This window comes from Chryseobacterium sp. MFBS3-17, assembly GCF_020687745.1.
Lineage (GTDB): Bacteria > Bacteroidota > Bacteroidia > Flavobacteriales > Weeksellaceae > Marnyiella.
Window position 1 is genome coordinate 1 of sequence record NZ_JAJEWK010000007.1, and the last position, 115,343, is coordinate 115,343.

117 protein-coding genes, 2 tRNA genes and 1 pseudogene (1 of these 120 running past the window's edge) are annotated in these 115,343 nt (G+C 43.0%); 87 read left to right on the plus strand and 33 right to left on the minus strand.

Translation table 11 applies throughout. The features are described from left to right. The first annotated feature begins 255 nt into the window (after positions 1–255). From LKO26_RS04710 to LKO26_RS04740, 7 genes are all read left to right on the plus strand, one after another. The gene (locus LKO26_RS04710) at positions 256–1,461 is read left to right on the plus strand and encodes an NAD(P)/FAD-dependent oxidoreductase (RefSeq protein ID WP_227586695.1); all 1,206 of its coding nucleotides are present in this window, start codon (positions 256–258) and stop codon (positions 1,459–1,461) included. A 144-nt stretch (positions 1,462–1,605) separates the two neighbouring features. Further along, on the plus strand, positions 1,606–3,519 hold the full coding sequence (locus tag LKO26_RS04715; protein WP_227586696.1) for a heavy metal translocating P-type ATPase: 1,914 nt from the start codon (positions 1,606–1,608) through the stop codon (positions 3,517–3,519). A gap of 306 nt (positions 3,520–3,825) precedes the next feature. Beyond that, positions 3,826–4,497: a hypothetical protein gene (locus tag LKO26_RS04720; RefSeq protein ID WP_227586697.1), complete on the plus strand. Its 672-nt coding sequence runs from the start codon at positions 3,826–3,828 to the stop codon at positions 4,495–4,497. Between the two features lie 107 nt (positions 4,498–4,604). Continuing rightward, the gene (locus LKO26_RS04725; RefSeq protein ID WP_227586698.1) at positions 4,605–5,195 is read left to right on the plus strand and encodes a hypothetical protein; all 591 of its coding nucleotides are present in this window, start codon (positions 4,605–4,607) and stop codon (positions 5,193–5,195) included. 10 nt (positions 5,196–5,205) lie between these two features. Then, the gene (locus LKO26_RS04730) at positions 5,206–7,932 is read left to right on the plus strand and encodes a hypothetical protein (RefSeq protein WP_227586699.1); all 2,727 of its coding nucleotides are present in this window, start codon (positions 5,206–5,208) and stop codon (positions 7,930–7,932) included. Positions 7,933–8,036: 104 nt separating this feature from the next. After that, a complete protein-coding gene (locus tag LKO26_RS04735) occupies positions 8,037–8,594 on the plus strand; it encodes a hypothetical protein (RefSeq protein WP_227586700.1) in 558 nt (185 codons plus the stop codon). 104 nt (positions 8,595–8,698) lie between these two features. After that, on the plus strand, positions 8,699–9,025 hold the full coding sequence (locus LKO26_RS04740; protein ID WP_227586701.1) for a hypothetical protein: 327 nt from the start codon (positions 8,699–8,701) through the stop codon (positions 9,023–9,025). Between the two features lie 261 nt (positions 9,026–9,286). Here LKO26_RS04740 and LKO26_RS04745 read toward each other — a convergent pair. Then, positions 9,287–9,367: transfer RNA gene (locus tag LKO26_RS04745), tRNA-Leu, on the minus strand. Positions 9,368–9,538: 171 nt separating this feature from the next. Next, entirely contained in the window at positions 9,539–10,030 is a 492-nt protein-coding gene (locus LKO26_RS04750) for a VOC family protein (protein ID WP_227586702.1), read from the minus strand. A gap of 407 nt (positions 10,031–10,437) precedes the next feature. On the opposite strand from LKO26_RS04750, the gene LKO26_RS04755 reads away from it, so the two are divergent. The 4 genes from LKO26_RS04755 to LKO26_RS04770 are packed head-to-tail and all read left to right on the plus strand — an operon-like array spanning position 10,438 to position 15,614. Then, on the plus strand, positions 10,438–11,934 hold the full coding sequence (locus tag LKO26_RS04755) for an ankyrin repeat domain-containing protein (RefSeq protein WP_227586703.1): 1,497 nt from the start codon (positions 10,438–10,440) through the stop codon (positions 11,932–11,934). Between the two features lie 8 nt (positions 11,935–11,942). Continuing rightward, a complete protein-coding gene (locus LKO26_RS04760) occupies positions 11,943–12,434 on the plus strand; it encodes a DUF2271 domain-containing protein (RefSeq protein ID WP_317206367.1) in 492 nt (163 codons plus the stop codon). Between the two features lie 3 nt (positions 12,435–12,437). After that, positions 12,438–14,633 (plus strand): PepSY domain-containing protein, encoded by a 2,196-nt coding sequence (locus LKO26_RS04765; RefSeq protein ID WP_227586705.1) that lies wholly within the window; start codon positions 12,438–12,440, stop codon positions 14,631–14,633. After that, positions 14,634–15,614 (plus strand): FAD:protein FMN transferase, encoded by a 981-nt coding sequence (locus LKO26_RS04770; protein WP_227586706.1) that lies wholly within the window; start codon positions 14,634–14,636, stop codon positions 15,612–15,614. A 54-nt stretch (positions 15,615–15,668) separates the two neighbouring features. Here LKO26_RS04770 and LKO26_RS04775 read toward each other — a convergent pair whose 3' ends face one another. Further along, positions 15,669–18,725: a DNA polymerase III subunit alpha gene (locus LKO26_RS04775; RefSeq protein WP_227586707.1), complete on the minus strand. Its 3,057-nt coding sequence runs from the start codon at positions 18,723–18,725 to the stop codon at positions 15,669–15,671. An 85-nt stretch (positions 18,726–18,810) separates the two neighbouring features. Then, on the minus strand, positions 18,811–19,968 hold the full coding sequence (gene dinB / locus LKO26_RS04780; RefSeq protein WP_227586708.1) for a DNA polymerase IV: 1,158 nt from the start codon (positions 19,966–19,968) through the stop codon (positions 18,811–18,813). A 61-nt stretch (positions 19,969–20,029) separates the two neighbouring features. Here dinB and LKO26_RS04785 point away from each other — a divergent pair, with 61 nt between their 5' ends. From LKO26_RS04785 to apaG, 14 genes are all read left to right on the plus strand, one after another. After that, positions 20,030–20,797: an XRE family transcriptional regulator gene (locus LKO26_RS04785; RefSeq protein WP_227586709.1), complete on the plus strand. Its 768-nt coding sequence runs from the start codon at positions 20,030–20,032 to the stop codon at positions 20,795–20,797. Between the two features lie 236 nt (positions 20,798–21,033). Continuing rightward, on the plus strand, positions 21,034–21,990 hold the full coding sequence (locus LKO26_RS04790) for a T9SS type A sorting domain-containing protein (protein WP_227586710.1): 957 nt from the start codon (positions 21,034–21,036) through the stop codon (positions 21,988–21,990). Positions 21,991–22,377: 387 nt separating this feature from the next. Further along, on the plus strand, positions 22,378–25,359 hold the full coding sequence (locus LKO26_RS04795) for a SusC/RagA family TonB-linked outer membrane protein (protein ID WP_227586711.1): 2,982 nt from the start codon (positions 22,378–22,380) through the stop codon (positions 25,357–25,359). Between the two features lie 68 nt (positions 25,360–25,427). Further along, positions 25,428–26,882 (plus strand): SusD/RagB family nutrient-binding outer membrane lipoprotein, encoded by a 1,455-nt coding sequence (locus tag LKO26_RS04800; protein ID WP_227586712.1) that lies wholly within the window; start codon positions 25,428–25,430, stop codon positions 26,880–26,882. 19 nt (positions 26,883–26,901) lie between these two features. Next, on the plus strand, positions 26,902–27,636 hold the full coding sequence (locus LKO26_RS04805) for a glycerophosphodiester phosphodiesterase (protein WP_227586713.1): 735 nt from the start codon (positions 26,902–26,904) through the stop codon (positions 27,634–27,636). Positions 27,637–27,639: 3 nt separating this feature from the next. Then, entirely contained in the window at positions 27,640–29,226 is a 1,587-nt protein-coding gene (locus LKO26_RS04810) for a calcineurin-like phosphoesterase C-terminal domain-containing protein (protein ID WP_227586714.1), read from the plus strand. A 239-nt stretch (positions 29,227–29,465) separates the two neighbouring features. Continuing rightward, positions 29,466–29,813, plus strand: coding sequence for a phage holin family protein (locus LKO26_RS04815; RefSeq protein ID WP_227586715.1), 348 nt, complete (start codon positions 29,466–29,468; stop codon positions 29,811–29,813). A 254-nt stretch (positions 29,814–30,067) separates the two neighbouring features. After that, positions 30,068–32,482 carry a 1,4-alpha-glucan branching protein GlgB gene (gene glgB, locus LKO26_RS04820; RefSeq protein ID WP_317206368.1) on the plus strand — a complete coding sequence of 805 codons (2,415 nt, stop codon included), beginning with the start codon at positions 30,068–30,070 and terminating at the stop codon, positions 32,480–32,482. Positions 32,483–32,519: 37 nt separating this feature from the next. Beyond that, positions 32,520–33,929, plus strand: coding sequence for a glycogen synthase (locus LKO26_RS04825; RefSeq protein ID WP_227586716.1), 1,410 nt, complete (start codon positions 32,520–32,522; stop codon positions 33,927–33,929). Between the two features lie 58 nt (positions 33,930–33,987). Then, positions 33,988–35,256, plus strand: coding sequence for a glucose-1-phosphate adenylyltransferase (locus LKO26_RS04830; RefSeq protein ID WP_227586717.1), 1,269 nt, complete (start codon positions 33,988–33,990; stop codon positions 35,254–35,256). 138 nt (positions 35,257–35,394) lie between these two features. Next, positions 35,395–36,435 carry an SRPBCC family protein gene (locus LKO26_RS04835; RefSeq protein WP_227586718.1) on the plus strand — a complete coding sequence of 347 codons (1,041 nt, stop codon included), beginning with the start codon at positions 35,395–35,397 and terminating at the stop codon, positions 36,433–36,435. A 165-nt stretch (positions 36,436–36,600) separates the two neighbouring features. Then, complete coding sequence (locus LKO26_RS04840; RefSeq protein WP_227586719.1) at positions 36,601–39,402, plus strand: 2-oxoglutarate dehydrogenase E1 component; 2,802 nt, start codon at positions 36,601–36,603, stop codon at positions 39,400–39,402. A gap of 58 nt (positions 39,403–39,460) precedes the next feature. After that, positions 39,461–40,696, plus strand: a complete 1,236-nt coding sequence (gene odhB / locus LKO26_RS04845) for a 2-oxoglutarate dehydrogenase complex dihydrolipoyllysine-residue succinyltransferase (RefSeq protein ID WP_227586720.1) — start codon at positions 39,461–39,463, stop codon at positions 40,694–40,696. Between the two features lie 80 nt (positions 40,697–40,776). Continuing rightward, entirely contained in the window at positions 40,777–41,163 is a 387-nt protein-coding gene (gene apaG / locus LKO26_RS04850; protein ID WP_227586721.1) for a Co2+/Mg2+ efflux protein ApaG, read from the plus strand. Here the strand turns inward: apaG and LKO26_RS04855 are convergent, their stop codons facing one another. From LKO26_RS04855 to LKO26_RS04870, 4 genes are all read right to left on the minus strand, one after another. Beyond that, positions 41,164–41,721 (minus strand): 3'-5' exonuclease, encoded by a 558-nt coding sequence (locus LKO26_RS04855; protein ID WP_227586722.1) that lies wholly within the window; start codon positions 41,719–41,721, stop codon positions 41,164–41,166. A gap of 77 nt (positions 41,722–41,798) precedes the next feature. Then, complete coding sequence (locus tag LKO26_RS04860; RefSeq protein ID WP_227586723.1) at positions 41,799–42,566, minus strand: alpha/beta hydrolase; 768 nt, start codon at positions 42,564–42,566, stop codon at positions 41,799–41,801. Continuing rightward, positions 42,566–43,843, minus strand: coding sequence for a hemolysin family protein (locus tag LKO26_RS04865; RefSeq protein WP_227586724.1), 1,278 nt, complete (start codon positions 43,841–43,843; stop codon positions 42,566–42,568). The genes LKO26_RS04860 and LKO26_RS04865 overlap by 1 nt, the downstream gene beginning before the upstream one ends. Positions 43,844–43,902: 59 nt before the next feature. Beyond that, complete coding sequence (locus LKO26_RS04870; RefSeq protein WP_227586725.1) at positions 43,903–44,769, minus strand: alpha/beta hydrolase; 867 nt, start codon at positions 44,767–44,769, stop codon at positions 43,903–43,905. Positions 44,770–45,400: 631 nt separating this feature from the next. On the opposite strand from LKO26_RS04870, the gene LKO26_RS04875 reads away from it, so the two are divergent. Then, positions 45,401–47,212 (plus strand): peptide MFS transporter, encoded by a 1,812-nt coding sequence (locus LKO26_RS04875; RefSeq protein WP_227586726.1) that lies wholly within the window; start codon positions 45,401–45,403, stop codon positions 47,210–47,212. A gap of 245 nt (positions 47,213–47,457) precedes the next feature. Here the strand turns inward: LKO26_RS04875 and LKO26_RS04880 are convergent, their stop codons facing one another. Next, a complete protein-coding gene (locus tag LKO26_RS04880) occupies positions 47,458–48,498 on the minus strand; it encodes a LysM peptidoglycan-binding domain-containing protein (protein ID WP_227586727.1) in 1,041 nt (346 codons plus the stop codon). Between the two features lie 329 nt (positions 48,499–48,827). Between LKO26_RS04880 and LKO26_RS04885 the strand changes: the two genes are divergently transcribed. Continuing rightward, positions 48,828–48,912, plus strand: a tRNA-Ser gene (locus LKO26_RS04885). 291 nt (positions 48,913–49,203) lie between these two features. On the opposite strand, the gene LKO26_RS04890 is transcribed toward LKO26_RS04885, so the two are convergent. From LKO26_RS04890 to LKO26_RS04915, 6 genes are all read right to left on the minus strand, one after another. Beyond that, entirely contained in the window at positions 49,204–50,058 is an 855-nt protein-coding gene (locus LKO26_RS04890; RefSeq protein WP_227586728.1) for a PRTRC system ThiF family protein, read from the minus strand. Then, entirely contained in the window at positions 50,058–50,801 is a 744-nt protein-coding gene (locus LKO26_RS04895; RefSeq protein ID WP_227586729.1) for a prokaryotic E2 ligase family D protein, read from the minus strand. Before LKO26_RS04895 ends, LKO26_RS04890 begins: the two co-directional genes overlap by 1 nt. Positions 50,802–50,836: 35 nt before the next feature. Then, positions 50,837–52,027 (minus strand): hypothetical protein, encoded by a 1,191-nt coding sequence (locus tag LKO26_RS04900; RefSeq protein ID WP_227586730.1) that lies wholly within the window; start codon positions 52,025–52,027, stop codon positions 50,837–50,839. An 89-nt stretch (positions 52,028–52,116) separates the two neighbouring features. Further along, positions 52,117–52,335 (minus strand): PRTRC system protein C, encoded by a 219-nt coding sequence (locus LKO26_RS04905; RefSeq protein ID WP_227586731.1) that lies wholly within the window; start codon positions 52,333–52,335, stop codon positions 52,117–52,119. Positions 52,336–52,346: 11 nt separating this feature from the next. Beyond that, the gene (locus LKO26_RS04910; protein WP_227586732.1) at positions 52,347–52,898 is read right to left on the minus strand and encodes a PRTRC system protein E; all 552 of its coding nucleotides are present in this window, start codon (positions 52,896–52,898) and stop codon (positions 52,347–52,349) included. A 65-nt stretch (positions 52,899–52,963) separates the two neighbouring features. Continuing rightward, positions 52,964–53,359, minus strand: coding sequence for a single-stranded DNA-binding protein (locus LKO26_RS04915; RefSeq protein ID WP_227586733.1), 396 nt, complete (start codon positions 53,357–53,359; stop codon positions 52,964–52,966). An 809-nt stretch (positions 53,360–54,168) separates the two neighbouring features. Between LKO26_RS04915 and LKO26_RS04920 the strand changes: the two genes are divergently transcribed. The 7 genes from LKO26_RS04920 to acpS are packed head-to-tail and all read left to right on the plus strand — an operon-like array spanning position 54,169 to position 58,354. Continuing rightward, positions 54,169–54,435 (plus strand): hypothetical protein, encoded by a 267-nt coding sequence (locus tag LKO26_RS04920; protein WP_227586734.1) that lies wholly within the window; start codon positions 54,169–54,171, stop codon positions 54,433–54,435. A gap of 10 nt (positions 54,436–54,445) precedes the next feature. Next, the gene (locus LKO26_RS04925) at positions 54,446–54,766 is read left to right on the plus strand and encodes a helix-turn-helix domain-containing protein (protein ID WP_227586735.1); all 321 of its coding nucleotides are present in this window, start codon (positions 54,446–54,448) and stop codon (positions 54,764–54,766) included. Next, positions 54,767–55,618 carry an ImmA/IrrE family metallo-endopeptidase gene (locus LKO26_RS04930; RefSeq protein WP_227586736.1) on the plus strand — a complete coding sequence of 284 codons (852 nt, stop codon included), beginning with the start codon at positions 54,767–54,769 and terminating at the stop codon, positions 55,616–55,618. A gap of 4 nt (positions 55,619–55,622) precedes the next feature. Continuing rightward, positions 55,623–56,366 carry a hypothetical protein gene (locus LKO26_RS04935; protein WP_227586737.1) on the plus strand — a complete coding sequence of 248 codons (744 nt, stop codon included), beginning with the start codon at positions 55,623–55,625 and terminating at the stop codon, positions 56,364–56,366. Continuing rightward, the gene (locus LKO26_RS04940) at positions 56,366–57,409 is read left to right on the plus strand and encodes a nucleotide kinase domain-containing protein (protein WP_227586738.1); all 1,044 of its coding nucleotides are present in this window, start codon (positions 56,366–56,368) and stop codon (positions 57,407–57,409) included. The genes LKO26_RS04935 and LKO26_RS04940 overlap by 1 nt, the downstream gene beginning before the upstream one ends. Beyond that, positions 57,393–57,980, plus strand: a complete 588-nt coding sequence (locus tag LKO26_RS04945; RefSeq protein ID WP_227586739.1) for a nucleotide pyrophosphohydrolase — start codon at positions 57,393–57,395, stop codon at positions 57,978–57,980. Before LKO26_RS04940 ends, LKO26_RS04945 begins: the two co-directional genes overlap by 17 nt. Then, entirely contained in the window at positions 57,980–58,354 is a 375-nt protein-coding gene (gene acpS / locus LKO26_RS04950) for a holo-ACP synthase (RefSeq protein ID WP_227586740.1), read from the plus strand. The genes LKO26_RS04945 and acpS overlap by 1 nt, the downstream gene beginning before the upstream one ends. A gap of 10 nt (positions 58,355–58,364) precedes the next feature. Here acpS and LKO26_RS04955 read toward each other — a convergent pair. Both LKO26_RS04955 and LKO26_RS04960 read right to left on the minus strand, forming a co-directional pair. After that, positions 58,365–58,615: pseudogene (locus LKO26_RS04955) on the minus strand (conjugal transfer protein TraD); the annotation flags it as partial. Between the two features lie 188 nt (positions 58,616–58,803). After that, positions 58,804–59,127, minus strand: coding sequence for a hypothetical protein (locus tag LKO26_RS04960; protein ID WP_227586741.1), 324 nt, complete (start codon positions 59,125–59,127; stop codon positions 58,804–58,806). A 611-nt stretch (positions 59,128–59,738) separates the two neighbouring features. On the opposite strand from LKO26_RS04960, the gene LKO26_RS04965 reads away from it, so the two are divergent. The 3 genes from LKO26_RS04965 to LKO26_RS04975 are packed head-to-tail and all read left to right on the plus strand — an operon-like array spanning position 59,739 to position 66,560. Then, positions 59,739–62,717, plus strand: coding sequence for a SusC/RagA family TonB-linked outer membrane protein (locus LKO26_RS04965; protein WP_227586742.1), 2,979 nt, complete (start codon positions 59,739–59,741; stop codon positions 62,715–62,717). Positions 62,718–62,728: 11 nt separating this feature from the next. Then, positions 62,729–64,108 carry a RagB/SusD family nutrient uptake outer membrane protein gene (locus tag LKO26_RS04970; RefSeq protein WP_227586743.1) on the plus strand — a complete coding sequence of 460 codons (1,380 nt, stop codon included), beginning with the start codon at positions 62,729–62,731 and terminating at the stop codon, positions 64,106–64,108. Then, positions 64,095–66,560: an alpha/beta hydrolase family protein gene (locus LKO26_RS04975; RefSeq protein WP_227586744.1), complete on the plus strand. Its 2,466-nt coding sequence runs from the start codon at positions 64,095–64,097 to the stop codon at positions 66,558–66,560. The genes LKO26_RS04970 and LKO26_RS04975 overlap by 14 nt, the downstream gene beginning before the upstream one ends. A 34-nt stretch (positions 66,561–66,594) precedes the next feature. Here LKO26_RS04975 and LKO26_RS04980 read toward each other — a convergent pair whose 3' ends face one another. The 4 genes from LKO26_RS04980 to LKO26_RS04995 form a co-directional block, all read right to left on the minus strand. Then, the gene (locus LKO26_RS04980) at positions 66,595–66,882 is read right to left on the minus strand and encodes a DUF6520 family protein (RefSeq protein WP_227586745.1); all 288 of its coding nucleotides are present in this window, start codon (positions 66,880–66,882) and stop codon (positions 66,595–66,597) included. A gap of 30 nt (positions 66,883–66,912) precedes the next feature. Continuing rightward, the gene (locus LKO26_RS04985) at positions 66,913–68,406 is read right to left on the minus strand and encodes a MauE/DoxX family redox-associated membrane protein (RefSeq protein WP_227586746.1); all 1,494 of its coding nucleotides are present in this window, start codon (positions 68,404–68,406) and stop codon (positions 66,913–66,915) included. Between the two features lie 145 nt (positions 68,407–68,551). Continuing rightward, positions 68,552–69,352, minus strand: coding sequence for a helix-turn-helix domain-containing protein (locus LKO26_RS04990; protein WP_227586747.1), 801 nt, complete (start codon positions 69,350–69,352; stop codon positions 68,552–68,554). A 2-nt stretch (positions 69,353–69,354) separates the two neighbouring features. Beyond that, positions 69,355–69,987, minus strand: coding sequence for an N-acyl amino acid synthase FeeM domain-containing protein (locus LKO26_RS04995; protein WP_227586748.1), 633 nt, complete (start codon positions 69,985–69,987; stop codon positions 69,355–69,357). A gap of 124 nt (positions 69,988–70,111) precedes the next feature. On the opposite strand from LKO26_RS04995, the gene LKO26_RS05000 reads away from it, so the two are divergent. Beyond that, entirely contained in the window at positions 70,112–70,870 is a 759-nt protein-coding gene (locus LKO26_RS05000) for a response regulator transcription factor (protein WP_227586749.1), read from the plus strand. 89 nt (positions 70,871–70,959) lie between these two features. On the opposite strand, the gene LKO26_RS05005 is transcribed toward LKO26_RS05000, so the two are convergent. Further along, positions 70,960–71,715 (minus strand): HesA/MoeB/ThiF family protein, encoded by a 756-nt coding sequence (locus tag LKO26_RS05005; RefSeq protein ID WP_227586750.1) that lies wholly within the window; start codon positions 71,713–71,715, stop codon positions 70,960–70,962. A 435-nt stretch (positions 71,716–72,150) separates the two neighbouring features. On the opposite strand from LKO26_RS05005, the gene LKO26_RS05010 reads away from it, so the two are divergent. The 4 genes from LKO26_RS05010 to qatD are packed head-to-tail and all read left to right on the plus strand — an operon-like array spanning position 72,151 to position 76,941. Next, a complete protein-coding gene (locus LKO26_RS05010) occupies positions 72,151–74,031 on the plus strand; it encodes a P-loop NTPase fold protein (protein ID WP_227586751.1) in 1,881 nt (626 codons plus the stop codon). Further along, positions 74,031–74,903: a hypothetical protein gene (locus LKO26_RS05015; protein WP_227586752.1), complete on the plus strand. Its 873-nt coding sequence runs from the start codon at positions 74,031–74,033 to the stop codon at positions 74,901–74,903. Before LKO26_RS05010 ends, LKO26_RS05015 begins: the two co-directional genes overlap by 1 nt. After that, positions 74,890–76,212 carry a Qat anti-phage system QueC-like protein QatC gene (gene qatC / locus LKO26_RS05020; protein ID WP_227586753.1) on the plus strand — a complete coding sequence of 441 codons (1,323 nt, stop codon included), beginning with the start codon at positions 74,890–74,892 and terminating at the stop codon, positions 76,210–76,212. Before LKO26_RS05015 ends, qatC begins: the two co-directional genes overlap by 14 nt. After that, complete coding sequence (qatD, locus tag LKO26_RS05025) at positions 76,213–76,941, plus strand: Qat anti-phage system TatD family nuclease QatD (RefSeq protein ID WP_227586754.1); 729 nt, start codon at positions 76,213–76,215, stop codon at positions 76,939–76,941. A gap of 62 nt (positions 76,942–77,003) precedes the next feature. Here qatD and LKO26_RS05030 read toward each other — a convergent pair whose 3' ends face one another. Both LKO26_RS05030 and LKO26_RS05035 read right to left on the minus strand, forming a co-directional pair. Beyond that, the gene (locus LKO26_RS05030; protein ID WP_227586755.1) at positions 77,004–80,180 is read right to left on the minus strand and encodes a sacsin N-terminal ATP-binding-like domain-containing protein; all 3,177 of its coding nucleotides are present in this window, start codon (positions 80,178–80,180) and stop codon (positions 77,004–77,006) included. An 857-nt stretch (positions 80,181–81,037) separates the two neighbouring features. Further along, a complete protein-coding gene (locus LKO26_RS05035) occupies positions 81,038–81,712 on the minus strand; it encodes a helix-turn-helix domain-containing protein (protein ID WP_227586756.1) in 675 nt (224 codons plus the stop codon). 73 nt (positions 81,713–81,785) lie between these two features. Between LKO26_RS05035 and LKO26_RS05040 the strand changes: the two genes are divergently transcribed. The 23 genes from LKO26_RS05040 to LKO26_RS05150 all read left to right on the plus strand — a co-directional run bounded on the left by LKO26_RS05040 (position 81,786) and on the right by LKO26_RS05150 (position 93,393). Then, a complete protein-coding gene (locus LKO26_RS05040) occupies positions 81,786–81,998 on the plus strand; it encodes a hypothetical protein (RefSeq protein WP_227586757.1) in 213 nt (70 codons plus the stop codon). A gap of 2 nt (positions 81,999–82,000) precedes the next feature. Next, positions 82,001–82,144, plus strand: coding sequence for a hypothetical protein (locus tag LKO26_RS05045; RefSeq protein WP_227586758.1), 144 nt, complete (start codon positions 82,001–82,003; stop codon positions 82,142–82,144). A gap of 2 nt (positions 82,145–82,146) precedes the next feature. After that, positions 82,147–84,219 carry a hypothetical protein gene (locus LKO26_RS05050; RefSeq protein ID WP_227586759.1) on the plus strand — a complete coding sequence of 691 codons (2,073 nt, stop codon included), beginning with the start codon at positions 82,147–82,149 and terminating at the stop codon, positions 84,217–84,219. A 20-nt stretch (positions 84,220–84,239) separates the two neighbouring features. Next, complete coding sequence (locus LKO26_RS05055) at positions 84,240–85,118, plus strand: ATP-binding protein (RefSeq protein WP_227586760.1); 879 nt, start codon at positions 84,240–84,242, stop codon at positions 85,116–85,118. A 2-nt stretch (positions 85,119–85,120) separates the two neighbouring features. Continuing rightward, on the plus strand, positions 85,121–85,747 hold the full coding sequence (locus LKO26_RS05060) for a hypothetical protein (protein WP_227586761.1): 627 nt from the start codon (positions 85,121–85,123) through the stop codon (positions 85,745–85,747). A 19-nt stretch (positions 85,748–85,766) separates the two neighbouring features. After that, complete coding sequence (locus tag LKO26_RS05065) at positions 85,767–86,168, plus strand: hypothetical protein (protein ID WP_227586762.1); 402 nt, start codon at positions 85,767–85,769, stop codon at positions 86,166–86,168. Positions 86,169–86,176: 8 nt separating this feature from the next. Then, on the plus strand, positions 86,177–86,419 hold the full coding sequence (locus LKO26_RS05070; protein WP_227586763.1) for a hypothetical protein: 243 nt from the start codon (positions 86,177–86,179) through the stop codon (positions 86,417–86,419). Positions 86,420–86,437: 18 nt separating this feature from the next. Beyond that, entirely contained in the window at positions 86,438–86,626 is a 189-nt protein-coding gene (locus tag LKO26_RS05075; RefSeq protein ID WP_227586764.1) for a hypothetical protein, read from the plus strand. A 10-nt stretch (positions 86,627–86,636) separates the two neighbouring features. Further along, positions 86,637–87,344, plus strand: coding sequence for a DUF3164 family protein (locus LKO26_RS05080; RefSeq protein WP_227586765.1), 708 nt, complete (start codon positions 86,637–86,639; stop codon positions 87,342–87,344). Between the two features lie 111 nt (positions 87,345–87,455). After that, entirely contained in the window at positions 87,456–87,884 is a 429-nt protein-coding gene (locus LKO26_RS05085; protein WP_227586766.1) for a hypothetical protein, read from the plus strand. A 107-nt stretch (positions 87,885–87,991) separates the two neighbouring features. Beyond that, the gene (locus LKO26_RS05090) at positions 87,992–88,195 is read left to right on the plus strand and encodes a hypothetical protein (RefSeq protein ID WP_227586767.1); all 204 of its coding nucleotides are present in this window, start codon (positions 87,992–87,994) and stop codon (positions 88,193–88,195) included. 130 nt (positions 88,196–88,325) lie between these two features. Further along, positions 88,326–89,201, plus strand: a complete 876-nt coding sequence (locus LKO26_RS05095; RefSeq protein ID WP_227586768.1) for a DNA-methyltransferase — start codon at positions 88,326–88,328, stop codon at positions 89,199–89,201. Positions 89,202–89,378: 177 nt separating this feature from the next. Continuing rightward, positions 89,379–89,855, plus strand: coding sequence for a hypothetical protein (locus LKO26_RS05100; protein ID WP_227586769.1), 477 nt, complete (start codon positions 89,379–89,381; stop codon positions 89,853–89,855). A gap of 15 nt (positions 89,856–89,870) precedes the next feature. After that, positions 89,871–90,164, plus strand: coding sequence for a hypothetical protein (locus LKO26_RS05105; RefSeq protein WP_227586770.1), 294 nt, complete (start codon positions 89,871–89,873; stop codon positions 90,162–90,164). A 53-nt stretch (positions 90,165–90,217) separates the two neighbouring features. Beyond that, complete coding sequence (locus LKO26_RS05110) at positions 90,218–90,553, plus strand: hypothetical protein (RefSeq protein WP_227586771.1); 336 nt, start codon at positions 90,218–90,220, stop codon at positions 90,551–90,553. Between the two features lie 225 nt (positions 90,554–90,778). After that, positions 90,779–91,009: a hypothetical protein gene (locus LKO26_RS05115; protein WP_227586772.1), complete on the plus strand. Its 231-nt coding sequence runs from the start codon at positions 90,779–90,781 to the stop codon at positions 91,007–91,009. Continuing rightward, the gene (locus LKO26_RS05120; protein WP_227586773.1) at positions 90,936–91,250 is read left to right on the plus strand and encodes a hypothetical protein; all 315 of its coding nucleotides are present in this window, start codon (positions 90,936–90,938) and stop codon (positions 91,248–91,250) included. Before LKO26_RS05115 ends, LKO26_RS05120 begins: the two co-directional genes overlap by 74 nt. Then, positions 91,247–91,663, plus strand: a complete 417-nt coding sequence (locus tag LKO26_RS05125) for a hypothetical protein (RefSeq protein ID WP_227586774.1) — start codon at positions 91,247–91,249, stop codon at positions 91,661–91,663. Before LKO26_RS05120 ends, LKO26_RS05125 begins: the two co-directional genes overlap by 4 nt. After that, entirely contained in the window at positions 91,663–91,929 is a 267-nt protein-coding gene (locus LKO26_RS05130) for a hypothetical protein (RefSeq protein ID WP_227586775.1), read from the plus strand. The genes LKO26_RS05125 and LKO26_RS05130 overlap by 1 nt, the downstream gene beginning before the upstream one ends. A 1-nt stretch (position 91,930) precedes the next feature. Next, positions 91,931–92,194 carry a hypothetical protein gene (locus tag LKO26_RS05135; RefSeq protein WP_227586776.1) on the plus strand — a complete coding sequence of 88 codons (264 nt, stop codon included), beginning with the start codon at positions 91,931–91,933 and terminating at the stop codon, positions 92,192–92,194. Beyond that, the gene (locus tag LKO26_RS05140) at positions 92,185–92,466 is read left to right on the plus strand and encodes a hypothetical protein (protein WP_227586777.1); all 282 of its coding nucleotides are present in this window, start codon (positions 92,185–92,187) and stop codon (positions 92,464–92,466) included. The genes LKO26_RS05135 and LKO26_RS05140 overlap by 10 nt, the downstream gene beginning before the upstream one ends. Before the next feature lie 28 nt (positions 92,467–92,494). Then, on the plus strand, positions 92,495–92,887 hold the full coding sequence (locus tag LKO26_RS05145) for a hypothetical protein (protein WP_227586778.1): 393 nt from the start codon (positions 92,495–92,497) through the stop codon (positions 92,885–92,887). Positions 92,888–93,186: 299 nt separating this feature from the next. Continuing rightward, positions 93,187–93,393 (plus strand): hypothetical protein, encoded by a 207-nt coding sequence (locus LKO26_RS05150; protein ID WP_227586779.1) that lies wholly within the window; start codon positions 93,187–93,189, stop codon positions 93,391–93,393. Here the strand turns inward: LKO26_RS05150 and LKO26_RS05155 are convergent. Together LKO26_RS05155 and LKO26_RS05160 are read right to left on the minus strand one after the other, a co-directional pair. After that, positions 93,381–93,833 (minus strand): hypothetical protein, encoded by a 453-nt coding sequence (locus tag LKO26_RS05155; protein ID WP_227586780.1) that lies wholly within the window; start codon positions 93,831–93,833, stop codon positions 93,381–93,383. The genes LKO26_RS05150 and LKO26_RS05155 overlap by 13 nt on opposite strands. Next, positions 93,830–94,330 (minus strand): phage virion morphogenesis protein, encoded by a 501-nt coding sequence (locus LKO26_RS05160; RefSeq protein WP_227586781.1) that lies wholly within the window; start codon positions 94,328–94,330, stop codon positions 93,830–93,832. The genes LKO26_RS05155 and LKO26_RS05160 overlap by 4 nt, the downstream gene beginning before the upstream one ends. Positions 94,331–94,377: 47 nt before the next feature. On the opposite strand from LKO26_RS05160, the gene LKO26_RS05165 reads away from it, so the two are divergent. Next, the gene (locus LKO26_RS05165) at positions 94,378–94,605 is read left to right on the plus strand and encodes a hypothetical protein (RefSeq protein ID WP_227586782.1); all 228 of its coding nucleotides are present in this window, start codon (positions 94,378–94,380) and stop codon (positions 94,603–94,605) included. Here the strand turns inward: LKO26_RS05165 and LKO26_RS05170 are convergent. The 7 genes from LKO26_RS05170 to LKO26_RS05195 form a co-directional block, all read right to left on the minus strand. Next, positions 94,589–95,923, minus strand: a complete 1,335-nt coding sequence (locus LKO26_RS05170) for a phage minor head protein (RefSeq protein WP_227586783.1) — start codon at positions 95,921–95,923, stop codon at positions 94,589–94,591. The genes LKO26_RS05165 and LKO26_RS05170 overlap by 17 nt on opposite strands. Before the next feature lie 179 nt (positions 95,924–96,102). Beyond that, complete coding sequence (locus LKO26_RS05175) at positions 96,103–97,338, minus strand: DUF935 family protein (protein WP_227586784.1); 1,236 nt, start codon at positions 97,336–97,338, stop codon at positions 96,103–96,105. 41 nt (positions 97,339–97,379) lie between these two features. Further along, positions 97,380–97,580: a hypothetical protein gene (locus tag LKO26_RS05180; RefSeq protein ID WP_227586785.1), complete on the minus strand. Its 201-nt coding sequence runs from the start codon at positions 97,578–97,580 to the stop codon at positions 97,380–97,382. After that, positions 97,580–97,714, minus strand: a complete 135-nt coding sequence (locus tag LKO26_RS12700) for a hypothetical protein (RefSeq protein ID WP_262907413.1) — start codon at positions 97,712–97,714, stop codon at positions 97,580–97,582. The genes LKO26_RS05180 and LKO26_RS12700 overlap by 1 nt, the downstream gene beginning before the upstream one ends. Positions 97,715–97,721: 7 nt before the next feature. After that, positions 97,722–98,171: a phage protein Gp36 family protein gene (locus tag LKO26_RS05185; protein ID WP_227586786.1), complete on the minus strand. Its 450-nt coding sequence runs from the start codon at positions 98,169–98,171 to the stop codon at positions 97,722–97,724. A gap of 15 nt (positions 98,172–98,186) precedes the next feature. Further along, a complete protein-coding gene (locus tag LKO26_RS05190; RefSeq protein WP_227586787.1) occupies positions 98,187–99,722 on the minus strand; it encodes a hypothetical protein in 1,536 nt (511 codons plus the stop codon). Next, entirely contained in the window at positions 99,722–100,255 is a 534-nt protein-coding gene (locus tag LKO26_RS05195; protein ID WP_227586788.1) for a hypothetical protein, read from the minus strand. Before LKO26_RS05195 ends, LKO26_RS05190 begins: the two co-directional genes overlap by 1 nt. A gap of 171 nt (positions 100,256–100,426) precedes the next feature. Here LKO26_RS05195 and LKO26_RS05200 point away from each other — a divergent pair, with 171 nt between their 5' ends. From LKO26_RS05200 to LKO26_RS05300, 21 genes are all read left to right on the plus strand, one after another. After that, complete coding sequence (locus LKO26_RS05200) at positions 100,427–101,380, plus strand: hypothetical protein (protein ID WP_227586789.1); 954 nt, start codon at positions 100,427–100,429, stop codon at positions 101,378–101,380. 88 nt (positions 101,381–101,468) lie between these two features. Then, positions 101,469–102,383 (plus strand): hypothetical protein, encoded by a 915-nt coding sequence (locus LKO26_RS05205; protein ID WP_227586790.1) that lies wholly within the window; start codon positions 101,469–101,471, stop codon positions 102,381–102,383. 9 nt (positions 102,384–102,392) lie between these two features. Beyond that, the gene (locus tag LKO26_RS05210) at positions 102,393–102,737 is read left to right on the plus strand and encodes a hypothetical protein (protein ID WP_227586791.1); all 345 of its coding nucleotides are present in this window, start codon (positions 102,393–102,395) and stop codon (positions 102,735–102,737) included. After that, positions 102,730–103,083, plus strand: a complete 354-nt coding sequence (locus LKO26_RS05215) for a hypothetical protein (protein WP_227586792.1) — start codon at positions 102,730–102,732, stop codon at positions 103,081–103,083. The genes LKO26_RS05210 and LKO26_RS05215 overlap by 8 nt, the downstream gene beginning before the upstream one ends. After that, the gene (locus LKO26_RS05220) at positions 103,067–104,272 is read left to right on the plus strand and encodes a DUF2586 family protein (RefSeq protein WP_227586793.1); all 1,206 of its coding nucleotides are present in this window, start codon (positions 103,067–103,069) and stop codon (positions 104,270–104,272) included. Before LKO26_RS05215 ends, LKO26_RS05220 begins: the two co-directional genes overlap by 17 nt. Before the next feature lie 5 nt (positions 104,273–104,277). Continuing rightward, a complete protein-coding gene (locus LKO26_RS05225; RefSeq protein WP_227586794.1) occupies positions 104,278–104,697 on the plus strand; it encodes a hypothetical protein in 420 nt (139 codons plus the stop codon). Between the two features lie 88 nt (positions 104,698–104,785). After that, positions 104,786–105,079 (plus strand): hypothetical protein, encoded by a 294-nt coding sequence (locus LKO26_RS05230; protein ID WP_227586795.1) that lies wholly within the window; start codon positions 104,786–104,788, stop codon positions 105,077–105,079. 162 nt (positions 105,080–105,241) lie between these two features. Further along, positions 105,242–107,053 carry a tape measure protein gene (locus LKO26_RS05235; protein WP_227586796.1) on the plus strand — a complete coding sequence of 604 codons (1,812 nt, stop codon included), beginning with the start codon at positions 105,242–105,244 and terminating at the stop codon, positions 107,051–107,053. After that, entirely contained in the window at positions 107,050–107,715 is a 666-nt protein-coding gene (locus LKO26_RS05240; RefSeq protein ID WP_227586797.1) for a DUF6046 domain-containing protein, read from the plus strand. Before LKO26_RS05235 ends, LKO26_RS05240 begins: the two co-directional genes overlap by 4 nt. Further along, positions 107,715–108,689 (plus strand): hypothetical protein, encoded by a 975-nt coding sequence (locus LKO26_RS05245; RefSeq protein ID WP_227586798.1) that lies wholly within the window; start codon positions 107,715–107,717, stop codon positions 108,687–108,689. Before LKO26_RS05240 ends, LKO26_RS05245 begins: the two co-directional genes overlap by 1 nt. After that, a complete protein-coding gene (locus LKO26_RS05250) occupies positions 108,686–109,186 on the plus strand; it encodes a hypothetical protein (protein ID WP_227586799.1) in 501 nt (166 codons plus the stop codon). Before LKO26_RS05245 ends, LKO26_RS05250 begins: the two co-directional genes overlap by 4 nt. Further along, positions 109,183–109,398: a hypothetical protein gene (locus LKO26_RS05255; RefSeq protein WP_227586800.1), complete on the plus strand. Its 216-nt coding sequence runs from the start codon at positions 109,183–109,185 to the stop codon at positions 109,396–109,398. Before LKO26_RS05250 ends, LKO26_RS05255 begins: the two co-directional genes overlap by 4 nt. After that, on the plus strand, positions 109,395–109,733 hold the full coding sequence (locus LKO26_RS05260) for a hypothetical protein (RefSeq protein WP_227586801.1): 339 nt from the start codon (positions 109,395–109,397) through the stop codon (positions 109,731–109,733). The genes LKO26_RS05255 and LKO26_RS05260 overlap by 4 nt, the downstream gene beginning before the upstream one ends. Further along, positions 109,726–109,992, plus strand: coding sequence for a hypothetical protein (locus tag LKO26_RS05265; protein ID WP_227586802.1), 267 nt, complete (start codon positions 109,726–109,728; stop codon positions 109,990–109,992). Before LKO26_RS05260 ends, LKO26_RS05265 begins: the two co-directional genes overlap by 8 nt. Beyond that, the gene (locus tag LKO26_RS05270; protein ID WP_227586803.1) at positions 109,989–110,894 is read left to right on the plus strand and encodes a hypothetical protein; all 906 of its coding nucleotides are present in this window, start codon (positions 109,989–109,991) and stop codon (positions 110,892–110,894) included. Before LKO26_RS05265 ends, LKO26_RS05270 begins: the two co-directional genes overlap by 4 nt. Beyond that, entirely contained in the window at positions 110,894–111,376 is a 483-nt protein-coding gene (locus LKO26_RS05275; RefSeq protein ID WP_227586804.1) for a hypothetical protein, read from the plus strand. The genes LKO26_RS05270 and LKO26_RS05275 overlap by 1 nt, the downstream gene beginning before the upstream one ends. A 2-nt stretch (positions 111,377–111,378) precedes the next feature. Then, positions 111,379–112,209 (plus strand): phage baseplate protein, encoded by an 831-nt coding sequence (locus LKO26_RS05280; protein WP_227586805.1) that lies wholly within the window; start codon positions 111,379–111,381, stop codon positions 112,207–112,209. A 2-nt stretch (positions 112,210–112,211) separates the two neighbouring features. Continuing rightward, positions 112,212–113,195 (plus strand): hypothetical protein, encoded by a 984-nt coding sequence (locus tag LKO26_RS05285; protein ID WP_227586806.1) that lies wholly within the window; start codon positions 112,212–112,214, stop codon positions 113,193–113,195. Between the two features lie 13 nt (positions 113,196–113,208). Continuing rightward, positions 113,209–114,138 carry a hypothetical protein gene (locus LKO26_RS05290; protein ID WP_227586807.1) on the plus strand — a complete coding sequence of 310 codons (930 nt, stop codon included), beginning with the start codon at positions 113,209–113,211 and terminating at the stop codon, positions 114,136–114,138. A 4-nt stretch (positions 114,139–114,142) separates the two neighbouring features. Next, on the plus strand, positions 114,143–115,189 hold the full coding sequence (locus LKO26_RS05295; RefSeq protein ID WP_227586808.1) for a hypothetical protein: 1,047 nt from the start codon (positions 114,143–114,145) through the stop codon (positions 115,187–115,189). A 73-nt stretch (positions 115,190–115,262) separates the two neighbouring features. Then, positions 115,263–115,343 carry the start of a hypothetical protein gene (locus LKO26_RS05300; protein ID WP_227586809.1) on the plus strand. The gene runs 525 nt beyond the window's last position, so only the first 81 of its 606 coding nucleotides appear in the window; it begins with the start codon at positions 115,263–115,265; its stop codon lies beyond the right edge, outside the window.

Genomic DNA, 115,343 nt, shown 5'->3' on the forward strand with positions numbered 1-115,343 from the left:
CCTTTAAAACACCTGCAATCTTTGCAGGACTGAATGTGCTCTTTTTCATTGTCTTAATTACGATTTAAAGTTAATTAATTTTATACTTTTAAACCGTACTGTTTTCGGGGGAGCTTACAACTCCGGCGCTATAAATTCTGTACTGCGCAGATTTTAATTGTTTTCATAAAAATAACTCCTGAATCAATTGTGCATCGAAACTGTATGTTGGTACCCGGAATTATTGTACATTTAATTTTAATAAATGGTGAACCTATGGACCTTAAATCGAACGAACCGTTCTGGCTGATTAAAAACGGACTGCTCAGCTCTTATCCCTCGCTGAGGACAGATGAATCCTGCGATGTGCTCGTGGTGGGCAGCGGAATTACCGGCAGCCTGCTGGCGCACCAGATGGTGAAAGACGGCTACAAAACCATCCTCATAGATCAGCGTGAAGTGTGCAACGGCAGTACCAGCGCCACCACCTCCATGCTGCAGTACGAAATAGATGTGCCCCTGTGCAGACTTTCGGGAATCATCGGCAAAGAAGACGCTGTGGCAGCATACAAAGCATGTGCACAGTCCATAGCTGACCTGCACGCAGTGAGCCGTGAAATTGGTTCCCGCGCCGGATTCAAAAAGAAAAAATCACTCTATTTTGCTTCCCGAAAGAAAGATGTGGCCTGGCTGAAAGAGGAATTTGAAGCCCGCAAAGAGGCAGGTTTCCGGGTGAAATGGCTGGAGACGGCAGAAATTCATGAAAAGTATGGTATTCAGAAGGCATACGGCGGAATTCTTTCACGCACCGGGGCCAGTGTAGATGCCTTCAGGCTGGCACATGAACTGTTGAAATACAATGCAGAAAAAGGTCTGCAGATTTACGACAAGACCCGCCTGGAAACCGTGAAGTATTCCAAAAACCACGTCACGGCAGAAATGAATTCGGGATTTACCATCAAAACCAAAAAAATCATCTACTGCGTGGGTTATGAAAGTCAGCAGATGATTCCGGAAAAATTCGTGCAGCTGAAATCTACCTTCGCCGTGGTATCGGAAATTCAGAAGGATCTTGCTCCGGAATTTCAAAACACCTTGTTCTGGAATACCGATGAGCCTTACCTCTACATGCGCACCACATCAGACGGCCGGTTGCTGGCAGGCGGTTGCGATGTGGACTTTCAGAATCCGCAGAAACGGGATGAAAGCATTGCCCGGAAGGAACAGCAGATTCTGAAACATCTTTCGGTAATGATGCCGGATCAGCCCTTTTACCCGGACTTCTCCTGGGCCGGAACTTTTGGCGAGACCAAAGACGGCCTGCCCTACATTGGCGAACATCAGAAATTTCCGCATTCTTATTTTGTGCTGGGATTCGGAGGGAACGGCATTACATTTTCGGTAACCGGCATGGAAATGGCGTCTGCTTTTATGAAAAAGAAATCCCATCCGCTGGCCCACTGTTTCAGATTCGGAAGGTAGAGGATTCCGGTTGGTAACAATCACTTTTTTTGGTGAATATCAGTCCGGCAAACTCGCCAACATGCCGGAATCTTCACGATTTTTCCGTAACTTTGGAGGGAAACCACCGGATTTTTGCTGAAATCCTTTAATCAATAATGTCCTATGTCTGATTCCTGTTGCACCCCGGATGCTCAGCATCATCATCATCACGATGAGCCAAGTCTTTTCGGGCAGTTGTGGCCTGCGGTGCTGTCGTTGGTATTGCTGATCGCCGGGCTGGCGATGGATTATGGTGTTCCGCAGTTCTGGTTTAATGGATGGCTCCGTTTTGTATGGTATTTTGCCGCATATCTTCCTGTAGGCATTCCGGTACTGGCCGCAGCGGTAAAGCACTTGCGTAAAGGAAATTTTTTCAATGAATTTTCGTTAATGGGAATGGCCACCATCGGGGCTTTTGCCATCTGGGAATATCCGGAAGGGGTGGCGGTGATGTTGTTTTACTCGATTGGTGAACTGTTTCAGGATCTTGCTGTGTCCCGTGCGCGCAGAAACATCAGTGATCTGTTGGATCAGCGTCCCGATGAGGTCACCCTTTCTGAAAACGGCACGCTGAAAACGGTGCCTGCAGCCGCAGCAGTTCCGGGCAATATCATCCTCCTGAAACCCGGTGAAAAACTGGCGCTGGATGGTGAGTTGTACTCCGACAGGGCGTTTTTTGATACAGCGGCGCTGACCGGCGAGAGCGTTCCTTCAGCAAAAAATCGGGGTGAAACCGTGCTGGCAGGGATGATCAACGGTAATACCGTAGCGGAGGTGCGGGTTACAACAGCCTATCAGGACAGCAAGCTGAGCCGCATTCTGCAGTTGGTGCAGGAAGCATCGGCCAGAAAGGCACCTACAGAGCAATTTATCCGGAAGTTTGCCGCCATTTATACACCGGTAGTATTTTTCCTGGCTTTGGGCATTTGCCTGCTTCCTTATTTCTTTGTCGCAGATTATGATTTCCGCGTGTGGCTGTACCGGGCATTGGTTTTTCTGGTCATTTCATGTCCCTGTGCGCTGGTTATTTCCATTCCGCTGGGATATTTCGGAGGCATTGGCGCCGCAAGCCGGAATGGTATTCTGGTGAAAGGCGGAAATTACCTGGATGCCCTGGCACAATTGAAAGTAGTGGTGGCAGATAAAACCGGAACGCTTACCGAAGGGATGTTTCAGGTTCAGGACGTGGTTGTTTTTCCTGAGTTTGACCGGACCGAAATTCTGAAACAGCTCGGGGCTTTGGAGGCACACAGCAGTCACCCTGTGGCACAGGCTATTTGTGACTTTACCGGAAACCGTGTTGCGGAATGGACGTTACAGGATGTTCAGGAGTTTCCGGGTGAGGGCATGAAGGCTTCTATGAACGGGCAAATTTTGCTTGCGGGCAATAAGAAACTTCTTCAGCGTTTTGGTGTACCGGCAGATGCACTTCCGGAGCCGGTTGTGACTACGGTTTTCATGGCATTGAATTCCCTGCCTGTCGGGTACATCACCATTGCAGACCGCATCCGTGCGGATTCTGTGCAGGCGGTTCGGGAGCTTCGGGATATGGGAATTCCGGTCGTTATGCTCAGTGGCGATCATGAGGCCGTGGTGCAGCAGGTTGCAGGGGAACTTGGCATTCAGAAAGCATACGGCGGTTTATTGCCCGAAGATAAGGTGGAAAAACTCAAAACCATCCGTGCTCAATATGGAACGGCAGCGTTTGTTGGTGACGGGGTGAACGATGCTCCGGTTATTGCACTCAGTGATGTGGGCATCGCCATGGGTGGTCTGGGCAGTGATGCCGCCATCGAAACAGCCGGAGTAGTCATTCAGGAAGACAGGCCATCCCGTATTCCTGCAGCCATCCGGATCGGGCGCAAAACCCGGCGGATTGTCTGGCAGAACATCATCCTGGCCTTTGGAGTTAAGGCAACGGTCCTCATTCTGGGTGCGGGTGGCATGGCCTCACTGTGGGAAGCGGTCTTTGCCGATGTGGGCGTGGCACTTCTCGCCATTTTAAATGCCGTCAGAATTCAGCGGGTGCGGTATTGAAAGACTTCTCCCGGGAATGGTAAATGTCTTCAGCGGAATACCTGGCACTTGGTATTTCCGATATTCATCATTTATAGTTTTCTTTATTTTCTATTTTCTTAGGAATAATATTCCGGAATTTTTTACTTTTAAAAATGAATTATTTTCTGTTTTGAGAGTGTTTAATTGATAAAGTGGAGTAAAATGTATGTATTTCATAAATATTTTTGTTAAAAAAGAATATAAATTATGTATATTTTAAATTAATGGTTTATATTTGTGCCGTACAGGGGAGACCTTGTAAAAAACACACACAAAAAAACAAAGATGATGAAAAAGAAGCACCCACATGCTCAATGGGGTAGGCTGATCCTTCGGTGGTCAGGCCTTTTATGCTTCGTACTGCTGTTTCTGCCCGAATCTCTGCGGGCTTATCATTCTGAAAGTATACCCTTTGTTTCTGATTCGTTAAACGCTGTAGCGCAGCAACCGCAGCAGATTACAGCGAACGGTAACGGTAATGCAACTGTGTACCCTGAGCATTCCCGCGATGAAATTGCACCGCATTCTGTTCCGGATCCGAACCCTGTGAAAATCTATGTGAACGGAGCCGTGATTGTAGATCCGGGCGGAGTGATGAGCAATGCCGAAATTGTGTACACGGCTCCCGAAAACAAGTCCGCCCCGGCAATTATAACGCCCGAAAAGCCGGTTTTCAAAGCGGTAAAAACGAAAGTATTTACCAAAAATGCACCTGCACGGAATTATATTCAGGATACTTCTTCCAAAGAATCCATCAATGCTTGGCATGGCTCCAAAAAAGCAGCCTGCGATCTGCAATATTCTAAAAAGATTGCGTTTCGTGAAAAGTTAACGGTTGCGGCAGCTTCTTACACTGCTGAACCAGATGCAATCCTGTACCAGCACGCCGTGTTGCAGGATCCTGAGGTAGGACAGCGCAACGCCCGGGCTCCGCCTTTTTTCTTCTCTTTTCGGTAAAATACCGTCGTGTATTTCCCGGGATTTTCATGTAAACCGACCGCCATTTTTGCGGCCGGAAGGAATCTCCAACTTTAAATTCAAACTTTAACACAAATAAATCAACCATGAAAAAATTAACAACTGTTATTTTTCTGGGATGTATGGTCGGCTATTCGGCATTGGCTCACGCGCAGACCACCATCCAGAACCTGAATACGTTGCTGGGCACCGCTGCTCCTGGAACGTCTTCACCGGGCATTTCTGCTCCGGGAATATCAAGTCCGGGAATATCAAGTCCGGGAACTGCCTTGCCATCCGGCCCGGATATCGCTGCACTGCAACAGGCATTTTTCGGTGTGCATGGCTCTATGTCCGTACAGGACAATCAGTCGGTCATCTGGGAACGCGCCGGCAATCCGGTGCATGCCATGATGGTTCAGCAGGCGGGAGAAATCACGGCCATGCTCAGTGGAGCGCACGCAGATCAAGTGTTCCGCATCAGACAGCTCAGAATCCGGCATAGTGCCATCGGTACAGGGACAGAATTGATTGCTGCGGTACAGCAGATGCCTAATCTGGAGCAAATTTTTATCATTGGCGAAACCAATATGCCTTCTGATATCAATACCCAGCTGGCTGCTTTCCGTACAGAACTGGAGCAAAACCAGATCAATCCGGTAAATGTTTATTATTATAACCAGGGTATTTCCCAATAACACAATGACAATGAAAATAAATTCAGCCTATTTAAAGAATATACGAAGCATGTGGATGCTGCTGCTTTGTTTGGCAGCAATGAATCTGTCTGCGCAGCTGGTTCCGTTTGTACCCAGAATCTCAAACGCTGTAGGGGCACCGCACACGGGACAGCAATCTTATAACCTGAAAGGGGATTTCCAGATGATCGGAAACTCCAACCTGGGAGCTGCCGGAGACCCAAATGGAACCAGTACCACCGGAGCCAATGACACCAACATGGTCTATTTCAATGTAGATAACCATCCGGGCATTGTAAACTCTTCTTCTGCAACCTTGGCATTCCCGGCGGTAGCAGGCGTAGATCATAATTGTACAGAAATTATTTATGCAGGTCTGTACTGGTCCGGAAGAGCCGATACCTCAGGTACAGCACCGGAGCAGTTCAACGTGGTAAAAGGGGCAACTCCTGATGTAAACACCAATGTGACCAATAATAACTCCAATAACGGTTACACGGTGACCATTACTTCGGCGAATGACAATTCTTCCAACACCAGTGGTGGTAGCGACCGAAGAATAGCCACTTATACCTTTATACCTCAAGGCGCGGGTGACGAGGTTGTTTTCAGATTTTATTCCTGGAGAACGGGGATTCTCTTTAATACTACGTATCATGGTAAGGTTACGGTTGAGGTAGGTACGGGTTCGGAAAATGAAGTTGCATCAAGTTTAGCAAGTACCGGCGACAATAACTATGTAGTGACGCTTACCACACCTTATGCATTGCCGCAAGGGGCAGGAATCGTACAGAGTCTTCGCAAAAGAAGAACCGATAATGGCATAAATGGTAATTTTTATGCCACGGTTCAAACGCCCGGTAATCCCGGTGTGACGGTTTCCCTGGATAAGAGAGCGGTAAAAATAAGACATGCCGGTGCGACTGCTTACGAGGATGTCACCAGTGACGGAATTTATTATCCCGCTAATTCTGCAGGTTATATGTTCTCCGGGTATTCAGATGTGACCAATTACGTGAAACAGCATGGTTTAGGGGAGTATTTTGTAGGTAATATTGCTCTGAGGGAAGGGACCTCAGACGGTACAGGATATTACGGCAGCTGGGGAATGGTTGTGGTCTATGGAAACTCCAATATGACCCAGCGAAGCATCACCGTGTTCGACGGACATGCGTATATGGCCAGCAACGGACCCAATCAGACACTTGATGTCACCGGATTCAAATCTACTGCATCCGGCGCAGTGCGTGCTACCATCGGGATGATGGCAGGAGAAGGAGACCGTGCCTACACTGGAGATACCTTTGGAATCCGCCAGGGGCCAACTGGATCTACGTACCTGTATCTGAATCACAGTGGGCAAACCAGTACTTCAAGTACCGGCTATAACAACTTCTTTAACTCTTCGGTTACCATTTCCGGAAATCCGGCCCGAAATCCGAATAATACCAACAACTATGGTTCAGACATTCACATGTTCGATCTGGTTAATACCAATAATACCATTATCGGAAACAACCAGAACTCTACGAGTTTCCGGTTTACATCTACTCAGGACACCTATATTATTTACAGTATCGTGTTTGCGGTGGATTCCTATATTCCGGAGCCTACTTTAACGATGTCCGGCGTGGATACGGGCAATGGTATTCTGCAGAACGGAGATACTGTAGTACCGGGACAGCAGTACACCTTGAAGTTTGATGTGGCCAATCAGGGAAATGAGGCCGTGGAAAATGTGGTGCTGAGAGTACCGGTGCCGTATAACCAGCATTTTGTGCCGGGAAGTTTTGTGACCACCTGGGATACCGCAGTGCTGGGGCCACAGACTACAGTTCCCGCATGGGTAGGTCCCAATCCGGGAGATGATCCGAATCTGGTAGCCGGCGGTTATCTGGAATGGAATATCGGTGATTTGCCACTGATGCCTCTTGCACAGAGACATCAGGTACTGGCCAGCATGCAGGCCGGATTCAGGATAACCACAGACTGCAGAATTCTGACCACCAGTGCCTGTGCACTTTCCAGTATTGGCGGAAATGTATCCGGGCAGGGTGTTGAGTCTGATTTGCCGGTAGTGCGGCCTTCTATCCGTGCCTTTGTGGGCACCTGTTCTACTCCGGTGTTTGAGGAAGTGACCTTCAGTCTGAATGTGGATGCATCCACTCTGAGCTGTCCGGCTGATATCGGAACCATTGGTGGTCAGGGAGTCAGTATCTACCACAGCACAGGACTTACCGTTCCTTATGCGAATATTGCCAGTCTTTACCCGGTAGGTACTGTATTTTATTCTGTTGCGCCTACCGCAGCCGGGTTTAATGAAACTACGCATCTGGTAAGCGGACCGTTTGCTGCACCATTGCAGAACAATCAGAATATCCGGTATTATGGCGTGGCACCGAATATGAGTCCGTCCTGTTATTTCATCGTAGAGGTACGCCGTGCCATTTGCTACGAACCTGCGGTGACCGGTGCAGGAATTGATACCCAGATGGGAATTACCCTGCTGAAACGTGGCGGAGCTGAGAATGGTAACTGGCCTATGTCCCGTGAGGGAGGGTTCATGGCATTGGAATCCAATTCCAAAGGTCTGGTCATCACCAGAATGTCTACTGCTCAGATTAATGCCATCAGCAATCCGGCAGAGGGAATGATGGTTTATAATACCACACTGAACTGTCTGATGCTTCATGACGGAACGGCCTGGAAGTGTTTTAATATCCCTACCTGTCCGTAATCAGAAACCGGGTGGAACAGCAGAGATGTGGTTCCACCCGACTGATGCAGAGCCGAAAGCCCTCAAGGCTTTCAGTAATTACATTAACTTTTAAATTAAAAAAGATGAAAAAATTTAAAAATACAATCCTTGCTATTGCAGTGTTCGGTCTGGTATCGGCTGCCGGAGTATTGCAGGCTCAGGTCATCATTGGTGATGACACCGGAACTGCGGCCAATAAAACTTCGGTGTTACTGGAGTTTGCCAATACCGGAGACCGCGGTATTATTCTTCCTGCAGTGCGTACATTGCCTGCAGCAACGCCGGGAACTATTCTTCTGGACGCTACAGATCCGGCACAAGCCAAAGTAGTTCTCTACAATGGCGGATGGGTAGATCTGAGCAGTGAAAATACAGCCGATGTGACTGCATTTATGGCTACCCAGCCCACCGGCATTACTGAGGGTACTGCCAAAACCGTTATGGGAGCCACCAGCTCTTCGGCAGATGGGGTGCTGGTGCTGGAGTCCACTACCAAAGCCATGGTATTGCCCCATGTGGCGACTACCGATGATGTGATCAATCCCGCACCGGGAATGATGGTGTACGTGAATCAGCCGGGATCTAAAAAGCTGGCCGTTTTCAACGGTGGCAGCTGGACATTCTGGGGAGCAGCAGATTAAAATACTGCATCTTCGGTTATGAATAACCCTGAAGCTTCTGCTTCGGGGTTTTTTATGCATCTGAAAAATGTGTATCTTGTACCTGCTAATTTTAATACCATAAAATGTCATCTACAAATGAAGAGCACTCTTACCTGCCGGTACACCCGGACTATCTGGAGGTGATGGAAGAGCAGGTGGCCCGGGAACAGTCCGGGAAGATTTTTTATTTTGATGAGTCCGGAAAGGTGGCCGATGCCGCCGGTACAGCTGTAGCATTGAAAAATATGGCAGGCGAGGGTGTTTTTGTTATGCTGGATTCCGGTGCGCGGGTACGTGTAGACCGCATCATCACCATGTTTGGAAAGCCAGGCGCGGCCTTTGACGAGTATGATGCGTATGCCAATGCCTGCATGGACTGTCTGGGCGGCTACGAGAAAGAAGATTTATAGAGTACCGCCAGGTATTTTTGTGGTGGAAAGGTTTCCGTGACCATCCTGAATGCGGTGAACTGAAGGACGGAGCCTTCTCCTAGCCCCGGTGGAAGCGGCTACCCCGGACCCGCCGAAGGCGGGGAGGAGTAATAGCGGACGACGGGCAGAGCAGTGACCCGAAGCCGCGCACGTGAAGCTCCAAAAAATAAAGTATTGATTTCTAAGGATTTACCCTAAATAAAAACCCTCTGTGAACTTTCGTTACAGAGGGTTTTTTTGTACCCGAGACTGGACTCGAACCAGCACACCTTACGGCACTGCCACCTGAAGACAGCGTGTCTACCATTTCACCACTCGGGTTTAGCGACTGCAAATATATTTTTAATATTGCAATTGTGAAAGTTTTTTGTGAAGTTTTTTACGGTTTGACACCACTTTTTTTTCATCTCATCAGTCTTGTATGCGGGAGTCTTTGAATGTCAGTGAGTTCTGGAGCAAGTGGCAAAAATGTAAAAAAGCCCGGACAAACATTTATTCCTTCAGTTCGGCGCGTAAACTTTGCAGATCCAGCGGTATGGTGTACATTTCCAGTGAGCCGTCTGCCTTGCTCGGCAACAATTTCTGCGGACGGTCCCAGTACAATTCCACACCATTGCCATCCGGATCATTCAGGTATAATGCTTCCGAAACACCATGATCACTAGCACCCGTGAGGGGATAACCGGCCTTGCGCAAACGGTCAAATATTTCTGCCAGATTCCGCCGCTCGGGGTACACAATAGCGGTATGGTAGAGTCCCACACCACTGCGGGGCGCCGGTCCTGAGCCTTTGCTGTGCCAGGTATTGAGTCCGATATGATGATGGTAGCCACCGGCCGACAAGAATGCAGCCTGATCGCCGTACATGGTGGTAATCTCAAAACCGAGTAAATCCCGGTAAAAGGCTATGGAACGCTCCAGATCCGAAACTTTAAGATGAACATGACCGATGCGGGTCTCTGTTGGGATTTTGTAATTTTCCATAGGGTGGTTTTTTTGGTTGATGAAATTAGTGGTGGTAATTATAAAAGTAAAGGTACGAAATTGAACGATTTTTGTCTTCTGGCTGACGGATTTTGATCCCGTATTCAATCATGTACTGCAAAACACTTAAAAGTATAATGTTTTAAATAGCAGTTTTCAGTTTTATTTTTTAGATCTAGTAGTATAAACTTTTTCAGTGTAATGTTCTGGTTTTAGAGTTTTTATAAAGGTAAACCGGTAAGGGGATTCTGGCTTCCGGTGAGGTCTTACGTTACGCTGACGGCTTATTTTTGTCAGTTTTCCAGAATTTATGCGGGATTTTATTTGTCTGTGTATTATTAATGTTTACTTTTGTTATTTGTAATTATTATAAATAAAAATTAGACTTTTAGTAAAGCTTTTTATAGATGAGAAAAACGTTATTTACTGCTGCTTTCTGTCTGGCAGCCATCTTCGGAAAGGCCCAGCATAATACTTTGATGGATGGAAATTTCTGGAAAAATAATCCTACCATTGATGCCGTAAAATCCGAAATTGCCAAAGGAAACAGCCCTTCGCAGCAAAATGCAGGTTTTTTTGATCCTGTGGTGATGGCCATTAATAATAAAGCATCCAATGCGGTGATTGGCTTCATGCTGGAGCAACCCGGAAACGCTATTGATAAAAAGACCCACCATTCCAGAACCTATCTACAGTGGGCAGCTGCTGCAGGCAATCTGGAGCTGGTTCAATCTCTGTTAAAGAAAGGATCAGATATTCACTATAAAGACAGCCACGGCGCCAGCGTTATTCAGTATGCTGCGCAGGGCGGCAATAAAAATACGGCCGTTTTTGATGAACTGATTCGCGCCGGTGCAGATGTGAAAGCCCGAGATGATGAGGGCGCTACGCTCATGATGCTTTCTGTTGCGGGTGACGATGATCTGAAACTGACAGAGTACTTTACCTCCAAAGGACTTTCTGTAAAAGATAAAGATCAGCACGGCCGTACGTTGGCAGATTATGCAGCAAAACTTGGAAATCTGGATATTGTAAAAAAACTAACTGAGAAAGGAGTGCAGCCTACCGATCAGGCTTTATTTTTTGCCGCTCAGGGTTCCCGAAGCAAGCAAAACGGTATGGAAGTATACCAGACGCTGATTTCTCAATATAAACTGAATCCAAAAGCCGTGAACCCCAATGGGGCTACCATGCTGCAGGTGCTGGTACGCAGGCCCAATATGGACATCATTCAGTATTTCCTGAATCAGAAGGTGGAGGTGAGCAAAGCAGATAAAGAAGGCAACACTGCACTGATGGTGGCTGCCTCCGGAAACAATACCCAATTGGCAGAAACACTTTTGGCTCAAGCTAATAATGTAAATGCAGCCAATGAAAAAGGGGAAACAGCACTGACCAATGCGGTGGCCAACGGATCTGCGGAAATGGTGGCGGTACTTCTGAAAAACGGTGCAGACGCTGCAGCAGAAGACAAAGCAGGGAATAATCTCGCGTTTTACTGGATCAACTCTTACAAGCCTGCAGGCCAGAGTGGCAGAAATGCAGCTCCTGCGGGTAATGACTTTAATGAAAAAATGACGTTGCTGCAAAATGCTGGTCTTGATCTGGCAGCACCACAGGCACACGGTGCTACGTTGCTGCATATTGCGGCAGATAAAAACGATGCAGCTCTGGTAGAAATTGCGGCAAAACTGGTAAAAGATGTGAATGCACAGGATGCAGACGGCAATTCGGCATTGCACAAAGCTGCACTCACGGCAAAAGATGACCGGATTTTGAAAGCCCTGCTGAAAACAGGAATCAATAAGGCTCTGAAAACAGAGTTTGACGAAACCGCTTACGATCTGGCCAAAGACAATGAATTTTTAACCAAAAATAAAGTATCGATCGACTTTTTGAAATAATGAAGAGCATGAAGAACCAATGGAGATGGCTGGCAACAGCATTTTTCACCCTGTTGTTTTCTGCCCAGGCTATGGCGCAGACTACCAAGTATAAAATCATGATTCAGATGCAGAATTATTCCGGTAAGGAAGCGTATGTGATTGTTTCCCTGATGAATCCTAAAGGCGGCTACGAAAAAACACTTTCGGTACTGGGAGATGACAATGAATGGTATAATACGCTGAAGGAATGGGATAAATTCCGCACCCGGAAAAATGAAAAATTAAATGCCGTTACCGGCGCGTCTGTGGCCGGGGGTGCCCGCGCAACACGGGTGATAGAATTTGACAGTGCGTTGCTGGACAAAGGCTATAAAATTCGTTTCGAATCTGCCGTGGAAACGCAGAAATACCATAGTAAAGATGCCGAAATTGCGCTGTCGTCCGCAGCCTTAAACAACAAAGCAGGAATTACAGGAACCGGCTACATCAGAAATGTGCGGTTCATAAAAGTGCAGTAAAACATGACGTTATCCATCTGGAGATATGCCCACCTTCTGCTGGCCATCATATCTTCTGCCTTTCTGATTATCCTTGCCGCTACCGGTGTGATTCTGGCATATGACGCCATAGATGAAAAACTGCCGGACTATAAAAGTGAACAGTTTCAGGAGCTTACGCTGGCGCAGGTATTGCCCTCGCTGCGTGACAATTATTTTGAAGTGCTGGAACTGAAAGTGGATCACAATAAGTTTGTCGCTTTGGATGCGATGGATGATCAGGGTGATGCGTTTCAGGCGTACATCGACCCCGGAACAGGTGAGAAAATTGGTGAGATTCAGCAGAAAAGTGATTTCATTCAATGGATTACCGCATTACACCGGTCTTTGTTTCTGAAGGAAACCGGCCGCGCCATAGTCGGTGTGGTGTCGTTTCTGCTGTTTCTGATTTCAATAAGCGGCTTTATTCTCATCCTGAAAAGACAGAAAGGTCTGCGGCATTTCTTTGCCAGAATCAACAGAGATTTCTTTTCGCAATATTTCCATGTGGTAACCGGTCGCTGGCTGCTTATTCCCGTCCTGGTTATTGCTCTTAGCGGTACCATTATTTTCATGGTGCGTCTGGATTTTTTTAAGGGTGAGCCAGAAGAAATCATTCACATCACTTCAAATCATGCTGAGCCTGTACCATTAAGCGAAATCAGCTTTTTTAAAAATACCCGTCTTGCCGATGTACAGAAAGTGGAATTTCCGTTCATCCCCGATGATGAGGCTGAACCTTTCATCGTTCATTTGAAAGACCGTTCGGTGAGGGTAAACCAGGTCACCGGTGAGGTGATGTCAGAATCACTGTATCCTTATTCTGCAGTGCTGGAGAGAATAAATCTAGATTGGCATACCGGCCGCACCAGTATACTCTGGGCGGTGATTCTGGGTCTGGCTTCCCTCAATATCCTCTTTTTTATTTACAGCGGATTCGTGATCATGTTCCGCAGAACGAGGATCAAAATTAAGAATACTTTTAAAGTCAAGTATGCCGAAATCATCATTCTGACAGGATCAGAAAATGGTACCACGTTGTTTTTTGCCAATCAGATTCACAGGCAATTACTGGGCGAAGGGAAAAAATCTTATCTGGCAGAGATGAATCAGTATCAGCAGTTTCCTGCAGCACGTCACCTGATTGTGTTTGCGTCCACCTACGGACTGGGCGATCCGCCTGCCAATGCAGACCGGTTCGAATCACTGTTGAAATCCATTCCTCAGAAGCAAAAAATACAGTTTTCTGTAGTGGGATTCGGATCTGAATCGTATGAAGAATTCTGCGCTTTCGGCCGCAAAACAGATGCGCTTCTGGAAGAGCAGCCGTGGGCAGAGAGACTCACTGCTTTTTATACCGTCAATGACCGCTCGCCCGAAGATTTTGTGCGCTGGGCACACGACTGGAGTGAGAAAACGCTCAATGCACTGGCCACTGCGCCGGCGGTATATCATACCCGGGTTCCGGATTTAAGGAAGTTTGTCGTGACCGGAAAAACAAATGTCACAGAGGACAACACCACCTTTAAAGTGGTGCTGAAACCGAAGAAGAAAAACGGTTTCGCTTCAGGTGATTTGTTGGCGGTGTATCCCGCAGGCGATCGCAGAGAGCGGTTTTATTCCATTGGCAGGATTCAGAATGAAGTGCAGCTCATGGTAAAACTGTTCCCGGACGGATTGGGTTCAGGCTATCTGCACCGTTTAAAACCGGGCGATGAAATCAGTGCCAGAATTATGCGCAATCCGGATTTTCATGTACCGGAAACGGCTCAGAATATCGCGATGATTGCAAATGGTACAGGCATTGCACCCTTTCTGGGAATGATTCATGAAAATACATCAAAGAATAGAATCCGCCTCTATACGGGTTTCAGATATGATAATGCGCAGGCGGCGGAATACCGGTCGTTTGCCGGACAAATGATTGCAGAATCCCGCTTGCATGAAATTCATTTTGCCTTTTCCCGGGAAGAAAACGGGCAGTATGTCATGGATCTGATTCAGCGGGACCGTGTTTTCTTTGCAGATTTGCTGAAGAATGGCGGCACCGTCATGATTTGTGGAGCGCTGAAGATGCAGAAAGATGTAGAAAGCGTGCTGGATGAAATATTGCAGATGCACAACCAGCAGCCACTGTCATTTTACGCAAGCCGTAAGCAGATTCTTACCGATTGTTATTAAATGAAAATGACGGTAAATTTCAGATTATTCTTCGCGGCAGCGGCACTTTTCCTGTTCATAGTCGGTGGCTTTGCACAGGAACGGGTGATGTCGCGGGATACCATACTCATGGGTACTCAGTTCCGGATTACGGTGATAGACCGGGACAGCAGTGCAGCTGCCATAAACATTCATAAAGCCATAGATGAAATCGTGCGGATTGAAAATTTAATTTCCGAATGGCGGCCTCATACTCAGATTTCAGAAGTCAACCGCAATGCAGGAATGAAGCCGGTGAAAGTAGACCGTGAAGTGTTTGAGCTGACCCGGCGAGCGGTGCAGTACTCGCTCTTATCCGGTGGTGCATTTGATGTTTCTACTGCCGCAATGGATCGGGTATGGCGGTTTGATGGTTCTATGACCCGACTGCCTTCGGAGGAAGAAATGGCGGCTTCTGTGCGGAATGTCAATTACCATAATATTGTTTTAGACAGTATTCAGTCTACTGTTTTTCTGCGTGAAAAAGGCATGAAAATAGGCTTTGGGTCCATAGGCAAAGGTTATGCGGCAGACCGCGGGCGTGCTCTGCTGAAAAGTTTGGGCGTGGAAGGCGGACTGGTAGATGCTTCCGGGGATATGTCGGCATGGGGCGTGAGGCCGGATGGTGAGCCCTGGACGGTGGGAATCCGGAATCCGTTTAAGCGGCACAAAATGGCGGGCGTGCTGAAACTGAAAGAAGAGTCGGTAGCCACTTCCGGGAGTTATGAGAAATTTGCCGAAATACATGGCGTGCGGTATTCGCACATCATCAATCCCAAAACCGGAATGCCTGCTGTGGGACTTACCAGCGTTACGGTGTACGGACCCTCTGCAGAATTTGCCAATGCACTCAGTACCTCGGTCATGGTTCTGGGCAAAAAAGAAGGCCGCAGACTTTTAAAAAAATATCCTGCTTATCGTTTTCTGCTGATTGAGGATTCCGGTAAAATCAGACGGCGGTAAAGTCAGTTGTTCCGGCTTTTTTTTGTAGTTGATATGACCTGAATCCTTAATTGTTCAGTTGTTCATCTTCATTCTGGGCAGGCCTATTTCGTGTTCCTGAGGATAGGGTTTCCGCCAGGTCATGCTCACGTCTTCGTTGATTTTACGGTGTACCTCATATTGCCTGTCCGGGTCTGATGTGTAGCGCGGATCCGGGATAAAGGGCATTTTGGCCATTTTTTGAATGGTGATGGTGGGAAAATGAAAATCTACTTCCACCGTGCCCAGCAGCAGGTAGCAGCCGCCCCCCTGAAAAGGATACTCCTTCAGATTATCCGGAAAATGGGCGGTATCAAAATACTCACCTTCTGCATCTATCCACGTCCCGAAAAACATGGTGCCGCGCTTGGTAGGCACATGCTTCCGGGAGATCAGGTAGGCCAGCATTTTCACTTGCTTTTTGTGGTATTTCAGCAGGTCAGCAGCCATCACGCTGCCACGGTAGCGGGTTTTCAGCAGGTCAAAAGGAGAACAGGATACTGGAAATCCCAGTATGTCAATTTCATCAAACGCATCTTCATACGGGCTTCTTTTCAGTTCGGGCAACTGGTAACTCAGCGGCGGCTCCCCGAAAACCGATAAAAAACGATGCTCCGGCCGGAAGTTCACCATGAGCATCCGCGCTTCAATGAGCAGTTCGTTTTTTTGCTTGCCGGTAAATCTGAAGGCTCCTGTAAAAATCAGGGTTTGCAGGGTTTCTGTCCCTATGGGAACACGGCGTATGAAATTTTCCAGTGAAGTATAGGGGCCGCCCTTTTTGCGTTCCTCAGGAATCAGCACCATCAGTGAATTTTCCAGTTTCTCTATGTGTTGCAGACCCAGAAATACCTCTGTGCCATACACGGTGGTTTCGGTCTCGCTGTGGTTTACACATGGATTCAGAATGGCAGCTCCCGCCATGCGGCATTCATGCACATAGACTTCGGTCCGGTAGAATCCGCCTCCGTTATTGATGGCTGCCACCATAAATTCTATGGGATAATAGGCTTTCAGGTAGAGACTCTGGTAACTCTCCACGGCATAGGAAGCAGAATGGGCTTTACAGAAAGAGTATCCGGCAAAGGATTCGATCTGCCGGTAGACCTCACGTGAAAGTTCCTCCGGATGGCCCCGTTTTCTGCTGCATACAAAAAAATGATCTTTTACCTCCTGAAGTTTTTTCAGCGAACGGGTTTTGCCGCTCATGGCCCGCCGCAGAATATCTCCCTGGTCTGCAGATACGCCGCCGTAGTGCAGCGCAATTTTAATGACGTCTTCCTGATACACCATAATCCCATAGGTATCGCCCAGGTGTTCTTTGAAAACCGGATGAAAATATTCAAATTTACCCGGATTATTGTGCCGGAAGATGTATTCCCGCATCATGCCGCTCTGTGCCACGCCGGGCCGGATGATGGAGGAAGCGGCGATCAGGGTTTTGTAATTGTCGCATTTCAGACGGCGCAGCAGTCCGCGCATGGCAGGACTTTCAATATAAAAACAGCCGATGGTTTTTCCTGCACTCAGGAACTCATTGGCCAGTGTTTCATCTTTGTAAAGGGCAGTATCGGTAATATCTATATTGATTCCTTGGTTTTTTCTGATGATTTTCACACAGTCATTGATGGTGCCCAGTCCGCGCTGAGAGAGAATGTCAAATTTCTCAAAACCAATTTCTTCGGCTACATGCATATCAAATTGTACAATGGGAAAGCCTTTGGGGGGCATTTCCAGAGCAGAAAAGTTGGTGATGGGTTCTTCTGAAATCAGAATTCCGCAGGAATGCATGCTGCGCTGGTTGGGGAATTTCTCCAGCAGGTTGCCGTATTTGTGTATGCGCTGCACCACACTGTTGGCATCGTGGGTGTGCAGAGGTCTGGTGGCCAGGGCATCCAGTTCTTCCTTGGGTAATCCGAAAGCTTTACCAATTTCCCGGAAAATAGACCGGTATTTGAATTCCACATTGGTGCCGCAGAAAGCCACATGATCCCGGCCGTATTTGTCAAAAATATATTCCAGAATGGTATCGCGGTGCTGCCAGCTCCAGTCTATGTCAAAATCCGGAGGTGAGTTGCGGTTCAGATTCAGAAAGCGCTCAAAATACAGGTTCAGTTCCAGCGGGCAGATGTCGGTAATGCCCAGGCAGTAGCTCACAATGCTATTGGCCCCGCTGCCACGGCCTACATGCATGAAACCTTTGCTTTTGCTGTATTGTATAATGTCCCAGGTAATCAGGAAATAGCCGCTGAAGTTCAGTGCACTGATGACCTGTAGCTCCCGTTCGGTACGGCTGTAGGCTTCTGTGTCATTTTGGGGATATCTTTTCTTTAACCCTTCATACGCCAGTTTGCGGAGCAGTTTTTCATCTTCTTCCTTGTTTCCGGTGTAGTATTGTTTGTTTTTCGGGGCAGAATAATTAAAATGAAAGTCGCTTTCCCTCAATATTTTCCGGGTATTGGCAATGATTTCGGGATACCGGCGGAAGGCATGCGTGAGTTCGGAGAGCGGCCGGAAGGTTTCATTCTGTGCGCAGCAGTCGTCCCCGGTGAGTTTGGAAATCAGGGTGTTGCCGTCTATGGCTCTCAGGATGCGGTGCAGGTTATAATCTGTTTGGGTATGAAAGGTTACGGGCTGCAATACCACCATTTTACCGGTATGCGGTTGCCATTCCCGGCGGATGAGGCGGTTTACTTCCTGTTCCCGAACGCCAATGTATTCATGAGGTCTCAGGGTTTCCGGGGTATTGCTCATGGGGTAAATGATGGTTACCTGGCTGAAGTCCGGAGCCTGCAGCGACAGGGGGATTCCCTGACAGTTGTGGTGGGTGAGGAGGCGGTTTATTTCGCCCAGACCACTTTGTTCCCGGGCAATGGCAATATACAGCAGGCGGTTATTTTCGCGGATTTCTATCCCTGCAATGGGTTTGATGCCGTGTTTTTCGCATTCTTTTTTAAAATCATACAGTGCGCTCACGGTATTGATGTCGGTAAGGGCCAGTTCCCGCAGTCCCATAGCGGCAGCCTGTGCCACCAGATTTTCTATGGACAGGGTGCCGAAGCGCAGACTGTGATAGGTATGACAGTTTAAAAACATGAGGTAAAATTACGGTCCGGTTTGTTATTTTAGTGAAAGGAGAGGGCGTTTTTGGGCACGCTCCGTTTATTCAGCCATCCCGGTTTCAGCCCCGGAAATTTCCGGATTCAAAGCCGGAGGCACGTCCCACCGCACTGCTCCCGAAACGGTTTTTGATGCGGTCCATGGTTTGGTACAGATTCATCAGTTCCTCGGTGTCTTCAAAGAGATCCATCTGATGATGGCCGTGCACCAGGCCGGTGAAGCGGAGTCCTACCAGCCGCAGCCTCATGCGGCGGGTATAGAGTTTCTCAAAAAGATCCAGTGCACACCGTGTCAGGGTATGGTCTGCAGCGGTATAGGCCACCCGGCACTGTTTGGTTTCGGTGTCAAAATTGGAATAGCGTATCTTCAGCACTACGGTAGAGGTGAGCCATTTCTCCTTGCGGAGCTGGTAGGCCAGTTGTTCTGCCATGCCGGAGATGAGGCTTCGCACCGCATGGATGTCCATGGTATCATTGCTGAATGTGCGTTCCGTGGAGATGGATTTTCTTTCGGAATACGGAACTACCGGAGTTTCGTCTATGCCATTGGCTTTTTTCCAGAGTTCAGTGCCGTTCTTCCCAATCATTTGCTGGAGTACCAGCACGGGCATCTCAGATAAAGTCTGAATGGTACGCACGCCCACACGGGAGAGTAACCGAAAGGTAGCATCGCCCACCATCGGAATTTTTCGGATGGAAAGCGGATTCAGAAAAGGTTTTACCTGGGCTTCTTTTATCTCTAATCTGCCCACCGGCTTGGCCTGTCCGGTTCCGATTTTGGAAACGGTTTTATTGGTGGACAGCGCAAAACTGATGGGCAGTCCGGCCTCTCGGGTGACGGCTTCTGCCACCTCTCTGGTCCACTGGTAGCACCCGAAGAAGCGGTCCATGCCGGTAAGATCCAGGTAAAATTCGTCTATACTGGCTTTTTCTATTACCGGTACTTTTTCCTGAATGATTTCTGTAACGGTATGGGATAGCCGGGAATACATTTCGTGGTCACCGCGCACCACCCGCGCCTGCGGACAAAGCCTGAGGGCCATACGTATGGGCATGGCAGAGCGGACTCCGAAATAGCGTGCCTCATAGGAGCAGGAAGCCACCACACCGCGGTCTCCGCCGCCTATAATGACCGGTACACCATGAAGTGCGGAGTTTTGCAGCCGCTCGCACGATACAAAAAACGTATCCAGATCCATATGTACAATCGCTCTTTCCATGGTACAAAATTATTCCATTTTGTATCAGAAATACGTATCTTTGTTGCTATAAATTATAGCAATGTCCATTTTATCAGAAAACATGCGGTATCTCCGCGCCCAACTGGGAGACTCTCAGCAGAAGACCGCAGACGCACTGCTCATTACCCGAGGCCGCTATGCCAAATACGAAGACGGCGCCACCGAGCCGCCCATTGAGATTCTGCTCCGCATTTCCCGGTATTTCCATGTGAGCATAGATTTGCTGGTGTCTGTGGATATCCGCAAATATCCGCTGGATACCATTGTGCAGCTGCCGGATAACCGCATTGTGCTGCCGGTGACGGTGGACCGGGCGGGGGATAACCGTATAGAAATCATTCCCCACAAAGCACGTATGGGCTACCTGAGCGGTTACAGCGATCCGGAGTATATAGAAAGTCTGCAGCATATTTCTCTGCCCTTTCTGCGGAATGGCAAGTACAGAGCGTTTCCCATGGAAGGAGATTCTATGCCGCCGTATCATGACGGTACTTTCATCATCGGGAAATACACAGAATCTCTGGCAGACCTGAAGGTGAATCAAACCTATATCTTCATTACCCGAAATGAGGGAATTGTGTACAAAAGACTGCTGAACATCTCTCCGGGGAGCCTTACCGTGGCTTCAGACAATACGTTCTATGAACCTTATGTCATTAAAGCTTCAGACATTCTGGAAATCTGGGGGTTTGCCTGCAGTATTTCCACGCGTGCTGCAGAGGCAGAAGATGCCCACAGCAAGACGGTAAAAGAAATGTTGTTCGAGATAAAAAAGGAAATCCGCGATCTGGGAAACCGGAATGCCTGAGCGTTATATTGATGAATCATCTGCTTTTAAAACTATAATCGCTGGGTTCCGATTGGTAATCCGGGGAATAATTGAACCGCAAATCAGGGTTAATTGGCCTCTTCAGAATGGTTGCTGAGCTTCAGTGGCTTCATCATCATTTTATTAGAGTTAAGGCGTCCTTCAAAAAAAGTAAACACAAACATCCTATGCAGGGAATATTATTTGTAACTTTATCTGATTAAAAAATATTTCCTATGAAAAATACACTACTTTTTTCCGTGATGCGGAAGTTCCGGATACGGCCGCATGGCTTCAGAAATACGCGGATTACTGCTCTTTGTTCGGGAGTGTTGATCCTCAGTGCATCTGCCCTGCAGGCACAGACTTCTGTACAGGTGCCCGATCCATCAGCTACCGTTTCCGCTTCGTTTATAGGTCCATATGCTAATGCAGCCAGAACCTACCAGATGATTATTGATGATTCCCAACTGACTGCCCTTAACGGCAAATATCTTACTTCTATAGCCTTTCGTCTGAACTCATCGGCTTCCACCAACTGGCCGGCAACGGACGCCACCTATGGAAGCTACGAAATTTACCTGAGCGATGGGGTGGAGCCGGCAAACCGCCAGCTGAATTTTGCTGCAAATGTGGTGGGTACCCAAACCCAGGTGCGTGCCGGTGTGCTCACTATTCCTGCCGGAGCGCTGACCGCAGGCGGCTCACCCAACGCCTTCAGTTATGATCTTGTTTTTGATACGCCTTACCAGTACACCGGAACCAATCTGGTTATTGAGATACGCCATACCGGCAGCAATGCCAACAATACTTCTGTGAATGCCATGGGAACGAGTTCGGCCGGTTACGGAACGCTGTTTACTGCGTGCTGGGTGGGCAACAACAATGTTGCCGGCGGCAATTTTGCGGCGGTGAAGATTAATTCTGTAGATAATCTGGGCGTGAAGTCAGTGGAAATAGAGTCCGGATTCAGCATCTATCCGAATCCGGTGCAGGAAATCCTTTATATAAATTCTGACAGGGAAATCACAGAAATTCACATTTATAATATGGCGGGACAGAAGATTTATTCACAGAAGGACCGTATCAGAAATCCTGAAATTCCGGTACAGGGGTGGGCTGCCGGTACGTATGTAATCCAGACAGTGGATAAAAACGGGAATTCGGCCTCCCGGAAATTCATCAAGCATTAGCCCGTGCATGAAAGATTGAATTGAGAATCAACAACAGGTTTTTCACCAGTAGCACCCTGCAAAACGAACTTCAAAGTTTCACTGCAGGGTGTTATTTTTTCATTAATAATATAAAAGTCTGAAGTGAGGCAGTTTAACCCCTATGAATGCTTTCTGGAGGGTGTGAAAACGCGGCTTCCGGCATTAAGATATTCTAATTGCTGCAAAAACACAAGTAAAATCCGGATTAAATATAGGTAACATCAGCTGATGCCTGATAACCATAGAATTACCGTATGTTGTTAAGGTTTGATTCAACTTCTATTGGTAAATCCTTAAAGAAGTGTTAAAGTTCTCTTAAAGCCTTCCTGCTCCGGTCGGGGTACTTTTGCATCAAAATAAATCGACGTGAAAAGAAATCTTCAGAAAATTCTGATTCTTGTATTAGCAGGGACTGTAACCGTAGAAATGGCGGGGCAGCAAAGACAAGACACATTGAAAGAGAGACAAATTGAAGAAGTGGTGGTTACCGCTTTGGGGATTAAAAGACAAGACAAATCATTAGGGTATGTGGCTGAAACGGTGGGCTCCGAAACTTTTGAGGAAACCCAGAACAATAACTGGGCTCAATCTATGGAAGGAAAAGTGGCGGGACTTAAGATCCAGACTTCCGGTGCAGGACCTCTTGGCTCTTCCAGAATTACGCTTCGGGGCGAAAAATCCATGTTTATGGATAATAACTACGCGCTGATTGTGGTAGATGGTGTACCCCTGAGTGACGGTCCCAGAGTGAACTCCGGAACCGGAACTTCAGCTTATGGAGCAGGATCCGGCGGGGATTTGCCTGTAGATCTCGGAAACGGACTGAACAGCATCAACCCGGATGATATAGAAAGTGTAACCGTACTGAAAGGAGCTTCTGCAGCCGCACTATACGGATCCAGAGCCGCTAATGGTGCTTTAATGATTACCACCAAATCCGGGAAGAGCAGAAACGGAAAAATGCAGGTAACCTTTAACTCCTATGCCAGTTTTGATTCTGTTCTGAAGTGGCCGGATTATCAGCATGAATACGGACAGGGAACCCTGGCCAAAGATACCAACGGCAATTTTTACTATTCTTACGGCGCCTCGCCAGACGGTGTAAGTACCGGAGGAACCAGTAGTGCCTTCGGACCCAAGTTTGACGGACAATATTATTTTCAGTACGACCCCACGGTACAGGGACAAAGCCTTACACGCCAGCTGTGGAGGCCTTATAAGGATAATGTGAAAGGTTTCTGGGATGTGGGTTCCACCTATTCGAACAGTATTGCCATTGAAAATTCCAATGACAAAACCAGTTTCAGAACCTCACTTACCTATCTGGATAATGAATGGATGATGCCCAATACCGGGTTCAACAGGTTTAATTTTGCCGGATCGGTATCGCACAAAATGAATGACCGCCTGAAGTTATCTACCAAATTTGCCTATAACAGGACCAAAAGTGACAACCTGCCGGCTACCGGCTATAACAACCAGTCCATCTCTTATTTTATGATCTTCCAGAATCCGAATGTGGACCTGGCATGGTACCGCCCCATCTGGAAAGAAGGTCAGTATCAGATAGATCAGATCCATCCCTTCAGTTCTTTTATAGATAACCCTTATATGATTGCATATGAAATGCTGAATGGTGTAGATAAACGCAATATTACCGGAAATATTACCATGGATTATGCTTTCAGTAACAAGCTGAGTCTGATGCTGCGCTCCGGAATTGAGTTTTTGAATGAAGAACGTACTACAAAAAGACCCTGGAGTTCTGCCAACTATCTGAAAGGATATTACAGAGAACAATTTATCAAAAATCAAGAGTATAATAATGATATGCTCCTTAGCTACAAAGACGGGTTCGGAAAATTTGATGTGTCCGCATCTGTGGGAGGAAGTATCCGTTACAATGAATATGTCATGAACGACTATCAGGCTGTAGGTCTGAAGAATCCCGGAGATTATGCACTGACCAATGCCGTTTCTTTAATTACCAAAGTCCCGAAACCCTATGATGAACAGGTAAACAGTGCCTATGCGTTGGTAACGCTGGGTTATGATAACAAAATTTTTGTGGATTTGACCGGTCGTAATGACTGGAGCAGTACCCTTCCGAACGAAAACCGCTCATTCTTTTACCCTTCTGTGAGTACCAGTTTCATTCTTTCTGATTTACTTAACCTCAGGTCATCCAATTTTAATTACTGGAAACTGCGCGGATCGTGGGCCAAGGTGGGAATTGACGGATCTCCTTATCAATTGACCAAATATTATGATCTGGATGATATTCCGGGCGGGGTTACGGCACCGGGAACTTATCCGAACCCGCTGCTGAAGCCGGAAATCAATACCAATATTGAAACCGGAATGGATTTCGGACTTTTCAATAACCGTCTGAATTACAGCTTTACCCTCTATCAGAATAACACGGCCAATCAGATTATCCGCATTCCTATGATGTACGAAACGGGATATGCTCACCGCTGGATTAATGCCGGTGAAGTGCGCAACCGGGGGATAGAGATGAGCCTGGATGCCACGCCCATCAGGAAAGATAATTTCCGGTGGAAAATTGGAGCCAACTGGTCTACCAATGAGAACAAAATCATGAGCCTGCCGCCGGAGTTCAACAATGAGCCGTACACCATGGCTACTGTAGCAGGTGTTGTATACTTCAATGCAGAAGTAGGCGGATCACTGGGAGATTTGTATGGATATAAACTGATGAGAACACCAGACGGACAGGTTATCTACGGTAGCAATGGCTTGCCGGAAAGACCAGCCCGCATAGAAAAAGTAGGAAATGCATTCCCGGAGTGGAGAGCAGGACTTCAGAATGATTTCCAGTTCGGAAATATCTCGGTGAGTTTCTCCTTTGACGGACAACTGGGCGGTATGGCATACTCACAGTCGCACCACAAGATGTCTGAACAGGGTAAACTGAAGCATACTCTTGTCGGAAGAGACAGCCCGGACGGAACCATTATAGGACAGGGTGTAGTACAGAATCCGGACGGCAGCTTCAGCCCGAATACCAAGCCGGTGACCCTCAGTTCTTACTATGGAGATTACTACCGCAGAGCGAATGTGGAAACCAATACGTTTGATACTTCATTTATTAAACTGCGCGATGCCAGAATTGGTTACTCTTTCCCGAAATCCGTGATTGAACCCCTGAAACTGAATGATCTGACCATTGCGGTTTTTGGCAAGAATCTATGGATGTGGACAGAATATCCGCTTTTTGACCCGGAAGTAGCCACGTTGGACAACAGTACCATCACGCCCGGTGTGGAAATTGGTCAGCTACCGTCTGCCAGAACCATCGGTTTCCAGCTGAATGTTAAATTTTAATCAGTTAAAAATATTGAATACAAGTCATGATTCCCTCATGCTTTGATTTATAAAAACAACCATTAGTTATGAAAAAACTATTCATTAATTTAAGCATCATCACTTCTTCGCTGCTGGTTTTAAACTCCTGCGGAAGAACCTTCGAAGAAATAAATACCGATACCAGCAAGATTGAAAACCCTACTGCAGGAAGCTTTCTGGCACCATTACAATATGAAATGTCCAATTACGGATATAACCGCGCAGATGATTTTACCTTTCAGCTGATGCAGGTGGCGCTGCCATTTCCCAATGAAGGAAATACCCTGAGCCGCTACTACCTTACCGAGGGTACCGGAAACGGGTACTGGAACACCAGCTACAAATGGCTGAAGCAGGTGAAGGAAATGCGTGAGTTCGCCATTGCCGAAAATCAGCCGAATTATGTGGCGATTTCTATGGTCATGAATGCCTGGATCTATTCCAATCTTACCGATGCTTTTGGAGACATCCCGTTTTCTGAAGCCCTGAGACTGGAAGACGAGATTATGAAACCTAAATTTGACCGTCAGAAAGATATTTATGTACAGTTGCTGGATGATCTGAAGGCTGCCAACGCCATGTTCGATACCACCAAACAACTTTCTGACCTGGATTTATTCTATCACGGAGAATCTTCTGCTGCCAATATTCTGAAATGGAAAAAGTTTGCCAATTCCCTTTCGCTTAGACTTTTAACCAGAATTCAGAGCAGAAATGGTGAAGTAAACGTGCATGCCCGCATCCAGGAAATTGTGAATAACCCGGCGGTTTACCCAATCTTCCAGAATGTGGAAGATGGTGTCACGCTGAATATTTCCGGGGTTGCACCCTACATGCCACCTATTGCACGTCCTCAGGATTTCACCTCTTACCGGGCAGCAGGAGAGTTCTTTGTGGATGCTTTAAAAGCGAATAATGACCCCAGAATGAGCAAGTTTTTCTCTCAGGCAAAAGCGCTGGCTGCACCCAGTCCCAATATCGGTTACTTTGGAGCGCCTTCCGGGTATGCTTTGGGAACGGTATTTAACTATCAGCCGTCCAATATGAACCAGAATCTGGCAAAAGCACCCCTTAAAGTCCTGGTATATCCGTATGCCGAACTTCAGTTTTCCCTGGCAGAGCTGGCACTGAAAGGCGTAATTCCAGGAAGTGCACAACTGTACTATGAAAATGGAGTAAGCGCAACACTTGAAGAGTGGGGAAATGCCGTACCGGCAGATTATTTCCAGAACCCCGTGGTGGCATACAACGGAACCATGGAGCAGATCATGTTGCAAAAGTACATCGCTTTGTTCTTTGTAGATCACCAGCAGTGGTATGAACACAGAAGAACAGGATTGCCGGTATTGCCAAACAATGGCGGACTGATGAATAATGGCCAGATGCCTCAAAGAATGATGTATCCTGCTAACCCGAAAATCATGAATACCGAGAATTATAATGCTGCAGTTTCGGCAATGGGCGGAGATGATATCAACACAAAAATGTGGTGGAACCAATAATCCGATGAAACGATTTTTTTTGATAATTTTAGGGCTTGCTTCAGTGCTTATGAATGCGCAGACTCAGATTATTGCCCACCGCGGCTACTTCCGGGCAGAAACACCCGCGCCGCAGAATTCCATAGAGGCGTTGAAAAATGCCCAGCAACTGATGGTGTACGGCTCGGAAGTGGACATCCGCCTTACGGCAGACGGGGTTCCTGTGGCGGTACATGACGAGCATCACGGCGACATGGAGGTGTCCGAAACCTCCTACGCCGGTCTTCTGAAACTGAAACTCAGTAACGGTGAAAACCTGCCCACACTGGAATCTTATGTACAGCAGGCGACACAGAATGATGCGGTAAAGCTGATTGTAGAACTGAAGCCTGCAAAATCTCCTGAACTGGAAACCATGCTGGTACAGAAGGCATCAGATATAATCCAAAAGTACAACCAGGAGCTGCACACAGAGTTTATTTCCTTCAGTCTGCACATCTGTAAAGAAATCAAAAGGCTACGCCCGGATGCGGTAGTGCTCTACCTCAATGGAGATTTGTCACCGACACAATTGAAAGCTGCAGGACTGAACGGACTGGATTATCATTATAAAATATTGACAGAAACACAACCGGACTGGATCCGCGAGGCCGGTGAACTGGGACTGATCACCAACTCATGGACGGTAAATGATCCGCAGATTTATCAACAGTTAAAAAACAAGGGAATCAACTTCGTAACAACCGATGTTCCCAATATTCTAAAAAATAAATAAGAAATGAAAACAATTTTCAGCACAGCTGCTGTACTCATTGCCGGTTTTTTCTTCTCTCAGACCACAGTCACCGGCTTTGTATATGAAGATGCCAACAGAAATTCTGTGAAAGACCGCCGGGAAAAGGGAATAGCCAATGTGGCCGTGTCTAATGGCCAGGAAGTGGTGCTTACAGATGCAAGCGGCCGCTACACCTTGCCGGCTTATGACCATCACTCCGTTTTTGTGATTAAACCTTCCGGATTTCAGACGCCGGTCGACGGGAATAATCTTCCACAGTTTTATTACCATCACAAACCCAAAGGTTCGCCTGCAGATTTTAAATACAAAGGAACTGCACCTACGGGACCGCTGCCTGCACAGGTGAATTTTCCTTTGCACAAAAACAAGGAAGAAAAAGATTTCCAGATATTGGTATTTGGCGATCCGCAACCGTACACCCTGAAGGAGATTGACTATTTTAAAAGAGGCATCATCAACGAGGTGAAGAACAATAAGAAAAATGCGGTTTTCGGCATCAGCCTCGGAGATCTGGTGGGAGATGATCTGGTGTTGCACCAGCCCTATATTGATGCGGTAAAGGAAATAGGATTGCCGTGGTACAATGTCATCGGGAATCATGATATGAATTTTGATGCCAAAGAAGATGCCCTTTCAGATGAAACCTTCGAAGAAAATTTTGGCCCGGCCAATTATGCATTCAATTATGGAAATGTTCATTTCATGGTGCTGGATGATATTTTGTATCCGGATCCAAGAGATGGCAAGGGATACTGGGGCGGTTTCCGCGAAGATCAGTTGAAATTTGTGGAGAATAACCTGAAACTCGTTCCCAAAGATAAACTGGTAGTACTGGCATTTCACATCCAGATGATGCCCGAAAGAGCCGGCGATGATCACTTCCGAATGGAAGACCGCAGGCGCCTGTTCGAACTGCTGAAGCCTTTTGAAAATGTACTGATGATGTCTGCCCACACCCACAAACAGACCCAGATTTTCTACACCAAAGGCGAAGGCTGGGAAGGTGCCGAGAAACTGCATGAATACAATGTAGGAACCACTTCCGGCGACTGGTATTCCGGTACTGCAGATGCCGTAGGGGTGCCCAGATCTGTGATGCGTGACGGAACCTTCCGCGGATATTCATTTGTAGATTTTAAAGATAATAAATATAGCATTCAGTACAAGGTTGCCGGGAAACCAGATGATTTCCAGATCAGTCTCTATGTGCCAAAAGTCATTGCCAGCAGAAGAAACTCTGCCCGTATTGTAGCCAATTTCTTTATGGGAGGTAAGGATGACAAAGTGGAATACCGGGTAGATAATGGCAACTGGACCCCTATGAATTATACAGAAACCATAGATCCGGGCTTCATGAAATCTGTATTACAGTGGGATGATGTTCCACAATTACCGCAGGGCAGAAGACCGTCTAATCCGGAGATTTCAAAACATATATGGCAGGCTCCATTCCCGGGTAAACTTGCTGTAGGACAGCATAAACTGGAGGTACGCGCTACAGACCGCTATGGCAAAGTGCATACTGCCGAACAAAACTTTGAGGTTCAGGACCTGAATCCAGTTCCCTGACTTCAAGATTTCTTTCTATTTCTTTCAAAGGCCGGCTGATTTGCTTTCAGTCGGTTTCTTTTGTGACGAAAAAGTACCGTCTGCAAAATCCCTGTCAGGGTTAGATGAATTGTAGCAGGATTTTTGATGAGGTTTGTTTCCGGATTATTGCTTAATTTTATCAGAAATACCGCACACCGCAGGTTTTCACTGGTCACCCCGGGATGACCACACATTTTAAATTCTAAAATAATACAGATATGGGTATGATTATCAGACTTTTGGTTACCGCAGCAGTAGCGCTGCTATTGTCCAGAATCCTCAGCGGGGTTACTTTTGATTCCTTTGGTACGGCGTTAATTTTTGCAGTGGTTCTCGGGATTCTCAATCTTTTTGTGAAGCCGGTGCTGCATTTGTTCGGGCTTCCTTTTACCATCATCACCCTGGGTTTGTTTGCGCTGGTGATCAATGCTGCAGTGATTCTGATTGCCGATTATTTCATTGATGGTATGCAGATAGACGGCTTCTGGTGGGCATTTATATTCAGTATAGCCTTGTCATTAATTACCTCTCTGCTCAATGGAATTTTCTCTTCCGGAGATGACTGATCGGCAGATTTAAGAAGATTTTTTTCGGCTGATGTCATAGTGCAGCGTGAGCACGCGGATGTTCCATATAGACAGTACCTGTTCAGCAATGAGGGAGTGGCCGTCATATCTCATATTCAGTCGGTTCAGTTAATGCTGCACCCGATGCTTCCCTGATGCCTCCGGACATGATATTTCCGTTAATTCTTAGGCCAATTTTTCAGAGAACAAGGATTAATTTGTATATTTCACCTGCCAAATCATAAACCTTAGCCATGTTTACCACTCAACCTTTTTCGCTGTTTACCGAACATGATATTTACCTCTTCCGGGAAGGAAAACACTACCGTCTGTACGAAAAATTCGGCTCACATTCTGCGGAACTGAACGGCCGAAAAGGTGTGTATTTTGCGGTGTGGGCACCGCATGCCACAGAGGTTTCAGTCATCGGAAATTTTAACAGGTGGCGAGCCGGCAGTCAGCAACTTTTCCCCCGTTGGGATGGCTCAGGTATCTGGGAAGGGTTTATAGAAGGTCTGGATTGGGGTACGATTTACAAATATGCCTTACGCACTTATCAGAATACCTGGCTGGAAAAAAGCGATCCGTATGCTGTAAGCTGGGAACAAAATGTGCAGGCTGCATCTCAGGTTTCGACTACCTGGTTCGAGTGGGATGATGCAGAATGGATGGACACCAGAAAAACCCGCAATTCCCTGCAGGCTCCGGTAGCAGTATACGAAATGCATCTGGGATCCTGGATGCGCGGAACCGATGATCCACGGCGCTTTTTCAATTACCGCGAAATTGCAGAAAGACTGATTCCTTATCTGAAAGATATGCAGTTTACCCATGTGGAATTTATGCCGGTGATGGAACATCCCTACGAACCGAGTTGGGGCTATCAGATTACCGGTTTTTTTGCGGCCAATTCCCGCTTTGGGTCACCTCAGGATCTGATGATTATGATCAATGAACTGCATAAAAATAATATCGGGGTCATTCTGGATTGGGTGCCTTCGCATTTCCCGGGAGATGCAAACGGACTTCATTTTTTTGATGGAACTTATCTCTATGAACATGAGGATCCGCGGCAGGGTTACCATCCGCAGTGGAACTCCCATATTTTTAATTATGGCCGTCCGGAAGTGAAGTCTTTTTTAATTTCCAATGCACTATTCTGGCTGGACCGCTACCATGCAGACGGTTTAAGGGTAGATGCTGTGACTTCTATGCTGTATCTGGACTACGCCCGGGAAGAGGGACAGTGGATTCCCAATATGTTTGGCGGAAATGTAAATCTGGAAGCCAAACAGTTCTTGCAGGATTTCAACACTGCAGTTTATCGGGAATACTCTGATGTGATCACCATTGCCGAAGAAAGTTCAGATTTTCCGATGCTTACGAAACCGGTGCACGATGGTGGCATCGGATTCGGTATGAAATGGATGATGGGTTGGATGCATGATACCCTGAAATATTTTGCAGAAGATCCCATTAACAGAAAATACCATCACAGTAAAATTACCTTCGCCTCCATGTATATGTATAATGAAAATTATATGATGCCGCTTTCTCATGATGAAGTGGTGCACGGTAAGGCGAGTATGATTTATAAAATGCCGGGAGACGAATGGCAGAAATTTGCCAATCTTCGGGCACTTTATGCCTATATGTACACTCATCCGGGTGCCAAATTGCTGTTTATGGGCAATGAATTTGCCCAGACCCATGAATGGCGGTTCTCAGAATCGCTGGACTGGCATTTGCTGGAGCATCATGTACACCGTGGTATGCAGCGGTATGTACGAGATTTGAACCATCTATACCGTACAGAAAAATCCATGTACGAAAATCAGTTCAGTCCGGAAAGTTTCGAATGGGTGGAAGCCAATGACGGTCAAAATTCAATATTCGTATATCTGCGCAAGGGCGAGTCTGAAGATGAAGTCACCATGACCATATTGAACCTGACTCCCCGCGTATTTGAATATAAAATAGGGGTGAACGAAGGCACAAAATGGAAAGTAATCCTGAATTCTGATGATGAAAATTATGGCGGTAGTGGTGTAGAAGCGGTGATTACCGATGAAGAGGATGATGAATGGATGATGCGGCCTAATGCGATAGTTCTGCAGCTTCCCCCACTGGCAGCTGTAGTGCTGAAGCAGGTTAAAGTGCCAGCCATACCCGTACCGAAAAAACAGGCCATCCAAACAAAACCTGCTCCGGAAGGTGAAAGCAAAGCCCGGAAAACTACACGCAAATCTGCGGCAACGGCACCATCCGCCGGAATCAAAACAAAGAAAACCCCGGCAAAGAAAACCGGTGGAAAGATTGAAAGTAAGACGCAGCTTTCGGCAGGTACCGTGACTTCCCCCGAGATGGAATCGCCCATGACTGCCCGCTCTGTGGTGACCAAACGTAAGGCTGCGACACCTCCGAAGAAAACAGCAGCGCCCGTCAGAAAGTCCGGAACATCAAAGGACACCCCGAAACAAAGTATCGTTTCAGCTGAAGTGGTTTCGGGTACAGCCGGTGAGGCCAGAATTTCCTCTGCTAAAGTGGAGGCAGACAAAGTGGAAGCCGGTAAGAAAAAACCATTGAAACAGATCATCAGCGAAAAGCAGGCAGCGAAAACCACGCCTGCAAGCAGAAAAGAAGATAATCCAGGAAAAAATACGGAATGATTTTCGTCTGATGCTGATTTAAAAACACAGTTAGAATATGAATATTTTTCATTTAAGCATGGAGTGTTTTCCGGTTGCCAAAGTGGGCGGACTGGCTGATGTGGTGGGCGCTTTGCCAAAATACCAGAACAAATTTGAAGGCATCCGCGCCAGTGTGGTCATGCCCTGGTATAACAAACCCTTTGTGCACAATCACGATTTCGAACCTGTATTTAACGGATTCATACATCAGGGGCCCAATATGCTCAGCGTGCATGTGATGAAAGAAAGAAGCAGTGTGCTGGGATTTGATCTGTATCTTGTGCACATTCCCGGACTTCTGGACCGGGATAATCCGTATGGTTACCGGGATGAAAGCTACCAGTTTCTCGCATTTCAGCATGCGGTATTGCACTGGCTTACGGCCATGAAAATCCGGCCGGATGTGCTGCATTGTCACGACTATCATACCGGGCTGGTACCTTTCATGCTGCAGCATTGTCCGGAATTCAGCCCGCTGCAGGGTGTAAAGACCATCGGGACCATTCATAACGGGGAATATCAAGGGCAAATGCGCTGGGAGATGCTGGATTTTTTTCCCTGGATAGACGGCACGGCAGATCTCCGCATTCTGGACTGGGACGGCTGGATTAATCCGCTGGCCACCATGATTAAATGCTGCCATGCGTTCAATGCGGTTTCCGGCGGATATCTGGAAGAACTTTTCCAGAGTTTCAAAGGTCTGGAAAGCCTCGTACGGCAGGAGCATGCCAAAGCCTATGGCATCATAAACGGAATTGATACGGAGGTTTGGGATCCGGCCACAGATGATTATCTGGATGTAAATTACAGCACAGAGAATGCACGGGAGGGCAAATGGATGAACAAAGTGGAAATCTGCCGGGAGTACGGACTCAACCCGGAGTTGCCGCTAGTAGGTTTTATCGGCCGATTTGCCGGTGAGAAAGGAGCAGATCTGCTGCCCGATATTATCTGGCAAAGCATTCAGCAAACCTATGGGGCGCTGAATATCATTGTCCTGGGCTCCGGTGAGAAACATACCGAACACCGTTTGGCAGAACTGGCAGCCCATTATTCCAATTTCGCACTGGATTTAGGGTATAAAGAATATTTATCTCATCAGATTTATGCTTCTGCAGATTTTCTGCTGATGCCCTCACGGGTAGAGCCTTGCGGACTGAACCAGATGTATGCCATGAGATACGGCACCATACCGGTGGTAAGGTACACGGGTGGTTTGCGCGATACGGTGCAGGATATTTCCAGTGGCGGCGCCGGGCTGAATTTTGGCCAGGCCTCTGCAGAAGATGCTGTACATGCGTTAAAAAGAGCGGCTCATATCTATCATGATCAGGAATTGATGAACCATTTGATTCAGGTGAATATGAATTTTAATTTTTCCTGGCATCAGTCTGCAGAAAATTACCTAAATTTATACAGAAATTAGCGTCTGGCTGCTTTATCACAGGCCGGATGAATATTTTAGAATACCATTATATTATATTATGAAAAGAAACGTAATTTCCATTGTTCTGGGCGGTGGACGTGGTACAAGATTGGCTCCCCTTACAGACAGCCGCTCCAAGCCTGCGGTGCCCATTGCTGGTAAATACAGATTGGTGGATATCCCCATTTCCAATTGTCTGAATTCAGGTTTTAACAAAATCCTGGTGCTGACTCAGTTCAACTCGGCATCGCTGAACTCTCACATCAAAAACTCCTATCACTTTGATATTTTCAGCAAAGGTTTTGTAGACATTCTGGCGGCAGAGCAAAATGTGGGAAATGACAGCTGGTACCAGGGAACTGCAGATGCGGTGCGTCAGTCTATGAAGCATATGGAGAAATATGATTATGATTATATCCTCATTCTCTCCGGGGATCAGCTCTACCAGATGGATTTCCGCAAAATGATTGATTTTCATGTGGCAAACAATGCGGATATTACCATTGCCACCATACCGGTGAACGCCAAAGATGCCACAGGCTTCGGAATTCTGAAATCTGACCCGGACGGAAATATCAATGCATTTGTGGAAAAACCTGCCAGCGAAGAACTTCCGGAATGGAAATCTGAAGTTTCAGAAAGCAGTAAAGCACAGGGCAAGGAGTACCTTGCATCTATGGGAATCTACGTATTTACCAAAAATGTAATCCGCAGGCTTTTTGAAGAAAATGGTGGCGATGATTTTGGTAAAGATATCATCCCTGCATCCATAGGGCGTCTGAAAACACTGAGTTATCAGTATGAAGGTTACTGGACCGATATCGGAACCATAGACAGTTTTTACGAAGCGAATATAGATTTGTGCCAGGATTTCCCGAAATTCAATCTTTTCAGTTCTTCCCCTATATTTACCAGAGCCCGCATGTTGCCGCCGTCCAAAATATTGGGCTCGTACGTGAGCAAGGCCATTTTTGGCGACGGATGTATTGTGATGGCAGATAAAATAGAAAATTCGATTGTAGGAAACAGAACCCGCATAGACCGGGGCAGCACGGTGGTGAATTCGTATGTCATGGGTTCAGATTATTACCAGCCTACTGCAAGCATTGTAGAAAATGACCATGTAGGAAAACCCAATCTGGGCATCGGCAAATATTGTTATATAGACCATGCCATTATAGATAAAAACTGCGCCATAGGAGACAATGTCCGCATCATCGGTGGTAAACATGTTCCGGACGGGGACTTTGCCACCCATTCCATAAAGGACGGCATCATTGTCCTGAAAAAAGGAGCGGTGATTTCTCCCGGAACCCATATTCCCTGACCGGACTGCTTTCAGCGTATAAAACTTCTTCCCTGTGAAGGAGTTTTTTTGTGTATGGGTGTTTTCATCATTTTTTGAAACTGTATTTTACGGGTCTGAATTTCATCCTTTATTGAAGATAAATTTCTATTTTTGCGCATGCGTTTTTTTAAAATCGGATTGTTCATCATTGCTTTAATTCTGGGTGCTTATGCAGCATCCATGTATTATCTGGTTGATGAAAGCAATACTTTTAAGGTAGAAAAGGAGATCAACTATCCGGTAGAGAAAGTTTTTCCGCAGTTCAACCGGCTTCAGAATTTTACCAGGTGGAATGCTTTTTTTTCATCATCCAAAACCATGCGCATTGACTATTATTCCCCTTACCAGGGCAAGGATGCCGCACTGAGCTACCATGATCCGGAGACCCGCAGCTCCGGTGAAATGTACATCCGTTACCACAATGAGAACCGTACCCTGCGCATGCAGCACTTTGAAGGAAAAGAGGATTATCCTACATTGATTGATATTAAATTTGAACCGGTGGGAGCAGAACGAACCAGAATTTCTTGGACGTTTCATACACCGAAACAGCGCCTGATGAGCCGGATTTCCAATTTGTGGACGGAGGATGATTTTGTGGATAATCTGGACAAAAGCATGGCTGGTCTCACGGCTATACTGAGTAACCAGGTAGAAAAAGAGTATATGCTCAGTGACATCAAATATGACAGTCTGATGGTGCAGCAGGAAGAAGGTCAGCTTATTCTGGGGATGAACGTTACCACATCCAACAAGAAGGATGCCCTCTATAAAAACGTGCTCAAAAACTACAATACGGTTTATAATTTTGTCACCAGTGACCTGGGAAAACGCCATGATGAATTTGGCTATACCGTAATCCTGACCGATGCAGATAATTTTAAGGACAATGAGGTTTCTTATTTCATAGGAGTGCCACTTTCCAAAAGATCCGGCCTGTCCGATAATAGTTTTAACTTCCGAACCGTAAACGAAGCGCAGACCTATACCATATACTATTCCGGATCCTATTCCGCACGCATTCCGGCCATACAGAAATTGCTGGCCAGAGCAAAAAAAGACAGCATGAGACACGGTGAACTGATGCAGGTATTTTTGGAGAATCCACAGGAAGGCAGCGATGTGTTAATGAAACTTTCACTGCCGGTATATCGTTAGAATACCATGAATTTAAGGAAAACGCAGTGTAAATAATCTCCGATTGGAGGAAGTGGAAAAGAATGATAGATAAATTTGATACATCTCATCTTTTAAGTCGCTTTTTTTTTATAAATTTGACGTTCATATTTTAGCACGAAAACTAACACAGAATTTACTGTAATAATGGATAAATTTTCATTTCTTAACGCTGCTCATTCGCAGCTAATAGAAGATCTATATCAACAATACTTAAAATATCCTGATTCCCTAGAGCCTTCCTGGAAAGCCTTTTTCCAGGGATTTGATTTTGCTATGGAAGGCTACGGAGAAGATTTGGTACAGCAGAACACTGCATCTTCATCCGTGGTTCAGCAGGCAGCACAGGCAGTAGCTACCGGTAACATTCCGGAGGATATCCAGAAAGAATTTAAAGTTCTGAACCTCATTGAAGGGTACAGACACAGAGGCCACCTCTTCACCAACACCAATCCGGTGCGGGAGCGGAGACATCATGAGCCCACGCTGGATATTGAGAATTTCGGACTCAGCCGCGCAGATTTATCACAGAAATTTAATTCTGCTACCGAAATCGGCATGCCGGCCGCCGCTACACTGCAGGAAATCGTGGATCGCCTGGAGCGCATTTACTGTGAATCCATTGGGGTAGAGTATATGCACATTAACAATGTAGAAGAAAGAACGTTCATCCGCGAGTGGCTGCAGGTAAACGGAAATCAGCCGGAACTTAATGCCGCCGAGAAAACAGAAATTCTGGGAAAACTGAATCAGGCCGTAGCGTTTGAAAATTATCTGCATACCAAATTTGTAGGTCAGAAAAGATTTTCGCTGGAAGGGGGAGAATCCCTTATTCCTGCTTTGGATCAACTGATTACCCGCTCTTCTCAGCTGGGGGTAGATGAGGTTGTTCTGGGTATGGCACACCGTGGCCGGCTGAATGTGCTGACCAATATTTTCGGGAAATCATACAAACAGATTTTCTCTGAGTTTGAAGGGAAAGAATTTGAAGAAGATGTTTTTTCAGGCGATGTGAAATATCACCTGGGATCATCCAAAAAAATAAAAGCCGCATCCGGCGAAGAGGTCATCATCAACCTCACGCCCAATCCGTCTCACCTGGAGACTGTGGCAGCACTGGTAGAAGGAATCTGCCGTGCAAAAGTAGATGATAAATATAAGGATTTCAGTAAAATTCTTCCCATCGTCATCCACGGAGACGGTGCCATAGCCGGCCAGGGTATTGTGTACGAAATTGCACAGATGATGACGCTGGAAGGTTACAGAACCGGCGGAACCGTACATGTTGTGGTTAATAATCAGGTATCTTTTACCACCAACTATCAGGATGCACGTTCGTCTACCTACTGTACAGATATTGCCAAAGTAACCGAATCACCGGTCATGCATGTGAATGCAGACGATGTGGAATCTGTGGTGCATGCCATCCGCTTTGCGGCAGATTTCCGTGCAAAATTTGGTAAAGATGTGTACATAGACCTGCTGGGATACAGAAAATACGGCCATAATGAGGGCGATGAGCCCAGATTTACACAGCCGAATCTGTACAAAGTCATTTCCAAACATCCCAATCCGCGGGAGATCTACAAGCAACAACTCATCAAAGAAGGAATTCTTTCAGATGAGGTGCTGAAGAAAATGGAAACAGAATTCAAGGCAATGCTGGATAAGGATTTTGATGCCTCCAAGGAAATTGAAAGAAATACCATGGACATCTTCATGGCAGATGACTGGAAGGATTATCCCATGTGTGCCAAAGGGGCCATGCTCCAACCGGTAAATACCGGATTTGACCTGAAAAAACTGAAGGAATTAGCCGTGAGAATGACGACACTTCCTGCAGATAAAAAGTTCATCAATAAAATCACCCGACTGTTTGATAACAGACTGAAAATGATTGATGCCAATTCTCTAGACTGGGCGTTGGGCGAATGGCTGGCTTATGCCACGTTGCTGTCTGAAGGAAACAATATCCGTATTTCCGGTGAAGATGTAGAAAGGGGAACCTTCTCTCACCGTCATGCCATTGTGAAAACCGAAGATACAGAAGAAGAATACATCCCGCTCAGACATATTTCTGAGAGCAGATTTGATATTTATAACTCTCACCTGTCAGAATATGGGGTGCTGGGCTTTGATTATGGTTATGCCATGGCATCCCCGCATACCCTCACGATTTGGGAAGCACAGTTTGGCGATTTTGTAAACGGAGCGCAGATCATCATCGACCAGTATCTGGCCGCTGCCGAGGAGAAATGGAAGATTCAGAACGGACTGGTGATGCTGTTGCCTCATGGTTTTGAAGGCCAGGGTGCCGAACACTCATCTGCCCGTCTGGAAAGATTCCTGGGGCTTGCTGCCAATGAAAACATGACCGTGGCCAATGTCACTACGCCTGCTAATTATTTCCACCTGCTCAGAAGACAACTGAAATGGAATTTCAGAAAGCCTCTGATTGTAATGACTCCGAAATCCCTGCTTCGTCACCCGAAAGTGGTCTCTCCGCTGGAAGATTTCGCCGAAGGTGCGTTCCAGCCGGTGATAGATGATACAGCAGCGGTGGCAGACCGCATAGAAAAAGTGGTATTGTGTACCGGTAAGATTTACTACGAACTTCTGGCCAAAAAAGAAGAACTGAATTGTGATACCATTGCCCTGGTGCGTCTGGAGCAGATTTATCCGCTGCACCAAGATCAGATGGAAGAAATTTTTGCCAGATATTCGCACAAAAAACAATTGCTTTGGGTTCAGGAAGAGCCAGAGAATATGGGATCCTGGAGTTATATTCTGAGAAACTTCCGTGAGACCGGCATTCAGGTCATTGCACCGGTACCCAGCGGATCTCCTGCACCGGGAAGTCATAAGATGTTTGAAAGAAATCAGAATGATGTCATCAACCGTGTTTTTGACCGGAATGATGCACCGGCAACCAGACCTGTAACGGCATAATTATTTTGCCAGAAACCGATAAATTTAAAACAGAACAGAACATAAAAAAATTAACCGCATGTCTATATTAGAAATGAAAGTCCCGTCTCCGGGAGAATCCATTACCGAAGTTGAAATTGCATCCTGGCTGGTACAGGACGGCGACTACGTAGAAAAAGATCAGCCTATTGCTGAAGTAGATTCAGACAAAGCTACCCTGGAACTTCCTGCAGAACAAAGTGGGATCATTACCCTGAAAGCAGAAGAAGGTGAAGTGGTACAGGTAGGACAGGTTGTGTGTTTAATTGATATGGATGCGGCAAAACCGGAAGGAGCAGCCCCTACAGAAACTCCTGCAGAGGCTCCCGCAGCTAAACCGGCTGCCGAAGAACCCAAAAAAGAAGAAAAACCTGCTGCAGCTGCAACATACGCAACCGGAACTCCGTCTCCTGCAGCCAGAAAAATTCTGGAAGAGAAGGGTGTAGATGCCGCTCAGGTTACCGGTACCGGCAAAGACGGCAGAATTACCAAAGAAGATGCGCAGTCTGTAGGTGTAGCCGCTATGGGCAATGCTTCTTCTACCGGCGGATCCAGAGCTCAGGAAAAGACCAAACTGTCTATGCTCAGAAGAAAAGTAGCATCCAGACTGGTTTCCGTTAAAAATGAAACGGCCATGCTCACCACGTTCAATGAAGTGGATATGTCCGAAATTTTCAGAATCAGAAAACAATACAAAGACGAATTTGCACAAAAACACGGCGTTGGGCTGGGCTTTATGTCCTTCTTTACCAAAGCAGTGACGCGTGCTTTGCAGATGTATCCGGATGTGAATGCATCCATAGACGGTGATTTCAAAATCAATTACGATTTCTGTGATATTTCAATTGCGGTTTCCGGTCCTAAGGGATTGATGGTTCCGGTAATGAGAAATGCCGAAAATATGACCTTCCGCGGGGTTGAGGCCAATGTGAAATCCCTGGCAGATAAGGTTCGCGACGGAAGCATCAGCGTAGATGAAATGACCGGCGGTACCTTTACCATTACCAATGGTGGGGTTTTCGGGTCTATGCTTTCTACTCCAATCATCAACCCGCCACAGTCTGCCATTCTGGGCATGCACAACATCATCCAGAGACCGGTGGCTGTAGACGGACAAGTCGTGATCCGACCGATGATGTACGTAGCCATGTCTTACGACCACAGAATTATTGACGGACGTGAGTCTGTAGGATTCCTGGTGGCCGTGAAAGAAGGAATTGATAACCCTGTAGAAATTCTGATGGGCGGCGACGAAAGAAAAGCGCTGGAACTTTAAGATTTACGCAGAAAATTGCAAATTTCACATCCCGCTCCAAAAAGGCGGGATTTTTGTATAAACTCTTTTAAACTCACACAATGTTCTCAAAAACTACTTCTCAGATTAAAGTAACTGTCGTTCCGGAATACGACGGAAAGAACAGTTTCCCTACAGAAAACCGCTTTGTCTTCAGATACAATGTGACCATCGAAAATTTCGGTTCAGATGCTATTGTATTGCAGCGCAGATCGTGGCTGATTTATGACGTGGGATTTGGTTTTACCGAGGTGCAGGGGGAAGGCGTTATTGGACTTACTCCGGAAATCCCGCCGGGTGGCGAATTTAAGTATTTTTCCAATGTCATGATCCGCTCCGGAATTGGCAATATGTACGGCATGTATTCCTGCCGGAATGTTCGCAATGGCGATATGGTAGAGGTGGACATCCCGAAATTCAATCTTATTGCAAATATTCTGAACAACTAATTACAGAACTTTCAGGTTTTTGGCCAGAACCTCATGCACTTCATCTGTGCGGGTCAGCATCAGATTCTGAAAAGCGAGCAGTGAAATTTTTGCACAGACCTCGGCATCGTCGCCGGCACGGTGATGATTGAAAGAGAGGGTATGGTGCTCTGCCAGACTTTTTAACCCGTATTTCGGAAGGTTTTTCCACGATTTTTTTGCCAGGGAAATGCTGCACAGATAGTTGATCCGGGGTTTGAAGAACCCATAATAATCCAGACAGCTCCGCAAAACAGAAGCGTCAAAAGAAGCATTATGTGCAATCATGAGATTGCCGTACATCAGTTCTTCGGCTTCGTGCCAGATTTCATCAAAGGTGGGTGCAGTCTGCACATCGGCCGGTGTGATGCCGTGCACATCCATATTTCGAGGATGGAAATAAGGATAGCTGGGTGGCTTAATGAGCCAGGTTCTGGTTTGCACAATTTCGCCGTTTTCTACCACACAGATGCCCATCTCGCAGGCAGAATGCCTTTCGTGGGTGGCAGTTTCAAAGTCTATGGCGCAGAAATCCAGCATGATTCATTTTATTTTCCAGGCGAAATTATCATATTTTTTTGAATATCGGCCGCTCTTTTTCTATTTAGCATCTGCTATTATTCTAGAATAGTCTTCATTTCCTGACTGAATTTTTCAAACGTTGCCAGATTATCATGGCCGGCACCGGTGATTTCAATGAATTTTTTGGGAATCAGGGGCTGATTTTGTTCAAAAATCTCAAATAGTTTCTTCCCGGAGCGCAGCGGAACTACCAGATCTTTACTCCCGTGAAAGTGATACAGCGGCGAGCCGATTTTCCGGATGTACCGGTCAGAATGAAAATGATAGGTCATTTTCGGCGAAACCTTGTCGGTAACTTTGCCCGGAAGCCAGCGGTTTACTATATCCTGCAAGTTATAAAATGCAGATTCCAGAATCACCTTCTGCGGCTGATTGTCGGCTGCGGTTTTTACCGCAAAGGTCCCACCCAGACTCCGGCCGTATACCAGAGTTTGATCTTCGCCATAATTCCTGCGGGCGAAATCATACGCAAACTGTGCATCTGCATAGAGGAATTTTTCATTACGCTCGCCGGTACTTTTGCCAAAACCCCGGTAGTCCATTACCAGCACATCATAGCCGTACTGTGTGAAATTCTGGGTGATTTTGCCCCACCGGTCCAGATTATCCGCATTTCCGTGGAAATAGACAATGATTCCTTTTGGGTTCGGAATTTTAAAATGAATGCTGCTAATGAGGCCTCCGTCGGGCGTTTCCCACAGATATTCTTCAAAATTATTTTCAAAGTCAAAGCGGTGATCCTGCGGGAGCGTCACCGGCAGAAATACTACTTTTTCCTGAAAATACTGTAGGATTTTCGTCATCAGATGATTGCTGTAATTTTAATTTTATTCACCCGTTGGGCTTCTTTTTCTGTGATTTCCAGTTCCAGATTGTCGATGGTCACTTTCTGGCCCACCTCTGTGGTCCCGCCGTATTCATCCAGGAAAAAACCTACCAGTGTAGTATAGTTGTTTGCATTTTCAAAATCATAATCCAGATCAAAGAATTTCAAAAATTCCACTATGGGCACCTGGCCGTCTGCCAGCCATTGGTGCTCGCCGGTTTCTGTAATCCGGTAGTCAAAATCATCTTCATCCGAAACTGGTCCTACCAATGCGTCCAGCACATCATGCATGGTGACCATACCTACGGTGTTTCCGTATTCATCAATCACAATTCCGTAATGTTTTTTCTCGGTCTTAAACTGTTCCAGCACCTTGTAAGCATAGAAGTTTTCGTTCACAAAAACGGGTTGACGGATGTACGTCTGAAGACTGAAATGTTCATGATCTTCGATGGGGAAAAGGTCTTTAATAAGCACGATTCCCAAAATATCATCCAGATTATTGCCGCGGGTTACCGGGTAAGCATGGTGTTTGTCTTTCCTGATTTTTTCCAGTACAGATTCCAGACTTTCATGATCGCTGAAAAACGTCATGGCGGTACGGTGGGTGAGCAGGGTGTTGATTTTACGGTCGCCCAGTTCAAATACACGTTCTACAATATCCTGTTCTATGACTTCAATTTCACCGTCTTCTGCACTTTCTTTTACAATAGATTTTATTTCTTCTTCGGTAATAATGCTGTCTGTGTTGCTTTTAATCCCCACCAGGCGCAGCAACAGGTTGTTGGAAGCCGTCAGCATCCACACAAACGGAGAAGTAATGACCGATAAAATATGCATCGGCTTGGCGAGTGCAGAGATGATGTGCTCTGGAAACGTCATGGCCAAACGCTTGGGGATCAGTTCTCCCAGCAAAATAGAGAAATACGTGATGACAATAACAATTCCCGTGGCAGCCAGCGTTTTGGAATACGGCTGCAAGACTTCAATTCTGTTTAAAGCATTCTGAAAATCATTGGTAAGATTTTCTCCGGAGTATAAACCGAGCAAAATTCCGATCAGGGTAATCCCGATTTGTACACTAGAGAGAAATTTGGTTGGGTTTTCTGAAAGGTCAATCGCTTTTTTAGCGCCGGCATTACCTTTTTTGGCGCTGCTTTCCAGTTTGAACTTTCGGGAGGAAACAAGAGCCATCTCAGACATTGAGAAGATTCCGTTCAGCAAAATTAGAGCAATGATGATAATGAGTTCCATGCAGAAGGTTAGGTGGTTCAAAAATAATCATTCAGAAATAAATAGAAGACGGATTCATGTTAATTTCTGTGATTGATATTCAGGCTGGTATTCTGAAAGTCAATTTCTTTTTCGGGTTCTTCTATATCTTCAAAAATTTCATCCAGCACACGGTGGTATTCCTTGAATTTGTGTACATCTATATGTCCGGCTTTCAGAATGATGTACAGCCGGGTGTTATCCGGCTGGATTTCACTGAGTTCGATAGCGGTTTTTACAGGAACCAGTTTGTCATCGCTGCCATGAATAATCTTGATGGGGCAGCGCACACTTTGCAGATACTTATAGGTGGGGAGATAGAAGTTGACAAAATATTTAGCCGGCACAAACGGCAGATACCGGCGTATGGAACGTGAAATGCTGTAAATGGGTGAATTGAGAATCAGCAGCCGGGGATTATTTCTGGCGGCGAGCATGGCGGCAAACGGTGAGCCCAGACTCCGGCCGTACACAATGAGATGTTCTTCGGCTACATGCTCTTTCACCAGATCGTAAATAAACTGGATGTCGTGTTTCAGGCCTTCAGAGGTGCGCTTGCCGGTGCTTTTGCCAAAGCCGCGGTAATCCAGCATGATCACATCATAGCTAAGGCGGGTGAAGTCTATGGCAAATTTCCCCCAGCCCTTGATGCTTTTGGTGTTGCCTTTCAGGTAAAAAACAATGCCTTTGGGATGCTCGGTTTTAAAATGCAGAAAGTTGATGTTCACATTAGCCTCCGTTTCCACCGTGCGTTCCTCTGCATTGAGGTGGTCATAGGCAAATTTAAAATCCGGTGGCAGTTTTTCCGGGTGAAAGAAGAATTTTTGCTGAAAAAAGTAAATGACAAGGCCTATGGCCAGCGTTACGACACTGAATACAGCAAGTATGGTATAAAAGTCAACTTTCATTTACAGATAAAAGTATGGTTTTTTCCTGAAAGTGAAGTATTTTTTTTGCACATTGTGAGATGTGGTTGCAAAGGGCATTCGTGGATAAACGAAATTTTCAGGGGGTGTCCGGATTACTGTTATTTGCAGCAGAAGAAAATTGCAGAGCGGTTGAAGCAAGGAGGCTTCCGGGAAATTCTTCCAGAGTTTTGCGGGAGGCTTTGTTTTGAATAATCCGGGGGTTTGGAATGCTTTGGCGGTTTTTTGGGCCGCGCGCCGCAGGCGCGCGGCCGTTCAGCACGGTATCCGTTCTTTTTGTGGTCTGTTCTCTGAAACCACCTGCCGATGACTGAATTTTCTGTCGGCAGGCCTGCACGTAACCAGCCCTGATCGTAGCGGCTACCCCGCACAGCTGCGCCCCGGCGATCGCCGGGGCGCAGCTGGAGGAGTAATAGCGGAGAGCAGGTTCCCGGCTGCCCAAAAACTACATCGGCCATCCTGCCTGGATTTAACGTCATCCTTCTATTGGAGTAAATGGCGTACAATCAATATATTGCATGCTGTGGCAGCACGCGTTTTGTCCTTTTCTGAGAGTGGTCATGGGCGCCATCTCAAAAAAAATCTTTATTTTCGGTCCTTAAAATATAATTCTATGCGAAATCAACAAGATTCTATTTTCGAATCACAGGTGCTGGGTCATCCCTCCGCTTTGTTTGTGCTATTTTTCACTGAAATGTGGGAGCGTTTTTCCTTCTATGGAATGCGGGTGTTGCTGGTACTGTTCCTCACCGCCGCTATGGTGTCTGACAATCCGGGCTGGGAGTGGCCGCGCGAAAATGCACTGGCCCTCATCGGAACCTACGGTTCTTTGCTGTACCTCACGCCGCTCATTGGTGGGTACGTGGCCGACAGGTTTACCGGCTACCGCCTGGCCGTGGTCATCGGTTGTGTAATCATGACACTGGGGCATGCCGCAATGGCCGTGGAAACCAAAGGTTTTTTCTATCTGGGTCTGGGACTGCTGGTCATAGGAACCGGGTTCTTTAAACCGAATATCACGTCCATTATTTCCACCATGTATAAGGGCAAAAATGAGAAAAAAGACGGTGCCTACACCATTTTCTATATGGGGGTAAATGCCGGTGCTTTCTTCGGAATGATGCTTTGTGGTTACCTGGGCGAGAACTTCGGGTGGTCCTGGGGCTTTGGTCTTGCAGGGATTTTTATGATGCTGGGCTGTCTGCAGTTCTGGCTGGCCAAACCTATTTTTGGGGACATCGGCGGGCCGCCTTCTAAAGTGAAGCAACTGCAGAATGAAGAAAATCTGCATACGCCGGATGATGCAGCACCAGCTGAAGCAGCAGCCGGTGGAGCTGTGGTGGTGGATGAGGCTACCGATAAAAGAAACCCTTTCAAAGTGTTTGATTATGTTCTCATTGTGGTCTCTGCCGTAGGCGGACTGCTTTTCCTTTTTAATGATCCGCTGGAGAAAATTGAAAAGATCAACCTCCTGCCGTTTACGGTAGGAAGCCTCAGCGGTACCCATTTCGTAGTACTTGTGGCGCTCACCTGCTTCCTGGTATTATTGATTTCCCGAATTTCCAGATATTCCCGAATTACGCGGGACCGGATTATCGCAGTGTGTTTCTGCGGACTGTTTACGGTCTTCTTTTTCATGGCTTTTGAGCAGTCTCTGGGTTCCATGACCATTTTTGCAGACAGTTATACCGACCGGGAACTGGTGGGTTCTGCCGCTATGGTTTTCAAAATTATTGATGCCCTGCTTACTACGGTGCCACTCATCATCATCACCTGGGTGTTGCTGAAACTCTTTGGCCAAACTTTTGCTAAGATCAGCGTTTCCAATATTTTCCTTGGAATTGCTTTCCTGGGCATCTGGGCATTGGTACTGTTCCGTCTGTATAATAAGTTTTCCGAGCCTGGAAATACCATAGATGCTTCCTGGTTTGCCATCCTGAACTCTTTCTTCATCATTTCTCTGGCACCGCTGTTTTCGAAATGGTGGGAGAGTAAATACAACCCGAGTGCGGGGATGAAGTATGGCTTCGGACTGGTACTTCTGGGGATTGGTTTTGCAATTCTGGCCTATGGCGCCTGGGAAATCCCGCAGGGAGCCATGACCGCTAAAGTGAGCATGATTTTCCTGATTCTGGCCTATCTTTTCCACACCATGGGCGAACTGTGCATGTCACCTCTGGGCCTGTCTTACGTGAGTAAGCTGGTGCCACCGCGCATGATTGGCTTCATGTTCGGTGTGTGGTATCTCGCTATTGCGGTAGGGCAAAAATCTGCCGGTGCCATGGGTGGGATGATTGATAAAATATCCAACGAATACTCCATAGGAACGTTCTTCCTGATTTTTGCAATAGTTCCAATCGGTATGGGAATCGTAGCCATGCTGCTGAGTCCTGTGATGAAGAAACTGATGCACGGAATCCGTTAATTTTTTAGGAGCATTGCGCGAGGTGGTTCTTTCACCGGTTCCACCCGCTCTCCGCTATTACTCCTCCAGAAAGCCCACGGTTTAAACCGTGGGCTTTCTGTGCGGGGTAGCCGCTGTGATCGGGGCTGGGAGTGCGGGTGGCGGGAGATCAGACGCTGACCGGCCATAGTTTTTCATCCTGAACAGAGTTTTGGATTATTGTTGTCAACTGTTAGGCCATGGTTAAAACCATGGGTTACTGGTTTTTACTCATTAGATTGCATTTTCTCCGTCTGTACACGGTGCCTCCGGTACAGTTCGCCTTCATGATAGAGTTCGGTAGTGAGTTCCGCAGAAATCAGTTTTCCGCTGTGCTTATGCGTGCGGTACAGGATGGAAATGGTCCCTTCTACCGGAGTTTCTGCAGGATCGGGCAAACGCTGTCCCCGCAAGATTTCCTCCAGTGAAATGGAATCCTGAATGGAGCCGGAGAGGGTGGTGGTCACGGTTTCTTCGTCACTGTGATCATAAGATGCATGCATCTGGCAGGATACGGGAAAGGAATTCGGGACGAAATGAAAAGATTCATTCCAGGGTTCTTTCCGGTAAAACCACTTGCGGTCCGGAAAGAGCAGCCGAGACAGAGGTTTGTTTAAAAAGAGGTGGTTCAGGCGCTCCGTATCTGCCAGATTTGCTGAAAACAGATCAAAATACCGGGCAAAGATTTCACCATTGAAATACGCCTCCAGTTCAGCCCGGCTGTCACTGAATTTTGTGAGTAATTCTTCAGGCTCTGATATTTGGCGGGCACCTGGTGATGCAATGATAAGCGGCACCGGCGAAATACGGTCCATACATGCCAGTGCGACAGTGCTCATTTTGTCATCGGGTGCGGTACCGTCTTTGGTGTGGCTGTGGCAACGCACGGAAATGAGGAGGCTGCCCGGGGCGTTGGGAGCGCTTTCTGCCGGTTCTAGGTCTGCGGTATAGCGGATGCTGGTTTCCGGACCGGTGTTTTGCATGCAACTTTCGGACACGGTGTAAACTGCAGCATAGAACTTTTTGTCGGGGTAGTGAGAAGGCCGCTCGGGCAGTTGTTCGGCCAGAATCTGCTCCTCAGATTTATATGATTTCGGGATGATCAGTGTACGGATGCCCAGCAAATCATTAAACCAGACTTTGTCCATTTTGCCACAGTTCCGGTTATGGAAATCCTTCAGTTGCTCCCGGGTCATACCGGTTTGCGCAGCCACACGCTCCAGTGTGTCGCCGGGTTTTACTTGATATTCAATCAGGTTATCATCCATATCATCGCGTTTTACTAGTACAAAATCGGATTAAATTTAAAGAAAAGGACGTATCCGGCAAAAGGATGATATGAAAAAGTCTTATAATTTCCTGACGTAAAATTGTGGTGATGAGTGCGGAAGCCCAATTGTTGAAACGCAGAACAGAATCAGAACTGCTTTTTATTTCTTTTCGTGGCAAGTTTCGTCAAATTGTGGGACATCTCTGTTCAGAATCTGTCAAATAACGAACGGTAATGAAAATTCCCTGAAATTTCTCTGTTAAAATTTTGCGGGATTGCGGGAAGGTCTTATATTTGCACCACTGAAAACGGAACTACCGTTTTTTGGGAGAAATGGCAGAGTGGTCGATTGCGGCAGTCTTGAAAACTGTTGACTGTAACAGGTCCGGGGGTTCGAATCCCTCTTTCTCCGCAAACAACGCTAAAAATCAATGATTTAACAAGAGCGGGGACTAAAACAGGGACTTCAAGTCCCTGTTTTTTTTTTTATCGTATTTTTTACTTCGACAACTTTAATAAAAAGTTAGAATGAAAATAAAGCTCCAGCTTTCCCAAAACAAGTCCGCAACCTTTTTTCAAAAACAATGCAAAGTTCATAGGGAAGATGTTTTAGAAATGTGGTTGCTCAAATATTCTGCAAAAATGCGTTTCCGATCGAAGCGAGGAATTGCATTTTTGCCGCACGAACTTTCCATTGGAAAATCTATAATTTCAAAGGTTGGGAATTGAAGTTTTTCAAATTGAGAAAAAATCCTCTATTTTTGGTAAGTCCGTTTCGAAATAGATTCCAAAATAGTGAACATCCTATTTGTGCTAAAGTAGAGTTGATAAATAAATCCTGCTTTTTCAATGCTTCGGCTAAACTACAACTTGGCGTGTCGTCTTTACTTTCGGATTGAGTTAGAAGTTCCCGAAATTCTTCGGTAACGAAAGTTAAATTTTCAACGGTTTCATATTTTTCAGAGTTCGGTTGTCGAATATTTCCAATCGTGGATAAAATAACCTGTCCTGTAAACTGGCTGTTACCAAAATCCATCCAATATTTGGGTTGATTTCTGTAACCACGATTCATATTTTTAAATTCGTTTAAAATGTCAGCGATTTCAAAACGGGATTTTATATTATCTACACATGAAATGTAAATCGCAGATTGCATGTTGTTCTTTAATTTTCCTAAACTATGCCTCTTAAATTTTTGAGTTTCTGCCTTCCAATTTGTTATGAAAAATCGGTTAGTTCGATTGATTAGTGTCACTGATTTTGGTAAACCCAATTCACTTTCCGCAAAAAGTTGACGCCCTAAATTGGCTTCTGTAATTATGTCATCGTCCCATAATCTTACTGATAATCCTGCGTGCCCTAACTCAACTAAAGCATGGTTCATTCTCGCTAATGCCGTCAAAACTTGTGAACCAGTTCCACCTACTCCAATCAAATTAAGTTCAATCGGATTTGTGGAATTTAGCAAATCGTTATCCACGAAATGGACTTTCGTTTTTCTTTCTTCCAAAAAAACAACATCGTCCGAATTTCTACATTTTTCTTCTTTGTTAATCATCACAATAGGTTTTTTAAAGTTAGTTTAGAATCAATGAGAATATTGGTTGGAAATGAGTTTTTGTTTTGAATTAAATCTTTCCAAATTTGTACACAATTTCCTTGTATCGGATTATGACCATTCATCAAATGACTGAAATACGAATTGAAAAAATAATTTTCCCAACTTTCGATGAATTCTTCGAGGGAAAGTGATTTTTTAATTCTTACATCCACTGTTCCCATACAAACTTTTCCGTCCTTGTAAATATTGAAAAACGGAGCGTGAAAAAGTGACGTATTTTCATTCGGTCTTTTGCTGGATTTCAAAGCAAATATTTTCAATCCAAATTTATCAGCACACCAAAGAACTGAAGGGACATTGGCTTTTCCATTAGGAATGGCTAAATTTTTTACAAAGAACAATTCTCTTTTTTGTGCTTTGGAAAACCAAATTACTTTTCCATTGTTCGAAGAATCGAGGTAGAGAACATTAATTGGTAAAAGTCCTTTTGGCTTTAGAAAAGTCTTCTCTTTTTCGGTTTGGATTTGAAGTGATTGAGAAAGGTTTTTGGCTTCTCGTACAGACAAAGGCTGAGCGTTGATTGGACTTCCATTTTCGTCCATATCGAAATACTCGACATAAGGTTCAGCATTTGGATTTTTAGATTGATATAATACCAATGCAGATTGAGGATGATATAACGTTCCGAATTGCTTTTCAACGTCTATAATTTCGTTTTCTTTGACTGTATTTGTTTTCATTTTTTTTACTAAATTTTAGGTTTTATTCAAGTAAATTATTTGCTCAAAAGATAAATCAGTTGATTCATCAATTCAAAAAGACGGGTTTCAAAATCGAGATTGTTTTGGTTAAGACTTTTTCCGTCAAAAACCATAGAAACGATGGGTTCTTGAACTTCTCCGTATTCGTTAAATTCATTGTTGACCATTTCAATAATTTGGTCGGAAATCAATCCTTTGTTATCGGCATAAAACGAAATGTATTTGTCCATTGAAATCACGGTTTCTTCGTTGTAATATTCTTCATCGACAATATTTTGATGATTGACCTCATTGTTAAAATGAGCATTTCGATACAGATGTTCTTCGGGATATTGTTGATACAATTCAAAAACTTGTTCCGCTAAAAGGAAACATTCTTGGCCAAATTCATTTTCGGATTTGAATTGATTTAATCTTTCGGAAAACCGAATTAAATTCTGAGAATTTGCAATTTTTCGCTCTATAAAATCGCCAATCATTTCAGCAGTTTTCAGTTCTTTATTATGCAGATTGGTTTCTTCTCTGACATCATCTTGTTCAACCCAATCGTTGAGTATTTCATACAGCCAATGAAGGTATGAATCTTCGTTTCGGTAATACGAAACTCCTACATTTCGGTACAGATAAGTGCATACAGATAACAATAAATGAGCAGTTTTCTTTCGCTTTTTGTCTTTGAGCAATTTATAAAGTGGAACAACCGGAATGTAAAACAAACTTGTTCCTGTATCACAGCGTTCTTCACTTGCGATTGAAAGTTTTCCGATTCTTTTTATCAACTGAATGTTGTTCCAATTTTCGACATTATTTTGCAGTATATGTTCGATGTTCCAAAGAGATAATGAAATGTTATAGGGATAGTCAAAATCTTGTGTTTGCATTGGTTCTAGCCCGTAATGTTCTGATAGTTCTGAAAGCGATTGATAAAAACTCTTTTCTTCTTTTTCAGTTTCCTTTTTGGTCTGAACATTTTTATCTGCTGTACACACTTCACTTTCTCTGAACTTTGGTAGAAAAGTAGTCTTTAAAAAACCATTGGAAGTTGGTTTGCAGGAACGGATTTTCTTTGGTCTTTTCTGATTTCTGACGAATCTTTGCTCAGCTTCATCCAATCTGCAAATTGCAGTAACTGATGATGAAGCTGTTTTTGTTTTTTTTCTTCGGGAATTTCGATTTTTCCCGATATGATTTTTCGTTGCATTCATTTTTTTGATTTGGTTAATGGTTTCTGTTAATGGTTGTTGATTAATAATCGAAAAAATTCTATCAACTATCAACCAACATAGGTTAACTATTATCCTTTCGTTCCCATTACACTTTCAAATCGGTATTGAATAGTATCATCTTTGATTTGAGGTGCAGAAATTTTGGCTGTGGTTAAAATCGGATACGTATTGGCGTAAAAATTCATGACTGATTCAACGCTCCATTTTGGTTCTGGGTCGGTCAATCGGATTTCTTGTCCATTGTCTTTCAAAATGAAAACTCTTTCTAATTGTGTTGCAAGTAACATTTTTCGGATTTTTAAAGTTGAGTTTCAGTTAAATTTTCGTTTGTTGGTTCAGTAAAAAGACTGGGTGCAAAGTGTTTTTCATACTCGTCCTGCTTCTTTCGGATAGTTTCGGCATAATCGGGATATTCCGACATTTTCGGAAGTGCACACCACGCTTCTTTGTACTTCTGTTCTTTTTCGAGAGTTTCGGCTTTTTGTAAAGCATCTTTGTATTTTTTGCCTTTGGCTTCCTTTTCCTTCTTCTCATTATCGACTTTCTCTTTCTCCATTGCCGATTTTCTCTTGGCTTCTTCAAGTTGCTTTAGAAAACTTTCCATATCCACCATCAATCCCGAAGCGTTTTGTAACGGTGTTGTGATATTTTCAAAAAAACCATTGTCCAATTCTTCCGCTGTTCCCCTTAAATTAAGGGGCGGAATCAGTTTCTTGGCTTCGTCCCCGCATTGCTCGTTTTTGAGCAATAGGGAAACAACAAAATTATTGTCTGTGGTTGGGGTAAAAGTGAGATGTAAATCGCCTGTGAGATTAAGTTTGGCAATTTGTCTAAAAAAATTGGTTTGCATTTTCTTTAAATTTTAAATGGTGAATTTTGAATTTTGAGTGAAGGTTTCTGTTCAATTGATGAAAATTAAAAGGGTAAATCGTCTTCTGTTTCTTCGAGCAAATTGGTTGTTTTTTGAGGTTTTTCGGTTGGATGTTCGTCTGAATATTGTTTTTTCGCGACTCCGTGTAATTTGATGTTTGAGGTATGGAAATTCATTCCCGAACGGATTTCTCCATCGTTTCCAATCCAAGCCGAAGAACTTGCCCTGCCCGAAAGTTCCACCAAAGTTCCTTTGGTTAAGATTTTTACCACGTTTGGACTTATCCAATACGAACAATTGAAATAGGTCGTTTGTTCCACTCTTTCGCCTTGTTTGTTTCGGTAACTGTCATTGATGGCGACTGAGAAATTCACGACTTGTTTGTCGTTTTTCAAGGTGTTGATTTCTGCGTTTTTGGTAATTCTTCCGATGATGTTCATAATTTTTCGTTTTAAATTGTTAATATTTTAGTTGATAGTTGTCTGTTTTCAGTTGATTGAATTTTCTGTTAAATTGATTTGGTATCGAGGACACTTGGCTTTATTCTTTGTTTTTTACTAAAGTGGAAAAGCATAATTTGTCCTTACTTTTTTCTGATTTTATTGATGTTAAAGAGCGACTGCTATTCAAATTGATTCGTACAACTGAGGTTTCGACTTTTTCTTTGCCAACACCAAAGGACAGTTTCAGACACACAAAACCCGATTCGGTTCCGCTAAAAAATAACAGAATACGAATAGGGCTCGAAATCTTTTTGTCCGTAGGATTTAGGAGTTTCTGAAAAAATGAGTGGAGCCTGTGGAAAGAATTTTTTGAGATACCCAAAAAGATTTTTTTAAGTGAATGAAGCTGTCCAAAATTTGCAACAGTAAAAAGCAAAAACCGCTGTTGGAAGCGGTTTGTTATTGAGGTCGAGGGTAAATGAAATTAGGAGAAAGTATTGGGGAAATAGGTTCTTAGTTACAACTTATAAAATTCAAGCTTTCCTTTGCTAATAAATTTAGCGAAAGCATCAATTTAACTGTAATTAGATTTCAAATCTTTGGGGTTTTGCAATTATTTTAATTTGATGGCGAAGGTTTTGGGGTGATCTTTTTTAATAGTTGAGAATCAAAAATCAAAGTGCGATTGTAACAAAGTGGTAGTGAGGATTTGTTTGGCTGGGAGTGTCAAACTATTTTGAAATAAATAGATAAAAAATTTGCATTGTATGAAAATCTTACATAAATTTGTACGAAATTGATACAATATGGAAACATTACAATTAGAAAAAGATATTATTGAAATTATTCAAGAAGTATGTAATCATAATGAAGTGAATGAGGTAGTTAATGAAAATTTCTATCCGGGGAATTTTATTATGAGTCAAGTTTTGGTTTCTATTTTTTCTCAAATAGAAATAAAAACAGGAATTGAAATCCCCAATGATTGTTATATTTTTCACGATAGCAAAACAAAGAAACAGTTAAGTATAAAAGAGGCTGCAATTAAACTTTTAAAATTGTCAAAAAATTAATAATAAAATTATGTCTGAAAGAGAACAAATAGCAGAAAGATTGAAAGAGGCAAGAATAATGTCCGGTTTATCACAAGAAAATGCTGCAAAAATTTTGCAAATACATAGACCTGCAATTTCAGAAATAGAGAGTGGAAGAAGAAAAGTAAGTGCTGAAGAAATAATACAATTTGCTAAACTGTATAAAGTAAGTACTTCGTGGTTATTGTTAAAAGAAGAAGATGAATCCGCTTTTGATGAACAAATAAAAATCGCAGCAAGGGAATTGAGCAGTATGGATGAATCAGATAGAAAAAAACTTTTAGAAATATTAAGAATACTGCCTAAATAGATGAAAGAGATACATACCAAAGCAATCCGAAAGGCAAGTGAAATTAGATTGAAATTAGGATATAGTTTATATGAGCCAGTTAACGTTTATGATATTTGTTCCAAATTGGAAATAGATGTACAATTTGTAGATATTAATATGGAGGGGCTTTACGTAAACAATAAAGACTTAAATAACACATCTCCGAAAATTCTTATTTCACGATTACGACCATTTCCAAGAAGGGTTTTTACCTGCGGGCATGAACTTGGACATCATGTGTTTGGTCATGGGTTAAAGATAGACATACTAACTGAAGAAAATGAGAGTTCAAAATATAAAAGTGATGACGAAATACTTGTGGATACATTTTCAGCACATTTATTAATGCCAATAACTTGTATTCAATCAGAATTTATAAAAAGAAAATTGGATTTTGGAACAGCAACCGAAATGGACTATTACATAGTTAGTTCAATTCTTGGAGTGGGTTATCAAACATTGATTATTCATTGTAAAATTAACAGACTTATTGATGATTCTAAATATTTTGAATTAGCCAAACATACGCCTGCGAAAATATTCAAGAAATATTTTGGGAATGTTGATGAAAAGGCATATTTCAAGATAATTGATTTTAAAACGAATAATTTACCTATTGACTTAGAGGTTTCAAATTATCTTGTTGTTCCAACAGAATTTGAAGTTGATAGCCAATATTTAGAAAAATTAAAAAGCACCGAAATCGGAACATTGTATATGGCGAAAAAATCGGGAATATCCTCCATTTATTCAAATGAGAACAGTTGCTTTGTAAGAATCCAACCGCAGAACTATATTGGTTTTGCAGAATATAGACATTTAGAAAATTAATAAAATGAACATACCAGTATTAATAGAAGGAGATAACTTATCCAAAGCTTGGTGCAAAGTTTTTCAACATATAATTGATAATTCGGGTAATGAAATTACTCCGTTAATTTTGACTTTAACAGGTTTTGAAGAAGATAAACTAATAAACAGCGAACTGAATAAAGATTTAGCTAGAAATAAATTAGATTCGATAGAAATAGTATCAGAAACTATTTTTCCGCAGGCATTATATAAATTCAATGAGAATGACAGACAAAAACTGTTTGAAATTTATTTGAATAATGTTTTGCCAAGAATTAAGAAAATTGATCCTCGAAATAGTTCAGGAACCTATTTTGAAAGATTAATAGCTTTTGGAGATGCTAATAAAAATCAATTAGATATTATCATCGATTCTCTTAAACAGGATTCAAAAATCAAACGTAGATCAAAATCCCAAGCTGCAATTTTTGACCCTTTAAAGGATCATAAAAATGGCGTGTTTCAGAGCTTTCCTTGTTTACAGCACGTTACATTTTATAAATCAGAAAGTGGCGGATTGATAATAAATAGTTTTTATGCGATGCAATATTTGTATCAAAGAGCATATGGCAATTGGTTGGGGTTAATTAATCTCGGGAAATTTGTTGCACAAGAAGCAGGTTTAGAATTAGAGCGATTTAATTGTTTTGTTGGTGTAGAAAAATTAGACCATTTAACGAAAACACAAGCAAAAGTATTAATTGGTAAAATGAAGTTAGATAACTAATGAGCGTAATAACAGAGAAGCAGAAAACATTTACAATATACAAACCTTTGTTACCAGCAAAAACCACGGAAGTGTATGATAGTTATTGGAGGTTTGCAGTTTTAAGGCAAGATGTTTTTTTTAGTAGAATTGAAGGAGATAAATATCCTTGGACAGATGACCCTGTTTTATTTAAACATAGATTTACAAATGCTTATAGAGCATCAGATAGAGTGAGTCAATACTTAATCAGAGAGGTTATTTATAACACCGCTTATTCAGATGCTCCAAACGAAGTTCTTTTCAGAATACTTTTGTTTAAGCTGTTTAATAAGATTGAAACTTGGGAGTTGTTAAAAAGCAAAATTGGAAATTTAGTATATGATGAATTTGATTTCAAAAAATATGATAAAGTTTTAAATAAAGCATTCGCTGAAAAGAAAACGATTTATTCTGCTGCTTACATAATGCCATCAGTAAAACAATTTGGTCATGTACGGAAACACTCCAATCATTTAGAGTTGATTGATTATATTTTGAAAAAAGATACAGCCGTTCAATTGATGAATTGTAATAAAATGCAACAAGCATTTGATATAGTTAAAAGTTTTCCCGGTTTAGGAGATTTTTTAGCGTATCAAATTTTGATAGACATCAATTATTCCAACATAATTGATTTTTCAGAATCAGAATTTGTTGTTCCGGGACCAGGTGCTTTAGGCGGAATAAGTAAGTGTTTCAAAAGCACCGGTGGATTGAGTAATGTTGAAATAATTAAACTAATGGTTGATAGGCAAGAAATGGAGTTTGAGCGATTAGGTTTAGACTTCAAAACACTTTGGGGAAGACGTTTGCAATTAATAGACTGCCAAAATTTGTTTTGTGAAGTAGATAAATATGCAAGGGTAAAACACCCCGAAATAAAAGGGAATAGTGATAGAATCAGAATAAAACAAGTGTACAAGTTAAATACTAAACCAATTGATTATTGGTTTCCTCCAAAATGGGGAATTAATGAGAATATTAACTCTCAAAAATTTAAGCGAAATGAATCAAACAAATAAAACATTCTTCTTTGATGAAGATTATATTCCAAGAGAGCAACTTCCAAGAGCTTTTCGGATGTCATTTAAAGAAGTTGGCGTTGGAGAAAAAAATGAGGTAAGAGTGATGTTAAATAACACAAAGCAAGTAGGAGATATCATTAATGATAATTCCTACGATAATGATTTTTATCGCTATCACGATATTTTTCATTATTCATTTGCAGCTTTGCTTGGTTGGTCACCTTGCACAAGAGCAATGATGAGAAGAAAACGCAAAAGTAACCCACAAGTTGATGAAATTGAGGATGGTGCAAGAGCAACAATTACCGAAGAAGCTATTTCTATGCTTGTTTATAATGAAGCAAAAAGGAAGGGTTTCTTTAAAAATAAATATAAAGTTTCAAAAACTACTTTAAGAATAATTAAGGAAATGACAGAAAATTTTGAAGTCAAAATTAGAACAACTGAGGAATGGGAAAGAGCAATTCTTAAAGCATATAGTGCGTTTAGATTTTTGGTTGCTAACAATGGCGGTATTGTGGAATTTGATTCAGTTCATAGAGAACTAAAATACTATTCATTTCAATAATGATTGTTTCTATTGGTTGCGATATAGTTGAACATAAAGTCTCCCAAAAATTGGATTGGGAAAAAGATATTAATGTTCAAAACCGAATTTTTTCAATAAAAGAATTACAGCTGTATTCAGAAAATAAACAATTGCAGTTTCTTTCGGGCAGATTTGCTGTCAAAGAGGCTGTATTGAAATGTTTATCTATTGGTATGGAAGATGGTATTTCCTTAACAGAAATTGAAACTTTGCAAACAAAGAATGGTTTACCTTACATAAAATTGGCCGGAAAACCACTATTGATTTCTACTCAATTAGGAATAGAAAAGTGGCATATCAGTATTACTCATTCTTCAAATTATTCGCAGGCATTTGTCATTGCCGAAAGATAATTTGATCCACTCACACAAACTCCCCAATAGCAAAATCTTCCAAATCATCATTCCACAAGGAGGAAGAACAGGTTTGGGTTTCAGAGAAAAGCTGCTATCCAAAAGCTCGGCAATTTTTCGGGAAGCACCTTCAACAGAGTTTTCCAACAAATTGAATAATTCAGTTCCCTGCAATTTTTGAAATATGACTGCTGCTGTTTCCTTTTGGGATTGTTCCAAATTTTCTTTTTGAAGAAGTGTTCTCACGGAGCTTAGTTCTTCATGAATCTCCTTACGCAAGATTGTTATAGTCCACTAAAAATGTTCCATTCCTATTCGAAATCAGGTTTTGAGCAAATGAGAGCCATCCAAAATTTTCAATAGTAAAGAGTAAAAAAAGCCTTTTGGAAGAGGTTTGTTAATGAGATCGGGATTGAAATAAGTTTAGTGGAAATTACGTTGGAAATCTACTAAACTTTCTTATCAAGATTCTTCTTAAAGTCATCAATCTGCTTCTCACTTATTTCTTCATAAATTTTAGAGAAATCTACCAAGGTAAAATTCATAGCCTCAATTATTAGTACAATAGTTGTCATAGCAGTTCTTGTAACTCCATTAAATGCTTGCGATACAGTAGCCTTTCGCATATCGGAGTGAATAGCTATTTTTTCGTAGCTATTAATAATTTCGTCAATCTTACCTACATTTTGAGAATACTCTTTATTCTGCTTTAATAAATGTCGTAAAGAAATTGCAACTTTAATTTTTATTATCTCTTCAGCATGCTGTTTCACTTTCGCAATTAACTACATAAAACAAAATATTTCGGAACGGTATTGCGTACCTAAAAGATTATTTATATTTTTGGGAAAGGAATTACATCAAAAATGTAATTTTGCAATACTTCAACGATATATAGAAGCTATTGCTTAGAATCTCGATTTGAAAACTGGCACTTTTCTTTGCAACGAGAGGATAAGTTTCTAGCTCACGCCTTTGGCGTGGGCTCTCTTATCTGTTGCACGGTATGCCAGTACCTCAAATCGGATATGTAGAGTGCCACGCTGTTTTTTTGCAATACTCTTCCTAAGCAATTTTCTTTTTGCTGCTGTATTGTAATCTTCATAAAAAATGGGGAGATAAAAAACCATTCATATCAACCCTTGGTTCTGGAGGTAGGGGAGCGAAATAGTGCTTCACCTCACTTTCCTCTACCACAGAACTTTTTATGCCAATCGATTCATTTTTAAACCTTAGAAAAGAGAAAGCAATGCAAAACATCATTCCATTTTACAATGATTCGTAGAAAGTGAAAATAGAAAACCCTAACCTGTTGTAAGATGGGGATCTCCGCAGGATAGGGCAATGTGTCTTAACTATTTACTAATTAAAACTTTTCAAATCTATGAAAAAAATCCTAAGCCAATGGATGATGTTGGTCATGGTTTTATGGGGTGTATTAAGCACTGCACAATCGAAATCCATAACCGGTATTGTTTCCGCAAACGGTAATCCAATCGGAGGAGTCGAAGTTCTACAAGAAGGAACTTCAAATACAACAATTTCTTCATCAGCAGGTCAATATGCCATTGTTACTAACGGTGAAAAACCTTTACTCATTTTTTCACATCCCGACTATCAACACCAAGAGGTATCTGTAAGCAATCAATCAGTAATTGATGTTGATCTTAAAGAAAGAGTCAACGAAATAAAAGAAGTTGTCATCAACGCAGGTTACTATTCTGTAAAAGACAGGGAAAAAACAGGAAGTATTGCAAAAGTATCTTCTGAAGACATCCAAAACCAGCCTGTAACTAATGTGCTTTCTGCAGTGCAAGGTCGGATGGCTGGTGTTAGCATTACGCAATCTTCCGGAATTAGTGGAGGTGGTTATGACATCCAAATCAGAGGAAGAAATAGTCTCCGACGTGAAGGAAATGAGCCACTTTACATCATAGACGGTGTGCCGATTGTCGCTGAAACGCCTGCAAGATTTGGGGCATCAGTTTTACCTTATTCATCACTGAATCCTTTGAATAGTATCAATCCCAATGATATTGAAAGTTTCGAGATCTTAAAAGACGCTGATGCTACCGCCATTTATGGATCGCGTGGCGCAAATGGTGTTATTCTTATTACAACTAAGAAAGGCAGAAAGAATAGGATGGAAATCAGTTTCAATGCAGCTCAATCGTTCAGTACTGTTGCCAGAAAGATGAAAATGATGAATACCCAACAGTATTTGGATATGCGGAGGCAGGCGTATGAAAATGACGGTATTACAACCTATCCTGCAACGGCTTTTGATGTGAACGGGACTTGGGATCAGTCCCGAGAAACCGATTGGCAAAAAGAACTGTTAGGGAATACTGCAACCAATAATTTAATTCAATTAACGGCTTCTGGTGGTGGTGAAAACACTTCTTATAGAATCAGCTATGCACATAATGAAAATTCGACTGTATTTCCAAGTGATTTTGGTTATAAAACTAATAATATAGCTTCCAACATTATGTACTCAAGTCCAGATAAAAAATGGAATCTAACCGTATCCAATCTTTTCTCTACACAAAAGAACAATGTCATTAAGGACGACTACACTTCAAGGGCTCTGCTACTAAGTCCGAATGCACCAGCATTATACAATTCGGATGGAAGTTTAAATTGGGAAAACAATACCTTTACCAATCCAGTAGCAGCTTTTGAAAGCAGTTATTCTTATGATGCCAAGACTTTCAACACAGGTATAACTGCAAGCTACCAAATTTTCCCCTTTCTTCAATTAAAAATGGATGGTGGTATTAATTACACCACCTTCGAAGAATGGTCTATCACACCGCACACCATTTACAATCCGTCATATGGACTAACAAGTGCCAATTCTTCATCGTTTAAAAATAATCAACAAACGTTCTCCTACATCTTGGAGCCACAGCTGCTAGCCGACTGGTCATTGAACCAGCATCGATTCAATTTACTGGTAGGCTCTACCTTACAACAAACGGCAACGAGTCAGAATGCCATCCAAGGATATGGCTTTGAAACCAATGCACTTATTAGAAACTTGGCGGCAGCAAAAACAAAAATCATTTCGGATTTAGTGGAAACCGATTACAATTACGCTGCGGTTTTTGGAAGACTCAACTACGCATTGAAAGGCAGATATATTATCAACTTTACGGCGCGTCGGGATGGTTCCAGCAGGTTTGGTGACGGCAACCGTTTTGCAAATTTCGGAGCAGTTGGTGCGGCTTGGATTTTTTCGGAAGAAGAATTGCTCAAAAACCTAAAGTGGCTGTCATTTGGTAAACTTCGTGCGAGTTACGGAACATCTGGGAACGACAAAATAGGAGATTATCAATTCTTAGACACCTATACGGTTTCCTCAACGATTTATGACGGAGTTACAGGACTTTTGCCTTCGAGATTGTACAACCCCAATTTCAGTTGGGAAAAAACGACGAAGAAAGAAATTGCTTTGGAGTTGGCTTTTTTGAAGAATAGAATCAATTTATCATCAGCATATTTCAACAATACTTCATCCAATCAGCTGGTAGGTATTCCTTTGCCGGCGACTACAGGTTTTTCTACAATCAACGCCAATCTTCCTGCAACGGTTCGCAATACAGGTTGGGAATTTGAAGCAATGGCGAGACCGTTTTCATCAAAGTCACAACTTAAATGGGAAACCGCAATCAATTTAACTATTCCTAGAAATAAATTGGTAGCATTTCCAAATTTAGAAGGTTCTACTTATGCCAATCAGTATGTTGTGGGCGAGCCAACAAACATTGTTAAAGTCTACCAGTACAATGGTATTGATTCAGAAAAAGGTTTGTACCAGTTCACAGACGTTAATGGAGACGGAAAAATTACTTCTCCAGAAGATAACAAAACGGTTGAAACACTTGGACAGAGATGGTTTGGTGGGTGGTCGAACAGTATCACTTACAAAAATTTGAGTCTAAGTTTCTTGTTACAGTTTGTAAAACAAAAAAATTGGAATTACAATAAACTGATTTTGACGCCTGGATCATTTCATAACCAGCCAGTTGAGGTTCTCGATGTATGGTCGCTAAATAATCCTACAGGAACTTATATGCCCTATAGCGCAGGAACCAATGTACCGATTAATACCCTCTACAATTATTACCGGAACAGCACCGCAGCTATAGGCGACGCTTCTTTCGTACGGCTCAAGAATGTGCAACTTAGCTACAAACTACCATTGCGGAATAACATCACTAAAGAAGTCACCATTTATGCCCAAGGTCAAAATCTGTTGACTTGGACCAACTATTTTGGATTAGATCCGGAATTTTTGATCATAGGGTATTTACCTCCTCTTAAAACATTTGCTTTAGGAACTACAATAACTTTTTAATAGAACTTATTATGAAAAATAAAATCAAAAATATCTTCAAAATAATTTTAGTGAGTGGATGGTTATTCACATCGTGTAGCGATTGGATAGAAACTGATTTTCCACAGAACCAAATTGCTACTGAACAAGTTTTTGAAGATGTGCAGTCTGCAAATGCAGCTTTAGCAGGGCTGTATGGTAATCTATGGAACAGTTCACTTATTTCCGGCGGATATGACGGTTTAGGAGCTTTGCTTTCTTCTTACACAGATGATCTCACTTGCTTTTATGCAGATAATGGAAATGGAGCTTTGGATTTATATCATAACCAACAACTTTCAACAAACATAATGGTAGATAAAGTTTGGACCTCTACATATCAACAAATATACATGACCAATTCTATCATTCATGGAACTGAAAATTCTACCACAATATCAAGTACTGAAAAGAACAGAATTATTGGAGAATCTTTGTTTATCCGTACATTATTGTACTTCAATTTAGTACAGATTTTTGGTGATATTCCTTATACAGAATCAATAGATTATGAATACAATAGAACTTTAACAAAGTCAACGGTTAGTGCTCTTCTCACAAAATTGGAAATGGACATCGAAAAGGCAATAGAATTGCTTCCGGAGGAATATAGAAGTGCAGAAAGAATCTATGTCAATAAATCGACTGCAATGATGTTAAAAGCGAAACTTATGTTGTTATCAGGAAAATGGCAGGAAACGGAAACAATAAGTAAATCGCTTTTGCAAAATCCTAGTTATTCTCTTGAGGGTGATGTAACAAAAGTTTTTACTAAAACCAACCATGGAATTTTGTGGCAGTTAAAACCGAAAAATAATGGTGACGCCACAAAGGAATATACTTTATACTACTTTAATAATTCAATTCCCAACAGATATGCACTCACGCAAGATCTTTTCAACAACTTTTCTTCACAGGATTTACGTTTGCAGCATTGGATATCCACAATAACGGTTAATCAAAATAATTATTACCGTTCAATGAAATATAAAAATGCTGCCGGAAATACAACAGAATATTCGGTCGTATTTCGCATCGCTGAATTGTATTACATCCTTGCTGAAAGTTTAATTAAACAAAACAAATTGACCGAAGCGATCTCCTACCTCAATGTAATTAGAACGAGAGCAGGGTTGCCATTATTGTCTACTAATTTATCTGCAAGCCAAATATTACAGGAACTTCAAGTAGATAAAAGACGTGAATTTTTTGCCGAGATGGGTCATCGTTTTTTTGATCTTAAAAGATGGGGATTACTACCAAATCTGCAGAACATAAAACCCAATTGGCAAACTCATCATAAGGTGTGGCCACTTCCGCAATCCGAACTGCTGTTGAATTCTAACCTAAACCCACAAAATGAAGGCTACTAAATTACGTCATATCTTCTACATAGTGTTTCTTGTTGCTAACAATTTTTCTTTTGCACAGGATAGAGAACATCTAAAAAAAATAATTGCTACTACAGAGAACATCGGTGCGACAAAGATGTCTGAAAATGGAAACTGGTCAGGTTGGAGAAAGTTTTATGATGGTGAAGCAGATACATTGGTGATTAAATCGAACACCTCAAAAACAAGTTATAGAAGGACAAAAGCGTTAGACTATCAATTCCTTACAAAGAATACGGCTTTGGTCAATTACGTTGGTAAGGTCGAATGGTTAGATTTAAATTCTGGAAGACATCTGGAAATTCAGCCTATTTTGAATTCTTATTCATTATCTGATGGAGATTATTTTGCTGTTTTAGTAAAGCAAGAGAATCAAAAAAAAATTGTTGTTTACAAAAGCGATACGGCAACGAAAATAGTGGAAATGAGTGTGGATCGTGTTATTTATAACTCAAAGCAAAACTCACTCTTTGCAATTCAGCGAGTGAATGAAAGCAATTATTTACTATTATGGAAAGATGATAATTTCCGTAAAATTTATCAAACTGCTGATGAAATGGAATTGGTGGTTGAGGGACTTGACAAAAGGCATATCGCAATTGTTGCAAAATCAAAGCTAGAGGAACGAAAAGCAATTTTGCTTGACGTAGAAACGCAAAAAGTTCACACCATACAAAATCCAAAAGACTTTCAAACGAAATTGATTGTTCCAACGGATTTGGATATGGGAAAATGGCAATTTAATTTTTTTGAAAAAGACAAAGAAGAAAAACAAAAAATTGTGGATGTTTGGTATTCCGACGATAACATTTTACAAGAAAAGCATACAAAACAGGATCACATTGCACATGTGCTATATGACTTAAAGTCAGGCAGTCAAACCAACCTCAATACTTACAACTTTGAAAGAGTAATTCCAGTTGCTTACGATAAAGCAATTGCGTATAATACTTCAGAGAACGAGGACTACATTAAGCCTAATGTTGAAGTTGACCTACATCTTATAGATTTAAAAAGCAATCAATCCAAATTCATTACCAAGGCTATTACAGGACTGGTTGATGAGGACGCTACAAAATTGTTATCATGTGAAGATGGACGATGGTCTTTATATAATTTTCTGAATAATGAAGTCACAAAAATAAATAAGGAAGGACTGACGAATCCAAAATTTGTGGATAGTTCGACAATTTTATTTGAAATGGAAAATGGAATTTGGTCTTGTGACCTACAACATAAGGTTGGAAATCTATTGTTATATAAACAGAATGCCGAATTAAAAATACTTCAGGATAATAAATATTTTAATGCTTCAGGTAATGTAATCATAGAAAGAAGCGTGAAGCATAATCCGAATGGAATTATAATTGAACAAAGAGATACCGATAATTCCCAAACCATTCTTCATTTATTTAAAAATGATAAAACTAAACCAATCGTAAAAATAGAAGGTAATTCTTACAGAAATTTGCTCTTCAATAAAAACTTTACCCAATTTCAATGGGTAGAAGAAAATCACAATGTAGCTCCAAAGCTGATGCGCCAAACTGGAGCTAAATCAAGTAAGACGGTATATGTATCAAATGCAGGTTCCAATCGAATAAGATCACTTAAAAAAGAAGTGTATTCGTACCAAAACGACCGCGGGCAAAAAATTCGTGGTATTTTATACTATCCGTTGCACTTTCAGTCTGGTGAAAAATATCCAATGATTGTGTACATCTACGAAAAACTAAGTAAAAACTCAAATGATTTCACCGTCCCCACGTTGAAAGATCAAATAGGATTTAATATTCATAATTTAATATCAGAGGGATATTTCGTTTTTATTCCGGATATTGTATACGACAATCGTGGCCCTGGATTATCTGCAGTAGCATGTGTTCATGCAGGTTTAAATGTGCTGTTAAATATCAAAGAAATTGATACAGATAATATTGGTCTTACTGGTTTTTCTTTTGGCGGTTACGAAACCAATTTTATTGCAACAAAATCAAATCGATTTAAAACCTATATTTCTGGAGGAAGTCTTGTAGATACGGTTTCAGATTATTTCTTGTACAACTATCATTGGAGAAGCCTAAACTACAGTCGGTACGAGACCAAACAATTTAGACATGATCAGTCATTTTTTGAAAATAGAGCAATTTATTTCGAAAATAATCCACTTTATTCCGCAGATAAAATAAAAAAACCGATGCTTTTATTTACTGGAACTGATGATAAAAATGTTCCGTGGGATAATACCGTAAAATTGTATAGCGCACTACGACGAAATAAAGCAAAAGTTATTGCATTGTTTTACCCAAACGAAGCTCACGGTCTTATCAATAAAGATGCGCAGATAGACTTATCATTAAGGACTCTAGATTGGTGGGATTATTTTCTAAAAGGGAAGAAAAAGGAGTGGATTGATAAAGAATTAAACAAGTAAAAAAAGAAGGATGTCATTGACATCCTTCCCATTTTTATTGCACCTTGTATAGCATGTTGCCACATGTGGTCTGATTAATAAATTCATACAATTGATGTACGCTAGAATCACTTGGGTCAACCCATGTACAAGCTGGCCCTACAATATCTGTACATTCGGCAGATGTACTGATACATTTTTCAACCGGAGCTGAAGGATCATATCGGAAACCAAGCTCAGTTGAACTGGAACTGTCTTGTTTTGCAATGTTGGTTGCAAATGCACTTCCTGCGCTTACCAAAATAATTGCGGCGGCAAGCAGTCCGCTTCTTAAATTTTTCATGATAATAAAATTTAAAGTTTCGCCTACTCTCTAGGGTTTTCGGCTTTCCCCATTACTGAAATGCTTCAATACGTTCTGCGCAAAACTGTATTTAAGCATTTCATTTTCTTGTAATACATATAGATAATTTTTGTTGATAAAGATTTTTGCATTTGAGGTGCCATCTGCTTTAGGGAGATAAAAACTTCCAAAATATAGTTGTTCTTTGGTGCTGTATAGATCAATAATAAAAGAGTTTTGCCATTGCTTTGGATCTTCAAACCTTCCGATAATGTTGGAGATGTTGAAAAGCACACCATCGTAAACTGCTCCATTTGAATTCACCACTAGTGGCGGCGCGTTCATTTTATTTTGACCGTTTGATAACTCTTGACTTTGCACTTTTGCAACACTTACTGTGTCAATTGTACTATGGTATTTAATGTTTTGTAAAGAATTGTCCATCACAACAAATTGATTTCTGTAGCGGTACACATAAACGTGATTTTTCAAAATAGGATCGTGGAGTAAACTTCCATCGACATCGAAAAATCCATCGGTTTGTTTTTGTAGAATAGAATCAGATAATTGCAGCGTTGAATTATTGAAATCAAATTGTCCAAGAATAAGTCCTTTGTTTTTGGTTTGGCTTCGGAAGACAAGGTGATTATCTCCTACATTTAAAAGGTCGAAATAAAATTCTTTTTGCAAAATAAGTCGGGCAATTTTATTATTAAGATCACCTTTGAAGATTACAGGGATTGTGCCATCGAATAAAAAATATGCTCCATCATTAACAAACAATTGTGGTCTTTTGAAAAGGTAATGATTTGGTTGTGGTGCAATAGGGAACTCTTTCATTGTTTTTAATTCTGAATCCACAGAGGTAAGCAAAAAAGGGGAAGTACGGTTTCCAAGATATAGGGTGTCATTGCTTACACCTGCAAAATAATACGAATTAACACCCAAATTAATGCTGCCTTCTTTTTCGATTGCGTGAGGTATGAATTTCCGGATAAATGGATTTTCTTTTTTACTCATGTAATCGCTGCTGCTAAAAAGCATAACCACCAATAAAATCGGTAATATGATACTGCTAGAAAGTTTCAAAACAGTTGTTTTTATGGCTATCTTTCTTGCGTTATTCAATGCAATTGCAATGATTCCCAACAACACAAAAATCAGATTGAAGATAAAATGTTGGCTCCAAGTCATTTTTTCCAAAACACCGCCGCAAGAACAAGGAATGTTATCAGCGTAATTAAGAATTAAATAAATGTACACAGTAAAGGCAACCATTAAACCTGTTGATAAGTAAAGTCCTGTAGATCGAGTGTTGTTAAAAACAAGCAATCCGCAAATCAAAAGTTCAATTGTGATTACGAAATAAGAAATAAATCCTGCGTAAGTACTGATGATTGGTGATTGCCCCAATTGCAGCTGAAAAAGTTCAAAATCTATTAATTTGCTCACCGCAGCATAGCAGAAAAGAAATATGTAAGCGTAAGAAATTAAGATGATGACAAGGTTTCTATAATTTTTCATTATTGTTTTTCTACTGTAAAATTGAAAAACAGAAAATGAAAACAAATGCTAATCAGTCACTTTCATATGTTCATATGAAACAAACATATTGACAATAGTAACGAACGCAAACATTACAAAAAACCAATCCACAACTGATTACATGCTATTTCTGTAACAATATTCTTGGAATTTCACTGAGTGGAATAGCGTAGGTGCGGTGAAATAAGATGTACATATGATTGTAATTTCGAAAACCGTTTTTATAAGCAATTTCTTTGTAACTGAGGTCGGAAAGGAGGAAGTCTTCCAAAACTGCAATCATTTTCATTTTTTGGTATGATTTATAAAATGTAGTCCCGAAAACAGTCTTACTTTCGCTTTGCAAATTTTGATAACTAATGCCTTGATTTTTGGCGAAACTCCTCAATGAACAGGTGTTTTCGATTTCTTCATAGTCTTTCAGCATTCGAACAATTCTTTTGAATTTGTCTTTGCCAAGTTTAGGATTGACTTTAGGAAAATGCGTTTTGTGGAAAAGGATGCTTATTTTTAGAACTTCTTGATTCTTTTTAACTAAACCAAAATAGAGTAGGATTTCATTGTATTCAACTTGCTTTAAATGAATAGGTATGAAATGCAAGTGCTCATTTTCTAATTCTTCTTTTTGGAGATAAAAATGATCAATCAATTTTAGAATTTCCTCATACGGACTATCCTCAAATGATTCACTATTGTTTAGAGTGTAGGCGTATTCATAATGATATTGATAATATTCATAAGTTTTGTCAAAAAAACCAATTTCCTTAAAAAGATTGATGTACTCATTAATAATAACCTTAGTGTGTTTCAATAAAATCTTTTCATCCAAATAGCTTTTTTCTTCAGAAATATTGCATAAATCGCAATAATGACGTAAAACTCTGGTAATGGTTTTCTCAAATAGAATGATGGGATATAAAGTCATTATTATTCGCAGATTACATTTTCATCTCGTAAAAGAGGAAGATTCTGCTCAATCAGATGCTGATTGATTTCTAGAAATTTCCCAAAACCACTTGGTTTTAACAATACAGGAATAGTTTCCGAACCTAAATAATTGATAGGATTTCCTATCGGTTCAGGATAGATATGCACAATTTTCAAAATCCTTAAAAGCTTGCTGTCGCATTCCGCGAATACGGCACTTTTTTCTGACAAATTGACCTCGTTTAAAGCCAAAGCCATAAGTGTTTTAAAGATTCTAAAACCTCTTTCATCCGCCCCTTTTTTTACTGCAAATCTTCCAATATGATAAATAGTAGAATTTGGTTCAACAATCTTTTCAGGATCAATTTCGAAAAGCTTTTCAATAGGTAATTTTATATTTTCTGTCTTTTTGTAGATTCTTATACTTCCACAAATTTTCTGATTGAGAATTGCTACAAAAGTTTTTGAAAATTTGATATGTTCATCATTATCAGATAATGCTGTAATTTCCTTCTCAAGTTTTGTCCTGTCGATAGTTTGTTGGTGATGTTCATAATTTTGTAAAACCACAAAAGAAGCAACCTTAGTTGCTAGTGTTTTTCCAACTTGATAATAAGTGATCTGATCTTTCATTTAAACAATTTGTGCAAAATTATTTCAGTGTGATTCAGCATTTCCTACACTTTTGTGTAAATTTGGATGATTATGTCAGAACTACTCTTTGGTGTAGTTTGGTGAAATGACAAAATTTAATGATATGGATGGTCCTGAACGTTTTTTCTCCAGAAAAAACACGGTAGATTCTATTTCAGAATCTGAAAGTTTTCAAAATGGTAATTATTTGGAAGCGGTAGAGGCATTGTGTAGGGTAACCTACCGAAGCATGTATGTAATCGATTACCAACTAAAAAAGTTTGAGTATGTTTCCAAGAATCCACTGTTCCTATGTGGACATAGTCCTTTAGAAGTTTTGGAAATGGGATATGACTTTTACTTTAAGCATGTCGCTCCTGAAGACTTAGAAATGCTCATAAAAGTGAATGAAGTCGGCTTTAATTTTTTTGATAAATCTTCACCTGAAGACCGAAAGAAGTTTTGTTTTTCTTACGATTTCCATTTAATCAACGAGAACAAAGAAAAAATTCTCATTAATCACAAACTCACCCCGATCTTCATTACTGAGGAAGGAAAAATATGGAAAGCACTATGTGTGGTCTCGTTGTCTCCCAATACTTCAGCAGGTAATATTATTTTGCATAAAGAAGGCTCACCTTTTATTTGGAAACTTAATTTAGCAGCAGAAAAATGGGTGGAGGAAGAAAAAGTTAAACTCTCAGAAAGAGAGTTGCAAATTTTGAGGTTTTATGCGCAAGGTTTAACAATAAATCAAATTGCGGAGAATATATTTTTAGCGCCGGATACAGTCAAATTTCATCGGAGAAAACTTTTTGATAAATTGAATGTTAAAAATATTACCGAAGCACTGGCTTACGCAACCAATTACAAGTTAATTTAATTTGTTTCTTCAAACAATTCATGAAGAAGCCGATCGCATTTCGATTTCAGAATCCAAGGTAATTTAAATCAAAAAAAGCAAAGTATTTATCAAACTATTCCTTGGAGATAATATTCAGGAAAAGTTTTTACGGTATCTCCGGTTGCGATTTTGTAAAGCAGTCTTGTACACATTGCTGCAACATGCCATGTTCCTATAGCTAATTGGGGCGGGGGTAAATTTTCTTCTTCGTGTTGATAGGAAGAAATAATATCTTCAAGCCAAATCATTGGATGGCCCTTGAGTTTTTCTTGTTCAATAATTTGCTGAACAATTGTAACTTCATCAACAGAATTCGAGTTACCAATATTGCTGAGTTTAGAACTTCCATCTAAAACGGCAACTAAGCCAACCCATCCCAAATTGTAAGGATGAAGAACTGGAATGTTTTTTTGGGAACAGATTTCATCAAATAGGAGTGGGGTTTCATCCTTAAAATCTAACGCATTAATAGCTACGTCATGATTAATAATTTCAGAAATATTTTCATAGTTAATAAATTTGTCAATGTATTCTATTTGAGCATTATTATTTATGCTTTTTAAGCGTTCAAATAACGTTTTTGCTTTTGATACATTTAAATCCTTTTCAGTATAATTTTGACGGTTCAAGTTAGAAAGCTCAATCTGATCACCATCAACGATGGTTAATTTTTCAAAACCTAATCGCAAAGCGCATTCAGCAATTACACTTCCAATTCCACAGCCAGCAATTAGTACAGAAAAGTTCTTGATCTGATTTTGTGTTGCTTCATCAATGTAAATTCTATTTCTGCTGTAACGGAGATCCATAAAATTTTTCGCCAAAAGTATGAGTGATTTCCACCTTAAGCCCTACACTATAGTGTAGTTAATTATAAAATATTGCTCAAAACATTTTTTAAATACCAAAGATGTCCGTAATTTGTGACTTAAAAGAGAAAGAATACTGAAAAAAAAGAGTTAATTGGGCGATTTACATAGATATCATTTTCAGAATTAAGAGTAAATTCGACAAGTCCAAGATAATAGGTTTTTTGTATTTTTTACTAAACGCAACCTAAGGAAACATATTATACAGAATGCTTGCAAACCAATCCATTATTTCGGATATTAAGTCTATTATTTCTCAATCAAAGGAAATTGCTATATGTGCTATTGATAATCAGCGAACACTAACGTGTTGGCATATAGGCAAACGTATTTTTGAAGTAGAGAGTGTAGATAAAGAAAAAGAATAATTGATTAATATATTTTAAAATTATGTGGGCAGATAATGAAACCTCTAATGATTTACTTGGATTTAAAGTTCATGCAGACTTAATCGTCGATGTAATTAATGATAAAGATGTATTGCCTGTTACGATTGGGGTATTTGGTGATTGGGGTAGTGGTAAGTCAAGTATTCTTAAGATAGTAGAAAAAGAGTTAATCGGAGATGATAAATACGGTTTTAAAGACGGTACTTTGGTTTTATATTTTAATGGTTGGGTCTTTGAAGGTTATGATGATGCAAAAGCAGCATTGTTGGAATCAATCATTGAGAAATTTGCAAAGCATAAAAAAATAGGCCCGAAAATTAAGGATGAAACTGTAAAACTTTTCAAATCGGTTAAATGGATGCGATTAATGGGTTTTGGATTTAAAAAAATTGCAGTTCCTGCTGCCACTGCATATCTTACAGGAGGTATTTCGTTAATTCCATATTTATTAAATGAGTTTTCACAAATAGAACCTACCGAATTAGCTAATAAGTTAAAAGGAGAAGACGCAGAAAATTTTTTGAGCAGTATTATCAAAAAGAATGAAGAAGAGGAAATTACTATGGTACGAGAATTCAGAGATGATTTTAAAAAAATGATTGAGAAATCTAATGTTGAGAAACTTGTAGTAATTATTGATGATTTAGACCGTTGTACACCCGATAGATTAATAGAAAATTTAGAAGCAATAAAATTATTTTTAAACGTCGAAAAAACTGCATTTGTTATTGGAGCAGACCCAAGAATTGTAAGGCATGCAATAGAACTACGATATAAGACGGATGGTATAGAAAACTCCTCAGATGTAGAGAGTAGAAACGAAAGAATTGTAAGTGATTATTTAGAGAAATTAATTCAAGTCCCCTATTATTTGCCTAAACTGACTGATAATGAGGTTGAAACATATTTATCGTTATTATTCTGTCAAAAAGAACTTGGAAGTGATTTTCAAAAAGTATTAGAAGCATTTTATTCAACAAGAGAAAATAACAGATATGATGTGTTTGGGTTGGGAGATATTGACTCAATACTTAGTACTGAAGAAAAAAGTAAGTTAACAAGTAGTGTATCAATCATTGCTTCTTTAGCTCCTATTATAACGGAAGGCTTGAAAGGCAATCCTAGACAAATTAAACGGTTTTTAAATACTTATTCACTGAGAGATAGACTTGTGAGAGTTGCAAAAATATCGGACTTTAGAATGGATGTTTTAGCAAAGTTAATGGTACTTGAATATTCATCACAAAGTTTATTCAGACAAATTTATGAATGGCAATCATCTCAAAAAGGGGAGTCTAAAGAAATTAAAGAATTAGAATCACTTGCAAGTAAGAGTAGTATTGAAATTATAAAAGAAAAATATTCTGCCGACTGGGTTACAGATAAAACAATAAAATGGTTAAATGCAGAGCCAAAATTAACAGATATAGATTTAAGAGATTATTATTGGATTACTAGAGATCAATTAACAACATCAATTAGTGGTAGTTCCTTGGTATCTCCACATATTAGGTCATTAGTTAAAAAGCTAATTGAACCTGTTGCTGGAACGGCTTTAACAAGAACTGTAGCTAATGAAATTAAGGATAAATTAAGTGAAGGAGATTACGAAACATTGATTTCGCTACTTGAAAAAGAGCTTACCAAAGCTCCTGAAAAAACTGAAATACATGAGGCTTTTATTGAACTAATGTCACAAAAATGTCCAGATGTGATTGACGCATATACAAGAGTTATTAATAAAGTGGATAATAAGAAAATTCCATTCAGTTTAGCTCAAAATTTTAAATTAGTTGAATCTAAGAATGTTGAGGTTAAAAAACTATATAAAGTATTTAAAAAGGATAGCCAAATTTTTAATGCAATAAATGATGATAAGTAATGGGAACTACACAAAGAATTAATCCGGGAGTAACAAATCAACCCAATTGGGGGGACTTATCAAATTCTATTACTCAAATAGCTAAAACATTTGAACAGGAGCAAAAGCTTGACAATGAAGAAGCACAGGAAAACGAAAACGATAATAAAGAAGATGACAAGGCTGATAATAAAAAACCTATTGTAAGTGATAACTCCAAACAATACAAAAAAATATTAGATAGAAGAAATGGACACATTGGTTCGGCATTTAAAAATCTAGTTAAAACAGGTGGCGGTCGTAAAGCCATCATTTCGGGAAAATCTTCTTCTATTGGAAAGGCGGGATTAAAATCCGCAAGAAAACTTACTGGTTTTTTTACAAGCGTTGCAAACAACGGGCTAGATACGACTTTAGTTGATATTGGTTTTGGTTCACTTAAAGGAAAATCATTTAATGATGTTATTGATTATTTGCTAATATATTGTTCAGATTCTAACCAAGGAATGGATGAAACAGCGGCTAATAAAGCTTCATGTGAAATTATGAAAGAAATTGCAGCTCAATCAGATAACGATGTAAAAAAGTATCAAGAATTAATAAAAGAATTAGTCGATGGTCAAGGACTAGCAGATAAATTGTGTAAATTTTGGGGGCTTTATATTTTCGAGCATTTATCACAACGTTTTGAAGAGAAAATACAACAGCAAAAAGGTGAAGAAGTCAGCAAAGAAACTTTTAAGATTATAAAAGATGACATTTTAGGTCGTGTAAAAGTCTTAAATACAAAAAGACCTGTAACAAAAATAGATTGGAATAAAACCGAAGGTAAAAAAGAAATTGAGAAAATATTCGATTCCATAATTAAAATCATCTGCAATGAAAAAGATTAAAATTGAGATTCCAAAATATGATTTAAAGAGTGGAATTCTAAACATAAGAATTACAGAGGAAAAAGGAGATTCTTCAACTGTGAGTGTTGATTATAAAACTTTATTGCCATTTGCTATTTCTGTAAATCCAGAAGTTAGAGATTTCTTTTTTGTAACGTGTTCTGTATATGGGATTGATAGATTTGTAAATCGGAAACAGCATTCAGTTGATGGATGGTCTAGGGAATTGCATATCTCACTTCCTGTTTCAGAAGTGAAAATTTGGAATAATGTCAGATGTGACTTAGAAGAACTTTTTTCATTTCTTACAGGAGATTATTGGCAAATTGATTTTTATAAATCCGATTTTATAAATCCTGATTTTGAATTACCGATTGATTTTAAAGAAAAATTTAAACAAGTTAATCTATTTTCCGGGGGATTAGATTCATTGATTGGGGCAGTTGATTTTTTAAGCACTCATCCAAAAAATAAGATTCTTTTAGCTTCACATTATGACCCCCAAATGAAAGGTCCTCTAACTGACCAAAATGTTTTATTAGATAAATTAAAAGCAAAATATACAGGTCTTTTTGATAACGTTCCTTCTGTAAAAGTAACATTATCTCAAACAACCACAAGACGAGAAACAACCTTTAGAAGTCGCTCAATTCTATTTATAGGCATCGCACTCTTAATTTCGGAAGGGAAGAAAATTAATAAAATTATTGTACCTGAAAATGGTTCTGTTTCTCTAAACTATCCATTAAGTTCCTCAAGACGAACTTCTTGTAGTACAAGAACAACCCATTCTTTTGTGTTAGATAAAACAAATTTGGTTTTAACTAAACTAAATATTGTAAGTAACATATCTAATCCTTATGAATTTATGACTAAAGGCGAAATGGTTGATAACTGTAATGATTTAGAATTTTTAAAACAAATAATTGGATTTTCAAATTCATGTGGAAAAAGAGGGCATAGAGCTCATTGGAAAGATTTAAATGCAAGCCATTGTGGTTTTTGTATGCCATGCATCTATAGACAAGCATCATTAATTAACCAAAAAGACCCTACTACTTATGGGAATACTATTAATTCTTTAATTCCTTTTAATACAAAAAAATCGCAAGATGTTGGTACGTGTTTAGATTTTCTCAAAAAGGATATTACCAAAGATGATATTAAAACAGAACTAATAGTTAATGGAGTAAAAAACATCAATAAGTTGAATAAATATGTTGATGTTGTATGTCGAACAAGAGATGAATTATCTAAATGGATTAGTAAGAATGGTAATTCATATATAAAAACAAAAGCGGGTTTATAAATGTTAGATACACATTGTCACATCGATTTGTATAAGAATCCAAAAGCTATCTTAGATATATGCGAAAACAATGGTATTACCGTTTTTTCAATGACGAATTTACCTAGCCATTTTGAAATGGGTTTCCCTTTTTTTCAATCGAAAAAGTATTTAAGAATAGCTCTGGGCATGCATCCTTTATATGCTACACAGCATAATAATGAATTTTCAAAGTTTGAATTGAACCTGTCTAAAACGTCATATATAGGAGAGATTGGGCTGGATTTTTCGAGGGAAGGCATTGTAACAAAAAATCTTCAGTATGCATCTTTTAATAGAATTTTAAAATTAGTTTCGGATAAAAAGAAAATTCTTAGTTTACATTCTAGGAAAGCAGAAAAAGAAGTTTTAGAATTATTAATGAAATATAAAATTCAAAGTGCAATTTTTCATTGGTACTCAGGTAGTTTAGGTCTAATACGTGAGATTTCAGAAGCAGGTTATTTTTTCTCTATTAATTCTGCAATGATAAAGTCTGTGTCTGGAAAAAAAATTATCTCCAAAATACCAAAACATCTTGTTTTACCAGAAACAGATGGGCCTTTTATTTCTGTAGGAGGAAGGACAGTAATGCCAGGCGATGTAGATGATGTATTAGTTTATTTATCTAACATCTGGGAAATTAGTTTTGATGAAACTAGAATGCTTATGAAGTCTAATTTTCGAAACCTAACTAACACATTGAAGTGAGAACACATTTTGAATATATTAATACAAAGTTATGTACGTAAGCAAAAAAAAGCATTTCAAACTTACACAGTTAGTGGGATGGTACCATTTTTTAAAAATTTTACGAACTCATCGAATGAGACTGCATTTCTCCATATTTCCTTTCGGATATAAATTGATTCTTTTTTATCGTCGAGATAAACCATCACATTATCATCAATTATTAGTTTTTGAAGGCCTTCATCCCAATGATGAATTTTATCGGAAATTTTGTGTCCTATATCGATTACAAATCGGGATTCCTTTATGAAGTATTCCTTATCAATTTCTTGATTATCTTCAGGTCTTGTCATGACGCATAAAGCGTACTTATCTGGATTTTTTGAAGCTGTCCTTCCTTGCAGAGCAGACATACGAACATTTTCTTTTCCTGTAGCTACACTTTTGATTTCTATGGAATAGCTTTTTGCATCTAAAATCAACTCAAAATCCTTTCCACGATCAGGGTTTTCTATTTTGAAATCAGCATCTAAACCAGCAATTGCCGTTTCAAATGCTGTTTCGGCTGCTTTGCCAATTGCTTTCCATCTATCAATTTGCTGTTTAGATTCAAGCATTTCTTTGGCTTTTGCTAAAAGAGCTTCAGTACCCAACTCAGCTGCGGCTGATTCAAATTGTTTCATTTCTTCGGTTGTGAGGTTGATCTTAGCCAGGTCTTCAATGTCGTCAATGGATTTTCCTGACTTGATAATGCCGTTGATCTTTTGGCTAAATTTTTCACCCAAGGCAAGCATATTCAGGTGCGGCCTTTTCTCTTCAAATTTGGTTAGACAGGTTTCTGGAAGAGAGGGGAATTGATCAACCCATGCGCTTAATGAAAGAAATAGACTGTTGTATTCTTTACCCGGTTTTACTTTGGTATCAATGTCGTCAGGATAAAAGAGCTTGTCTATTTCGTTGGTTATGATTTCAATGCTTCTCGTCCTTATCTCACTATTACTTATTTGAGTAGCCACAATGTTTTTTCGTGGGTCGCCATGCGTGGTATATTCCTTGAAAATGTCTTTGATGGTATCGTCAAAGTATTGAGAGTCGGCTTCTGCATAGATGAAATCATTGTAAGGCTTGAACTCATCGCTTTGGACAGGGATAATGTTCCTCTTTATAATGATTTCCTTGGAATCCTCTTGCATTGAGAATACATAAAATTGGTTATACCAATCAAAGAAAGATTCGGAATGACCTTCAAAGTAAGCTTCTGCGAATAGTGAGGGCTTCTCTGATTTTTCTATCAGATAACTCACATATTTAACCGACCAGAGATCAGCAGAACGATAATAGTTTTCATAGTCTGTTGATATGATTTTTTTCTCCGGTGCAAACTCTGGTAAGAGTTGATTGATGGTATTGAACCAATTTTCTCGCTTGAAAGCCCTATCACTTCTAAATAGGCAACAAACATGAAAGACGGCTTTAATTTGCTCCTCAGTGGCATCTTCGACCTTTAGGTCACTTATTAAATTCTTGTTGAGGTCGTTGTAAAATTCATTGAGATCGAAAGGTTTGATTCCTTCTACATCACCTACTTTTCGGTTGAGAAATTCTTCATCTAAATCTCTTCCTAAACCTTTGGAGACATACTTAAACTCGTCATCAATCTGAGGATGCAAATACACCTCACTATGCTTTGCTTTAAAGTGATTTGCCTCGGTCGGGTAGATGGGGGTAGCATCTCCAAGGTGTAAAAGTTTGTTCTCAGCAAGAAATTCATAAAGGCTTTTTAGCCACTCAAAGGATTCATCTACACTGAGATCAATGCTTGTTTCAACCAGAGCTACCAGGTCACTGATGTCAAATTGAATACCTGTCGGCCATTGATCTAATTCCTGATCGATGATTTCTGACCAATGCCAAATGCTTTCTTTCTCAGGAAGATGCTCAGGAATAATGGAGCTTGCCAAATCAAAAAGCGAGTCTAAGGATTCCAAATCTGATAGAATGAATTTTGCCTCCTCAATTTTGACATGTGCGCCAGATACTGTCTTCACAATAGGTTTGGAGAGCAAGGATTGTCTGATAGGAGATTGGATGTTTTCCTCATACCAATCAACATTCAAGTATCTATCCACATGCTCAGGTAAACCGCTTTTAGCTACCAGATGGGCATTTTGAACTTTTGGTAATAGCAGCTCTATGAATTTGAGGTAATGGCTTATGAAATCACTAAGCGCATTTCTGTTTTTTATAGCACTAGGATCAGGTTCATCTTTATTGGTGATTTTGGTTCTGATGCCATCCCTTAGTTCTGTTGGGTGGAAATCACTGTGCTGTAGGAGTACAGGTAGATTGAATTTTTCAGTGCCAATCAATGGAAATTCCTTGTAAAGTACGGCCTGACTCTCCAATGGTAAAAGTGAGTAGGTAGTACCGTTCTTTTTGGCTGGAATGGCAAAAATCAGCTTTTCTGATTGCTGGAATAAAAGACCATTTTCTGAATCAGTGGATGCAAATTGAATATCCGGAAACTCTGAGGCTTTTGTATGCAAACTGAATGATCCTGACCACTCAGGGGTCGTAACTTCAATCTCCTTAATGGAGCGATTGATTAGAAGTGTAAAAGCAGCATTTCTTTTTAATTCAATCAATCCTTTTTCAGCGTACTTGTATGAATCTGAAGTGAGGGTGTAGATGAACCTATTGGAGTGGTCGTGAATGTCTTCCTCTGATTTCTTACCAATAGCTTGAATTTCTGAAAACGTAATGCCAAGAGATTTCTGCATGGCATCCAATGCAATGCTTTCATCTAAAGTGGCCGCTGAGCGGTCAATTTGAAGTGAGAACCGTCTTTTACCCGTTGCATTGGTATGCACTCCATCTATGGTCAGTTTTTTATTTAGGATGTGGGTAGTGACAAATCCAGTTCCGTACTTTCCGGTTGTGCCACCTTCACCATTCAATGATTTGGTTGATGTTTTATAAAGAATTGCGAGTAAGTGCTTTGTCTCAAATGGTTTACCATTATGAGCGAACTCAAGCTTGTCTTGAGTGAGGTTGATCGAAATGGTGATTCCATCGGGATTGGCAACATCTTTGGCATTTTGAAGAAGCTCCCAAATCCATCTTGTTTTCTTATCCTCAGGGAAAGTATAAAGCCTGTCCACATCATGAATGATGTCTCTGGCTTCACTCTCAGTGCGCTGTTTCTCTCTTTCTACACTGGCCTCATCGAGTTGTTGTATATCTTCTGTATTTTGACTCATATTAAGCTATCTAATTTATTCGCTTTCACTTTTTCTTTACAAAGAGAATTCATAAAAACTTCTCATCTGATTTTTTTGGAGTTAGATTTTGTTTTGTCAAAAACCAGAAGTAGTATTTTTGTTACTGAATTTTCTAGGATACTATAAAATTGTAATCCATTTAAGTTTTTATTCTTAATAATGAACATAGTAAAATTAGTGAAATAAGATCAATAAGGTGCTTGGATTACAATTTAATTGATCAACAAATAGATATAAATTTACGTCGCATTAAATTTATTAAACGTTGTTTTTTACTTTAGCTTTTATAGGGGTTAAAACTAATTGTAATAATAACACTAATCAAAAAAAGCCAAAAAAAGCCAATGTTTAAAGGCTTTTCGGACGTTTTTAGGCGTTTTGCATGCATGAAGCGAAATGTAAAAAAGCCACTGTATGCTACCATTTTGCTATCGTATTTAAATTCATTTTAAAACGGTTTACAACCGTATTTAAATCATTCTACAGGAAATCCCTGTAATACTACTATTCAGAGCCTTTAAACGTTGTTTTTAGGCTCTTTCTCTGTCCTGATTTCTACCTTTCTCTGATCCTGATTCTGATCCCTCAAAAGTACGCAAAAAGTACCGTTTTTCTTATTGGATTCCCGAATGGATTACCAAATGGATTACTAATTGACCACATTTACCCCCCCCTACAATCAGACATAATTTACAAAAACGCTATTAAAACAGCAGAAAAATAAGGTGAAACGCTTGTTAATTACACAGTATTAGCCAGTACTATCAATATAATGACAGTGATTATCAGTGTGTTATACTTAACCCAGTGTTTCCACCCGATAAAAGAGTTGTGTGCTACTTCAGTTTGGGATTACCGGATTCTTCAGCAACAGTTCTAATATCAGCCGATTGCTCGTTATAAGATCTGATGCTTTTTCTCGCATCTACTTCATTGAGCCGGTCTTTTAGTTCCATGATATTCCGCAGGAGCTGATTATTCTCCAAAAGGATCTTATTGAACTGCTGCAAATCCACACCGGTCTGCTGTGGTTCCGGCTCTACTTTCAGGATTGGCTGCGCCTTCCCAAATATCAACCAGTCCAATGAAGCTGCGAACTTCTGACTTACATCAATACATTGCAGCAATGTAGGCAGCAGCTTGCCAAGCTCAATCTTACTGTACTGACTGTTGTTGATCTGCAGGATCTCTGCAAACTGCGTCCGATTATAGTGGTTTTCTTCCCGGATGATCCGAAACCGCTCACCTATGTCTGCGGCCGTGTGCCCCTCGCTGGTGATCCGGTTCGGGTTATCTCTGGTTCTGGGACCTTTTCCGCTTAACAGAAAGTCCGGCGACACATCTACGCACTTTGCGTACAATAAGTCAATGTCAAAGGTGTTCCGGGCGTGCCATGAAGACAGTGTCTGGGGTTTTATATCCAGAAACCGTGCAAAATCGGCGTCTTTCTCTATGCCATAGTGCAATTTTATAGCATTAAGAATCAATGATTTATCTATTTTTGTACTCATTATGCGTACATTTATATGGTTTTATCCGCAATTTGTTTATATATTTGTTTCAGAATTTGAAACTAACAATACAATGGACAAAGGAACAAAAAAATCTACAGCCTACAATAGCTATAACAAAAAAGCAATTGAAGCACTTGTAGTCAAGTATGGTCTGTCTGAATATTATATAAGGCAGTCAATTGCCGGCCGCCGGCTGGGTGTGGTTCCGGACAAGCTAAAAAAAGAATACAAAAGCATTTGCGACCAGCTGGAAGCAACAATTAATAACTTCAAAAATCAGTAATTATGAAAAAGTTCAAGAAAGCAGTTCAGTTCATCTTCAACTACACTACAAGATCTGTAGTAGATGCGCAGACTCTCAGACATGAGACTGCTACCTATTTCCGTGTTTTTGGATTTGTTGTAAAAACGACTTACAAACCGGTGTAGACATGCCGCATCTTTGGAATAATTCAGAAAAAGTGGCCGTGGAGGTGTCGGAGCTGGTTCCGGACTTCTATAGTAGTCAGGCTTTTTTATCTAAGGAGATTTCGCGAAATCGTGAAAATCCTTATGGGATAAAATCGCTGCAGCGCGGCTGTCGTGGCCGCAGATTGCTGATTGACTTTGATACGCTGCCGAAAAACATTCAGGATGCACTGGGCGATCCGCGTCATGTAGAGCACGTTCTGCTGTATTGGTACAAGACCGAAGCTGTGGCTGTGGATTTCTATACCAATTTCCTGCGCCCGGACGGCATGCACCTTAATGCAGACGAGATCCAGCGATATGTGACTAATGCCAGCGTACTGATGGCTGTACTGCAGCTTCGGAAGAAGCATGTGGAAGAAAGGATTCGCGCCGGGCTGAAACTGACCGGTCTTAATAAGTTCCTGTCAGATGAATGCAATTCGTTCAATGAGATTCTTCAGAAGAAATTCGGAGTGCAGCACAATCTGCCCGGCCATCATGTGAGATTCAAAAATGATGCGCTGGATCCGTTCGAGCAGTCCCTGAACTACGAAGGCACCGACTGGCCTTTCAACTTCATGGCCATCATTAAGGACATAGAGGGCAAACGCAAGAAGAATGCACTGATTGTAGATGACCGCACAGAGGCTATTCTTACCGGTCTGTTCAAGACGCAGGCGCATAAGCCTACAGTTCTGGAGATTCACAGATCATACGAAGCGTTTTTGGCAGGATACATCCAGGTGTATAATGAGGATTCCGGTGAGGTGTACGAACCGAAGGAGTTTCCGAAGCTGTCTGAATCTACCGTGCGCAACTGGCTCACCAAGTGGGAAAACATGGCAGCTACTTACAAAGCAAGATCCGGAGACCGCCAGAAGTATATGACCAAGTTCAAACCATACCACCAGCTGGAGCGTCCTAAATTTGCAGGCTCTCTGATCTCTATAGATGACCGGAACCCGCCATTCAAGGATCTGGACGGAAACCGGATCTGGTTCTATAATGGTATTGACCTGGCAAGCGAGGTATTCACAACTTTCGTATATGGCAAAACCAAGGAAGGAATCATTCTGGAGTTCTACCGCCAGATGGTTCGCAATTATACAGAATGGGGCATTAGTCTACCGGACGGACTGGAAGCTGAATCTGCACTGAACAGCAGTTTTTCAGACACATTCCTTCAGGAGGGCCATATGTTCCAGAATGTGAGAATTGAAGCGAATAACGCCCGCGGAAAGCGGATTGAAAGATACTTCCGGACGCTGAGATATGAAGTAGAAAAGCAGCGTGAAGGCTGGCTGGCCAGACCGCATGCCAAGTCAGAAAGTAACCAGATGGGCGCGCAGAAGGTTCCGCAGCTGCCATACGAAGATATCGTAGCAGGCTGCATTCAGGATCTTTTCGACTGGAACAATTCGCCACACAGCAAGGATCCATCTAAGACCCGCTGGGAGTATTTCCTGGAAAACCAACATCCGGAACTGAGACCTACCAACTGGAAATCCATTCTACCGCACCTGGGCTACAGACAGCCGTCTTCCTGTAATGCCGGATATGTGAACCTGCAGGGAAAAGCCAGAGCGCTGGCCATCAATGGTGAAATTGCTACCGGTGAGACCCTGATCCACGTCATGAAGCAGATTGAAGGCAAGGAAGTGGAAATCTTCTGGCTGGATGATAACCGGGGCGGCGTACTGAAGGCACTGGCCTACTATGAAGGGCGGTTCGTCTGTGAGCTGATGGAGATGCCAGTGTACAACCGGGCCATCATAGAGCGCACACCGGAGCAGGAAGAAGCGCGCGAGCTTCAGAGCACCTACGAGAATACCGTGACGTCGTTCATCCGTCGTCAGGAAAAGCAATTAGCCAATATTAACATTATTTCCCAACCGAAACCAGCGCCTAAGAATGGCTTCTACATCCCTGGCATGAGCCTGAACCGCTTCACGCCGGACACGGATGAGGCAGAGATCATAGAGCAGCCGGATGAAGATGAAGACTTCGCACCGGTGGCGCCAAATGTGAGCTGGCAGCAATCATTTTTCAAATAACCAACCAAAACCAACCAACTATGCAATTATCAGAATCTTACAAAACAGAAGTACGTGCAGCCCTGCTGCAGCGCAGGCCGAATTTCGGCGGCACAGATGCCCAGTTTGCAAAAATATACGGAATCAACGGATCTGTATTCAGCCGCCTGCAGAAGGGTGAGACAGAACGGATCATCTCTGAATCCCAGTGGCTGCAGATAGGCCGTGAACTGGGAATCGGAACCCAGAAAAGCAACTGGAAAGCCGTGCGCACCAAGGTGTACACTGAGATAGAAAGCAGTATTCAGTTCTGCCAGAAGTACGCCAGATCTGTGGTGTTGGTAGATGCCTGCGGAATCGGTAAAACCTTCAGTGCCCGCCACATTGTGAAGTCCCTGAAGAATGCCTTCTACATAGACTGCAGTCAGGCGAAAAGTAAGCAACTGTTCATCCGTTATTTCGCTAAAACGCTGGGCATTGACAATAAAGGCAAGTATGTGGACGTGAAGGAAAATCTAAAGTACTACATCAATCAGCTGGAGTCTCCGGTGTTCATCCTGGATGAAGTTGGAGATCTGGAATACACCGCTTTCCTGGAACTGAAAGAAATCTGGAACGCCAGTGATGGTCTCTGCGGATGGATGATGATGGGTGCAGATGGACTGCGTAACAAGATCCAGAAGGGCATTAACAATAAAAAAGTTGGTTTCGCCGAGATCTTCAGCCGATTCTCAGATGAATTTATTCAGCTGGTGCCAAATGGCACAGATGACAAGAAGGCGTTCTACCGGGAACTGCTCACTCAGGTTGCCACGGCAAACCACACCGGCAATGATCCGGTGTCCAAACTGGTAAACCAGTGCCTGAAGAAAGAAGCCACCCTGCGCCACCTGGAGACTTTAATTAAAATCTCTGCATAGGTATGAGGGCATATACTGTAAAAGGTATTCTGGAGCGCAAACTGAAGATCCTGGAGCTGGATGATATCTGGCTGCAGATCTTCGGAGAGCCGGAAAGATCGGGCAAGCTTTGGCTCATCTACGGCGAAGAGAAACAAGGGAAAACATGGTTTGCCATGCTGCTGGCGCACTACCTGTCACAGAAGGAGGCAGTGCTGTACATCTCTGCAGAAGAGGGTCTGGGAAAGACCTTTCAGGATGTAATCACCAGGGCAAATTTTGATTTGACGAATCGCAAGTTCAAAGCACACGCATACGTGCCTATGGCAGATCTGGAAGCCGCAATGGCAAAGCGTTACGCCCCTAAGATCGTGTTCTTTGATAATGTGACGGTTTACCTGGAAGAATTAAAAAACGGCGGTCTGCAGCGCTTGGTGCGCAATAATCCGGACAAACTGTTCATCTTCCTGGCACACGAGGATCGCGGTGAACCTTACACGGCAACCGCTAAGATGATCAAACGGCTTGCAGACAGAATCATCAGGGTTCAGGGCCTTCTGGCTACCGTAGGCGGCAGAACCAAAGGCGGACAATACATGATAGATCAGGAGAAAGCCATGATCATTCACGGCTCCGATATCGCAGAATAACAAAAATATACACACAACAATGAAAACAATACCCGAACCTCCAAACAACCCCCAGCGTGCCTTACTGATGAAGGCTATGGGCTATAATGACTGGGGTTATGACAATCTGATACACCAGTTCTATGTAACCTGGTGCGAAGCCATCGCACAGAAGTTCTACCACAACAACCGGGATCTGATTAACAGTGAATCCCTGTACAGCTACTACTGCCGCCAGTGGCAAATCCTGGTAGAGTGTAAGATGGTGACAGAATATGGCGGCTACATGCAGCAAGATATCCCGGATTCTCGCCCTGCTTACTACCGGTTCATCTATGAGCTGGCGCAGGAACTGGAAAGGTACTATCCGGCATCACTCATTCGCCCGATTACCACACCGGCAAAGCCGAAAAACATGAAGTACGAAATACACCCTAATTAAATAAAATTATGACAGAAGAATTGAAAGCGGAAGCAAGAGCCTTCCTGAAGAAAATGGCAGGTGCTAAAATCCATTGCTTATTCCTGGCCTTTGACAAGGATACGTTTCACAACATGCGGAACTGTGATCTTACCGCTGCAGCCAAACTGATGGTGAACCAGATCGAAAGTTCAGAAGAGCAGCAGAAGGTATTTGTGAATGAACTGGAAGCACTAAGCCAGGAAGTCGCAGATCAAGTTACAGAAAATTAACCTCAAAAATCCACAACAATGCCCATTGAGACGAAGATTAAAAGAATTCTGCCCGGAGCCAAAGTCCGGGTAGATTGCAGAACAGAAGTGATTTCTGTAGCCATAGGCAGTCTGGATGCTGTAGAACTGAAAATGCTGCTGCGGCATGGCCTTACCGAAATCAAAAGATCCGGATCCGGACTATCACTAAAATTCAAAACCAAGTAAAATAAACAAAATGAGTATTGACATTACCAAACTGAGCGCAGAAGAGCGCAAAGCCCTGCTGGCGCAGGCACGTGAACTGGAAAAAAAGGAAAAAGAACAGCGGTCCGCAGATCTTGCAGCCCTGGAAGCAATTGCCGCAGAAGTGGTTCCCGCTTCCTTTAGCAAACTGAAAGAATCCAGTGAGGCTATGGCTGCCGCAAAAGCGCAGATCTTCACAGATTTTATGGAGTACCTGAAACTGAAGATTGAAACTATTGGCATTAAGAGCAACCAGCAGAGCCACACGGTGACCTTTGGGAACCACAGCATCAAACTGGGCTACCGAATTACAGACGGATATAAAGATGATGCCGGTTATGGTCTGGCTATGGTTCACAAGTTTCTGGCCACTCTGGCGAAGGATGATAACAGCAAGAAGTTGCTGGCTACCATTTACCGCCTGCTGCAGAAAAACAGCAAAGGCGACCTGGACAGTAAGAAGGTACTGGAACTGCGGCAGATTGCGGACAAGCATTATCCGGAGACGGATTTTGCCAAGGGAATGGAAATCATACAGGCAAATTACAGCCCGAAGCTGAGCAAGTGGTTTATTGAGGCTTACTACACAGACGGAACCGGCATAGAGAAAAGCCTGCCGCTGTCCATTACCAGTGTAGATCTGCCGGCAGAGATAGATCTTACCTTCTTATTACCACAACCGCAAGAAACTGAACAATGAGCTGCGAAATAATACTTATCAGCACCGCTATGTTTGTCACCGGTGCATTTGTAGGCGGATTACTAATAGCTTGGATAGCCGACTGGATCGGAAAATAGAAAAATCAAAATTATGACCACAATTACACCTGATCAAATCATACAATTACAGACCATTTGCGCCGGTAAATTCCGCAGCCGCGAAGAAAGACTGGAAGCCCTGAGTGATCTGGCAGGCATGGAACTGCACAGCATAAAGGATCTGAGCAAGCTGCAGGCAGATGAACTGCTGTATTTCTTCAGAACCGGCCGGCTGGTAGATCATGCCGCGTGGGGCATGTTTGATAAGTACAACGCACAGCACAAGGCGGTGCTGTCTCTGTGTCACCAGCTGGGCTGGGTACAGGAAGAGAATCCGCAGTTTGTAGATCTGCACCGCCTGGGTGGCTGGCTGAAGAGCGAGCGCAGCCCGGTAAAGATGCCGCTGAAGGATATGAATCGGGCGCAGCTCAGTAAGGTGATTTTCGCCTTACAAAATATCATTAAAACAACTTATAAGTAGAATTATAAGTGACCTTGGTTGGTTTCCTCTGCAGGTTTCCTGTCACATGGCAGGGAACCGGACCAGAGGGGTGCAAACCACTTAAAATAAAAATCAAATAAAATACTATGCCACTACACAACAGAGATGTACGGAAGCTTCTGAAAGCAGGCTTCATCATCATTAGGGAAGACCTGCAGAACCTGGTCATAAAATGCAAAACCGTCACACAGCGGGACTGGCACACTATGGAAAAGGGATTTGCCAGTAAAGCGGCCATGCGCCGCAGAATGGACGAAATGCTGAAGGATTCAAAAATTATAGAAGATTAACGGTTATTGGCTTTGCGATGGCGGTTTTATGCGGTGCAAAGTTTCAAAACCGCTATTGCAATACCGTGTTATACGATGTAGTTTTTTCCAAAAGCGATGGCAAAACATAAATTGAAAATTTATTAAAAAAATGATAGAATTATATAACGAAGACAATAAAGACTTAATGGCACGACTGCCAAACGAAAGTATTGATGTGATTTGCATTGATCCGCCTTATTTATATCTAAAAAATCAAAAATTAGAAAGACCGTTTGATGAGAAGCTTTTCTTTTCAGAATGCAAAAGAGTGCTGACAAAAAACGGGTTCATCGTTCTTTTCGGCCGTGGAACTTCATTCTATCGGTGGAACACAATTTTGGATAGCCTTGGATTCAAATTTAAAGAGGAGATTGTGTGGAATAAAACGATGAATTCAATACCAGCAGCTCCAATACTCAGGGTTCACGAGCTGATCAATGTTTACACGAAAAATAGTGGAAAATTAAATAGTCCATTGATTCCATATATTGAAGCGAAGCAGCACAATCTTGACAGCATATATCAGGATTTAAAGCGTATAAAATCAGCTATTAATTCAAAAGAATTTGAAGATATTGAGCACTTTTTGAAAACTGGTGAGATAATATATAAAGAAAAAAAATCACGTAATTTTTTCAAAAATGCTTACAGTGATAGAAGTAGAGGACTTGCAACATTTAGGACTATTAAAAATGGGATGAAAGAGAAAACGATAATGACTGAGACGCGCGACCATTACAGATCCATACACCCAACCCAAAAACCAGTTCGTCTTTTAGAAAGGCTTTTAGCCTTGGTAATCCCCGACAAACCAAAAAATGAAATTATGGTTGCTGATTTTTTTGGCGGTTCATTTTCCACAATGGAAGCGGTTTTCAATATGGGAATGCAGGGAATTTCCTGTGAGATTGATAAAGAATATTTTGAAGCAGGAAAACAGCGAATTGATAATTTAAAACCAAACCTTTTCTCATCCGAATTGTAAAAAGCAAAGGCTTGGAAAAACTATATTGTATAACGGCAAAGTATTGCAGAAGGCGGGGGAAATATGCACTTCTGAAATACTAAAACTAAACTAACTAAAATAAACAAAACGGACTACGGATAACTTCAACCCCGCTTTTTGCAATACTGTGTTATGTGTCGTTAAAATTTCAAAACGATGTCAAAATTAAAAACAGCCCAAGAGTTAATTAAAACAAACAATAGTTCAGTAATGGCAGGTTTTAATATGTTTATTCGCGGATGCCCTCCAATTACTTTTGGAGATGGTTACCACGATGCTTATGATAGAATGCAGGGATATGAATTTGCTCAAAGAATGGCAAAAGAAGATGGAATTGCTTTTACAAAAGTTTTCAAGTGTAAACAAGGCGATTGCCACCCTTTTCAATATGGAGGTTTTTTTGTCTGCAATAATTGTGGTGGAAAAGGTGTAGATAAAGAATGGTGGAAAATTCAAGTAGAAAAGGACGGTAACGAGTTCTGTTGCCACGGTTTGGATTTTGTCAACTTACAAGAAAGTTCAAATTATGCTTTCGGAAAAACTTTTGAAGAAGCAATTTTAAATTACGAAAAAGTTATGTTATGCGAGGTGCTTATTTTACAGACAAATTTAATTGAGTATAAAACAAACTAAAAAATTACAGACAAAATGGAAAACAAACAAAAATCTTCAAACGAAGCACATTCAGAGCAATTACAGCAATGCAATGTTAGCAGAAGTGCTACTTTTAAAAAATACGCTTGGCATTTAGCTGTTGTACGTAAACCAAAAGAAGGAAGGAATTGTAATATAGAAATTTGGATTGAAATAGATGGAAAACGCAAATCAGCAGTTGCGAGAGATTATATTTATTCAAAGGGAATTTTCAGAAATGAAATAGAAAATATAGAATTTTCAAGATATGATGAAAACTTGAAAATGTGGCAATACAGTGATAATTAGTGAAATTCACAACCAGTGCGAAAAATTAAACTAAACTTTAAAAGAAAGACAAAATGGAAAACAAACAAAAATCTTTGGATGAAGCACATTCAGAGCCATTACAGCAATGCAATGTTAGTGGCAGTAGATTATTGGGGAAAACCAATGCTATGATTTTAGCAATGATACCTGAACTTAAAGCAGGTGGTAAGATTGGCGTTGCAGGTTGTAAAGACCCGAAAGATATTACTGAACGATTAAAAGAGTACGGAATTGAAGTGCAAAGTGAACCAATGATTGCGACACAACCAATTAAAGCCATTCATAACTTGAATAGTATTGAAGGTGAAATAATAGGATTTGAATGTAGTAAAAAGGTTCAGACGGGGTTTATGTTCTATTGCCACTAACGAGTCGCTTTCTGACGTTTGAAAAATGGCATAAAGCTGCCGTTATCGAATAAAATCACTTAAAATGAAAACATACAATATTACAGGGTCGCAGCACGGTATATTAGCAACGGCCTGTTGCGTTAAAAGCGCAAAAAGAACCTTTAGAAAATCTTATCCACACGAAAAAATTTTCTATGCAAAAGAAGCCGGTAAGATTAGTCCAAGACGCATTTGCTAAATAAAATGACAGACCAGCAGTTCATATTCATCATCAAAGCCAAACTGAAGCTGTACTACCAGGAAGGCAGGTCCGTGGGTATGGATCTGCGGGAACTGGTGGCGCGGTTCCGGCAGGAGATTGAAGATGACTGCTTCCTAACCTTTAACGAAAATCAGAAAAATGAAAGTAAAAATAAAAACAGATCCGGAAGCGCTGTTTCTCGCTCACCAGATCGTCATGTACCAGATGTATAATCTGGAGCGCCAGCGCAGCGGAAAATCCATGATAATTGAGATCTGGGAACGCCTCGGTAAGCTGTGCATGAACTACACTGCAAACCCCAACGGCAAGCCGCGCACCGTAGAACTGCGTTATCACCTGGCAGAGAAACTTCTGTCTGTAGTCACAGTTGCCCTGATGTCTTCCCGGCTGGGCACTTACGAGGCCAATAAGTTGGAAATGTTTAAGAATGATCTTCATAAAGTGCTGTTATGAGAATATTCATTGCCAAACACCAGAAGACCGGTCTGAAAATCACCTTTAAATATGATTTAAACGGAATTTTAAGACAACTGGAATTTGACGGACCATGGACTGCCGGCAAGATTGAAAAAGTGTCTGCTAATGTGACCAGTACTACAGACGCCATGCTGAGCAGAATGAAGACGCATGACCTCACCAGTGGTTGGATCTTCGCAGAGTGCACAGATGTCTCTTTTGATGCCTTCTACCGGAAGTACCCGCGCAAGGTAGGACCCAAAGAGCTCACAGAAAAAGCCTGGAACAAACTGCCGGAAGCTGACAAGCTGGAAGCCATTCTGTTCATAGATGAACTGGTTAACCTGAAAAGCGACGGCACGGCCTATCCGTACCCCGCAACGTACTTAAACAAAAAATATTGGAGATAATGAATGCTAAAAAAATAGAAGAATTTGAAGTCGGAAAATTTTACAAGAAATCCGACAAACAAAGCACTTGGATTGTTGAGATAAAACAGCGAGAATGGGAAGGTGTGTTTTCCGGAACTTGCATCAAGGAATCCCGGGTCAACATGACTGAATATATCATGTCAAAAGAAACCATATGGATTGAACCGAAAGAATGCGTAGAGATTTCTGAAGCAGAATTTTTGGAAGTGAAAAACAGAGTATTAGAAAAATTAAAAAATATTTGAAATGCAAAAACCCTATTTTACAAGAAAAGAACTGCAGGATCTGGGATTCACATACCAGGGTCTCACCGCAGCAGAAGATTTTCAATACGACTGGTGGGTGCTGAATCTGCACTGGCTGGTGCTGAGTATCACCTTTGAATACGAATTGAATGCTAAAGTGCCGTATAAGTGCTTTGCTGAATTAGATGACAGTGTAGTACCTGATTCTACAACCAAGGATCAGCTGCTGCAATTAATTCACCTGCTGAAGACGTTATGCGGATAAAGACTGAGACCAGAACCGGCCAGCTGAGCTATTACGTGTCTGGCACGCTGCACATAGCGCAGGTCATGGATTTTCTGCAGGCACGCGGCTACCGGGTGCAGAGTTGGGTCTGGATCTTTCTGGATGAAACTTTCCCCGGTGGCATTACCCGGCATGAGGTGCAAACCTTTGTAGCGCTGAAACCCGGCGAAGAACCGGCAGAAGACAAAATATTCAGCCGCATCTTTGAAAAAGAACTGCGGACTTTATTACGACTGGCAGAATTGCCTTAATTTATTAACTTTACAAAAAATCAAAATCATGAAGAAAACACCAGAACAGGTCCGTAAGATCAACAAGAAAATTCTAACATTTGGCTGCCTGCCTATTGTGCTTATTTTCATTCTCATTATCATTTTTGCGCCAAAGAATCAGACGGTGAGCGAAAGCAACAATGCTACCGCAGCGTACATTATTTCAAAGAAATACGTGAAAACGCAGATTGAGTACCCGGAAGAAGCAGACTTTGCGTTCCTGCCGGTTCTGGCAGAGAAACAAGAGCATACAGACGAGATCTACCGCGTAGTGGGAGATGTGACCGTGAAGAATGCTTTTGGCGTAAAATCAAAGGTGCGCTACCTCTGCCGCCTGAAGTACCTGGGCGGTGATGTGCACGAAGCTGCCAGCTGGGAACTTGTAGATCTCTCATTTTAAGCAACAAAAAACCGCCCTGATTTTCAAGGCGGTTTTTTTGTGACTTATCGTATCCATTTCCATACAATCCACCATATCAACAAAGGCAGCGCAAGAACGGTGTCAATCGGGAATCCATTTCGAGGACTGCGATATCGGAAATAGATGTCGTGCATCAGGTTGTCCAACCAGATCCACACCTTTTCGGTCCATATACTAATCTTACTCATAACTGTAAAGGTAAAAAAATCATTTTATAAAGGCCGCTATCTTGCGCATATGGAAATAATTTCCATATTTTTGTAATGGGACTGATAATCATGGCAAAACCTCTACAGCGCAACACTCTTTTACGTTATAAAATCATCCGGGACATCTATCTGCAATTCAAGACAGAAGATATCCCGGATACTGTCATTCTTCGCAAGTACATTTACCCGCGCTTTCCCATTTCCAGAACCACGCTGAACACGATTCTGAACACGCCTATAGAAAAGAAGCTGGCAGAACTGGATCAGCAGTCATGAGCGCCTGCAGTGTAGGTGATGCGTACTTCCTGCACGCCGTCATCACGCAGTACGTTATTGGTATTGGTTCTCACCAGTCCGCCCAGGTTTGCAGCTGCAGAAAATCCCTGCAGAACTTCGTGTACTTTTTCGACCGTCTCCCAGATCCTGAATCCCTGCTTCTTTTGCAATGCCGGTGCACGCTTGCTGGTATTAGTCAGCTTTAGATAAGCCACTGTTATTTCTATGTTTAGAATGCCTTCCTGCCGGTTTACAGGTTTAGCCTGTCTGTCCTTTCCAATATTGCTGTACTGCGCTGTGGTGTGGCGTATGAGCGCACAGGGCCACTGTACAGGAACTTCGGAGCCGTAGAAATTCAATTGTCCCCAGTTCTCGTTTATGTACTTCAGATCTGCCACCTGGCAGAGCACGTTCTCAATGTTTTCTAAAATCTCATTCATGGTTGTATGTTATTTCTGATGATGTCCTGTAATTCCTGCATATTGTCCTGAAGTACTTCTTCTATAATGCGGTTCACCTCCGGGTGGTTGCCTATGAATTGACGCTTCTTCATTTTAATCTTTTGCCCGAGCTTCATAAGGGCAAACGCCTTATAATCTTCAGCAGCGTCCTTGTCACCGGCGTCCCTGGCTTCTATATGCTTTGCCCAGAAAAACTTCTTCATCTTGGCGGTCACGGTGATTTCACCGCCATTATTGTGGATGGATGCATACGGCAGCGAGCTGCTGAAGATAATGCGTTCTCCGTCTGTGCGGCTCTGTATAGAGTTGCGCAGGTTCCCGCTGCGCATCATCAGGCTGCCGGTTTTCACCGGTACTTCAGTTTCTTTCCATTTCTCGTCAAAGAAGCCTTTGCGCTCAAAATTGCGGTCAAATTCATCTGTGAGGTCTGTCTTCACGTCTTTCACAATATTCCGCGCCCATTCTTGTAAATTCATTGTCAATTCAAATTTTGTTGTAACTTTGTGGAAATTAGTTCCATAATATGTCTGGAAAATCTCTTTTTGAAAAACTTTCCGTCCGTGACTATTCCGGTAGTGATGCAGATCAGTACGCCCAGTGGCTGCAGACCATTCATTTTCAACTGAAGATGAACGGCCAGGAAGATGATTTTTTCAAACTACTGGAAAAAGCCGATGAAGAAAAAAAACAAATTGTCGCACAGGATCCGCTGGCGGAAGAATTTGACATTGATTCTATTTCTTTGGCTTAAAACCATCTATCAGCTTTAAACTATCGTTGTACAGTTCCGGCATTACCTTCTTAAATACTTCATTGCCTGCAAACTTATTCTCAAAGGCATGCGCAATGAACTCAGCTTCTTTATTGCCTTCAATTTCCCAATAGCTTTTGCTGTGGCCCATTCCGTAATTAGGATTCAAGGACATGAGTGTGTCATGCGCTGCACCAACCTTTTCCATTAAGTCATTATGCCCTTTGCCCGCAGACCAGTAACTCATATCGCTCAGCCTTTTGTCAATCGCTTTGAAGTCTAATTTGTCCCGATATTTATCCATCAAATCTGTCACTGCCTTCTTTTTCTTCAAATCTCTCTGCCAGTCTGCGGCATGTCCGTATTCATGATAGACAACGGATTCAGCCTTCCATTTACTTTTTTTCCGCCGTTCATCAATCGGAATCCGTACAATGTTATGATCTGGCAAATAATACGCTCCAGATTGACCTTTCGTAACTGTTGGATTGGTGAAGGTTAACGGCGTTTCCTTTTCTAAGAAATCAAAAATCTCTTTGTTAATGGTTACTCCCAGTTTCTTTTCATATGCTCCTATCTTTTCTGGCGTGTGCTCCGGCTGCAGTTCTTTTTTCACCTCTTCCGCTCCTTTCAGCTTGTGATAAGGATGCGCTGGCGGAAACACCTTCTGCTCTGCTCCGGGATTGAACCGGAAGATTTGCAGCTTGTTTTTCCCATTCTTATCTATCTGGCTGGTGGCTTTCTCACCGGCCTGCATGGCTTTTTCCGGATCTGATGCTTCGTATCTGCTTTTCCGAACTTCCACGGCCACACACCGGCAACGCCAGCCGTTTGGTGGATAGTAAGACAGCCAGAACGGGTCATCTTTCGCCAGTGTGGTATTGTGAAGCGCTGCATGGCTGTCTCTTACCCGGTCATCTGCTGCCGTGCGGTATTGCAGGTTATAGCGGTCAGAATCGTCCAGATTTGCCCAGTTTGCAGCGCTCTGGCTGCTGGATATCGCGAACTGATATTCTGCCTGCAGGTAGTGCTGATTGTAGTCCTGGTTAATCTTATTGAACTCATGCGCGAAACTTTCAAAACTCCGGATGTTGCCGCCGGCATCACGCAGCATGCTTCCCGCTTGCATCAGCTGGGCGTGGGTTTTCAGTCCGGAAAATATAAAGGCATCATTTTGCAGCTTCATCAGCATCGCATCCGGGATCTCGTTATCCCGGATGGCCATGTCGAAAACGTCAAAGGTGGCTTTAATCAGTTTCTTATTGGCTGCACTGTTCAGATCTTCCGGCTCATAACTGCCTTTTTTGTGCAGTTCCAAAAACGCCTTTTCAGCGGCTTTTAAAACCGCTTTAAAATCCGTATCACCACTTCCGGCTGCCAGGTTTATTTTCTCTGCCCGGCAGTTGTCACAGTTGCAATCGTACAGGAATCCCAGCCTGCTGTGAAGTCCGTTATAATACGCCTGCGGACTGACAAATAACGGTTTATTGCCAGCCCTTAGGTGAAAAAACTTTCAGCGTTCAGTTGTGCTCCCGGATTCAGGATGTTTTGCTGCCGCATTCCGGTGATTTCAATTCCAAATTTGTCTTTCACCCATTCCGGATCTATCTCGTAGTACGGCAATGCCTGGGTTACTCTGGTCCACAGTTCTGTAAGGTCTTCGGCAATTTCCCATTTGAACTCGTAATCTGCAGGAAGGATCCCGATTCTGGCCAGTGCCGGCATTACCTTGGTGTTCATGTACATCTCTACCATGGCCATATCTGCCAGTACCAGTTTCTCCAGCATCTTCTGCGCACTCTGGTCCTTGTTATTGCTTCCGTGCTTGGTGTCCTGACCAATAACGGCACCACTAATCAGCAGGCTGTTTTCATTGTCGCAGAGATTCGTGAGATTGGTGTACACGTCTCCGGATGTGGTCACACCTTTCGCCCACTGAAAGTCCTCTTCGGTGTCAATGATGAACCACGCTGCAGAACCCATATCCTGCATCATTCTTTTGCCTCGTGCTACGGCCTGCGGATCTGATGCGTCTGTCTTGTACACTCTTGGCGGGATGCCGTAGATCTCGCACAGCTCACTGTAGCAGCTGATGGCAAACCGTTTGAAAAGCGCGGGTGCAATGGCTTTATTCAGCAGTCCCATATCACCGGGATTCCCGAATTCCAGAATCCAGGTTCCGAACTCCGGCAGCTCCCGGTAATTCACGCCTTTGATATCGGTGTAATCGTACAGGAGGGTTCCGGATTTGGGCAAAATGTTCTGGCGGGGCAGCAGAGTTGCTTTCAGCTGCGAATCATTATGACCCTCCTTCACCCAGTCCAGTTCCAGTACAGACAGTCCATAGAACCGGCTGTTGATGATTTCCTTAATGATACTGTTGAACAGCTCACTGTTCTGGTGCAGATCCGTAAGATCTTGATCTATGTCGCCGCCTTTCTTTTTCAGATTCCAGCCGGATCCAAGGCTGTCCTGAATCCGGTTCTCTATCTGACTGGTAAGGTGCGCATCATCCAGAATATAGTCATACAAGTTGTACAGCTGGTGTACAGACGGGTATTCTGCATTTCTGAAGGCGTTCTGCGCCTGCTTCATCTTCGCGATATCCATGCGGGTCTGCGTCACTGTTTTTTCTACCAGCTGCGGGTATAGCTTTCCTGCCGGTGCTTTGGCTCCGGTTCTGGCAGCGAGCTGCTGCGTATGTGCTCTGTTTCGGTTTCGGTTTCTGGCCATATTATTGAATTAAGCAGCGGTATATGCGACCGCTGCAATGGTTATTTTTTCAGTTTCTTAATCTGGTTATCCGTGAGGTTCAGGGACTGCTGGATCTCGTCTGCATCGTACAGGTTGTATCTTTTTTTCACAAAGGATACAATCTGGTGTCTCAGGATCCAGACCAGCGCCAGCGCCAGTACTGATATGCAGATGATGCTGATAGCAGGTTGCATCTGCAGAAGTTCAAATAGTTTTTCCATTATTTTTTTGAAAAGGCGTTAAAAAATTGCGAGTGTACAATGCGGTAGTTGGCAATGCGGTGGTTGCAGAATAGCGGGAAACCCAACACATCAACGCCCACCCGGAAGGCCACAATGGTGATAATCTTTTTCATGCTGTAGTTATTCATGATTAAACTTTTCCCGTGATCCGTAGATGAATGGTTGTGTACCGTCGCCCGCTTCCGGATCTATGCTGGGCGTCTCCGGCAATGTGCTGAGCTTCAGTTTTTCTTCAGCAAATTCCTTCAGCCACTTCACGGCTCTGTCATAGCGCTCTTTGGCCACTTCGTAGATGATATCAGCATTGCAGAGTTCTATGATGTAGAACTTCGCAATAGTGGCAGCCATACGCACCAGCAGTTGGTTGCGTGCTTCGTCTACGGCGCTCAGAATGGCATCCACGTCATATCTCGGCCGGCCATCGCTCCACTCCGGTGCGGTGAGATAGCTGCGCAGTTCTTCTTCAGCTGCAGCCATGGCCTGCATGGTAATATCTTCGTCACCTTCTGTGATCTGATCTATCTGATAGTTGTAGATCGTGGTGCCTAAATCGGTTTCTGTTAAAAACATATTTTCAGTTTTAAATTAAAATCTCCGGTTGTCAATTTGCCCCCAGGCATAAGCCAGGTCATCCTTCACCACTCGGGTGTCAATCATGGTGATGGCACCTTCTACGGCATCGGGTCCGTCCATCTCTGTAGCGGTCTTGGATACGCCCAGCCACTGATCTTCCATCTCTACCATCATCGGGTTCTCTTTTTCTTTTTCATTGAAGATGATATTACCTTCATTGTTATCATCTGCCAGATTTTCCAGCCGGTCAAACTTTTCAGCTTTTTTTCTTTTGTCTTCCCGCACCGGCAGTTTAATGCCGTGGTCCTTCCGGTATTTTTCCAAAAGCGGTTTCACTACCTGTTCATAGTGCGGGTTCTGCAGGCTGTTATTCTCAATGAAAATTTTCTTGGTGTCGATGCCGTTTCTGTCCAGATAGTTGTAAGCTTGTCCTATCCAGTTCACCATTTCGGCATTGGTAGCTTTTGCCAGCCAAACCCGATATACATAGTACTTACCATGATACAGCCCGACAATTACAACCGCCTTTGATGAACTCTTTTTCTCTTTACTGTTCGAGGGTGAGGGATCTATATAAACCACAACCTTTTCGCACTTTTTAAGTGGCGGACATTTGCCGTACACGAACTGCGTGAAGGTGTCGCCTTCAGCAATCGGATTGTTGTAGTATTCCTTCTGCTGGGCTTTCTTGGAAACCTTCCTTTTGCCCTTGGAATTGTAGAACATCCGGTGAATCGCTTCCGGGGTGTTCTTCTGTGGCCATGTGGACTTACCGGCCTTATCGGTGAGGTTCACGATATCCCAGCAATCTGCAAGCTCACCCATGATGGTGATGGTGCAGTACTTGGCAATGATGTTACCGTTAATAATTACCAGTAATGGATTGGAGACTGAACGTGTAGGAATCACGGCTTCCTGAATCCAGTCCGTGTCTGCCTTCACGCGGTCACGGTTGCGGCATTTTTCGTCGGTATCGAAGTCATCAATGATAATCGCGTCCGGACGTGCTGCATCGTTTCTCGTTCCCCTGGGTGACTGACCGGCTCCCAATGCCCGGAAAGAAAATCCAAACTTTGTGGTAAACTCGTGGTCCTCCCATTTCCCAACCTGACGCTGAACGCCATAATCGTTAATGATCCGGTTGTTGCTTTCCAGGATGTTCTTGTAAGGTAAAAGCAAACGTTTGGCGTTGTCCTCAGTATTACTGATCATCAGCCAAACCTTCTTTTTCTTCGTAAAGGAAAGATACAGGGCTTCCATCATGGTCCGCGCTGATTTTGCGAGCTCCCGGGACCAGGAACGCACTTCCACCCATTCAGCATTCTCCACAACTCTTTTGGTGGCACGCTTATGAAAGGGTGCCGGTTCAGCGGTGTAGTAACTTGGGAAATAGTATGCAAACCACTTTTCCGGATTTGCTTCCAGTTCTGCAATGCGTTTTCTTTTCGCAATTTCCGTTTCGCTGATATCCACTGGCGTAGCCTTGGACATGTTATCGCGGAAACGCTGCCAGTTTTCTATATGTCGTCTGTCTGCCTGCTTTGCCATTATTTCAGTAATTGCCGGATAAACATGTCAAACAGTTCGCTGATCTTCTGAGCCAGTTCAAAATCAACATCCCGCACATACTCAATGAACGTCATGGCAATCTGCACGGTTTCGCCGATGCTGGTTTCTCCTTCCAGTTTCTGGATGGCATTCGTGATTTTGGTAATGATATCGGCTTCCTTGGAAGTGGGCACGTTCGATAAAACAATAGGGTCATACTCTGGAGCCTTATGGGTGGGCTTGCCTTCCTTGTCCAGTTTTACCGGTACGGTCATGGATTTGTGCACGATGGGTCTGCATTCTATTTCTTCATTGATGCGTGCCAGTTGGTCATAGAGCATGGTGATCTGCTGTGACTTGGTGGTCATCAGGCTTTTCTTCAGTTTCTTCCATTCTCCTTCATTAGCATCTATCCACGTTTTCAGCGTTTTTTCGGTGACGCCTACTTTCTCTGCGATCTCCTTCTGTGTGAGGCTTTTCTCTGTGTACAGGAATTTGGCGTACTCGCGCTGCTCTGTCTTTTTCAGTCCCATAGTCCGGTTTTAGTTTTCGCAAAATTGCCATTTCGGCGGCCGGTACTAAAAGTTCTGTACAGAAGCTGAACACCTTTGTACAGCTACTTTACACATGTGTTCAGAAGCTGAGCAACTATTTTCAAAGGCGAAATCAGCGGTTAATCTTTGTGCTTTAAATCGGCAGAAAATATGTCAAAACACAAATTTGTACTGAATGATGAGAACCAGGTAAATCAATATGGGTTCCGGGTCCGCAATGGCGGTTTGGAGCTTTCGCGCTTTAAGGCCAATCCTGTAATTCTGGATTATCACCGTGACGGCAACGCTGCGGTAATTGGCCGCTGGGAAAATATTCAGTTTGAAGGCAGCCTGCTGACCGCTGAAGCGGTTTTTGATGATGCAGATCCTTATGCAAAGGAAATCGCCAGAAAAGTAACAGACGGATTCCTGCGGGGTGCGTCTCTGGGTCTGAATCCTTACAGCATGTCCAATTTCCAGATCGCGCCGGATGATGTGTATGACCTGGTGAAATCTGAGGTTCTGGAGGCATCTGTGGTGCCGATTCCCAACAATGCCAATGCACTGAAACTTTACGCGTCTTCAGACGAAAGTATGCAGGAACTACAGGAAACGGAGGTTTCCAAGATCCTACTGATGGCACAAGAAATTACAACTTTTAATCTTCATAACAACATGAAAAAAATTAACCTTTCCCTGGCGGCGGTAATCGCCCTTGGACTGCCGCAAACATCTACAGAGCACGATTCTGAAGCGGTAATGAATAACATCATTAAACTGAAATCTGATCTGGATGCAGCAAACGCGAAGATCCAGGGCTTTGAGCAGCTGGAATCAGACAAAAAAGCGAAACTGACAGCAGATATCGTAGATGCCGACATTAAGGCCGGTAAGATTGATGCAACCAAGCGCGCAGATTTTATCAAGCTGCATGCAGAGTTCCCAACGCTGTACAAGTCCACTGTGACTGATATGCCTGTTAAGACCAACCTGAGCGGTAATGTGAACAATCCATCTGCACCGGCCGAGGTGAACAGCCTGGATGATTTCCAGAAACTGGATCTCACTGCGCAGCTGAACTTCAAAGAGACCAATCCGGAAGGATATCGGGCGCTGTTAAAGTAGAACATTCTTTCATTTTTATTTGATTTTTCCTGCTGCCTCGTGCAGGCAGCGGGTTTTTTTAAAACAATAACCTTAAACATTTTATATAATGCCAGCAAATTTTCCTGAAGTATGGGAAGCCCGAGTGGTCCAGCTTCTTACAACTCAAAACGTAGCCCCTTGGTTGGATGGGATTCCAGAACTCGACACAGAAGTGATTGAAGTAGGATCCGGTTCTGCAGGGGAAGCGAATATCATTCACCTGCCTATTGAGACCTTCCAGCCGGATGTATTGTTGAATAACACCACTTACCCGATTGCTGTACAGGCGTTCTCTGACACCAGTGTGACAATCCAACTGGATAAGTACCAGACCAAGGCAACATCCCTGAGTGATGACCAGATCATCGGTGCGTCTTATTCCAGAATTGATTCTGCCACCCGCGGTCACGTGACGCAGATCAACACCACGAAATACAGAAAAGCGATCCACGCGCAGGCACCAGCCAGTAACACGGCCAACACGCCTGTAATCACCGTGGATTATACCGGTCTTACTACCGGCGCTGAAAAGGCTGAAAAGCTGTTTGAATCAATCGTGGATCTGAAAGGCAGATTTGATAAAGCCGAGGTTCCTGCAGAAGGCAGACGCCTGGTGCTTTCTACAGATCATCAGAACATTCTGTTGCTGGATCGTAATCGCTTCGGTGACCTATTGTCTAATCTTAACACCGGTAAAGTGGCTCCTATGATCGCAGGCTTCGAGATCTTCAGCTATGTGGCTAATCCGAAGTACTCTGCTGCAGGTGTGAAGAATGCCTTTGGCGCTGCAGGTGTACCTGCCACCGATCTGACTGCGTCTGTGGCTTTCCATGTGAGCAACGTGGCCAAGAAGACCGGTATGACGAAGCAATATTTTGCTTCTGCTGCCACCGATCCAACGAACCAGACCAACCTGATCAATTACCGCCATTACTTCATTGCAATGCCGGTGAAGAATGCACAGATTGGCGCTATCCTCTAATATATTGTTGTGGATATAGAGGTAGTAATTACGGCCTTAGTAGGCTTAATCACATCCTTGGGGACATGGTTTGCGGCCAGACGGAAAAACCTCGCAGACACTCAGGCTTCGGAACTTGAAAATGTCGAAAAGGCCGTAAAATTCTACCGGGAGATGATTGAAGACATGAGTGCCAGGATGCGTGCGGCAACTGAAGAAACCGAGCGCATGAATGCACTGTATAAGCAAGCCATCAGCGAGTTGAACTCGCTGGAGATTCGCTTCAATAAAATGGCTGATGAGAATCGCGCTCTGATTGAAGAGCTGAAGAAGTACAAGCAACTAAACGGAAAAAAACAAGAAACTCATGGATAGTTTATTCAAAGAGAAACCAGAGCTGATGGAATACTTCCAGACCTCTGATAAACAAAATTTCTACAACGAGAACCTTGCGAGAAATCACGCCAGAAGCCTGAAGGATCAAACGGTAGAACGTGTAGTAAGACCCGCTGCAGAGGTTGCAGAAGCGGAAGGAACCACAGAACTGAAGACCGCAGCTGCTGACATCATAGCGCTGACCGAGTCCATGGATCTGGATACGGCCAATAAGTACCTGGATGCAGAGATCTCGCTGGCAAAGCCGCGCAAATCTGTAGTAGAAGCCCTGGAGAATAGAATTAACGAACTGGAAAACGGAACAGAGGATGAAACCGAGGATTAATATAGGATTTCAAAATGGGGTCATCGGTGCGGTGACGCCATTAGATACCGGATGCTTCGGGTTTATTTCGTCTGCAGTGGCTGTTACAGACGGCTTCCAGTTAGAAACCGCTTACCAGCTGAAGAGCATGCGGGATGTGGCAGATCTGAAGCTGACCGACACCATAGACAATCACCGCCTTTTCAAAGCATTGTCTGAATTCTTTGCCGAAGCCGGACAAGGTTCTGAGGTGTGGGTTTATGGAATGCCGAAGACTGACAAGGTTTCTGACTGGTTCACACCGGATTCTGGAGTGACACCGGCTGAGAACCTGCTCAACGCAGCGCAGGGTAAGATCCGCGGACTGTTCACCATTAATGACAGTTCTGTGGCACCTACGGTGTCCGCCGGCATGGATGCGGACGTTCTGGTAGCAGCCGGAAAAGCGCAGACGCTGGTAGATGCTTACACGGCTGCCAGATATACGCCTTTCTTCGTGATCCTGGAAGGTTATGCCTTCGATGGTGACAAGGTAGCACTGAGCGGTCTGCTGTCACAGTCTTACAATTCTGTAGGGGTGCTGATAGGTGATACCGAGACCAGAACCGGAACCACAGCCAGCAAAGGCGCGGCTGTAGGGGTACTTGCCGGAAGGCTGGCTGCCTATCCTGTTCGGGTTAATCCTGGAAAGGTGCGTAACGGTTCCCTGGCAGCCCAACAGATCTACATTGTAGATACACCGGCCGAGAATTATGATACAGAAGCCCTGTATGATAAGGGATTCATTACATTCACTACACACCAGAGCAGATCCGGATATTACGTAATGGATGCTTCTATGGCGTGCCCGGTAGATGATGATTACCATTATATCACCCACCGCAGAACCATTAATGAAGCCTTCCGTAACACCTATGATGCGCTGCTGGACTTCCTGATGGATGAAGTGCCGGTGAATAATGACGGAAGCATCCAGGCTGTGTATGCCAAGACCGTGGAAAGTGCTGTAGTGCGCAAGCTGGCACTGGCCATGGGTGAAGATTTAAGTACAAACCCGGAAGATCCTAAGGACACCGGCGCGAAATGCTTCGTGGATCCTGCGCAAAACATTATCTCAACATCTCGCATGGAGGTAGTGGTAAGTGTAAGGCCATTTGGCACCAACCGCTGGATTGATGTGCTGTTAGGATTTGACATTAATAACGATTAAGAATTATGGCAGTAAACATCAATGGACGAGAGTACGAATGGGGTGATCTGACCCTCATTCTGGGCGGCAGAGACATTACGCGCTTCCGCGGGGTGAAATATTCTGAAAAAGTGGAACGGGAGACGGTTCACGCAAAAGGAAGGCATCCGCATGCGGTTCAGTCGGGTAACTTCACCTATGAGGGTGAGATCACCATTTTGCAGTCTGAATACGAATCCCTGGTGAAAGCCGGCAACGGATCTATTCTGAGCCTGTCACTGGATGCGTTGGTGAGTTATGGTGATCCTTTCAAAGGTGATGCTATGACCACAGACCGCATAGAATCCTTGCGGTTCACAGAGGCTAACAAGGAGTGGACCCAGGGCGATAAGTTCGCGGAAATCACTATTCCATTCATCGCGCTCAGAATCGTGAATCAGGTGTAGAATTCACACATATAAATGAAAAGGCGATCTGGTATCGCCTTTTTTTTAAAACAATAACAATCACAACAATCAAAAAACAATCACAACAATGGCAAAAGTAACACAAGAACAGATAGACGCATGGAAGAAACAACACGGAAGCGTCTTCGCAATCAAAGTAGAAGGCAAAATAGCATACCTGCGCACACCGGACCGCAAGACATTAAGCTACGCGTCTGCAGTGGCCAGTAAGGATCCGCTGCAGTTTAATGAACTGATTCTGGAAAAAGCATGGCTGGGCGGTGATGAAGAATTGCGTACCAACGATTCACTGTTTCTGTCTGTTTGCGGCAGGCTTGCCGAAATCATAGAGATTAAAGAAGCAACGCTGGAAAAGCTCTAAAGCTGGCAGAGGTCTCTGAAGACACCCAGCCCCTGCGCATCTTGGACGCCCAGCTGCGCTATTACTTCAAGATCGACCCTGACCAGCTGACAGATGAAGAATGGGCAGCACGGGTGGAAGAATTAAAGTGGATTCGCAAAAAAGAAAACCAAACCAAATAACGTGTCAAACACCTTTGAATACATAGTAGCCTTGCGCGACAGAGTGACGTCGGTAGCCGATCGGGTTGCCAACTCGCTGAACGGAATTGTAGAGCGCAGCCGGCGCCTGTCTAATACCATGGCTACATCGCTGGATGGTATGCGTGCCCGCCTGCAGAACCTGCAGACGCTGATGGGGCGAACTACGGACCGAAATATGTTCCGGCAGTATTACAATGATGCCCGCCGCCTGGAAGAACAGATCCGTCGTGTAGAGAATGGAATAACCGGTTCCGGTCTGGCTGGAAGGCTTGCAGGCTGGAGAAATGACTTTGCCCAGTCTCTGCCGGGTGGTCAGCTGCTTCAGAACCCGCTGGCAATGGCAGGTGCTGCCATGGGCGGAATGTGGGTGGCTACTCAGAAGGCTATGGATGCCGGTAAGGAAAAAATGAAAATGCAAGTTCTGACCGGTAGTGCCGAGATCGGAACAACGCTGTATGACGGCCTTACCAAATTCGCGACAGATACGGTCTTCGGTACTGAGGTGTATGACATGGCCGGACAGATGCTGGCTAATGGAATTAAAGATGCCAATGTACTGCCGATTATGAAGGAACTGGGCGATATCTCTATGGGGGACGCACAGAAACTGGGCAGTCTGTCCCTGGCATTTGCACAGATTAATGGCAAAGGTAAACTGGCAGGTCAGGAACTTCTGCAGCTTATCAACGCAGGGTTTAATCCGCTGCAAGTTTTGTCTGAAAAGACCGGCGAAAGCATGGAGAAACTTCAGCAGCGCATGGAAAAGGGAGGTATTGGTGTAGATGAAGTGCGGTACGCCATGCAACTGGCCACCGGTCCGGGTGGTAAGTTTAATGCCATGCTGGATAAAGTAGCTAAAACACCATATGGACAGCTGGAGGGACTTAAAGGACAACTGGAGCAAATGGTGGTGACTATGGGTGAAACCTTCATCCCGGTAGTGACCAAGATCATGACGCTGGTTTCCTGGCTGGGTGAGAAAATGGGACCATATCTGAAACCGGTGGTTGCCGTGATGGGCGCACTGGCAGCGGGAATCCTGATTGCTGCGGCTGCTCAGTGGGTGCTGAATCTCGCATTTCTTGCCAATCCCGTAACGTGGGTAATTGCCGGAATCGTTGCGCTCATTGCGCTCATTGCCTATTTGGTGACCTCTATATCCGGCTGGGGCGATGCCTGGAAGATTGTCGTGAATAACGCAAAGCTTCAGTGGGAATTCTTTACAAGCGGCGCATCCCTGGTGTGGAATGGTATGGTGAACAGCTTCATGATCGGCCTGAACCGGATCAAGTCCGGCTGGTACGAATTTAAAAAGGCTGTAGGCCTGGGCGATGCTGCAGAAAGCAATACGATGATTGCCAAGATTGCAGCGGATACCGAGCGAAGAAAAAAAGAGTTTACGGATGCTTCTAAAGATTTTGTGGAGAAATCCAAAGCGATGCGTACCGGCAGTAAGAATGCCATGAGTGCGCTGAGCTGGAACGGATCTTCACTTTCTGACACAAAAGATTCCGTAATGGGTGCCCTGGGTATTGCACCGCCTGCCGGTGTGCCGGGAGCCACCAAGAGCGGAGACAAAAAGAAAAGCGGACTGGGTAAAACTGGAAGGAAATCTGCCGAAAGCATAGCAACCGGCGGAACGCGTCACAATTATATCACGCTACACATTAAGGATCTAATCGGGATTCAGAACTATAACGGCACTCGGGATTCTGTGAGCCAGAAAGCCGGAGAATCCGTGCTGGATCAATTATTGAGAATAACGGCTTCGGCCACAACTGCTGCAGAATGAGACTGAGTAATGAAAATGCGCTGATTGCATCGCTGATGGGCAGTAAGGTAGTGGAACAGCTGCCAAGATTTGCGGCCGTGGAAGCTTCCCTGCAGAAGTATGTGACCCCGCCGGTGCGGCTTCTGCCGTTGCTACAGAATGAAGACGAGATCTGGGAACCGGAAAGCAGCGAAGAAACGGATCTGTGGCGTAATGACCGCAGGATCCAGGAAGAAAATCAATTCTTCCCGTTCAGTTTCCGCGCTTCTGCAGATGAAAACTGGTGGCTGCTGCCTTGGGAACCCATGATCAATATAGAAGCCAGTAACAGCATAACGCGGCGCACGGTGGCGAAGGCCGGCAAGAACCAGATCGGTTCCATTAAGGAGCGCTGGAGCACTGAAGATTATAACATCACCATCACCGGCGCACTGTACGGTGACAGAATGATGGGCAAGTCTGCACAGACTTACCCGCGCTACGAGATGGAGAAACTGCGGGATTACCTGCTGACACCGGAAGCGATTGAGGTAATGTGTGAACCTCTGCAGATCCTGAACATCAACAGAATTGTGATAGAATCTGTTTCCTTTCCCTTTACGAAGGGCGAAGATGTACAGGCGTATGAGATCCGGGCAATCAGTGATTTTCCGTATGATTTAATTTACAAAAGAAAACAGTAATGCATTTGCAGCAGAGTTGGGAAATAGAGTTCAGAAATGCGGACGGCGTCTGGGATCTTGGGGTGCTGGCTGAATGCCAGATAGAGAAATCTACCAAGAATCTCGCAGACACCGCCGTCATCATTCTTCCGGAGACGGACATGAACCGGGTGCTGCGGGTGCAGGATGCCATCGGGCGGGGTGATGAAGTTCTGATCAGTTTGGGCTATGACGGTAAAATGCAAACTGAATTCGCTGGCTACGTTCGCGAGATTACCACCAATGACGGCAGCCTGCAGATAGAGTGCGAAGATGGTCTGTTTCTTTTCCGGAACGGGATTCCAAATAAAGAGATGAAGCCGGCCACTGTGAAGCAAATTGCGCAGTACGTAATTGATCAGATAGACAGCAGCTTCACGCTGGTCTGTGATTATGATCTGCCTTATGATAAGTTTACCATCTACCAGGCAACCGGCTACGATGTGCTGGCGAAGATCCAGGAAGAAACGGGTGCAGATGTGTTTTTCGACATGCAAAAAAAGGAATTGCATATTCACCCGGCCTACACCTGGAAGAGCGGTGAAGCAGATTACAGCATGCAGCATAATGTGGAGACCAGTTCACTAAAGTACGTGAGCGCTACAGACCGGAAAGTGGAAGTAACGGTAGAATCTGTGGGTCTGGACGGCAAGACCATCAGCAAGACTGTGGGCCATGCCGGCGGTGAGAAAATTACAAAGAAAGTGGGCAGAATGTCTGCCGCGGCCATCAGTGTGATTGCCGAAAATGAGTATAAAAGCAAAATGAAGCCCGGCTATGAAGGCACCTTTGATACCTGGTTAATTCCATATGCAGAACCCAGCTTCACTATTGGGATTTATGATGAAGATTATCCGGACAAAGATGGCCGTTACTACGCCGAAAGCGTGAGTACAACCTTTAGTGATGCAGGCGGAAAGCGCACCATCACACCAGGCATTAAGTTAAGTTTATGAATGACAAGGTAGCACAGCTGAAGAGAAACCTGCAGCGAATCATCGCAGCGAATCCCAACCTGCCGGTTGACGGTGTGGTTCAGGCGGTGACCGGTGATGTGTGTACAGTCCTGGTAGGAGATCTGGAGTTGAGTGATGTGCGACTGAAACCTACTGCAGACGGTGAAGATCATTTATTGATCATTCCCAAAACAGGAAGCCGGGTGCTGATGCTCAGTGCCGATGGTAGCATTGGGAATTTGACCGTTATTAAATGTGATGTAGCCGAAAAGATTATCTACAACGAAAACGGCCTGCAGGTAGAGATAGACAGCACTACGGGCAAGGTGAACGTTGCCAATAACGTAACCAGCCTGAAGGATCTTTTTGAGCAGCTTGCTGATATTCTGAAGACCCTGAAGGTGTACACACCTGCGGGACCCAGTGGTCCGCCGCTGCCTGATACGGTAGCGAAGATAGTAATGTTTGAAAATGATTTTAAAACCATTTTAAAATGAGTTTAGCAACTACGAAAGCAGACGCCCAGGTGGCGGTGAAAGCAATACTGGATGACATGCTGACGCGTGAGGATACCTCTACGCAGGAATTTGCAGATCGCCTGATTAATGTACTGGAAGAATGGCTGAAGGAAGCTGCGGTCATATATGTAGCCGGACTGGTAGCAGGCAGTACACCGGTGACAGGAACCTTTAACGGCAGTTTGGAATGAAAACAAAAGATACAGGACTGCAGATGGTACCGGCCAGCGGTGGCAACTTTGATCTGGCTGTGGAAACGGTAAGGGATGAACCTGGAAAGATAGTGAGCGGTCTGGTCCTGGGGCAAACCCTGGAGCAGAATATGGCTTGCATTCTGATAGCCGAGCCCGGAGACCTGAAGGGAAACCTGAATCTGGGCGTAGGATTCAGATCTGCGCTGCTGGGTGAAAGCCTATTGGAATACAGGCACCAGATTAAAGAGCAGTTTGCAGCTGATGGTATTGTGATAAAGCACTTGGATCTGTATGATCTGAAGAAATTCAAAATAGACGCAGAATATGAATAAGACCATGCAAGGCCAGAATATTCTGGACGTAATTCTGCAGCAAAGTGGTGATTTTGCCACTGTGGTACGAGATGCGGCGGCTAATGACCTGAGCCTTACTGCAGATCTGGAAATAGGCACAGAAGTACAAGCCACACCCGGCAACCCGCTGCGCTACCGGAACCGACCGGCCACAGCACTGCTGCAAGCGGTGAAAGCGGCACCGGTGCTGAAAGGCATTGGATATATGGAAATAGGAACAACATTTAGAGTATCATGAACCGCACAATAGCAGAAATAAAGAAAAGCATCACAACCGCATTCATCACGAATGCATCGGTGATCAGCATCTACGGACTGGATCCGAATCAGTCTTTTGAAGATCAGTTTTCCATGGCTTCTTTCGAGAATATTTTGTTTGATATCATGGCGCTGATTGTGTGGACCATGGAAGGAATTTTCAACGTGCACAAGGCGGAGACTGCCGAAATGATTGCACAGCAGAAAGTGCCTTCATTGCGCTGGTACAGGAACCTGGCACTTCGGTTTCAGTATGGATTTAACCTGCTGCCGGAATCTGATCAGTTTTCTGACAGCATTCTGGTGGGTGGTGTAGAAGTACAAGCCACAGAAGACCATATTTCCGCTTCCAAAATTGTAAAGTATGCTGCAGTGACCAAAGTGGCCGGAGCATCCAAAATATCTATGAAAATAGCACCGGAGGACACAGATGCGGTCTTCACAAATGACCAGATGACTGCCTTTGGTGAATATATAGAAGAAACACAGGCTGCAGGAGATCATATTGTGATCGTGAACTACCTGCCGGACGTTCTGAAGATTAATTTCAGAATCGTATATGATCCGCTGGTGCTGCTAAGTGACGGTGTGAGCATTCTGACCGGTGAAGAGCCGGTAAAAGCTGCTGTGAAGAATTTCCTGCTAAATCTGCCTTTCAATGGAGAATTGTCTGTACAGAAGTTGGAAGCTGCAGTTCTGGCCGTTGAAGGTGTGAAGGATCTGCAGAACCTGAGCGTACAGACCAAGTGGATAGAACCTGGTGTGGGTTATGGAGCTGCACAGGCTGTGAACATAAGTGTAATACCCGCATCCGGCCGGTTTACCATGCTGGATGACCTGATTGGTGAAGAAGACTGGAGTGGAATAGAATATATACTGTGATGAACATTTTCAACTTTGATGTAAGAAAATATGCGCTGCAGCTGCTGCCACCATGGCTGAGATCCGGGATGGCCATGGCCGTGGTGCTGGCCTTCGCTACACCGCTGCTGGATGTGTATATAGCCTTCACCCGGAACCGAAAGGTGAATCTGATTAAGTTGCAGTTTAATTATCAGAAGTTTTCGGTACAGAAACGTCTGAATGACGCCTTTGACCCGATAGAACGCAGAATCAGAATTGTGAATGCGGTGCAGTATGACGGTGTATATCTGTACACCGAGGCGGAAGATGATCCATTCTACAGTAAGACCGTATGGCTGCACCCGGATAATCCGGTGTACCTGCGCACGGAAGCAGAGCTGTACAGTGAATTTGATTTCATTATTGAGATCCCGGACATTAACATTAACCAGATCCAGCTGAAGGCAGAAACAGATTTCTACATTTTGCCAAGTAAGCGGTATCAAATTGTAATCATATAACCATGAAACTATCATTTAATTTTCTCCAGACCGGCGGGGTTCCGCTTACCAATGACCTCATGGCACTCATTGAGGAGTCTTATGGCATCTTTGAAGTGCTGGGCGATCTGGCGGGGCATCAGACGATACTTGCCGGCTGTGAGCCGGTGACGCCTGGGAGCAATACGCTGACGCCCGGAATAGTGGCAATAAGCGGAAAACTGTACTATTTTGAAGGCGGCGTGCAGACCTCGGAGGTCTTCATACACACGGAGCAGATCCAGAAGGTTTTTGAGGATCAAACAACGAAGACACTCATTGAAGTGAAGACCGTGAGATTTGGTGTGGCAGTGCCGCCGAATGCGTACACCTGGGCAAATTTTGTTCGGCTGAAGAAACTACTTCAAATGCAGGACATGGCAACACAGACTGCGCTTAATGCCTTAATTACCCGTGTAGAACTATTGGAATTGAAAACCGCACCGGTGATCAATGGCGGCATTGTTTGGCCATGGAACAAGCCGGTAGCCGACATACCGGCCGGCTGGAAGGAATGCACGGATCTGCGGGGTAAGGTGATTGTAGGACGTGATCCCAACGACGCTACTTTTTCCGCTTTGGGCGGCAATGTCGGCAGCAAAACGCACCAGCTCACTATTGCAGAGATGCCAAATCATAGCCATACCTACAGCAGAACCATATTCGGGGTTCAGTCCGGGTCCGGGTCCTCTACGAACGGCAGCAAGGTATCACACGCCGTGACTGAGAATACCAGTTCTCAGGGTGACGGGCTGCCGCATAACATCATTCAGCCCAGCCGCATTTGCAATTTTATTGAACCTAATTTCCCTTAACCATGGCAACACCTTTAGAAACAATATACAGCTGGTTTCAGACTGGCGATTTCCCTACAGAAATGCAATTTCAGCAGACTTTTGCGAGCTTCCGGCATAAGGATGAAGCTATCACAGCCGGGGAGATTGAAGGATTGGCTGAGATGTTTAACGGCACGGCTTCGCTCTCGGTAGTTATTAGCCACATAGAGGATCCTGCGGCGCATATAGACTATTTAGCTACAGCGAATGCAGATAACATTACCGGTGACAATCTGTACAGCTGGCAGGTAGCTTTAGGCATTACGGATATTGCCACTGTGGATTCAGATGTGGATGAGGGTAATGTGTACACCAAGGAGCAGGTAGATGGTTTTGTTGAGTTTCTGCAGCTGCAGGACAACGCTAATTTTGAACTCATAGACAATATAATTCTACGATTAGAATCTAACGATTTGGATCTGGACGAGCTGCAGGAGATCGTAGATTATATCAAAGATAACCGTGAGCAAATAGAACTCATACAGGGGCTGCCGGTGGGCGATGTGAATGACAGTGATGTGCAGCTTACTTATGATTTCACCGGCTTTTCCTCTGCAACAAACCAGCGGCGGTTTAATATGGACGTAGCCATACATGTGCAAAACAAACTGGACAGCACCGAGAAAGGTGCACCCCTGGGAGTGGCACCGCTGGACAGTAACTCCCAGATCGATCCCGGACATCTACCTTCATTGAACGTACAGATCATGACCTATCTGAAGGAGCAGTTTGTGGAGGATGAAATTACCGTCACCGCTGGAATGATATCTACTTATGTGGTCAATGCATCACTGACTGAAGATGTTGATGAGGCTTTGGAACGCAGTGTATTTTACAACGGCGTTTTTGTGCCAAAATCCATGTGCACGTTATCTGGTCCTCATATAGAAATAGATCTATCGGCATTACTCATAGAGCCAAATGCCGGCGATTTCCTTGTAATCAAATATTATAAATTATCATAATTGATCAATAACCATGGCAAAGAAAATAAGACAGGTACAGGTAGAAAACCTTAGCGAAGACCTGTCGACATTAAACAACAAGAGAGTAACCGGCGTATCATTCTCCGGAACTACAACCAAAACGCTTACCGTAACCTTCAGTGATGCCACCACCATCACGGGGACTTTCACGGATTTGAATACCACCTATCCGACGCTTACGGAAGCCCTGCTTAATACCGGAACCTCCACGGCTGCCAGCGTTGTGTCTGCGAAGGTTATGGCAGATTACATTAACAGCCGCCTATCTGCTGTATTTACACACAAGGGAACGGTGGCTAATTATGGTGCTCTACCTACTGTGGGAATGCAAGTGGGAGACACTTACAATGTAGCTGCCGCATTTACGCAGGGAGCGGAGAATTATCCTGCCGGAACGAACGTGGCTTGGAATGGAACCAGCTGGGATCCACTGGCCGGATTTGTAGACACGTCTATCTTCCTTACAGCGGAGACCGATCCAAAAGGTGTTTCAGCGGTTTCGGTAACCGGCGGTTCCACGAAGACCATCACGATCACGCTCCGTGATGCTACAACCATCACCGGCACGTTTGCGGATGATAATACCACGTACGCTCAAGGTACGCTGGCACTGCTTAATACCGGAACCGAGACTGTAGGTAAAGTCTGGACGGCAAAGGATATCGCTGATTTTGTGGCCGGCAAACAGGTGACAGTAAAGCACGAACTTACCACCGTGACGGCGGGGATGATATCCGGGGGCAATGTAACCATACCGCTCACCGGAACATTCAGTGACAAGTTCCGGGTGCTGGCGTTTTTGAACGGTGTGAAACAGCCTGTGGCGGCTCAGACTAAATCAGGTTCAAATTTAGTTTTTGCGAATGCGTCCCTGCCAACTCCCATCATCGCCACGGATGAGATAGAACTGTATTATATCTAATAACATGGCCAAGAAGACGAGATTCGCCCAAATAGGTGGCGGTACGGCATCGCAATTCGTTAAAGGTGATGGGACCTTTGATTCCAGCGCGTATGCGTTTCAGACCGGTTCTAATGGTACAGGACCATGGTCACATGGCGCACAACTTATCATAAATAATGGTGCTGCTACCGCTCACACATTGAATGCCGCCGGAGCGACTGTTTCATTACTGGATGCTACAAATGGTCATGGAATGGGTTATCTCAACACAGCTGGAACAGCCACAGGAAACCCATCCGCTGACTGGTATTACCGAATTAAGATGCTTCACCCGAATTTAGCCGGATACAATGGGCAGATAGCGCTACAAATGACAGGATTAGGTTCTGGCTCATTATGGTTCAAGAGTGTTGAAAATGGAACTGATTTGGGTTGGAGACAAGCTGTGGACACGGGTACAGACCAGATGATTCCGGCTAAAAAAAGATACATTTCTACCGGTAATTCATTTACTGACCATGCATTAGAAGTTTATTCTACATCGGCAGCAGACCCAGGTATAGCATTTCATAAAGCAGGTGTTTTTGGGGGAGTATTAAAACTAACTTCAACTGGGTATCAGTTCATGGATATTTCTGGGACTGGTTTTAGGCCTGTAGAAGCTGATGGCTTTGTACATAGAGCATACGGAGGCAATAACCCCAACAGATTGCTGGATTCTGCTGGTGGAATGGTGGTTATAGGCGATGACCTTACCAGGGAAGGCAACGGATTACGACTGAATCCAAGGGATGAAGATTTAGTACCAAGCGGCGGCTGGTTTGATCACTCAGAGCAGGCCTCAAAGTTAGTGTACCTAAGATCAAAGGCCGGTGAACCATTCGATTTATATGAGATATCACATAGGACCAGATTAATACTGATCAATTATGATGGCTCTGCATTATCTTCTATTAACATCAACGGTAATTACATCCGGAAGCTATCGCCCATGACCAAAGTGAGTTTATATGTTACACCTGGAGATGAGTATATATTTTATGACGAAACGCAAATTGAAATTTTCTAAAATGAGAATATTACTAATGCTGGCGCTGTTGTTCCGGCTGTATAAGAGGGATTAAAAAACAAAACTAATAACCATGAAAAACCTACTCATAGCCCTGCTGCTTATGTTTTCTGCGTCCTGTGCGACGCAGAAGCATAAGAGCAAACAGGCAAAC

Bases quoted from the DNA above. Each gene is read 5' to 3' on its own strand.
- LKO26_RS04710 (WP_227586695.1), top strand. From the start codon at position 256: ATGGACCTTAAATCGAACGAACCGTTCTGGCTGATTAAAAACGGACTG.
- LKO26_RS04715 (WP_227586696.1), top strand. From the start codon at position 1,606: ATGTCTGATTCCTGTTGCACCCCGGATGCTCAGCATCATCATCATCAC.
- LKO26_RS04720 (WP_227586697.1), top strand. From the start codon at position 3,826: ATGATGAAAAAGAAGCACCCACATGCTCAATGGGGTAGGCTGATCCTT.
- LKO26_RS04725 (WP_227586698.1), top strand. From the start codon at position 4,605: ATGAAAAAATTAACAACTGTTATTTTTCTGGGATGTATGGTCGGCTAT.
- LKO26_RS04730 (WP_227586699.1), top strand. From the start codon at position 5,206: ATGAAAATAAATTCAGCCTATTTAAAGAATATACGAAGCATGTGGATG.
- LKO26_RS04735 (WP_227586700.1), top strand. From the start codon at position 8,037: ATGAAAAAATTTAAAAATACAATCCTTGCTATTGCAGTGTTCGGTCTG.
- LKO26_RS04740 (WP_227586701.1), top strand. From the start codon at position 8,699: ATGTCATCTACAAATGAAGAGCACTCTTACCTGCCGGTACACCCGGAC.
- LKO26_RS04750 (WP_227586702.1), bottom strand. From the start codon at position 10,030: ATGGAAAATTACAAAATCCCAACAGAGACCCGCATCGGTCATGTTCAT.
- LKO26_RS04755 (WP_227586703.1), top strand. From the start codon at position 10,438: ATGAGAAAAACGTTATTTACTGCTGCTTTCTGTCTGGCAGCCATCTTC.
- LKO26_RS04760 (WP_317206367.1), top strand. From the start codon at position 11,943: ATGAAGAACCAATGGAGATGGCTGGCAACAGCATTTTTCACCCTGTTG.
- LKO26_RS04765 (WP_227586705.1), top strand. From the start codon at position 12,438: ATGACGTTATCCATCTGGAGATATGCCCACCTTCTGCTGGCCATCATA.
- LKO26_RS04770 (WP_227586706.1), top strand. From the start codon at position 14,634: ATGAAAATGACGGTAAATTTCAGATTATTCTTCGCGGCAGCGGCACTT.
- LKO26_RS04775 (WP_227586707.1), bottom strand. From the start codon at position 18,725: ATGTTTTTAAACTGTCATACCTATCACAGTCTGCGCTTCGGCACCCTG.
- dinB (WP_227586708.1), bottom strand. From the start codon at position 19,968: ATGGAAAGAGCGATTGTACATATGGATCTGGATACGTTTTTTGTATCG.
- LKO26_RS04785 (WP_227586709.1), top strand. From the start codon at position 20,030: ATGTCCATTTTATCAGAAAACATGCGGTATCTCCGCGCCCAACTGGGA.
- LKO26_RS04790 (WP_227586710.1), top strand. From the start codon at position 21,034: ATGAAAAATACACTACTTTTTTCCGTGATGCGGAAGTTCCGGATACGG.
- LKO26_RS04800 (WP_227586712.1), top strand. From the start codon at position 25,428: ATGAAAAAACTATTCATTAATTTAAGCATCATCACTTCTTCGCTGCTG.
- LKO26_RS04810 (WP_227586714.1), top strand. From the start codon at position 27,640: ATGAAAACAATTTTCAGCACAGCTGCTGTACTCATTGCCGGTTTTTTC.
- LKO26_RS04815 (WP_227586715.1), top strand. From the start codon at position 29,466: ATGGGTATGATTATCAGACTTTTGGTTACCGCAGCAGTAGCGCTGCTA.
- glgB (WP_317206368.1), top strand. From the start codon at position 30,068: ATGTTTACCACTCAACCTTTTTCGCTGTTTACCGAACATGATATTTAC.
- LKO26_RS04825 (WP_227586716.1), top strand. From the start codon at position 32,520: ATGAATATTTTTCATTTAAGCATGGAGTGTTTTCCGGTTGCCAAAGTG.
- LKO26_RS04830 (WP_227586717.1), top strand. From the start codon at position 33,988: ATGAAAAGAAACGTAATTTCCATTGTTCTGGGCGGTGGACGTGGTACA.
- LKO26_RS04835 (WP_227586718.1), top strand. From the start codon at position 35,395: ATGCGTTTTTTTAAAATCGGATTGTTCATCATTGCTTTAATTCTGGGT.
- LKO26_RS04840 (WP_227586719.1), top strand. From the start codon at position 36,601: ATGGATAAATTTTCATTTCTTAACGCTGCTCATTCGCAGCTAATAGAA.
- odhB (WP_227586720.1), top strand. From the start codon at position 39,461: ATGTCTATATTAGAAATGAAAGTCCCGTCTCCGGGAGAATCCATTACC.
- apaG (WP_227586721.1), top strand. From the start codon at position 40,777: ATGTTCTCAAAAACTACTTCTCAGATTAAAGTAACTGTCGTTCCGGAA.
- LKO26_RS04855 (WP_227586722.1), bottom strand. From the start codon at position 41,721: ATGCTGGATTTCTGCGCCATAGACTTTGAAACTGCCACCCACGAAAGG.
- LKO26_RS04860 (WP_227586723.1), bottom strand. From the start codon at position 42,566: ATGACGAAAATCCTACAGTATTTTCAGGAAAAAGTAGTATTTCTGCCG.
- LKO26_RS04865 (WP_227586724.1), bottom strand. From the start codon at position 43,843: ATGGAACTCATTATCATCATTGCTCTAATTTTGCTGAACGGAATCTTC.
- LKO26_RS04870 (WP_227586725.1), bottom strand. From the start codon at position 44,769: ATGAAAGTTGACTTTTATACCATACTTGCTGTATTCAGTGTCGTAACG.
- LKO26_RS04875 (WP_227586726.1), top strand. From the start codon at position 45,401: ATGCGAAATCAACAAGATTCTATTTTCGAATCACAGGTGCTGGGTCAT.
- LKO26_RS04880 (WP_227586727.1), bottom strand. From the start codon at position 48,498: ATGGATGATAACCTGATTGAATATCAAGTAAAACCCGGCGACACACTG.
- LKO26_RS04890 (WP_227586728.1), bottom strand. From the start codon at position 50,058: ATGATTAACAAAGAAGAAAAATGTAGAAATTCGGACGATGTTGTTTTT.
- LKO26_RS04895 (WP_227586729.1), bottom strand. From the start codon at position 50,801: ATGAAAACAAATACAGTCAAAGAAAACGAAATTATAGACGTTGAAAAG.
- LKO26_RS04900 (WP_227586730.1), bottom strand. From the start codon at position 52,027: ATGAATGCAACGAAAAATCATATCGGGAAAAATCGAAATTCCCGAAGA.
- LKO26_RS04905 (WP_227586731.1), bottom strand. From the start codon at position 52,335: ATGTTACTTGCAACACAATTAGAAAGAGTTTTCATTTTGAAAGACAAT.
- LKO26_RS04910 (WP_227586732.1), bottom strand. From the start codon at position 52,898: ATGCAAACCAATTTTTTTAGACAAATTGCCAAACTTAATCTCACAGGC.
- LKO26_RS04915 (WP_227586733.1), bottom strand. From the start codon at position 53,359: ATGAACATCATCGGAAGAATTACCAAAAACGCAGAAATCAACACCTTG.
- LKO26_RS04920 (WP_227586734.1), top strand. From the start codon at position 54,169: ATGGAAACATTACAATTAGAAAAAGATATTATTGAAATTATTCAAGAA.
- LKO26_RS04925 (WP_227586735.1), top strand. From the start codon at position 54,446: ATGTCTGAAAGAGAACAAATAGCAGAAAGATTGAAAGAGGCAAGAATA.
- LKO26_RS04930 (WP_227586736.1), top strand. From the start codon at position 54,767: ATGAAAGAGATACATACCAAAGCAATCCGAAAGGCAAGTGAAATTAGA.
- LKO26_RS04935 (WP_227586737.1), top strand. From the start codon at position 55,623: ATGAACATACCAGTATTAATAGAAGGAGATAACTTATCCAAAGCTTGG.
- LKO26_RS04940 (WP_227586738.1), top strand. From the start codon at position 56,366: ATGAGCGTAATAACAGAGAAGCAGAAAACATTTACAATATACAAACCT.
- LKO26_RS04945 (WP_227586739.1), top strand. From the start codon at position 57,393: ATGAATCAAACAAATAAAACATTCTTCTTTGATGAAGATTATATTCCA.
- acpS (WP_227586740.1), top strand. From the start codon at position 57,980: ATGATTGTTTCTATTGGTTGCGATATAGTTGAACATAAAGTCTCCCAA.
- LKO26_RS04965 (WP_227586742.1), top strand. From the start codon at position 59,739: ATGAAAAAAATCCTAAGCCAATGGATGATGTTGGTCATGGTTTTATGG.
- LKO26_RS04970 (WP_227586743.1), top strand. From the start codon at position 62,729: ATGAAAAATAAAATCAAAAATATCTTCAAAATAATTTTAGTGAGTGGA.
- LKO26_RS04975 (WP_227586744.1), top strand. From the start codon at position 64,095: ATGAAGGCTACTAAATTACGTCATATCTTCTACATAGTGTTTCTTGTT.
- LKO26_RS04980 (WP_227586745.1), bottom strand. From the start codon at position 66,882: ATGAAAAATTTAAGAAGCGGACTGCTTGCCGCCGCAATTATTTTGGTA.
- LKO26_RS04985 (WP_227586746.1), bottom strand. From the start codon at position 68,406: ATGAAAAATTATAGAAACCTTGTCATCATCTTAATTTCTTACGCTTAC.
- LKO26_RS04990 (WP_227586747.1), bottom strand. From the start codon at position 69,352: ATGACTTTATATCCCATCATTCTATTTGAGAAAACCATTACCAGAGTT.
- LKO26_RS04995 (WP_227586748.1), bottom strand. From the start codon at position 69,987: ATGAAAGATCAGATCACTTATTATCAAGTTGGAAAAACACTAGCAACT.
- LKO26_RS05000 (WP_227586749.1), top strand. From the start codon at position 70,112: ATGGATGGTCCTGAACGTTTTTTCTCCAGAAAAAACACGGTAGATTCT.
- LKO26_RS05010 (WP_227586751.1), top strand. From the start codon at position 72,151: ATGTGGGCAGATAATGAAACCTCTAATGATTTACTTGGATTTAAAGTT.
- LKO26_RS05015 (WP_227586752.1), top strand. From the start codon at position 74,031: ATGGGAACTACACAAAGAATTAATCCGGGAGTAACAAATCAACCCAAT.
- qatC (WP_227586753.1), top strand. From the start codon at position 74,890: ATGAAAAAGATTAAAATTGAGATTCCAAAATATGATTTAAAGAGTGGA.
- qatD (WP_227586754.1), top strand. From the start codon at position 76,213: ATGTTAGATACACATTGTCACATCGATTTGTATAAGAATCCAAAAGCT.
- LKO26_RS05030 (WP_227586755.1), bottom strand. From the start codon at position 80,180: ATGAGTCAAAATACAGAAGATATACAACAACTCGATGAGGCCAGTGTA.
- LKO26_RS05035 (WP_227586756.1), bottom strand. From the start codon at position 81,712: ATGAGTACAAAAATAGATAAATCATTGATTCTTAATGCTATAAAATTG.
- LKO26_RS05040 (WP_227586757.1), top strand. From the start codon at position 81,786: ATGGACAAAGGAACAAAAAAATCTACAGCCTACAATAGCTATAACAAA.
- LKO26_RS05045 (WP_227586758.1), top strand. From the start codon at position 82,001: ATGAAAAAGTTCAAGAAAGCAGTTCAGTTCATCTTCAACTACACTACA.
- LKO26_RS05050 (WP_227586759.1), top strand. From the start codon at position 82,147: ATGCCGCATCTTTGGAATAATTCAGAAAAAGTGGCCGTGGAGGTGTCG.
- LKO26_RS05055 (WP_227586760.1), top strand. From the start codon at position 84,240: ATGCAATTATCAGAATCTTACAAAACAGAAGTACGTGCAGCCCTGCTG.
- LKO26_RS05060 (WP_227586761.1), top strand. From the start codon at position 85,121: ATGAGGGCATATACTGTAAAAGGTATTCTGGAGCGCAAACTGAAGATC.
- LKO26_RS05065 (WP_227586762.1), top strand. From the start codon at position 85,767: ATGAAAACAATACCCGAACCTCCAAACAACCCCCAGCGTGCCTTACTG.
- LKO26_RS05070 (WP_227586763.1), top strand. From the start codon at position 86,177: ATGACAGAAGAATTGAAAGCGGAAGCAAGAGCCTTCCTGAAGAAAATG.
- LKO26_RS05075 (WP_227586764.1), top strand. From the start codon at position 86,438: ATGCCCATTGAGACGAAGATTAAAAGAATTCTGCCCGGAGCCAAAGTC.
- LKO26_RS05080 (WP_227586765.1), top strand. From the start codon at position 86,637: ATGAGTATTGACATTACCAAACTGAGCGCAGAAGAGCGCAAAGCCCTG.
- LKO26_RS05085 (WP_227586766.1), top strand. From the start codon at position 87,456: ATGACCACAATTACACCTGATCAAATCATACAATTACAGACCATTTGC.
- LKO26_RS05090 (WP_227586767.1), top strand. From the start codon at position 87,992: ATGCCACTACACAACAGAGATGTACGGAAGCTTCTGAAAGCAGGCTTC.
- LKO26_RS05095 (WP_227586768.1), top strand. From the start codon at position 88,326: ATGATAGAATTATATAACGAAGACAATAAAGACTTAATGGCACGACTG.
- LKO26_RS05100 (WP_227586769.1), top strand. From the start codon at position 89,379: ATGTCAAAATTAAAAACAGCCCAAGAGTTAATTAAAACAAACAATAGT.
- LKO26_RS05105 (WP_227586770.1), top strand. From the start codon at position 89,871: ATGGAAAACAAACAAAAATCTTCAAACGAAGCACATTCAGAGCAATTA.
- LKO26_RS05110 (WP_227586771.1), top strand. From the start codon at position 90,218: ATGGAAAACAAACAAAAATCTTTGGATGAAGCACATTCAGAGCCATTA.
- LKO26_RS05115 (WP_227586772.1), top strand. From the start codon at position 90,779: ATGACAGACCAGCAGTTCATATTCATCATCAAAGCCAAACTGAAGCTG.
- LKO26_RS05120 (WP_227586773.1), top strand. From the start codon at position 90,936: ATGAAAGTAAAAATAAAAACAGATCCGGAAGCGCTGTTTCTCGCTCAC.
- LKO26_RS05125 (WP_227586774.1), top strand. From the start codon at position 91,247: ATGAGAATATTCATTGCCAAACACCAGAAGACCGGTCTGAAAATCACC.
- LKO26_RS05130 (WP_227586775.1), top strand. From the start codon at position 91,663: ATGAATGCTAAAAAAATAGAAGAATTTGAAGTCGGAAAATTTTACAAG.
- LKO26_RS05135 (WP_227586776.1), top strand. From the start codon at position 91,931: ATGCAAAAACCCTATTTTACAAGAAAAGAACTGCAGGATCTGGGATTC.
- LKO26_RS05140 (WP_227586777.1), top strand. From the start codon at position 92,185: ATGCGGATAAAGACTGAGACCAGAACCGGCCAGCTGAGCTATTACGTG.
- LKO26_RS05145 (WP_227586778.1), top strand. From the start codon at position 92,495: ATGAAGAAAACACCAGAACAGGTCCGTAAGATCAACAAGAAAATTCTA.
- LKO26_RS05150 (WP_227586779.1), top strand. From the start codon at position 93,187: ATGGCAAAACCTCTACAGCGCAACACTCTTTTACGTTATAAAATCATC.
- LKO26_RS05155 (WP_227586780.1), bottom strand. From the start codon at position 93,833: ATGAATGAGATTTTAGAAAACATTGAGAACGTGCTCTGCCAGGTGGCA.
- LKO26_RS05160 (WP_227586781.1), bottom strand. From the start codon at position 94,330: ATGAATTTACAAGAATGGGCGCGGAATATTGTGAAAGACGTGAAGACA.
- LKO26_RS05165 (WP_227586782.1), top strand. From the start codon at position 94,378: ATGTCTGGAAAATCTCTTTTTGAAAAACTTTCCGTCCGTGACTATTCC.
- LKO26_RS05175 (WP_227586784.1), bottom strand. From the start codon at position 97,338: ATGGCCAGAAACCGAAACCGAAACAGAGCACATACGCAGCAGCTCGCT.
- LKO26_RS05180 (WP_227586785.1), bottom strand. From the start codon at position 97,580: ATGGAAAAACTATTTGAACTTCTGCAGATGCAACCTGCTATCAGCATC.
- LKO26_RS12700 (WP_262907413.1), bottom strand. From the start codon at position 97,714: ATGAAAAAGATTATCACCATTGTGGCCTTCCGGGTGGGCGTTGATGTG.
- LKO26_RS05185 (WP_227586786.1), bottom strand. From the start codon at position 98,171: ATGTTTTTAACAGAAACCGATTTAGGCACCACGATCTACAACTATCAG.
- LKO26_RS05190 (WP_227586787.1), bottom strand. From the start codon at position 99,722: ATGGCAAAGCAGGCAGACAGACGACATATAGAAAACTGGCAGCGTTTC.
- LKO26_RS05195 (WP_227586788.1), bottom strand. From the start codon at position 100,255: ATGGGACTGAAAAAGACAGAGCAGCGCGAGTACGCCAAATTCCTGTAC.
- LKO26_RS05200 (WP_227586789.1), top strand. From the start codon at position 100,427: ATGTCAAAACACAAATTTGTACTGAATGATGAGAACCAGGTAAATCAA.
- LKO26_RS05205 (WP_227586790.1), top strand. From the start codon at position 101,469: ATGCCAGCAAATTTTCCTGAAGTATGGGAAGCCCGAGTGGTCCAGCTT.
- LKO26_RS05215 (WP_227586792.1), top strand. From the start codon at position 102,730: ATGGATAGTTTATTCAAAGAGAAACCAGAGCTGATGGAATACTTCCAG.
- LKO26_RS05220 (WP_227586793.1), top strand. From the start codon at position 103,067: ATGAAACCGAGGATTAATATAGGATTTCAAAATGGGGTCATCGGTGCG.
- LKO26_RS05225 (WP_227586794.1), top strand. From the start codon at position 104,278: ATGGCAGTAAACATCAATGGACGAGAGTACGAATGGGGTGATCTGACC.
- LKO26_RS05230 (WP_227586795.1), top strand. From the start codon at position 104,786: ATGGCAAAAGTAACACAAGAACAGATAGACGCATGGAAGAAACAACAC.
- LKO26_RS05240 (WP_227586797.1), top strand. From the start codon at position 107,050: ATGAGACTGAGTAATGAAAATGCGCTGATTGCATCGCTGATGGGCAGT.
- LKO26_RS05245 (WP_227586798.1), top strand. From the start codon at position 107,715: ATGCATTTGCAGCAGAGTTGGGAAATAGAGTTCAGAAATGCGGACGGC.
- LKO26_RS05250 (WP_227586799.1), top strand. From the start codon at position 108,686: ATGAATGACAAGGTAGCACAGCTGAAGAGAAACCTGCAGCGAATCATC.
- LKO26_RS05255 (WP_227586800.1), top strand. From the start codon at position 109,183: ATGAGTTTAGCAACTACGAAAGCAGACGCCCAGGTGGCGGTGAAAGCA.
- LKO26_RS05260 (WP_227586801.1), top strand. From the start codon at position 109,395: ATGAAAACAAAAGATACAGGACTGCAGATGGTACCGGCCAGCGGTGGC.
- LKO26_RS05265 (WP_227586802.1), top strand. From the start codon at position 109,726: ATGAATAAGACCATGCAAGGCCAGAATATTCTGGACGTAATTCTGCAG.
- LKO26_RS05270 (WP_227586803.1), top strand. From the start codon at position 109,989: ATGAACCGCACAATAGCAGAAATAAAGAAAAGCATCACAACCGCATTC.
- LKO26_RS05275 (WP_227586804.1), top strand. From the start codon at position 110,894: ATGAACATTTTCAACTTTGATGTAAGAAAATATGCGCTGCAGCTGCTG.
- LKO26_RS05280 (WP_227586805.1), top strand. From the start codon at position 111,379: ATGAAACTATCATTTAATTTTCTCCAGACCGGCGGGGTTCCGCTTACC.
- LKO26_RS05285 (WP_227586806.1), top strand. From the start codon at position 112,212: ATGGCAACACCTTTAGAAACAATATACAGCTGGTTTCAGACTGGCGAT.
- LKO26_RS05290 (WP_227586807.1), top strand. From the start codon at position 113,209: ATGGCAAAGAAAATAAGACAGGTACAGGTAGAAAACCTTAGCGAAGAC.
- LKO26_RS05295 (WP_227586808.1), top strand. From the start codon at position 114,143: ATGGCCAAGAAGACGAGATTCGCCCAAATAGGTGGCGGTACGGCATCG.